Origin of the sequence: Geothrix limicola, assembly GCF_030268085.1 — a bacterium.
GTDB classification, from domain to species: domain Bacteria; phylum Acidobacteriota; class Holophagae; order Holophagales; family Holophagaceae; genus Geothrix; species Geothrix limicola.
The window spans coordinates 57,672-173,014 of the sequence record NZ_BSDE01000002.1 but is presented as its reverse complement, the minus strand read 5'-3'; the positions used below and the strand labels follow the sequence as shown (position 1 = coordinate 173,014).

General features: G+C 66.9%; 80 protein-coding genes and 2 tRNA genes (2 of these 82 cut by a window edge). 33 read left to right on the top strand and 49 right to left on the bottom strand.

What is annotated here, in order from left to right; all coding sequences use genetic code 11:
• A protein-coding gene (locus QSJ34_RS06425; RefSeq protein ID WP_285571930.1) for an IPT/TIG domain-containing protein crosses the window boundary here: on the bottom strand, positions 1 to 5,242 show its 5' portion. 1,487 nt of this gene lie to the left of the window's left edge; only the first 5,242 of its 6,729 coding nucleotides appear in the window; its start codon is at positions 5,240 to 5,242; the stop codon falls past the left edge of the window.
• Positions 5,243 to 5,865: 623 nt separating this feature from the next.
• Here QSJ34_RS06425 and QSJ34_RS06420 point away from each other — a divergent pair.
• Together QSJ34_RS06420 and QSJ34_RS06415 are read left to right on the top strand one after the other, a co-directional pair.
• Positions 5,866 to 12,087, top strand: coding sequence for an NPCBM/NEW2 domain-containing protein (locus tag QSJ34_RS06420; protein ID WP_285571927.1), 6,222 nt, complete (start codon positions 5,866 to 5,868; stop codon positions 12,085 to 12,087).
• 14 nt (positions 12,088 to 12,101) lie between these two features.
• The gene (locus QSJ34_RS06415) at positions 12,102 to 12,674 is read left to right on the top strand and encodes a hypothetical protein (RefSeq protein WP_285571924.1); all 573 of its coding nucleotides are present in this window, start codon (positions 12,102 to 12,104) and stop codon (positions 12,672 to 12,674) included.
• A gap of 17 nt (positions 12,675 to 12,691) precedes the next feature.
• On the opposite strand, the gene QSJ34_RS06410 is transcribed toward QSJ34_RS06415, so the two are convergent.
• A complete protein-coding gene (locus QSJ34_RS06410; protein WP_285573582.1) occupies positions 12,692 to 13,072 on the bottom strand; it encodes a hypothetical protein in 381 nt (126 codons plus the stop codon).
• On the opposite strand from QSJ34_RS06410, the gene QSJ34_RS06405 reads away from it, so the two are divergent.
• From QSJ34_RS06405 to QSJ34_RS06380, 6 genes are all read left to right on the top strand, one after another.
• A complete protein-coding gene (locus QSJ34_RS06405; protein ID WP_285571921.1) occupies positions 12,975 to 20,456 on the top strand; it encodes an IPT/TIG domain-containing protein in 7,482 nt (2,493 codons plus the stop codon). The two genes, QSJ34_RS06410 and QSJ34_RS06405, sit on opposite strands and share 98 nt — an antisense overlap.
• Positions 20,457 to 20,545: 89 nt before the next feature.
• Complete coding sequence (locus QSJ34_RS06400; RefSeq protein ID WP_285571918.1) at positions 20,546 to 21,319, top strand: DUF1573 domain-containing protein; 774 nt, start codon at positions 20,546 to 20,548, stop codon at positions 21,317 to 21,319.
• Between the two features lie 86 nt (positions 21,320 to 21,405).
• A complete protein-coding gene (locus QSJ34_RS06395; protein WP_285571916.1) occupies positions 21,406 to 27,417 on the top strand; it encodes an IPT/TIG domain-containing protein in 6,012 nt (2,003 codons plus the stop codon).
• Between the two features lie 137 nt (positions 27,418 to 27,554).
• A complete protein-coding gene (locus tag QSJ34_RS06390; RefSeq protein ID WP_285571914.1) occupies positions 27,555 to 28,028 on the top strand; it encodes a hypothetical protein in 474 nt (157 codons plus the stop codon).
• Positions 28,029 to 28,048: 20 nt separating this feature from the next.
• Positions 28,049 to 28,555, top strand: a complete 507-nt coding sequence (locus tag QSJ34_RS06385) for a permease (RefSeq protein WP_285571911.1) — start codon at positions 28,049 to 28,051, stop codon at positions 28,553 to 28,555.
• A 4-nt stretch (positions 28,556 to 28,559) separates the two neighbouring features.
• Complete coding sequence (locus QSJ34_RS06380; protein ID WP_285571908.1) at positions 28,560 to 28,919, top strand: PadR family transcriptional regulator; 360 nt, start codon at positions 28,560 to 28,562, stop codon at positions 28,917 to 28,919.
• Between the two features lie 27 nt (positions 28,920 to 28,946).
• Here QSJ34_RS06380 and QSJ34_RS06375 read toward each other — a convergent pair whose 3' ends face one another.
• The 5 genes from QSJ34_RS06375 to ric form a co-directional block, all read right to left on the bottom strand.
• A complete protein-coding gene (locus QSJ34_RS06375) occupies positions 28,947 to 29,327 on the bottom strand; it encodes a YciI family protein (protein ID WP_285571906.1) in 381 nt (126 codons plus the stop codon).
• Positions 29,328 to 29,412: 85 nt separating this feature from the next.
• A complete protein-coding gene (locus QSJ34_RS06370) occupies positions 29,413 to 30,657 on the bottom strand; it encodes an RNA polymerase sigma factor (protein ID WP_285571904.1) in 1,245 nt (414 codons plus the stop codon).
• A gap of 973 nt (positions 30,658 to 31,630) precedes the next feature.
• A complete protein-coding gene (locus QSJ34_RS06365) occupies positions 31,631 to 32,002 on the bottom strand; it encodes a cupin domain-containing protein (RefSeq protein WP_285571901.1) in 372 nt (123 codons plus the stop codon).
• Between the two features lie 18 nt (positions 32,003 to 32,020).
• Positions 32,021 to 33,658: an indolepyruvate/phenylpyruvate decarboxylase gene (ipdC, locus tag QSJ34_RS06360; protein ID WP_285571899.1), complete on the bottom strand. Its 1,638-nt coding sequence runs from the start codon at positions 33,656 to 33,658 to the stop codon at positions 32,021 to 32,023.
• Between the two features lie 185 nt (positions 33,659 to 33,843).
• A complete protein-coding gene (gene ric / locus QSJ34_RS06355) occupies positions 33,844 to 34,548 on the bottom strand; it encodes an iron-sulfur cluster repair di-iron protein (protein WP_285571897.1) in 705 nt (234 codons plus the stop codon).
• A gap of 108 nt (positions 34,549 to 34,656) precedes the next feature.
• Between ric and QSJ34_RS06350 the strand changes: the two genes are divergently transcribed.
• The 5 genes from QSJ34_RS06350 to QSJ34_RS06330 all read left to right on the top strand — a co-directional run bounded on the left by QSJ34_RS06350 (position 34,657) and on the right by QSJ34_RS06330 (position 39,393).
• Positions 34,657 to 35,313 (top strand): Crp/Fnr family transcriptional regulator, encoded by a 657-nt coding sequence (locus tag QSJ34_RS06350; protein ID WP_285571894.1) that lies wholly within the window; start codon positions 34,657 to 34,659, stop codon positions 35,311 to 35,313.
• A 73-nt stretch (positions 35,314 to 35,386) separates the two neighbouring features.
• Complete coding sequence (locus tag QSJ34_RS06345; RefSeq protein WP_285571892.1) at positions 35,387 to 37,135, top strand: sensor histidine kinase; 1,749 nt, start codon at positions 35,387 to 35,389, stop codon at positions 37,133 to 37,135.
• 4 nt (positions 37,136 to 37,139) lie between these two features.
• On the top strand, positions 37,140 to 37,772 hold the full coding sequence (locus QSJ34_RS06340; protein ID WP_285571889.1) for a response regulator: 633 nt from the start codon (positions 37,140 to 37,142) through the stop codon (positions 37,770 to 37,772).
• Positions 37,773 to 37,883: 111 nt separating this feature from the next.
• Complete coding sequence (locus tag QSJ34_RS06335; RefSeq protein ID WP_285571886.1) at positions 37,884 to 39,029, top strand: tellurite resistance/C4-dicarboxylate transporter family protein; 1,146 nt, start codon at positions 37,884 to 37,886, stop codon at positions 39,027 to 39,029.
• Positions 39,030 to 39,039: 10 nt separating this feature from the next.
• Positions 39,040 to 39,393 (top strand): hypothetical protein, encoded by a 354-nt coding sequence (locus QSJ34_RS06330; protein WP_285571883.1) that lies wholly within the window; start codon positions 39,040 to 39,042, stop codon positions 39,391 to 39,393.
• A 258-nt stretch (positions 39,394 to 39,651) separates the two neighbouring features.
• Here the strand turns inward: QSJ34_RS06330 and QSJ34_RS06325 are convergent.
• The 3 genes from QSJ34_RS06325 to QSJ34_RS06315 form a co-directional block, all read right to left on the bottom strand.
• Positions 39,652 to 39,726 (bottom strand) — tRNA-Glu (locus tag QSJ34_RS06325).
• Between the two features lie 14 nt (positions 39,727 to 39,740).
• Positions 39,741 to 39,815 (bottom strand) — tRNA-Lys (locus QSJ34_RS06320).
• A 104-nt stretch (positions 39,816 to 39,919) separates the two neighbouring features.
• Positions 39,920 to 41,236 carry an adenylosuccinate synthase gene (locus QSJ34_RS06315; protein ID WP_285571880.1) on the bottom strand — a complete coding sequence of 439 codons (1,317 nt, stop codon included), beginning with the start codon at positions 41,234 to 41,236 and terminating at the stop codon, positions 39,920 to 39,922.
• A gap of 146 nt (positions 41,237 to 41,382) precedes the next feature.
• Here QSJ34_RS06315 and QSJ34_RS06310 point away from each other — a divergent pair, with 146 nt between their 5' ends.
• From QSJ34_RS06310 to QSJ34_RS06290, 5 genes are read left to right on the top strand one after another with little or no spacing between them, the layout of a single operon-like run.
• Positions 41,383 to 43,857, top strand: a complete 2,475-nt coding sequence (locus QSJ34_RS06310; RefSeq protein ID WP_285571877.1) for an ATP-dependent Clp protease ATP-binding subunit — start codon at positions 41,383 to 41,385, stop codon at positions 43,855 to 43,857.
• Positions 43,854 to 46,427, top strand: a complete 2,574-nt coding sequence (bamA, locus tag QSJ34_RS06305; RefSeq protein WP_285571874.1) for an outer membrane protein assembly factor BamA — start codon at positions 43,854 to 43,856, stop codon at positions 46,425 to 46,427. Before QSJ34_RS06310 ends, bamA begins: the two co-directional genes overlap by 4 nt.
• A 59-nt stretch (positions 46,428 to 46,486) precedes the next feature.
• Entirely contained in the window at positions 46,487 to 47,095 is a 609-nt protein-coding gene (locus tag QSJ34_RS06300) for an OmpH/Skp family outer membrane protein (RefSeq protein WP_285571872.1), read from the top strand.
• A 21-nt stretch (positions 47,096 to 47,116) separates the two neighbouring features.
• Complete coding sequence (locus tag QSJ34_RS06295; RefSeq protein WP_285571869.1) at positions 47,117 to 48,349, top strand: spinster family MFS transporter; 1,233 nt, start codon at positions 47,117 to 47,119, stop codon at positions 48,347 to 48,349.
• Position 48,350: 1 nt separating this feature from the next.
• Positions 48,351 to 49,604 carry a 1-acyl-sn-glycerol-3-phosphate acyltransferase gene (locus QSJ34_RS06290; protein WP_285571866.1) on the top strand — a complete coding sequence of 418 codons (1,254 nt, stop codon included), beginning with the start codon at positions 48,351 to 48,353 and terminating at the stop codon, positions 49,602 to 49,604.
• A gap of 50 nt (positions 49,605 to 49,654) precedes the next feature.
• On the opposite strand, the gene QSJ34_RS06285 is transcribed toward QSJ34_RS06290, so the two are convergent.
• A complete protein-coding gene (locus QSJ34_RS06285; protein WP_285571863.1) occupies positions 49,655 to 52,177 on the bottom strand; it encodes a hypothetical protein in 2,523 nt (840 codons plus the stop codon).
• Between the two features lie 124 nt (positions 52,178 to 52,301).
• Positions 52,302 to 53,435 (bottom strand): coiled-coil domain-containing protein, encoded by a 1,134-nt coding sequence (locus QSJ34_RS06280; RefSeq protein WP_285571860.1) that lies wholly within the window; start codon positions 53,433 to 53,435, stop codon positions 52,302 to 52,304.
• Positions 53,436 to 53,609: 174 nt separating this feature from the next.
• Here QSJ34_RS06280 and metK point away from each other — a divergent pair, with 174 nt between their 5' ends.
• On the top strand, positions 53,610 to 54,752 hold the full coding sequence (gene metK, locus QSJ34_RS06275) for a methionine adenosyltransferase (protein ID WP_285571855.1): 1,143 nt from the start codon (positions 53,610 to 53,612) through the stop codon (positions 54,750 to 54,752).
• 63 nt (positions 54,753 to 54,815) lie between these two features.
• Here the strand turns inward: metK and QSJ34_RS06270 are convergent, their stop codons facing one another.
• The 5 genes from QSJ34_RS06270 to QSJ34_RS06250 all read right to left on the bottom strand — a co-directional run bounded on the left by QSJ34_RS06270 (position 54,816) and on the right by QSJ34_RS06250 (position 61,706).
• Positions 54,816 to 55,736: a diguanylate cyclase gene (locus QSJ34_RS06270; RefSeq protein ID WP_285571852.1), complete on the bottom strand. Its 921-nt coding sequence runs from the start codon at positions 55,734 to 55,736 to the stop codon at positions 54,816 to 54,818.
• 3 nt (positions 55,737 to 55,739) lie between these two features.
• Positions 55,740 to 56,750, bottom strand: a complete 1,011-nt coding sequence (locus QSJ34_RS06265) for a glycoside hydrolase family 3 N-terminal domain-containing protein (protein WP_285571849.1) — start codon at positions 56,748 to 56,750, stop codon at positions 55,740 to 55,742.
• A 4-nt stretch (positions 56,751 to 56,754) separates the two neighbouring features.
• Positions 56,755 to 57,585: a response regulator gene (locus QSJ34_RS06260; protein ID WP_285571846.1), complete on the bottom strand. Its 831-nt coding sequence runs from the start codon at positions 57,583 to 57,585 to the stop codon at positions 56,755 to 56,757.
• Positions 57,582 to 59,012 carry an HD domain-containing phosphohydrolase gene (locus QSJ34_RS06255; protein ID WP_285571843.1) on the bottom strand — a complete coding sequence of 477 codons (1,431 nt, stop codon included), beginning with the start codon at positions 59,010 to 59,012 and terminating at the stop codon, positions 57,582 to 57,584. Before QSJ34_RS06255 ends, QSJ34_RS06260 begins: the two co-directional genes overlap by 4 nt.
• 120 nt (positions 59,013 to 59,132) lie before the next feature.
• Positions 59,133 to 61,706, bottom strand: a complete 2,574-nt coding sequence (locus tag QSJ34_RS06250; RefSeq protein ID WP_285571839.1) for an ATP-dependent Clp protease ATP-binding subunit — start codon at positions 61,704 to 61,706, stop codon at positions 59,133 to 59,135.
• 193 nt (positions 61,707 to 61,899) lie between these two features.
• Between QSJ34_RS06250 and QSJ34_RS06245 the strand changes: the two genes are divergently transcribed.
• Positions 61,900 to 62,328 (top strand): YybH family protein, encoded by a 429-nt coding sequence (locus QSJ34_RS06245; protein ID WP_285571836.1) that lies wholly within the window; start codon positions 61,900 to 61,902, stop codon positions 62,326 to 62,328.
• A gap of 4 nt (positions 62,329 to 62,332) precedes the next feature.
• Here the strand turns inward: QSJ34_RS06245 and QSJ34_RS06240 are convergent, their stop codons facing one another.
• The 3 genes from QSJ34_RS06240 to QSJ34_RS06230 form a co-directional block, all read right to left on the bottom strand.
• Positions 62,333 to 65,365, bottom strand: coding sequence for a serine/threonine-protein kinase (locus QSJ34_RS06240; RefSeq protein ID WP_285571833.1), 3,033 nt, complete (start codon positions 65,363 to 65,365; stop codon positions 62,333 to 62,335).
• A gap of 75 nt (positions 65,366 to 65,440) precedes the next feature.
• The gene (locus QSJ34_RS06235) at positions 65,441 to 66,676 is read right to left on the bottom strand and encodes a threonine/serine exporter family protein (RefSeq protein ID WP_285571830.1); all 1,236 of its coding nucleotides are present in this window, start codon (positions 66,674 to 66,676) and stop codon (positions 65,441 to 65,443) included.
• A gap of 15 nt (positions 66,677 to 66,691) precedes the next feature.
• Positions 66,692 to 67,789, bottom strand: a complete 1,098-nt coding sequence (locus QSJ34_RS06230) for an NAD(P)/FAD-dependent oxidoreductase (protein WP_285571827.1) — start codon at positions 67,787 to 67,789, stop codon at positions 66,692 to 66,694.
• 160 nt (positions 67,790 to 67,949) lie between these two features.
• On the opposite strand from QSJ34_RS06230, the gene QSJ34_RS06225 reads away from it, so the two are divergent.
• The 3 genes from QSJ34_RS06225 to QSJ34_RS06215 are packed head-to-tail and all read left to right on the top strand — an operon-like array spanning position 67,950 to position 71,413.
• A complete protein-coding gene (locus QSJ34_RS06225) occupies positions 67,950 to 68,390 on the top strand; it encodes a GxxExxY protein (protein ID WP_285571824.1) in 441 nt (146 codons plus the stop codon).
• A 30-nt stretch (positions 68,391 to 68,420) separates the two neighbouring features.
• Positions 68,421 to 70,940 (top strand): DNA mismatch repair protein MutS, encoded by a 2,520-nt coding sequence (gene mutS / locus QSJ34_RS06220; protein WP_285571822.1) that lies wholly within the window; start codon positions 68,421 to 68,423, stop codon positions 70,938 to 70,940.
• A complete protein-coding gene (locus QSJ34_RS06215; RefSeq protein WP_285571819.1) occupies positions 70,916 to 71,413 on the top strand; it encodes a pyridoxamine 5'-phosphate oxidase family protein in 498 nt (165 codons plus the stop codon). The genes mutS and QSJ34_RS06215 overlap by 25 nt, the downstream gene beginning before the upstream one ends.
• Positions 71,414 to 71,423: 10 nt before the next feature.
• Here the strand turns inward: QSJ34_RS06215 and QSJ34_RS06210 are convergent, their stop codons facing one another.
• On the bottom strand, positions 71,424 to 72,068 hold the full coding sequence (locus tag QSJ34_RS06210) for an HAD family hydrolase (RefSeq protein WP_285571816.1): 645 nt from the start codon (positions 72,066 to 72,068) through the stop codon (positions 71,424 to 71,426).
• A gap of 64 nt (positions 72,069 to 72,132) precedes the next feature.
• Between QSJ34_RS06210 and QSJ34_RS06205 the strand changes: the two genes are divergently transcribed.
• Positions 72,133 to 72,453 (top strand): hypothetical protein, encoded by a 321-nt coding sequence (locus QSJ34_RS06205; protein ID WP_285571813.1) that lies wholly within the window; start codon positions 72,133 to 72,135, stop codon positions 72,451 to 72,453.
• Positions 72,454 to 72,462: 9 nt separating this feature from the next.
• On the opposite strand, the gene QSJ34_RS06200 is transcribed toward QSJ34_RS06205, so the two are convergent.
• Both QSJ34_RS06200 and QSJ34_RS06195 read right to left on the bottom strand, forming a co-directional pair.
• On the bottom strand, positions 72,463 to 73,014 hold the full coding sequence (locus QSJ34_RS06200; protein WP_285571810.1) for a hypothetical protein: 552 nt from the start codon (positions 73,012 to 73,014) through the stop codon (positions 72,463 to 72,465).
• A gap of 86 nt (positions 73,015 to 73,100) precedes the next feature.
• On the bottom strand, positions 73,101 to 73,691 hold the full coding sequence (locus tag QSJ34_RS06195) for a methyltransferase domain-containing protein (RefSeq protein ID WP_285571808.1): 591 nt from the start codon (positions 73,689 to 73,691) through the stop codon (positions 73,101 to 73,103).
• 113 nt (positions 73,692 to 73,804) lie between these two features.
• On the opposite strand from QSJ34_RS06195, the gene QSJ34_RS06190 reads away from it, so the two are divergent.
• Complete coding sequence (locus QSJ34_RS06190; RefSeq protein WP_285571806.1) at positions 73,805 to 75,184, top strand: CapA family protein; 1,380 nt, start codon at positions 73,805 to 73,807, stop codon at positions 75,182 to 75,184.
• Between the two features lie 112 nt (positions 75,185 to 75,296).
• On the opposite strand, the gene QSJ34_RS06185 is transcribed toward QSJ34_RS06190, so the two are convergent.
• The 8 genes from QSJ34_RS06185 to QSJ34_RS06150 form a co-directional block, all read right to left on the bottom strand.
• The gene (locus QSJ34_RS06185; protein WP_285571803.1) at positions 75,297 to 76,859 is read right to left on the bottom strand and encodes a M20/M25/M40 family metallo-hydrolase; all 1,563 of its coding nucleotides are present in this window, start codon (positions 76,857 to 76,859) and stop codon (positions 75,297 to 75,299) included.
• The gene (locus QSJ34_RS06180) at positions 76,856 to 78,244 is read right to left on the bottom strand and encodes a YfcC family protein (protein ID WP_285571799.1); all 1,389 of its coding nucleotides are present in this window, start codon (positions 78,242 to 78,244) and stop codon (positions 76,856 to 76,858) included. The genes QSJ34_RS06185 and QSJ34_RS06180 overlap by 4 nt, the downstream gene beginning before the upstream one ends.
• Before the next feature lie 77 nt (positions 78,245 to 78,321).
• Positions 78,322 to 79,488, bottom strand: coding sequence for a beta-aspartyl-peptidase (gene iadA, locus QSJ34_RS06175; RefSeq protein WP_285571797.1), 1,167 nt, complete (start codon positions 79,486 to 79,488; stop codon positions 78,322 to 78,324).
• Between the two features lie 35 nt (positions 79,489 to 79,523).
• The gene (locus QSJ34_RS06170; protein ID WP_285571794.1) at positions 79,524 to 80,981 is read right to left on the bottom strand and encodes a M14 family zinc carboxypeptidase; all 1,458 of its coding nucleotides are present in this window, start codon (positions 80,979 to 80,981) and stop codon (positions 79,524 to 79,526) included.
• An 11-nt stretch (positions 80,982 to 80,992) separates the two neighbouring features.
• Positions 80,993 to 81,823, bottom strand: a complete 831-nt coding sequence (locus tag QSJ34_RS06165) for a cyanophycinase (protein WP_285571791.1) — start codon at positions 81,821 to 81,823, stop codon at positions 80,993 to 80,995.
• Positions 81,824 to 81,900: 77 nt separating this feature from the next.
• Positions 81,901 to 84,669 carry a TonB-dependent receptor gene (locus QSJ34_RS06160; protein WP_285571788.1) on the bottom strand — a complete coding sequence of 923 codons (2,769 nt, stop codon included), beginning with the start codon at positions 84,667 to 84,669 and terminating at the stop codon, positions 81,901 to 81,903.
• 149 nt (positions 84,670 to 84,818) lie between these two features.
• A complete protein-coding gene (locus QSJ34_RS06155) occupies positions 84,819 to 85,661 on the bottom strand; it encodes a MurR/RpiR family transcriptional regulator (RefSeq protein WP_285571784.1) in 843 nt (280 codons plus the stop codon).
• A gap of 19 nt (positions 85,662 to 85,680) precedes the next feature.
• On the bottom strand, positions 85,681 to 86,874 hold the full coding sequence (locus QSJ34_RS06150) for a winged helix-turn-helix domain-containing protein (RefSeq protein WP_285571778.1): 1,194 nt from the start codon (positions 86,872 to 86,874) through the stop codon (positions 85,681 to 85,683).
• A gap of 283 nt (positions 86,875 to 87,157) precedes the next feature.
• Here QSJ34_RS06150 and QSJ34_RS06145 point away from each other — a divergent pair, with 283 nt between their 5' ends.
• Positions 87,158 to 91,150 (top strand): DUF3857 domain-containing protein, encoded by a 3,993-nt coding sequence (locus QSJ34_RS06145; protein WP_285571776.1) that lies wholly within the window; start codon positions 87,158 to 87,160, stop codon positions 91,148 to 91,150.
• On the opposite strand, the gene QSJ34_RS06140 is transcribed toward QSJ34_RS06145, so the two are convergent.
• Positions 91,147 to 93,162, bottom strand: coding sequence for an NADPH-dependent 2,4-dienoyl-CoA reductase (locus QSJ34_RS06140; protein WP_285571774.1), 2,016 nt, complete (start codon positions 93,160 to 93,162; stop codon positions 91,147 to 91,149). The genes QSJ34_RS06145 and QSJ34_RS06140 overlap by 4 nt on opposite strands.
• A gap of 83 nt (positions 93,163 to 93,245) precedes the next feature.
• Complete coding sequence (locus tag QSJ34_RS06135) at positions 93,246 to 93,881, bottom strand: CGNR zinc finger domain-containing protein (protein ID WP_285571772.1); 636 nt, start codon at positions 93,879 to 93,881, stop codon at positions 93,246 to 93,248.
• 85 nt (positions 93,882 to 93,966) lie between these two features.
• Here QSJ34_RS06135 and QSJ34_RS06130 point away from each other — a divergent pair, with 85 nt between their 5' ends.
• Positions 93,967 to 94,461 (top strand): DinB family protein, encoded by a 495-nt coding sequence (locus QSJ34_RS06130; protein ID WP_285571769.1) that lies wholly within the window; start codon positions 93,967 to 93,969, stop codon positions 94,459 to 94,461.
• Positions 94,458 to 95,438: a SpoIIE family protein phosphatase gene (locus tag QSJ34_RS06125; RefSeq protein ID WP_285571766.1), complete on the top strand. Its 981-nt coding sequence runs from the start codon at positions 94,458 to 94,460 to the stop codon at positions 95,436 to 95,438. Before QSJ34_RS06130 ends, QSJ34_RS06125 begins: the two co-directional genes overlap by 4 nt.
• Before the next feature lie 11 nt (positions 95,439 to 95,449).
• Here the strand turns inward: QSJ34_RS06125 and QSJ34_RS06120 are convergent, their stop codons facing one another.
• The 10 genes from QSJ34_RS06120 to QSJ34_RS06075 all read right to left on the bottom strand — a co-directional run bounded on the left by QSJ34_RS06120 (position 95,450) and on the right by QSJ34_RS06075 (position 102,352).
• On the bottom strand, positions 95,450 to 95,716 hold the full coding sequence (locus QSJ34_RS06120) for a DUF4342 domain-containing protein (RefSeq protein WP_285571764.1): 267 nt from the start codon (positions 95,714 to 95,716) through the stop codon (positions 95,450 to 95,452).
• 27 nt (positions 95,717 to 95,743) lie between these two features.
• Positions 95,744 to 96,397, bottom strand: coding sequence for a sensor domain-containing protein (locus QSJ34_RS06115; protein WP_285571762.1), 654 nt, complete (start codon positions 96,395 to 96,397; stop codon positions 95,744 to 95,746).
• Positions 96,398 to 96,501: 104 nt separating this feature from the next.
• Positions 96,502 to 96,861, bottom strand: coding sequence for a YciI family protein (locus tag QSJ34_RS06110; protein WP_285571760.1), 360 nt, complete (start codon positions 96,859 to 96,861; stop codon positions 96,502 to 96,504).
• Positions 96,862 to 96,903: 42 nt separating this feature from the next.
• On the bottom strand, positions 96,904 to 98,127 hold the full coding sequence (locus QSJ34_RS06105) for an RNA polymerase sigma factor (RefSeq protein ID WP_420798832.1): 1,224 nt from the start codon (positions 98,125 to 98,127) through the stop codon (positions 96,904 to 96,906).
• 122 nt (positions 98,128 to 98,249) lie between these two features.
• On the bottom strand, positions 98,250 to 98,813 hold the full coding sequence (locus QSJ34_RS06100; protein ID WP_285571755.1) for a dihydrofolate reductase family protein: 564 nt from the start codon (positions 98,811 to 98,813) through the stop codon (positions 98,250 to 98,252).
• Between the two features lie 26 nt (positions 98,814 to 98,839).
• Positions 98,840 to 99,313 (bottom strand): VOC family protein, encoded by a 474-nt coding sequence (locus tag QSJ34_RS06095; RefSeq protein WP_285571752.1) that lies wholly within the window; start codon positions 99,311 to 99,313, stop codon positions 98,840 to 98,842.
• Positions 99,314 to 99,352: 39 nt separating this feature from the next.
• Positions 99,353 to 99,778 (bottom strand): YciI family protein, encoded by a 426-nt coding sequence (locus QSJ34_RS06090; RefSeq protein ID WP_285571749.1) that lies wholly within the window; start codon positions 99,776 to 99,778, stop codon positions 99,353 to 99,355.
• A 63-nt stretch (positions 99,779 to 99,841) separates the two neighbouring features.
• On the bottom strand, positions 99,842 to 100,249 hold the full coding sequence (locus QSJ34_RS06085) for an SRPBCC family protein (protein ID WP_285571747.1): 408 nt from the start codon (positions 100,247 to 100,249) through the stop codon (positions 99,842 to 99,844).
• A 55-nt stretch (positions 100,250 to 100,304) separates the two neighbouring features.
• Positions 100,305 to 100,703 carry a DoxX family protein gene (locus QSJ34_RS06080; protein ID WP_285571744.1) on the bottom strand — a complete coding sequence of 133 codons (399 nt, stop codon included), beginning with the start codon at positions 100,701 to 100,703 and terminating at the stop codon, positions 100,305 to 100,307.
• Between the two features lie 119 nt (positions 100,704 to 100,822).
• Complete coding sequence (locus QSJ34_RS06075) at positions 100,823 to 102,352, bottom strand: M14 family metallopeptidase (protein ID WP_285571741.1); 1,530 nt, start codon at positions 102,350 to 102,352, stop codon at positions 100,823 to 100,825.
• A 279-nt stretch (positions 102,353 to 102,631) separates the two neighbouring features.
• On the opposite strand from QSJ34_RS06075, the gene QSJ34_RS06070 reads away from it, so the two are divergent.
• Positions 102,632 to 105,622 (top strand): hybrid sensor histidine kinase/response regulator, encoded by a 2,991-nt coding sequence (locus tag QSJ34_RS06070; RefSeq protein ID WP_285571739.1) that lies wholly within the window; start codon positions 102,632 to 102,634, stop codon positions 105,620 to 105,622.
• 3 nt (positions 105,623 to 105,625) lie between these two features.
• Here the strand turns inward: QSJ34_RS06070 and QSJ34_RS06065 are convergent, their stop codons facing one another.
• The 4 genes from QSJ34_RS06065 to QSJ34_RS06050 all read right to left on the bottom strand — a co-directional run bounded on the left by QSJ34_RS06065 (position 105,626) and on the right by QSJ34_RS06050 (position 107,946).
• Positions 105,626 to 106,810, bottom strand: a complete 1,185-nt coding sequence (locus tag QSJ34_RS06065; RefSeq protein WP_285571736.1) for a DUF3892 domain-containing protein — start codon at positions 106,808 to 106,810, stop codon at positions 105,626 to 105,628.
• 229 nt (positions 106,811 to 107,039) lie between these two features.
• Positions 107,040 to 107,246 (bottom strand): hypothetical protein, encoded by a 207-nt coding sequence (locus QSJ34_RS06060; protein WP_285571733.1) that lies wholly within the window; start codon positions 107,244 to 107,246, stop codon positions 107,040 to 107,042.
• Between the two features lie 8 nt (positions 107,247 to 107,254).
• On the bottom strand, positions 107,255 to 107,620 hold the full coding sequence (locus tag QSJ34_RS06055) for a 5-carboxymethyl-2-hydroxymuconate Delta-isomerase (RefSeq protein WP_285571730.1): 366 nt from the start codon (positions 107,618 to 107,620) through the stop codon (positions 107,255 to 107,257).
• A 35-nt stretch (positions 107,621 to 107,655) separates the two neighbouring features.
• The gene (locus tag QSJ34_RS06050; protein ID WP_285571727.1) at positions 107,656 to 107,946 is read right to left on the bottom strand and encodes a DUF2164 domain-containing protein; all 291 of its coding nucleotides are present in this window, start codon (positions 107,944 to 107,946) and stop codon (positions 107,656 to 107,658) included.
• A gap of 156 nt (positions 107,947 to 108,102) precedes the next feature.
• Between QSJ34_RS06050 and QSJ34_RS06045 the strand changes: the two genes are divergently transcribed.
• Positions 108,103 to 108,639 (top strand): hypothetical protein, encoded by a 537-nt coding sequence (locus QSJ34_RS06045; RefSeq protein WP_285571725.1) that lies wholly within the window; start codon positions 108,103 to 108,105, stop codon positions 108,637 to 108,639.
• A 57-nt stretch (positions 108,640 to 108,696) separates the two neighbouring features.
• Here the strand turns inward: QSJ34_RS06045 and QSJ34_RS06040 are convergent, their stop codons facing one another.
• Positions 108,697 to 109,266 carry a hypothetical protein gene (locus QSJ34_RS06040; RefSeq protein WP_285571722.1) on the bottom strand — a complete coding sequence of 190 codons (570 nt, stop codon included), beginning with the start codon at positions 109,264 to 109,266 and terminating at the stop codon, positions 108,697 to 108,699.
• 133 nt (positions 109,267 to 109,399) lie between these two features.
• Here QSJ34_RS06040 and QSJ34_RS06035 point away from each other — a divergent pair, with 133 nt between their 5' ends.
• From QSJ34_RS06035 to QSJ34_RS06025, 3 genes are all read left to right on the top strand, one after another.
• The gene (locus tag QSJ34_RS06035; RefSeq protein WP_285571720.1) at positions 109,400 to 112,573 is read left to right on the top strand and encodes a hybrid sensor histidine kinase/response regulator; all 3,174 of its coding nucleotides are present in this window, start codon (positions 109,400 to 109,402) and stop codon (positions 112,571 to 112,573) included.
• Between the two features lie 20 nt (positions 112,574 to 112,593).
• Positions 112,594 to 113,838, top strand: a complete 1,245-nt coding sequence (locus tag QSJ34_RS06030; RefSeq protein WP_285571718.1) for an MFS transporter — start codon at positions 112,594 to 112,596, stop codon at positions 113,836 to 113,838.
• 190 nt (positions 113,839 to 114,028) lie between these two features.
• On the top strand, positions 114,029 to 114,871 hold the full coding sequence (locus tag QSJ34_RS06025; protein ID WP_285571716.1) for a hypothetical protein: 843 nt from the start codon (positions 114,029 to 114,031) through the stop codon (positions 114,869 to 114,871).
• 40 nt (positions 114,872 to 114,911) lie between these two features.
• Here the strand turns inward: QSJ34_RS06025 and QSJ34_RS06020 are convergent, their stop codons facing one another.
• Positions 114,912 to 115,343, bottom strand: the 3' portion of a protein-coding gene (locus QSJ34_RS06020) for a Rossmann-fold NAD(P)-binding domain-containing protein (protein ID WP_285571714.1). The gene runs 1,002 nt beyond the window's last position; 432 of the gene's 1,434 nt are visible here — the last part of the coding sequence; its start codon lies beyond the right edge, outside the window; its stop codon occupies positions 114,912 to 114,914.

The window sequence follows — 115,343 nt, the reverse complement described above, 5'->3', positions numbered from 1 at the left end:
GAACGTCCCACTGGGGCGCGTCCACCACCTGCTCCAGCAGCAGGTTGCCCTTGCCGTCCTTCAGGGTGAACTTCACCTGGGGCTTCAGGCTGTTGGTGCCGTTGGCGCGCACCACGGCCCGCAGCAGGGTGGAGCGGTTCTGCACGAGGGGCACGTCGCCCTGGGGGTTCTGGGTGCCCTGGCTGAGAATGACCTCGTCGAGGAACACGGAGACGGGGCTGGCGGCCGCATCGACGGTGAAGGTGCCGCCGTTGGCCTGGCCCGCGGAGCTGTGGTTGAAGAAGCGGACCTGGCCCGTGGTGGCGCCGGAAGGGATCCACATCCGCAGCTGGTTGGGGCTGTCCACCCGGAAGGGCACCGACAGGTTGCCCAGCAGGATGAGGGTCGTGTGATCCAGATACTTACCCTCCACCACGACCAGGGTGCCGACGGGGCCGCGGGACGGCAGCAGGTTCGTCGGTGTGGGCGTGTGCTCCAGGGCCGTGAAGTTCGTCGGGCTGGTGATGGAGCCCGAAGGCAGCTGCACGCTGATGGGGCCGGAGGTGGCCGTGGCAGGCACGGCCACCGTGATGAGCGAGGGGCCCACCAGCGTCCAGTTCGGCGCAGGCACACCGTTGATGGAAACGCCCGTGGCGCCGGTGAAGTTGGATCCGAAGATGTTCACGGTCGTTTCGCCGGCGATGCCGCTGCTCGGGCTGATGGCCTGGATCGCCGGAAGGGCCGAGGGGCCCGTTCCCGTGTAGACCATTTCCACATCCTCGATGAACCAGGAGGTGGCATCGGCGGCGGTGGCGAGGGTGCTCTTGTGCTCCTGGCTTTCCAGGGACAGGCGCACCAACTTGCCCTTGAAGGGCGTCATGTCCAGCGTGACGAGGGTCCAGGTGTGGTAGCCATCCTGGCATCCGATGGTCTTGAGCTCGCCACCGTCCAGGGGGGCCTGGGTCAGGGGATCCAGGACCCGGACTTTGAACTGGTCCTTGCCGGCCGCATCGTCGGTGCTGACCTGCAGCCAGAAGCGCAGCTCCGCGGTCTTCACCGAGTTGGGGATCAGGACTTCCTGGGCGAGGAAATCCACCTTGTCGCCGCCGAATCCGCCGACCCAGCCTTCCCAGTGGCCGGAGCGGGCGGGAGGCAGGCTGCCGCCGTAGGGGCCGAAGAAGTCATAGCTGTTCCAGGAGGGTTCCCAGCCCAGCGAACCGGCCTCGAAGGACGAATTGGTGAGGAGGTTGCCGTCGGCCAGCACCAGGTTCTGGGGGCTGGTGGCCGCGGAGGTTCCCGACGTGAGGACGATGGGACCCGCGGCGGTGGCGCCCGCGGGCACGAGGGCCACCACGTGGGTGGCATCCTGCACCTTCACCTCCGTCGAGGCGATGCCGTTGAAGGTGACCTGGGGACGGCCCATGAAATTGCTGCCCGTGAGGGTCACGTAGGTCTGGCCCGGGACAGCGCTGGCGGGATCGATGCGCGTGATGGCGGGGTTCGTGGCACCCACCAGGTAGAGCCGGGCATCGTCGAAGTAGTACTTCACCTGCTTGGCATTGGCTTCCAGGCTGACGGTGACCGTCTGTCCCGCGAAGGCCGACAGATCGACCTCATAGGGCCACCAGGTGCGCTCGTGGCCGCCATCCCCATTCACGGTGAGCAGGGCGCCGTTGGGCAGGAGGTTGCCGGCCCCATCCCGGATGACCACGGAGAGGGCATCCGTCGGCGTGGCGGCCCAGGCCGAGTCGGCGGCCATCCAGAAGCTGAAGCGGGCGGCCGTGGCGCTGGCGGGAATGGTCACGCTCTGGGCCAGGGTGCTGGTGCCCCCGATGGCGGCCTCGCCTGAGCCGGTGCGCGGCTGAACCTGGGCGGGGCGGGGCGATTTGCTGGCCGGATTGTAGGTGAAGATGACGTCCTTGGCGGCGGTCCAGCCCTGGGTGCCGGCCTCGAAGCCGCCGTTCACCAGGATGTCGCCGATGCAGGGCGTGACGGTGAAGGTACCGGCCGCGACGTTTCCATGGCTGGTGGTGACGGTCACGGTGCCGGACGTGGCGCCGACCGGCACGGTGGCCAGGAGCTCGTCCTCGCCGATGAGGCTCCAGTCCGTGCAGGCCACGCCGTTGAAGTCCACGCGGGTGGTGCTGTAGAGCTTGGAGCCCTTGATGTGCACCACCGTCTGGCCCGCCAATCCGGAGGCCGGAAGCAGAGACGTCACGGCGGGAGGAATGGCCAGCGAGGCGCCCTCCACGTAGACCTTCACATCATCGAAGACCCAGCTGGTCTGCTTGTCCCCCACTTCCACACTGGCGAAACGCAGGATGACCTTCTTCCCCTTCCAGGGCGTGAGGTCGACCATTTCATAGGCCCAGTCGCCGGGGCCGGAAAGGCAGTCGATGGTTTGGGCGGTGCCCAGGAGCGTGGTGCCATCCGCGGCGTCCAGGATCTGGATCTGGAAGGTGTCCCGGGCCGTGGTTTCATCCGTGGTACGGCCCAGCCAGTAGGTAAGAGTGGCGCGCGTCGTCCCGGCGGGAATGTCCAGCGTCTGATCCATCGTGTCGACGAAGTCAGTGCCCATGCCGCCCACGTAGCCATAGCAGAGCCCGCTGTGCGCGTCGGCCAGGGGAGAATTGGTGTAGGTCTTGGCGTTGAATACATAGTCCGCGGGAGTCCAGGCCTGGGCCCCCGTTTCCATGTCGCCGTTGACGATGAGGTTGGCCACGGGCTGGGCCACCTCGAAGGGCGCCGTGGTGCCGATGCCGTGGTCGGTGGTGAGCGTGATGGGACCGCTGGTGGCGCCGGCGGGGATCTGGACGACGAGCCCGTTGGATCCATTGGTCACATTCTTCGCGAGCGTGCCGTTGAAGCTGACGCTCTTCACACCGAACAAATTGGTCCCGCTCAGCGTGACGAAAGTCTCGCCGGCGAAACCGAAGGCGGGCGTGATGCTGGTGGCGGTGGGAAGCACGGCCGAGGCTGCGCCCGTCACGTAGAGGCCCGCGTCGTCGATGAACCAGTAGGTGGGCCGGTCGCCCACTTCGATGGAGGTGAAGCGGATGCGCACCTGCTGGCCGGCGTACTTGCTGAGGTCCAGGGAATACTGGGTCCAACCGAGGGGGCCGTTCTGGCAGGTGAGCTTCTGCTCGGTGCCGAGGATCGCGCCGCTGACGGGATCTTCGATGCGCACCTCGTAGGTGTCGCGCGCCGTATCCTCGAAGGTGCCCATGATGAGCCAGTAGCTGAGGGTGGCCTGGACGCCTGCCGGAATACTCACCACCTGGCTGGTCCAGTCCGTGGCGTCCTTGCCGTAATAGCCGAGGTAGCCGTAGGCCAGTCCGCTGTGGGGCGACGGCACGTAGTAGTTGATGCCCGATCTGAGGAAGACGTTCTGATCCCAGCCGACGGGGCCCTGCTCGAAATCGCCGTTGAGCAGCAGATTGGCCACGGGTGTGCTGACATTGAAGGACCCGGTGCTGGCCGCCGGACCATGGGTGGTGGTCACGGTGATGGGGCCAGAGGTCGCGCCCGCGGGGACGAGCGCGCGCACGGTGGAAGCGTCCACCTGCTGGATTTGAGTGGCGGAGGTACCGTTGAATTGCACCCCCGTGGTGCCGATGAGGTTGGTCCCGCTCAGGGTCACCCAGGTGATGCCGGGGAAGCCCGCGGCCGGGGCGAAGCCTGAGACGGCGGGCGGGCGCGAGGTGGCGGGGAAACTGACATTCAATGTCACATCGTCGATCCACCAGGAGGATCCGTCAGCGACGTTCGGTGTCGAATCCGTCTGCAGGCTTTCGAAATAGACCTGGATGGTCTGCCCCTTGAACGCCGAGAGGTCGAAGGTGAAGTTCGTCCAATCCTGGCTGGCTGTCCCACTGTCCCAGGTCTTCAAAAGGCTGATGAGCGCACCGTTGGCATCCCTGATCTTGAGGTTGAGGGTGTCCGCGGGGCCCTGCTCCAGGGTTTCCAGCGCCAGCCACAGCGACAGCTGGGCGTCGGTGACGTCGGTGGGGATGGTCACGGTCTGGAAGAGGGTCTGGGTGCCCGTCTCTCCCGCGAGGTGGCCGTAGAAATGCCCGCTGCGCGGGCTCGTTCCGTACTTGCCCTGGAAGGCGTCGATCACGGCCCCCGCGGTTCCCTGCCAGGCCGTAAAGCCCTGCTCGAAGTCAGGGTTCAGGAGGAGCTGCCCGCTCATCAGGTGGAAGTCGTCGGCGCTGCTCGCGGGGCCGCCGGCTGAAGTCAAGGTGATTTTCCCGGTCTGTGCGGCCGCGGGCACCACCACATCGAGGGTGTTCGGGGTCCGCGCCGTGAAAGTGGTGGCTGCAACACCGCCGATCTTGATGCCGCTGACCCCGCTGAGGTAGGAACCCGTGATGCGGATGGTGTCGCCGGGCAGGCCGGAGGTGGGCGAGAAGGTTTCGATCCAGGGCGAGGCGCTGGGCAGGTTTACCTGGAAGGCCTGGGAGGACTGGGCGGTTCCGTGGGGCGTCTGAAGGGTCAGGGCACCGGTGGAAGCGCCGACGGGGACCGCCGCCGTGATCTGCGTGTCGGACACGACGACGAAACTGGCCGCGGCAAGCCCGTTGAAGCTGACGGCCGTGGTGCCGGTGAGACCCGTGCCCGTGAGGGTGACCGTGTCGCCCTCCCATCCGGCGGCGGGGGCGAAGCTGGTCAGGGCCACATGGCGCACCTGGAAGGGCGAACCCGAGGTGGTGGTTCCATGGGGCGTTTGGACAGTCACTGTCCCGCTGGTGGCGCCGACGGGGACCATGGCCTTGATCTGCGTGTCGGACGCGACCTGGAAGCTGGCAGCGGCCGTCCCGTTGAAGGCGACAGATGTGGCGCCGGTGAATCCGGTTCCGGTCAGGGTGATGGTGTCACCTTCCCAGCCCGTGGCAGGTGCGACATCGGCCAGAGTCAGCTGGAGCATCTGGAAAGACTGGGTCGAGGTCGCGGAGCCGCCGGGTGTCTGGATGCGAATCGGTCCCGAGGTGGCGCCCTTGGGCACGGTGGCCGTGGCGCTCGTATCCGAGAGCACCTTCAGGTCCGTCGCGGCCAGGCCGTTGATGGTGATGGAGGTGGCGCCCGTGAAGGCGTGGCCGCTGAGGGTAACCGTGTCGCCTTCCCAGCCGGAGGCGGGGGAGAAGCCGGTGAGGGTGGGGGCTGGTTTGCTGGGATCCGACTTGCCGCCGCCGCAGCCCACGCTGAGGCTGCCGACCAGGGTGAGCGCGACCGCGCCGAGGCCGAAAGTGTGTTTTGGTTGCATGGAAACCTCTGGTGGATGGGTGTCTGAGAAAAGTCTGTGAACTCTAGCAGAAATCTGATACATCAAATTCCCCAAAACAACGCTGCAAGGGATCAGATGGCTCCAGAAAAGGGGTGGGCTCGGTCCAAACACCGGTCCAATGGATTTGGACCTGTGAAAAAAAAGAAAAAGAAATAATTTGGATCGCCCTTTTGGGCGGGGAGGGGCGGACGGAGGTCCCCGTGAGAGGGCGGGGGCGATTCCGGCCACCCGCGCGAGTGCCCATGGAGTGTCGGATCGGCACGCCGACCGTCGGGCGGCTCATTTGCCAGCTCTGATCACATACGTGCGTTGGGGTTTTGGGTCGCGATGATGGCAAGCGCCCAAAACTTTAATTTTGAATGGCGTCTATCTGCAGGACCTTGAAGGGCTTGTGAAACTTGTAATTGGGTAAAAAAAGAGTCGAAAATTTGCTTGCCGAAGTGTGTTCAAAATGTAATATTTCAGATACTGAATACGCACCTTGACAGCCTGGACAGGTGAGAGCCGGCTCGACCTGTCCTTGGAAAGACTCCCGGCTCCCGATTGTGTGACGCGCTCTCGCGTCCCCCGGCTTTGCCCATCCGTCGTTCTGAGGAGGCCTTATGACCCATGTGACCCGCCCCAAGGGCATCACCAAGCTTGCCTTGATGCTCGCAGCTCTCTCCTCCCTGCCGATGGCGGGGCAGGGGGCATTTCCGCCAGCCACGCCCACGAGCGACCTGACGCTGAATTCGGCCAATGCGGATCTCGTGTCCTCGTTCAACCGGGCCAAGACCTGGGCCCTGAAGCTGGTGGTGACCAACGGCTACGTGGCCCACGATGAGGAACCGCAGCATCGCGTGGATTTCCGCTATGACGGTTCGGGTTCGGTGACGTCGAATGCGGTCACGCTGACGGTGACGGCAGGGGCGGGGGGAAGCTCGACGCCTTCCTCGACGCCGGCCGCACGTCAGGTCATGCCCTTCCAGGCACCGGTGATCACGGCCCAGCCGAGTTCCCAGATGGTGGCGCCGGGCCAGCGGGCGACCTTCACCGTGGGTGCCACGGGAAGCAATCTGACCTATCAGTGGAAGAAAAATGGCCAGGCCATCTTTGGCGCCTTCGGAGCGACCTATACGACACCCCCGGTGACGGCCGCCGATAACGGCGCGGTCTACACCGTGGTTGTGACGGCGGTGGGACTGGATTCCAACTACGTCCTGCTCACTGGAACCCAGATTCCCGTCACGGACCCCCTGGATGGCACCAGTGGCTTCATGGCCTCGGCGCCGCTGGCGGCCTACTGGGGCACGTATGCGCCTGCCTCGACCTTCATGAATAATCCGTCTCGCGGCCGTGAATGTTTCTGCTCCCGCGACATCTCGCACTCCACGGCGGGCGCGCACCTGCTGGGCCTGGATAAAGAAAACTTCACGATGATGTACTGGTACGCCGCTGGCGCGAATGCGAATGGCGCAACGCCGGGAGCTGGCGGTTACGGCAACATCGGCTGGCCCAAGTGGTCGTACAGCTTCTACGGTGATCCCTTCTACATGGATTCCGATTGGCGCGAGCTGGCGATGCCCTTCGACGTGGCCTCGCGGATGTGGAACCTCTTCCGTTGGACGGGAGACAGCCGCTACCTGAATGACCCCGAAATCCGGAAGTACCAGCTGGGCCTGCACACGTCCTTCGCGCAACTGGCGGATGCGGATAAGACCGAAGCGGAGAAGAGTGTCGGGAAGACGTTCAACGACCTTCAGGATCAGAACGGCAATGGCATCGCCGAAGAGCACATCCAGCTGGCCACCTACTGGGAGCAGGCGGCGGACAACTTCATCGAGGCCTCGGACAGCTTCGGCTACCAGGTCCAGTCCATGCAGAACCTGGGCAAGGCGCTGCTGTATCAGGGGGATTCCAGCGGCCAGGCCTACCTGGACAAGGCGGCGGCGCTGCGGCAGAAGTTCCACGACCAGTGGTACGACTGGACCGTCCACCGCTACATCCGCGGGTTCGACACGGCGGGCAACTACAGCACGACCTGGGGCCACGAGAGTAGCCTTCTGGTGTCGCACACGGGCCTGGGGGACTTGGGCGCACGCGACGCGCTCCACACGGAATGGATCCACACCAGCACGTATCTGGATCCCACCAACATCGAATCCACGACCTACTATCCGGAGGCGATGTTCAACTACGGCCGTAGTGAATTGGGCTGGTACTGGCTGAAGTACGACATGTACAGCGGCAGCCCCTACCCGGAAGTGTCGTACGTCATGGTGGCCAACATCGTGAACGGCATGATGGGCGTGCAGGGCCAGATGGAGGCCAACACGGTCCGCACCCTGCCGCGCCTGACGGATGAAGTGCCCTGGGTGGAGGTGGCGAACATCCCCGTGGGCCAGAATAAGCTCAAGGTGCGCCATGACGGCAACACCAAGACGACGGTGACCAACACCACCGGTGCGGCGATCACCTGGCAGGCAAGCTTCTACGGATTCGAATCAAGCCTTGAGGTGGACAACGTCTCGACGGCGACCCAGAGCATGGACCTGAACGGCCGCCAGGTGGTCTACGTGAACGTGACGCTGGCGCCGGGACAGACCTCCGTGGTCCAGGTGCCGACGGTGAACCTGGGCTACGACTACCTGGGCGACCTCACGCCAGCCTCGGCGACGGTGGCTCCGGTGAAGGACGGTGCCGTCAAGACCATCAACAACGGCAAGCACGACATCATCATGCTGGGCCTGAAGCCCTACGGCAAAGGCCTGGGAACCGCCGCTGGGAACACCTTGACCTACGCGCTGGGCGGCGGCTACTCGCGGTTCACGGCCGACCTGGGTCTGGATGCCGGTGCCGGCGGCCACGGCAACGCCGTTGTCACCATCCTGAAGGACAGCACGGTCATTTCGACCACGACGCTGATCGGTTCGGCCCCGGTGGTGCCCCTGAACCTCGATGTGAGCGGCGCCAACACGCTGACGATCCAGGTGGCCGACGGCGGAACGGGAACCCAGAACAATTTTGTGGATTTCGGCAATGCCGTCCTGCACAAGGGAAGCAGCGCGGCGACGGAAACGGCAGCTTCCACGGCCGTCTCGATGAAGCTGCAGGCGCCCGCGCAGGATGCGACGGCGCTGGTGTTCCCGGCGGTTCCGGCTGACTATCAGGTGTCGGTCCGCAAGACCAGCAATCCGGGCCTGGTGGGATTGAACGGCGCCATCACGCCGCCGGATTTCGATGAGCCTGTGCAGGTGGTGCTGGATGTCACGGCGCCCGACAGCAGCGTGGCCCAGACCGACTACCAGGTGGTGATGGTGCCCGGAAAGACGCCGGACACGGCGGCATTGGCGGCGGCGCGCATCGTGGGAGTGAACCAGCCCCACCGCGCAGATACGCAACTCAACCTGACAAGCCCGGCCCTGGTGCCTCCCGGATTCACGGTGGCCGTGGCCAGTTGCAGCGATACCAGTGTTCTGGATCTGACGGGCGCCATCAAGCCCGACATCAACGCCCACGCGCTGACGGTGACCCTGCTGGTGACGAAGCTTTCCGACGGAAGCACGGCCACCACGAAGCCGCTGCCGGTGGCGGTGCCTTCACTGAACTACGACTACGCCACGGATCTGGACTGGACCTCGGCCACCGCGGCCTACAGCACGATGATCAAGGACAAGACCGTCAACGGAACCGCCATCACGCTGGGTGGGACCACCTATACGCGCGGCATCGATGCGCCCTCGCCTTCCAAGGTGGTCTACAACGTGGGCGGCGTCTACCAGGCCTTCTCCGCCCTCTGCGGTCTGGATGGCAGCGATACCGGGACGGTGACCTTCGTGGTGCAGGCGGACGGGGTCGAAGTCTACCGCAGCGCCCCCTTCTCGAACGGCATGGCCCCCATGCCGGTGAATGTCGACATCACCGGCGCTCAGACGCTGACGCTGATCGTCGAGAACAGCACGGTGAACAACAGCCCCAAGGCCGATTGGGCCGACGCGAAACTCTGGCTGAAGGTCATCGAGACTGCGCCATCCTTCCTGGTCCAGCCCGTTTCCGCGACCGTCCGTTCGGGGTCTCCCGCCACCTTCAAGGTCTCGGCCCTGGGCGGCAATCTCCACTATCAGTGGCAGCGAAACGGTGTGGACATTCCTGGAGCCACGGCGAATCCCTACACGTTCACGGCGACCTCGGCCGACAACAACGCGGCCTATGACGTGAAGATCAGCAACACCAAGGGCGGAGCGGTCTCGGCTTCGGCCACGCTGACCGTGCAGAGCCAGTGGGCACCCTCCATTTCCACGCAACCCCAGTCGGTGACGGTGGAAGTCGGCCAGCCCGCCAGCTTCAGCGTCGTGGCCGATGGCGGCGTCCTCAACTACCAGTGGATGAAGAACGGCGTCGCCATCCCCGGCGCCAATGCTCCCACCTACAGCACTCCTCCCACGGTCGATGCGGATAACGGCGCCACATACAGCGTGGTGGTGTCGAACAGCGCGGGATCGGTGACTTCGAACAATGCGGTGCTCACCACCACGACCTACAGCTATATCTACCTCACCGATTTGAATTGGTCCTCGCTCGTCGTGGGCTGGGGCACTCCCGTGAAGGACAAGAGCATCGACGGTAATCCCTTGACGGTCGGAGGCACGACCTACCTCCGCGGCTTAGGCCTTCATGCGACGGCGGATGCGACGTACCAGCTCAACGGTCAGTATCCGCGCTTCACCGCCACGGCCGGCATCGACGGTGAAGTCGGCAGCACCAACACGGCTGCGACCGTGTCCTTCATCGTGAAGGGGGACGGCAACGTCCTCTACACCAGCCCCGTGGTCCACGCCTCTGACGCGCCCTTGGCCATCGACGTGAACACCTCCGGCGTGAACACCCTGGACCTGATCGTCACGGACGGCGGGGATGGCATCAACAGTGATCACGGCGATTTCGCCGACGCCAAGCTCTACTTCACCGCCGCGCCTGCCCCCACCATCACGACGGACCTCGTCGACGTGGCCGTGGCCTCCGGCGCCCAGGCCTCCTTCTCCATCGTCGTCAACGGCAGCGGCCTCAGCTACCAGTGGTACCGCAACAACGTCGCGATCCAGGGGGCCACCTCAAGCAGCTACGCCCTGACCACGGCGGATGCCGACAATAACGCGACCTTCTACGTGGTCGTCACCTACCAGGGCGGCGCCCTCACATCCCGCGTGGCCAAACTGACGATTACCTCGATCCAAGTGGTCTCCGTCAGCGTGAGCCCGGCCACGGCTACCGTCCAGGTGAACGGCACCCAGGCCTTCACGGCCACCGTGAGCGGCAGCGCCAATACGGGCGTCACCTGGACAGCCACAGCGGGCGGCATTACGTCGGCAGGCGTCTTCACGGCCCCGGCCACGGCCCAGACGGTGACCGTCACTGCGACCTCCGTTGCCGATCCCTCCAAGAGCGCCTCGGCCCTCGTGACGGTGGCTCCGGTCATCTCGGTGAACGTGAGCCCGACCACGGCCACCGTCCAGACGAACGGCACCAAGGCCTTCACGGCCACCGTGAGTGGCACCGCCAACAACGCCGTGAACTGGACGGCCTCGGCGGGTAGCATCACGTCGGCGGGCCTCTTCACGGCCCCGGCCACGGCTCAGACCGTGACGATCACCGCGACTTCCGTTGCCGATCCCACCAAGAGCGCCTCGGCCACTGTGACGGTGGTTCCGGCCATCGCGGTGACTGTGAGCCCGGCCACGGCCTCGGTCCAGGCGAACGGCACCCAGACCTTCACGGCGACCGTGAGTGGCACCGCCAACAACGCGGTGAACTGGACGGCTTCGGCGGGCAGCATCACATCGGCGGGCGTCTTCACGGCCCCGGCCACGGCCCAGACCGTGACCATCACCGCGACTTCCGTGGCCGATCCCACCAAGAGCGCCTCGGCCACCGTGACGGTGACGGCCGCCCCGGTCGTGTCCGTGTCCATTGGCGGCACGCCGACCTCGCTCAAGTTGGGGGAAAGCGCCACCTTCGTGGCCTCGGTGAGCGGTAGCAGCAATCAGGCCGTGACCTGGACGGCCACCGGCGGCACCATCACCACCACCGGAGGCGTGTTCACCGCGACCGCCTCGGGCACGGCCACCGTGACGGCCACCAGCGTCGCAGACCCCACGAAGTCGGCGACGGTGAGTTTCACCGTGAACGCCGTCGCCGTCAGCGTGAGTCCCGCCACCGCGACGGTGCAGGTGAACGGCACCCAGGCCTTCACGGCCACGGTGACCGGCGGCATCAATACGGGCGTGAATTGGACGGCCTCGGCCGGAACCATCACCTTGGGGGGCGTCTTCACGGCACCGGCCACGGCCCAGACCGTGACCATCACCGCGACTTCCGTGGCCGATCAGACCAAGACCGCCACGGCCACCGTGACCGTGACGAACGCTCCGGCCCCGGTGACGGTGACGATCGCCGGAACCCCGAGCTCGATCAAGGTCGGTGGTAGTGCGACCTTCACGGCCACGGTGACCGGAAGCACCAACACGGCCGTGACCTGGACGGCCACCGGCGGGCCCATCTCCGCCGCGGGTGTCTTCAAGGCCGTCCACGCCGGAACCGCGACGGTGACCGCCACCAGCGTCGCCGACCCCACCAAGTCCGTGACGGTGACTTTCACCGTGGCGCCCCGCTCCAGTGACACGACCAGCAACGGCATCGTCGACGTGCTGGATCTGGCCCGCATCTGCCAGGCGTGGAATGGTGCCACGCCCATTGATGGAACCAATGCCTACCTGTCCGCGTCGGATCTCAACGGCGACGGCCTGGTGGATGACAACGACATCGACCTGTTCCTCAAGAATTTCTGAGCCCGAGGATGACCATGCGAAACCGCACCCTCTTTTCCTTCCTCTCCTGCGCGGCCCTGGTGCTGCTGGTGGCCTGCGGCGGAGGCAGCAGCAAACCGGCGCCCAAGCCGGTCACCTCCGCCAGCAAGCTGGTCTACACGGATCCGACCTCGGGCGACTACCGCCTGGTGAAAGATTCCAGCAGCACCGACACCCACCTCGTGCTGAACCTCATGGGCCCTTCGACCGGGACCCTGGGACGAGGAGTGGCCTTCTACCTGAACACGGATTCCGCCCTGGTCACCTGGTCCAAAGTGGCCAGCGCCGACGCGGAGTTTGCCCAGGGTCCCCTGTTCACGGACAAGCTGAAAACCAAGGTGACGGGGGGTGAGTTGCAGGTGGGCAGCTTCCAGAAGGGGCGCGGGGCCGCCGCCGCCAACATAGGGGCGACGACGGTACTCGCCCACGTGGCCCTGGATCTCAAGACCGGCACGACCCCGGGGGCCGTCAGCCTGGCGAGTCCGGCCGACAAGGCCGTGCTGATTCCCGACACGGGCGATGCGCTGACGCCCATTGCCATCACCGCCGGAACCCTCCTCGCCCAGTAGGGGCCGGGCCGTCTTCGTCAGGCCTCGACAACGGGGCCTGACGTTGCCGTTTCAGCCCGCGAACCTCGCAATTCCGTGATCTCCCGGGCTTCACGCCGCGACGCGATCTCTCCCCTCGAAAGGCTCATCATGTTCTGGAAAACGGCATCCAAGGCGATATTGCTGGCGGCGGTGGGCATGCTCATCTGGGTGGGGTGCGGAGGCGGCGGCGGGTCCAATCCCGATGCCAATAAATCCAAGCCTGGACCCTTGCCCACGCTGAGCAGCTTGAGCCCTGCGAGCGGGCCGGCAGGTACCGCGGTGGTGATCTCAGGCAACAACTTCGCGAGCGCCTCGGCGGTGGCCTTCAACGGGACCGCCGCGGCGGCGTTCACGGTGAACAACGCCACCCAGATCACGGCGACGGTTCCATCGGGCGCCACCTCGGGCGCCGTGAGCGTCACCACGCCGAACGGCACGGGCAGCGGACCGACCTTCACGGTGACCGCGTCCGCGCCGACGGTGACGGGCCTCAATCCCACCAGCGGGCCGGTGGGCAGCTCGGTTGTCATCACGGGCACGAATCTGACGAACGCCTCAGCCGTCTCGTTCAACGGTACGCCCGCCTCGGGCTTCACCGTGAACAGCGCCACGCAAATCACCACGACGGTGCCAGCGGGCGCCACCAGCGGAACCGTCAGCGTGACGGCGCCAGGCGGCACGGCCGCGGGCCCCGGATTCACCGTGACAGCCTCCGCTCCGACCGTGTCTAACCTCAGCCCCACCAGCGGTGTTGTCGGCAGTTCGGTGGTGATCACGGGCACCAACCTCTCGGGAGCTTCGGCGGTCGCCTTCAATGGCACACCCGCTGCGGCGTTCGCCGTGAACAGCGCCACCCAGATCACCGCCACGGTGCCCGTCGGCGCCACCAGCGGCGCCGTGAGCGTGACGACAGCCGGCGGCACGGCCACCGGTCCCGCCTTCACCGTGACCCTACCGACGCCGACGGTGTTCAGCCTGACGCCGGCCAACGGCCTGGTGGGCAGTTCGGTGGTGATCGCGGGCACGAATCTCAGTGGCGCCACGGCGGTCACCTTCAACGGCACGGCTGCGGTCTACACCGTGAACAGCGCCACCCAGATCACCGCCACGGTGCCCGCGGGTGCCACCACCGGCGCGGTCAACGTCACGACTCCAGGCGGCACCGCGGTGGGGCCGGTCTTCACCGTGACGCCCCCCTCGGCCCAGCCTCCCACGCTCACCCAACTGAATCCGACCTCGGGGGCTCCGGGAAGCACCACCGTCCTGACGGGCACGAACCTGACGAATGCCTCGGCGGTGTCCTTCAACGGCACGCCTGCGGCCAGCTTCACCGTGACCAGCGCCACGCAGATCACGGTCACGGTGCCCGCGGGTGCCACGACGGGCCCCGTGAGCGTGACGACGCCCGGCGGCACGGCCGCTGGCCCCAGCTTCACCGTGACGGCGCCCGCGCCGACGGTGACGGGTCTCAACCCCACCAGCGGTCAGGTCGGCAGCTCGGTGACGATCACCGGAACGAACCTGACGAATGCGTCGGCGGTGTCCTTCAACGGCACGCCTGCGACCAGCTTCACCGTGACCAGTGCTACGCAGATCACGGCCACGGTGCCCGCGGGCGCCACGACGGGCACCGTGAGCGTGACGACGCCCGGCGGCACGGCCGCTGGTCCCACCTTCACCGTGACGACGCCCGCGCCGACGGTGACGGGCCTCAACCCCACCAGCGGCCAGGTCGGCAGCTCGGTGACGATCACCGGGACGAACTTGACGAATGCCTCGGCGGTGTCCTTCAACGGCACGCCTGCGGCCAGCTTCACCGTGACCAGCGCCACGCAGATCACGGCCACGGTGCCCGCGGGCGCCACGACGGGCCCCGTGAGCGTGACGACGCCCGGCGGCACGGCTGCCGGCCCCAGCTTCACGGTGACGGTGCCTGTGCCGACGGTGACGAGCCTCAACCCCACCGGGGGGCAGGCGGGAAGCTCGGTGACCATTACGGGCACGGGCCTGACGAATGCGTCGGCCGTGTCCTTCAACGGCACACCTGCGGCCAGCTTCACTGTGACCAGCGCCACGCAGATCACGGCCACGGTGCCCGCGGGCGCCACGACGGGCCCCGTGAGCGTGACGACGCCCGGCGGCACGGCCACCGGTCCCGCCTTCCTGGTGCTCGCACCCGCGCCGACGATCACGGGCCTCAACCCCACGAGTGGCATGGTGGGAAGCTCGGTGACGATCACCGGCACGAACCTCACGGGGGCCACGGCCGTCGCCTTCGATGGCACCGCTGCCACGTTCACGGTGAACAGCGCCACCCAGATCACGGCCACGGTGCCGGTGGGCGCGCATTTCGGCGAAGTCAGCGTCACGACGCCCGGCGGCACGGCCATGGGGCCCTTCTTCACGGTGTCTCCTTCGACGGCGCCGACCCTGAGCGGCATCAACTGGCCGGCGGCCAACGTGGGTGTCAACGTGATCCTCACGGGGACGAACCTTAGCGGCGCCACCCTGGTGAGCTTCAACGGCACCGCCGCTTCGGCCTTCACGGTGAACAGCCCAACCCAGATCACGGTCACTGTGCCGGTGGGCGCCACCTCTGGCGCCATCAGCGTGACCACGCCGGGCGGCACGGCCCTGGGGCCCCTCTTCACGGTGACTTCGGATCCCGCGCCTGCCATCACCAATTTCGGGCCCAATCCGATGACGGACTATCACGCCCTGCTGGTGAGCGGAACCAACCTCCTCAACGGCTCCCGCGTCTACATCGGCAATGCGCTCGTGGGCGTGATGAAGGATTCCTGGACGGGCAACACGGGCAACTACATCTACGACCTCCCCGTGGGCACCCTCGGCGGCAAGATCCGGCTGGAAGGTCCCAACGGCACGGCCTTCAGCGCCACGGACCTGGCCTTCAACTTCAGCCTGCCGACGGTCGCTTCCCTCTCGCCCACGAGCGGTTACCCGGGCAGCTCCGTCACGGTGACGGGGACCAATCTGAAGTACCTCGCGACCGTCAGTTTCAACGGCGTGCCTTCGGTACCCACCAGCTGGACGGACACCCAGGTGGTAGTGCTCGTGCCCGCGGGCGCCAGCACGGGCACGGTGCGTGCCACCAATGCCAGCGGCTCGGCCGATGGTCCGACCTTCACGGTGCTTGCGGCGCCGGCGCCGACCCTCACGGATCTGAGCCCGGCCTTCGGACAACCCGGCAACCTGCTGACCTTGACCGGCACCAACTTCTTCGGCACAAGCGCTGTGTCCTTCAACGGGACGCCCGCCGTGACCTACACGGTGCTGAGCCCCACCCAGATCACGGTCATCGTGCCGGACGGCGCCTCCACGGGGCCCGTAAGCGTCACGACTCCCTCCGGCACCGCCGTGGGGCCGGTGTTCACCTCGCTGCCGGATGCGATGATGCCCCGCATCAACGACTTTAATCCCTCTGAAGGCGGCAACTGGGCCACGATCTACATCACAGGCGTGAACCTCCAGACCGCGACGAATGTGGATATCGCGGGGAAGGGTCACTACTCCTGGAACGTCGTCAACGACAACCTGATCAAAGCCCTGGTGTACTGGACGGGCACAACGGACGTCACGGGCCCCATCACGGTGACGACGCCCAGCGGCCCCATTACCTCGCCCCGCAACTTCACCATCAAGGGCTACCCGGCCGCCTTCGACATGGCCGTGAGCTCCATCGTGCCCAACCACGGCAAGCCCTTCGACCACGTGCAGATCAACGGCACGGCCCTGGATACGGTGACCTCCATCTACTTCGGCGACTGCAACGGCATGATGCAGGCGTCCTTCAAGGTGCTGAGCCCCACGGCCCTGGACGTGACGCTGCCCGGCCGCCTCGTGACCGGCAAGGTCTGTCTCTTCACGCCCCACAACATCTGGGGCTGCTACACCACCGCCGACGTGTTCACGGCGGATTCCATCGCCGCGCAGGGCGTTCCCGTCATCGATTCCTTCTCGCCCATGTCTTCGGACAGGAACTGGACCCTCATCACGGTGAAGGGCAGCCACTTCACGGGCGCCACCAAGGTCGAGATCGGCGGCAGCGGACCCGGCGACTTCTTCTACGTGATCGACGACAACACGCTTCAGATCCAAACCCCCATGTGGTCCCAGACGGGCCCCATCAAGATCACCACCCCCGCGGGCACGGGCGTCTCGGCCCAGAACTTCGTGGGTCCCTACCTGCCGGGTTTCTGGACCCTGTCGCCCGACAACCACGGGAAGGAAGGGGATGTCTACCGTCTCAACGTCGCCTACGCGCCGGGCGTGAAGAGCATCAGCTTCGGCGGCGTGCCCGCACCCACCTTTACCCAGGTGGACAGCTACAGGCTGGATGTCACCATCCCCGTCGGTGCGCTCACGGGCTACCTGTCGCTCACCAACACCGATCCCGTGACGGGGAATACGAACACCGCCTGGAGCTATGACAACTTCTTCATCGCGCCGACCCTGACAGGCATGAGCCCGGCCACCGGCACCGTTGGGACCACTGTCTCCATCACGGGACGCAACTTCCAGGACACGACCTCCGTTACCTTCGGTGGCGTGCCCGCCACCCGCTTCAAGATCGTCTCCGGCAGCCTCATCCAGGCCGTCGTTCCGGCGGGTGCCGTCTCTGGCCCCATCGCCCTCCTGAACCGTCTGGGAGATGGTGGCGCCACCGCCTCCTCCTTCCAGGTGGTGAATCCGGCCGCAGGCCCCGTCGTGGCGGAGATCTTCCCTGCCACGGCGGCCCCCGGCGAACAGGTGCTCCTCTCAGGTAAGCGACTCTCGGGCACCACCGCCGTCAGCCTCGGCGGCGCCAATGCCAGCTTCACCGTGCTTTCTGACGCATCCCTCCTGGTCACGGTGCCCGCAGGAGCCGCCACGGGCCTCGCGCACGTGAGCACCCCCGGCGGCAGCGTGGATTCCTACGGCACGTTCACGCCCCAGGCTGATCGCATGATCGACCTGCTGATCAACGGCGATTTCGAACTGGGCGACGTCAACTGGCATGGCAGTTTCGGCAGCGGTCCCCTGATCCAGAACTCCCTCACCATGCCGGCCTACAACCTCCTGCCCCAGAGCGGCACCTGGGCCCAGACCGTCGGCGGCTGGGGTTGGGGCGCGCCGCGTCAAGGTCACACCCGTACCATTGACGCGCCCGTCTCCGATGCGGTGGCCATCCCTGCGGATGCCACCAAGGTGGAACTGCGATTCGTCGCGGGCCTGGTCACCGAAGAAAACACCGGCACGGCCAAGGACTTCTTCAACGTCAAGCTGCTGGACGCGGCCACGGACCTGCTGCTGCCCGGCGGCCAGGTGCTTCAGCTGGACAACCTCTCGGGCTCTGATCATGTGCTGAAGTCCTACGTGGTGGACATCACGGCGTTCCGCGGCCGCAGCGTCAAGATCCGCATGGAAAGCGACGAAGATCTCGAGATGAGGACGGCCTGGACCATGGACGACGTCCAGTTGCTGGTCTACGGTTCCACCAGCGCGGTGCCCAGCGTGGTCAGCATCTTCCCCACGACTGGCTATCCCGAGGAAACCGTGGTGACCCTCAACGGTGTCAACCTGCGGGGCATCCAGCAGATTCTCTTCAATGGTGTGCCTGCGCATTCCTGGAACCAGATCGATTCTGAAACCGTGGAGGCCACGGCGGCTTTCGGCAGCTCCACGGGACCGGTCGTCGTCATCAGCGGGGCAGGGGCCACGGCCCTTCCCGGAACCTTCACCGTGACCTACCACCAACCCGTGGCGAACCACGTCGAACCCACCCGGGGACCTGTCGGCACGCCCGTCGCCCTGCTGGGTCAGCATCTGCGTGGGACGACCAGCGTGACGATCAACGGACTGGCCATGGCCTTCACGGTGGACAGCGACGGTCAGATCTCGACGGTCATTCCGGCCGGGGCCACGACAGGTTCCATCCAGATCTCGGGCCCCGGCGGCACCGCGTCCACCGAGGTGTTCACGGTGCTCGCCAACGGAACCACGGCGGATCTCTACATCGATCGCGTGGAATTCGTCCAGGTGACCCAGCGCGAGGATGGCGCCGTGCCCATGGTCAAGGACCGCCAGGCCCTCGCCCGCGTGCACGTGAAGGGCAACACGGCGAATACCCTGCTGCCCAGCGTCAAGCTGAGCCTCTTCCAGGGCAGCACCAAGGTCTATGAAACCCTCATCGCCTGCCCGGCGGGCCTGACGGGCACGCCCACCAGCACGAGCACGGCGGACTTCGACAAGACCTGGAACGCCACGATCCCGGCCCAGTACATGCAGCCAGGCGTCGGCGTCCTGGCCCAGGTGAACCCCGATGGCTCCCAGCCGGAGGTGGATGCCACCAACAACGTCTGGCCCTATGACGGCACGCCCGAAATCCTGGATGTGCGGGACACCCAGATGTTCAAACTGACCATGGTGCCCCTTTCCATGGTGGTGAACGGCCAGACCTGGACCGGCGACGTCAACACGAACAACCTTCCGACCTGGACGGGCATGTTCCAGGCCGTATGGCCGCTGCCGGACGCCATCGACATCCAGGTCCACGCCCCCTACAACACCCAGCACGTCCCCCTTCCGGATTACTCTTACGGATGGATGGAAGTCCTGGCGGAATTGAAGGCCCTCCGCCTGGCCGAAGTCGGCAACTCCCGCTACTACTACGGCGCCCTCAACGCCTGGTGGTGGGATAACGGCGCGGCCGATCGCCAGGGCGGCGGTTCGGGCATGGCCGACAGCCTGGGCGTGCTTCAGGCCATGGGCATCGGCCACGAGTACGGCGGCACCAAGAGCCCCTACACCTGGCGTGCGGGCACCCTCGCCCATGAACTGGGCCATGCCCTCAGCCGCCCCCACACGCCCTGCGGCAACGCGGGTAGCCCGGACAACAGCTATCCCTACGACAACGGCGTGATCGGTGCCTGGGGCTACGGCTTCGGCACCAACGGCAACGAGGATGGCGGCGCGAACATCAACATCTGGGACGCGTCGAAGTACCACGACATCATGGGCTACTGCGGCTTCGAGTGGGTGTCGGACTACTGCTACCGGCACGTGATGGACTACCGCCTGAACTACGACTTGAGCATCACCCACGGTCCTATCGGCACCAGCGATCCGGCCCCCCTCAGCTCCGCCAAGGGGGTTGGCACCACCGGTATGCAGGACTGCCTGATGATCTGGGGCCAGGTCGAGAACGGCGACGTGAAGCTCTTCCCCAGCATGGTCATCAAGTCGATCCCCAGCGAGCCGGACCCCGAAGCCACCTACCAGGCCGAAGTGTTCTCGCAGAGCGGAGCCTCCCTGGGCCGCCTCAGCTTCGAGCCCGGTGAGCCCGACCATGGTCCGCGGATCCACGGCTTCAACGTGCTGATGCCCCTGGCCCAGCTCGCGGGCGGCAAGGGCCTTCAGGCGACGGGGGCTCCCACCGCCTCCGCCGTGGCCTCGATCCGCATCCACCGCAACGGCGAAAAGCTGGCCGAGCAGGCCCGCCCCGCCAGCCAGGCTGCCAACGCCGCCACGGCCGGAGCCACCGCGGAGGACCGCTTCCAGGCCGTCCGCCTGCCCGATGGCAAGGTCCGTTTCACCTGGGACGCCGCCGTGCATGCCCTGGTCATGATCAAGAACGAGAAGGGCGAAGTCATCGCCTTCGCCAAGGGCGGATCCATGGATCTGGTGACTGATGCCAGAACCCTCGACATCCACTTCTCCGACGATCCCACCAGCACCGGCCGCAGCCTTAGCGTCCGCTGAAAGCCGATTTGACGGCCAGGTTCCCGGCGCATTCCAGGGCCTGGCCGCCGAAATCTTTTCTGTCCCACCCCCGCGAAAGGAGACCGGGCATGAGAATCCTCCCCCTGCTGCTGCTTCCATCTGCGATCCTCTGCGCCGCCCCTGAGGCGGGCGCCCCGCGGATCTCCTTCATCAAGTCGCACCACAACCTAGGGATTGTGAACGCCGACCAGACCACGCACTGCGCGTTCACCGTGACCAACACGGGAGGAGCGACCCTCAAGATCTCCCGCATCGAACCCTCCTGCGGATGCACCAGCACCAATCTGGGAAAAGACGAACTGCGCCAGGGGGAATCCACCCAGATCCAGGTGGACTTCGATCCGAAGAACTTCCTTGGCCCCGTGAAAAAGCTCATCGTCGTTCATTCCAACGACCCAGCAAACCCGGCGCTCACCTTGAGTTTCGAGGCCAAGGTCGTCCGCGATGTGATGGCCGAGCCCGCCAACCTCCACCTGCACGAGCTGCTTCGCACCCAGTCCAAGCAGGCCGCCTTCCGTCTCGTTTCGGGCAACGGGAAACCGGTGGAGGTCCGCGAGATCCGCTGTCCCGGCGCGCCCTACCTCTCGTTCAGCCAGCGCAAGGAGGGCCTCGATGTGCTGGTGACGATCCACCTCGATGGCACCAAGCTCCCCGCCCAGCCCTCCGCCGCCCAGGAGAGGATCATCGTCCGGACCACCCATCCCAAGTACGACCCCATCGTCGAATACCTGGATTGGAGCGTGAAGGCGGACGAGGCCCCCAGGACCGGACCGGGGGATCCGACGCCTCATGCCGGGAAGCCAGCTCCCGCCCGTCCGGCCGGCCCGCCACCGATTCGGTGATCCGCATCCTGCTGCTGTTTCAAGAAGGACATGAGGGGCCGTGCCGGCCCGAGCCCGACTGGTTTTGATCGATTGAAAGGATTCACATGCGCTGGAAAGCAACCTCCAAGCTGCTCCTGTTCCTGGCAGGTGGCGTGGTGTTCGAAGCGGGCTGCGGGGGCTCATCCAAACCTCAGCCTCCGCCCCAACCAGGCACACCCGCCCCGACGCTGGCGAGCCTGAGCCCCACCAGCGGCCCCGCCGGAACCGCCGTGGTCATTTCGGGCAGCCATTTGGCGAACGCCTCGGCGGTGTCCTTCAACGGAACGGCGGCGACGTTCACGGTGAACAGCGCGACGCAGATCACGACCGCGGTGCCCGCAGGCGCGAGCAGTGGCGCCGTCAGCGTGACGACGCCGGGCGGAACCGCCACGGGGCCGAGCTTCACGGTGACCCTCCCGGCGCCGACGGTTTCGTCCCTCAATCCCACCAGCGGCCTGGTGGGCAGCACGGTGGTGATCACGGGGACGAACCTGGCGAACACCTCGGCGGTGTCCTTCAACGGCACGGCCGCGACCTTCACGGTGAACAGCGCGACGCAGATCACGGCCGCGGTGCCGGCGGGCGCGAGCAGTGGCGCGGTCAGCGTGACGACGCCGGGCGGAACCGCCACGGGGCCGAGTTTCACGGTGACTCTCCCGGCGCCGACGGTTTCGTCCCTCAATCCCACCAGCGGCCTGGTGGGCAGCACGGTGGTGATCACGGGGACGAACCTGGCGAACGCCTCAGCGGTGACCTTCAACGGCACGGCGGCGACGTTCACGGTGAACAGCGCGACGCAGATCACGGCCGCGGTGCCCGCAGGCGCCAGCAGTGGCGCCGTCAGCGTGACGACGCCGGGCGGAACCGCCACAGGGCCGAGCTTCACGGTGACCCTCCCGGCGCCGACGGTTTCGTCCCTCAATCCCACGAGCGGCCCGGTGGGCAGCACCGTGGTGATCACGGGTACGAGCCTGATGAACGCTTCCGCCATCTCCTTCTACGGCACGCCCGTCTCGGGCTTCACGGTGAACAGCGATACCCAGATCACGACGACGGTGCCTTCGGGCGCCACGACGGGCGCTGTCAGCGTCACGACACCCGGGGGCACAGCCACGGGGCCGAGCTTCACGGTGACGCTCCCGGCGCCGACGGTCTCGTCCCTCAATCCCACGAGCGGCCAGGTGGGCAGTTCCGTGGTGATCACGGGTACGAATCTGATCGGGGCTTCAGCCGTCTCCTTCAACGGCACCGCCGCGACCTTCACGGTGAACAGCGCGGCTCAGATCACGACGAGTGTGCCCGCGGGCGCGACGTCGGGCACCGTGAGCGTGACGACACCCGGGGGCACAGCCACGGGGCCGAGCTTCACGGTGAATCCCGCCACACCCACCCTCACGGCGGTCAACCCATCGAGCGGCCTCGCGGGGGACCACGTCGTCCTCACGGGGACGAACCTCACGGGTGCGACGGCCGTGTCCTTCAACGGCACCGCTGCCACGACCTTCACGGTCGATGGCGCCACGCAGATCACGGCGACGGTGCCCGCAGGCGCCACCACGGGCGCCGTGAGCGTGACCACGCCCGGCGGTGTGGCCAACGGCCCGACGTTCACGCTGACGGTGCCCGCACCGACGGTGACGGGCCTCAGCCCCACGAGTGGTGCGGTGGGCGCTTCGGTTACGATCACGGGCACCAACCTGACGAATGCTTCGGCTGTCTCCTTCAACGGCACGACCGCGACCTTCACGGTGAACAGCGCCACGCAGATCACGGCCACCGTTCCCGCGGGCGCCGCCACGGGCGCGGTGAGCGTGATGACGCCCGGCGGCACGGCCAACGGCCCCGTCTTCACCGTCTCCGTCAATACCGGCGTGACCTACAACGCCCTCGTCAATGCGGATTTCGAACTCGGCACGGTGGGCTGGTCGGCCTATCCCCCGGTGCGCGTCTACGATGTCACGACGGATCCCGCCTACTGGCCCAGTGGGGCCCATGGCGGCCGCTTCGTGGGCTACATGGGCGGCGGCGAGGCGGATGAGCGCCTCGTGGGCCAGGTCATCCGCATCCCGGCCTCCGCCACCCGCGCCGACCTGCACTTCTGGCTGGTCAAGGATTCGGCGGTCAGCGACGCTTTGGATGTCTTCACCGTGGAAGCGGCCGATCCCGCGACCCACGCCGTGCTGGGCACCCTCTTCACCACCAACGGCGGCACGGCTCCAGCGGGCTGGCATGAGAACGTGGCCGACCTCAAGGCCTTCGCGGGCCAGACGGTCCTCCTGCAGTTCCACGGCAAGCCCGTGGATTCCAACCCCAACGCCACGGACCGCACGGCCTGGTCCGTGGACGATCTGAACCTCCAGGTGGACGCGCCCCTGGCCGCCAGCCTGCCGGCCAACATCGTGCCGGACGTGAACCACGGTGTCATGGGCAGCACGCCCGTCACGCTCACGGGCCTCAATTTCGCCGGGGCCACCGAAGTCCGCTTCGGCGGCGTGGCCAGCACCAAGTTCACGATCCTCGATGGCCAGACCCTTCAGGTCACCGTGCCGCCCCTGGCCAAGAGCGGCCCCATCACGGTGGTCACGCCCCGGGGCAACGGCGTCAGCAGCGCGGACTTCCAGGTGCGCACCGCGGACCTGATGATCAACGGCAACTTCGAAGGGTTCCGCACCGGCTGGAACGCCTCCGTGTGCAACCCGCCGCAGAACATGCGCGTGCAGAGCACGGATTTCGGCGGCGGCTATCCGGCCACGCCCCACAGCGGCACAAGCTTCGCGCTCATCGGGCTCGGCAGCGTGGCCGATCAGCGCGTGGCGCAGGATGTCACCATCCCCGCCGGCACGACCATCGCCGACTTCAGCTTCTGGCTCTACATGGCGGGCGGCCTGCCCGCGGGCGATGTGAACGATACCCTCAGCGTGACGGTGGAAGATCTGTCGGGCACGGTCCTCAAGACGGTCCAGGCCTTCAACGGGACCACGGGCCCCCTGAACGCCTGGGCCAAGTATTCCGCGGACCTGTCGGCCTTCGCCGGACAGACCGTGCGCATCTCCTTCCGCGCGCTCAGCAGCGCGTCCGACTACACCAATTGGTACATCGACGACGTGGCCCTGGAGGTGGACAGCTCCCTGGCCTCCGTCCAATCGACGGTGACGGGCTTCGCCTTCGAAGGCGCCCCGGTGACCCAGCTCATCGAAGGTTCAGATCTGCAGATCAAGGGCTCCCACTTCTACGGCGTGACCGGCATCTCGTTCAACGGTGTGCCTGCGGCCCAGGGCAGCTTCAAGGTGCTGGACCCCGGCACCATCCTGGTCACCGTTCCTGCGGGCGCCCAGAGCGGGCCCGTCACGGTCCAGACGGGCCACGGGGATGCGCTCAGCCCCAGCTTCACCGTGCTGAAGGCGGCCGCGGACCTCGTGATCAACGGAACCTTCGAACTGGGCCGGGTGGCCTGGCCGCCCATCAACCGCGTGGCGGACTACAGCCTGGGCGGGTGGGACATCGCCCCCATGAAGGGCGGCGGCAACTGCTACGGCTACGTGGGCAGCGAGGCCACGGCCACCAAGGATCTGCACCAGGTGATCAGCATTCCCGCCGCGTGCAACCAGGCCATCCTCTCCTACTACCAGTCCACCGAGACCGGCGAATCCGCCATGGGCTACGACACCTTCACGGCCCAGGTGATCGATGGGGCCAACACGCAGGTGCTGCAGTCGCTGGATGCGAAGGATTACCGCGCCACGACGCTCTGGATCAAGCGCAACTTCGATCTGAGCGCCTACCGCGGGAAGACCATCACCCTGCAGTTCCAGGGCAACTTCACGGACAGTTCCGCCAGCGCCTATGACTGGAGCTACTTCTACGTCGACAACGTGTCCCTGCTGGTCGACACGACGGATGCCAGCACCCTGCAGGCGACCTTCACCGGATTCTCGCCGGCCAGCGGCTTCCCCGGGGAAACCCAGATCACCCTCACCGGAAGCAACTTCTTCGGCGTCACCGCCGTGAAGTTCAACGGCACCGCGGCGACCTTCGCCGTGAACGACGCGAACACCATTCAGGCCACCGTGCCGCCGCTGTCCACGTCCGGTCTCATCAGCATCGAGACGGTGCGGGGCAATGTCAGCTCCGCCACGCCGTTCAACGTGACCTACCGCGCACCCGCGGGCCTCGTGATGATGCCGGCCTCGGGCCCCGTCGGCACGCCCATCGTCATCACGGGCCAGTACATCGACAAGGTCACATCGGTGACGGTGAATGGAAGTGCCGCAACCTTCAGTCAGGACAGCGGTGGGCAGGTGACGGCCGTCGTTCCGGCGGGCGCCACCTCGGGTGCCGTCGTCATCAGCAATCCCACCCAAAGCACGACGGTGGGGGCCTTCACCGTCACCGCCGATACGGTCAAGCAGGACATCTGGATCGATCACGTGCTGGTGAGCCAGGCCACCCAGAATGCCACCCAGACCACCAGCCTGGTGAAGGACCGCAGCTGCGCCGTCCGGGTCTACGTGAAGGCGAACATCCCGGGCCTCAAGCCCGTGGTGCGCATCTCCGTCATGAACGGGGCGGTGGAAACCTCCCACCTCGATGTGGCGCCCCCTTCGGCGGGCACGCCCCTCCTCATCACCGAGGCGGAGGCCAATGTCTGGACGGGCGTGCTCTCGCCCCAGGCCATCCAGCCCGGCTTCAGCCTCGTGGTGAAGATTGATCCCGATGCCCTGATTCCCGAATTGAACCGGTCCAATGACACCTGGCCCGCCGGCGGCGCCTCGCAGAGCTACCCCGTGGTGGATACCAAGCCCATGCGCATCAGCTTCGTGCCGCTGGCCGTGTCCTACCTCGGCACCACCTATGTGGGCGATATCGACGCCAACAGCATCACGACCTACACGGACATGTTCCACCGCATCTGGCCCCTGCCGGACGCGCTGGATACCTCGCTCCACGCCACCTACACCACCTCCAACGTGCCGGCGGCGGACTACTCCAACTGGACCTCGGTGCTCAACGAACTCCTGGCGCTGGAAAAGGCGGAGAACGTCACGAACCGCTACTACTACGGCGTCTACAAGCCCTACTACAACTCCGGCGGCACGGGCATGGCCTACCTGGCCCAGGCCGTGGCCATGGGGCTGGACTGGAATTCCACCGCGGGCAGCAGCTCCGTGTGGACCTGGAGGGCCGGCACGGTGGCCCACGAGCTGGGGCACTCCCTCAGCCGCCCCCACTCGCCCTGCGGCGGGGCGGGCAGCCCCGACGCGGCCTACCCCTATGCCGACGCCTTCATCGGCCAGCTGGGCGTGGATCCTTTCGCCACCGGATCGCAACTGCGGACCTATGACGCCTACACGTTCCACGACGTCATGGCCTACTGCGGCTACACCTGGGTGTCGGACTACGTCTACCAGAAGGTGATGGACTACCGCCTGGGCGGGACCGATCCCACGCTGCAGGGCCCCGTCGGCAGCGGACCCGCCGCCACGCAGGACTGCCTGCTGGTGTGGGGTGACGTGATCAATGGCGAGGTTCGCCTTCGTCCGGGCTACGTCATCCAATCGGCGCCCGATGCGGCGGATGCCAAGGGCACGTACCGTGCGGATCTGCTCGACGAAAAGGGCCAGAGCCTCGGCACCCTGGCCTTCGAGCCCACCCAGGCGGATCACAGCGCCAACCGTGGCTTTGCCCTCGCGCTTCCCCTCGGAAAGATCGGCAAGAAGACCCAGTCTGGCCTCTTCGGCCAAGGCGGTCAGATCAGCTTGCCGGCCGTCTCGGGCCTGCGGATCCATCGGAATGGCGAGGTGCTGGCCGAGCGCCAGGGTGCTTCCAGCGCTTCGGTTTCGGCCGCTTCCTCCGGCGCTTCGGGCCTCGAGCCCTTGGCGACCCGCCTGCCGGACGGCAGGGTCCGCTTCCTGTGGGATCAGGCGCGCCACCCCGGCGTCATGATCCGCAACGGGAAGGGCGAAGTGATCTGCTTCGGCGAAGGCGGCGAAGTGCTGCTCAAGACCGATGCCACCGAACTGGACGTGCAGTTCTCCGATGGCGTGACCAGCACCGGGACCAAGGTCAGCGTTCGCTAGCCCCAGTTCCACCTACAGGCCCCCGGCGGTTTCCGTCGGGGGCCTTTTCGATTCGGGCTTGACGGGGGCAGAGGAGAGAATTAGTCTGTGTCATCTAGATGATTAAAGCATCTAGATGACACAAGGAGGTCTCGACCATGTTTTCCGTCGTTCTGCTGACCGCAGCCCTAGGAGGGGTGGTCGTTTCCGGATTCCGGGATCGGGCCCGCACCCGGGCGGCCCTGCTGCATGCCGCCCGGTCCGGTCTGAACCTGCTCCCCTCCCTTGTGGGCATGACGGCGGGGGTGGGCCTCGCCATGGCGGCGATTCCGGCCACCCTCATCGCCCAGCTCTTCCACGCCCATGGGGTCGCGGGTTTCTTCCTGCTCGCGAGTCTCGGGGCCCTGTTGACCATCCCCGGGCCCATGGCCTATCCGCTGGCGGGTTCGCTGCACCACATGGGCGCGAGCCTTTCGGCGCTGGCGAGCTTCATCACGACCCTGACGATGGTGGGCATTCTCACGTCGCCCATGGAGGTCAAGGCCTTCGGGCGCCGGTTCACGTTCATCCGTCAGTCGCTGAGCCTGGTCCTCGCGCTACTGATCGGGGCTCTGATGGGGGTGCTGCTATGAATCCGAAGCTTCGAAGCGCGATGTTGATCGCGGGTGTCGTCGTGCTGATCCACCTGGCTTTGTGGGGGCCTTGGCCGACCCTGGCGGTTCAATCCTTCAAGCAGTGGCTCACGGGGATCGGAGAGGTGCTGGCCATCGTCCCCGCGGTCCTGATCCTGATTGGACTCTTCGATGTCTGGGTGCCGAAGGAGGTGGTGGAGCGAGGCCTCGGACCGGCCTCCGGCCTTCGAGGTATCCTGTTCGCCATTCTGCTGGGAACGGGCGCGGCGGGTCCGATCTACGCCGCCTTTCCGATCGGCCTCTCCCTGCGGGAAAAGGGGGCGCGCACGGCGAACCTCGTCATCTTTCTCGGGGTGTGGGCTACCATCAAGCTTCCCATGTTGATGATGGAAAGCGCCTTTCTCGGAACCCGATTCGCGATGCTTCGCCTGGCCATCACGCTTCCGGGCATCATCATGTGCGGGTTCGTGATGGAGTTCCTGGATCCGAAACCCTCCACTGAACCCGCATTTCTCATCCGCGAATAGGATCATGGCCGCCGCGAACCGTCAGTCCCGCCACCTTCCCGCCTTCCTCCTGCTGGCGCTGACGGACGGTCCGCTGCACGGCCACGCCATTCGCGCGGCCCTGGCCGAGCGGTTCCCCGGCCACAAGATCGATCCCGGTGCCACGTACCGCACCCTTCAGGCGCTCGAGGAGGCCGGAGAGGTCGCCTTTCACTGGGATACGGATTCCCGCGGCCCCGCGCGGAAGGTCTATACGCTGACGCCCCACGGCTGGGAGCGTCTCGAGTTCTGGCGCTCCGACATTGAAGGCCGGCTCGGCCTTCTCCAGGGCTTCCTCGACCATCTCAGGCGATCGAAAGCCCGGAAGAAAACCGCGAAGGGCTGAGCCTGTCCCCCGCGGCGGCGGGTTCTCCTACTTCGCGGCGCGGCGCTTTTCGCTTTCCTCGATCATGGGCTTCAGATCCTGGGCGGGCCGAATTTCCCAGCGGCCCATCTTGATGCCGGGATGCTTCGAGATGAGCTGGATGGCGTGGTTCAGATCCGTGGCCTCCAGCATCAGGAGGCCGCCCAGCAGTTCCTTGGTTTCCGCATAGGGACCATCCGATACCGACACCTTGCCGTTCTGGTAGCTGAGGGTGGTGGCGCCCTGGAGGCCTTCCCCGCCCGCCCAGTGGCCGTTCTTCTTCAGTACCTCGTCGTAGGCGAAGCACTGGTCGATCATGGCGTTCTGTTCGCTGGGCGACTTCTTCTCCCAGGCCTGCAGGTCCAGGTACCCGAAGCAGATGTATTTCATGGTGTTTCTCCTTGAGGCTTGTGCCTTCCCCATCTAGTCGATCGGGGAAGGTCCGAATCGACAGGGGGCGGGTCGATTTTTAAAATCAGCCCAAATCCTTCAGCCGGCCCTCCAGGAAGCGCCGTTCGGGCGCCTGTCGGGCCAGGGCGAGGGCCGTGCGATAGGAGGCGCGGGCATCCTCCACCAGGCCCAGGCGCCGGCACAGGTCCGCGCGGGCGGCGTGGGCCAGGTGATAGTCGGCCAGCCCGCCCTCCTGCAGGATGTCATCGATGAGGGCCAGGCCGGCCGCGGGGCCATCCCGCATGGCGATGGCCGCCGCGCGGTTGAGCCGGACGACGGGCGACGGCGCGATCCGGGCCAGCACATCATAGAGCCCGACAATCCGACCCCAGTCCGTGGCTTCGGTGCTGGGCGCCTGGGCGTGCACCGCGGCGATGGCGGCTTGCAGGGCGTAGGGGCCCACCAGGCGGGAATCGAGAGCCTGCGCCGCAAGCGCGGAGCCTTCCGCGATGAAAGGGCGGTTCCATCGTTCGCGGTCCTGGTCGCCGAGGAGGATCAGATCCCCGTCGGGGCCGCTCCGGGCCGCACGCCGCGATTCATGCAGGAGCATGAGCGCGAGGAGCCCCAGGACTTCCGCCACCGGCAGCAGCTCCCGGAGCAGCCGTCCCAGGCGGATGGCTTCCCCGGAGAGGTCCGCGCGGGTCAGTGATTCGCCGGAGGAGGCCGAGTAACCCTCGTTGTAGACGAGGTAGATCACCTGCAGCACCGTGTCGAGTCGGTCCGGCAGTTCGGCGGGCGACGGCACTTCGTAGGGGATCCGCGCCTCGCGGATCTTGGCCTTGGCCCGGACGATGCGCTGGGCGATGGCGGAAGGCGAGGCGAGGAAGGCCCGGGCGATTTCCTCGGTCGTCAGGCCGCAGACCTCCCGCAGCGTGAGCGCCGAGCGGGCCTCGGCGCCCAGGGCGGGATGGCAGCAGGTGAAGATGAGGCGGAGGCGGTCGTCGTGGATGGCCTCTTCCCCTTCACTCGCCTCATCGGGCGCGGCGGGAACCTGGGCCTCGGCGAGGGTGTCCAGCGGAGATTCGAATTTCGCGCGCCGCCGCAGCGCATCGATCGCCTTGAAGCGGCCCGCGGAGACCAGCCAGGCCCGGGGCTGGGCCGGCACCCCCGTCGCCGGCCACTGTTCCAGGGCCGCCCGGAAGGCTTCGTGCAGCGCCTCTTCCGCCAGATCGAAATCGCCGAGCAGGCGGATCAGCGTGGCCAGCACGTGCCGGGATTCCGTGCGGTAGAGGGCGTCGAGGATGTCGGAGACGTTCGAGGCAGAGGACATGCCGTGATTATCCTGGGAGGCCTGAGAAATAGGAGCACCGGTCTCCAACCCAGGCTGATGCACCAAAACAGCCGGTTTCATGGAAGTTCGCAGGAAATTCAGCCCTTCTCGGCCATCAGCGGAGGCCGGTCAGGCGGGTCTCGGCCGCACCTGGGTAAGCCTCTTTTCCATCTTCGGCGTCATGATGGACCAAGGCCCTGCCCGCGCCCCGGTCCATCCTCTCCCCTGTTCTTTCCATCGCAGAATCCCGTGCCTGGCACCCCTTCGATCCAGCCGCTTCGGCCTGAGCCCGGACGGCGTCCCTGGTGGATGCCAGGGCGGCCCTGGATGACGCGGGCCAGGCCGCGCTGAACGTCGCGCTCACGGTTGCGGCTCGCCCCGAGCCTCACTTCGAGCTCGCCCTTCACGCGACTGTGGTGGACTGGACGGTCTTGGCCGCCTCCCTTCCTCCGACGCTCGCGGGCCTCCTCGCCGGTCCGCTTCGCCAGCCGACCGAATGGCGGCTCGAGGGTGAGGTGGACGCGAGCCACCTCGTGCGCGCGGTGCTCGAAAGTGAGGACGCTGGTTTCTACGGGCACAAAGGTTCGACTTGTCCGAGCGAAACTCCACACCACCGGAGTGCTCGACGTCGAAGGCCTGCGCGCCGCGGAGGCGGAGACGCTCAGCTTCATCGCAAGACCGCCACCTTATCGCGCCCAATCCGATAAGCCGCTTCAACGCGTGGCTCCGGTAAATCTGACGAATCGGAGTGTCGGGATTTAGATCGAGCCGGAACCCGACTGACCGGCCCCGGCTCGACCTTAAGCTCCCCTATTTGGATTCCTGGAAGTCAGAACCAGGTGTTGGGCAAGGTCGTCCCCATTGGTCGGGGAGCGCGCCTTTTGAATCCAGTTTTGACTTGGCGAAGCTTAGTCCCGGGTTCCAAGGAGGCGGGCGGCCTTGTTGGGGCTTCCCCCAAAAAGTGGGTGGTCATTCACGATCGAATTTCGTGGGCCTGGTTGTTCTGACTGTGGACGGACACATAGATGACCACCAGACTCGTGTCGGCTGAGCTTGCGATCTCGTGCATTTCTCCGGGCTCGATCCAGAAGGAGACCCCGGGCTGAAGCGGATGGGACACGCCATCGACGGTCAAGGTGCCCGCTCCCGCTTCGATGTAGAAGAGCTCCGTCATGTCTGCGTGGGCGTGGGCTGGAGCCACTTGCCCGGGCTGGAAATCGGCGCGGACGAACTGCAGGACATGAGGCACAGCCCCGGCACCGACCAGCATGTGCTTTTGAATGCCGGTACCGGGACCGAGGGCAACCGTGGGGACGTCGTGAAGGGAATGGATCTGCATGGTCATAGGATAGATCTTCTTGTCCTAACAGATGGCGGCCAATCTGGGCTGGGACAGGCGTTGGACGGCGCCCACGAACCGCTGGAGCGCCGGACTAACCGCTCCAGGTTGCAGCTGCACGTCCAGGATCTGAAAGCGTCCCCGGGTGTCGTGGGCCTTCCTTAAGGCAGCCCCCAGTTCGGCCCGGGTGCGAATGCGGATGCCATCGCCACCGAGAGAGTCGGCCGCCTGTGCATAGTTCCAGTCCTCCAGATCGTTGAAGCGGCCCCCGGGCTGGAAGGCGTTCAGCATGCCCCAGGAGCGGTTGTTGAACAGCACGACGATGGGATCAAGCCCCTGCCTGCGGGCGTTCCCGAGTTCCCAGCCCGTCATCTGGAAGGCGCCATCGCCCACGAGCACCAGGCTGCGACGTCCCGTGGCGGCCTGGATGCCGAGTCCCGCCGGAACGCCGAAACCCATGCTGGCGTAGTAGGCGGGCGCGACCAGATCGGTGTCCACGAGGTCCAGCGCCGAGAAGAGGCAGTCCCCCATGTCCGAGGCCACCGGCATGGGCCCGGAGGCGCGGAAGAGATCATTGATCCCTCGAACGATGTCCAGGGGGGTCACGGGGCCTTCGTCTTCAACCAGCCCAGCAGGCAGGTCCCGGGCGTACTGCAGCGTCGGCGCAGGGCGCGTCGTGGCGCTGCTGAGCAGTGCTTCGACCAGTTCGGGCAGGGGCAGGTTCGCGTAGGTGTGATGTCCCACCCGCACCTCGCGATCCACCGCGTGCACCGTCTGGGAGGGTGTCAGCTGGTGGCCGCTTACTCCGAAATTGGTATCGCAGACGATGATTCCGAGCATGAGCACCAGATCCGAACCTTCCACGGCCTCACGCACGGCCTCATCCCCGGCCAGCCCAAGGTAGGTGCCCAGCTGCGGGAGGTCCTGATCGATCATCAGCCCTCGTCCCAGGAAGGTGGTCGCGACGGGGATCCCTAGGCGGCGGGCCAATTCCGCGACGCGAGATTCGAGCCCCTGGCGGCGCACCTCGACTCCGGGAAGGAGCACGGGGTGTTTCGCAGCCTTGAGGCGCGCCAGGATCTCGGCCGCGCAGGCCGTCATGGCCTCGGCATTGAAGGGCGTGGGAGCCAGGTCGGGTACCGGTCCAACCTCCACGTCCACCATGTCCCGGGGCAGTTCAAGGTAGACGGGCCTGGAATACTCGGCACACGAGCGCAGCACCCGGGCGATGAGGGCGGGCGCCGTTCGTGGATCGTCGAGTACTGCCTGATCGCAGGTGATTTCCTGGAACACCCGCATCTGACTGTCGAGGGCCTTGGCTTGATGGTGCAGCAGCAGGCCGGAGGACCTCTCCTGCCGGCTGGGGGCCCCCGAGATCACGACCAAGGGCGTCTTTTCCGAGTAGGCCTGGGCGATGGGATTCACGAGGTTGAATGCGCCGGCGCCGTAGGTCACCGCGGCGACTCCAAGGCCGCCACGCACGCGCGCTGCGGCGTCGGCCGCGAAGCCCACAGCCGGTTCATGACTGAACGTGAAGAGCGGCAGAATGGCGCTCTCCTCCATGCAGCGGAAAAAGGGCAGGGCGAAATCGCCGGGGATTCCGAACACTTCTCCGGCCCCCCGTGCCTTCAGCGCTTGCAACAGGGCCTCTCCAAGCTTCATGTCGTAGCCTCCGCGCCTGAGGGAAGGGCCCTCTTCGTCCAGCCTCTCAGTGGAAAGAGCGGGCAGGGATCACAAAAAAGAAAATCAGACCTAAAAAGTAAGAATTGATTGATGCTGAAGATTACTATGGCCCCGACGGTCGAGAACCGGCGGGGCCATGGACTCAATCCATCACGTTCTATGAATTACAGCCGGGCTTCCAACTCCACGGCGGCGGGATAGAGCCAGCTGTTCTCCTTGTGGATGTGCCGATGGAGGTCGTATTCAAGCTCAGCGAGCCCATCCAGCATGGCGCGCCAGCTGTTGCAGGCTCCCGGCGGGGGCACGAAGCCGTCCGTGAGCTCCCGGAAGAGTTCGAGGTTCTCGCCGTGCTGCAGGTGCTCCTGAAGCATGCGGGCGATGGGCATCTGGACAGTCGGGGGAGCTGGCCAACGCTCGCCCTTGGCCAGGGAGAGGAACATCGGGAAGAGCATCTGCTCCTCCTTGGCCAGATGCTCGAAGGTCTCCCGGGCAAAGGCCTGGAAGGCACCATCCAGCTGGATCAGGCGGGGGTCTTCGTCGCCATGGACCCTGGCCACCTTCCCGGTGAGGAAGAGGAGGCGGGGCAGGGCTTCCTTGGTGTAGTCGTGGTGCACGCGCAGAATGTGTTCGACCGCCGAGGGGATATCGTTCATCCAGCTCCGGTCCTCGTCTGCGGGGGCCTGGACATCCATCTCTTGGAGGGCCGTCAGCACGGTTTCCACGGCGATACCCTTTTGCTGGCAGGCCTGACCAAGGGCCTCATGCCCTTTGCAGCAGTAATCCAGGCCAACCTTCTCGAAGACCTTGGAGCGGCTCGGCTTCTCGAGTACAAGTTCTCCGACGCTCCGGCTTTCCCACGCATGGCCCATTGGGTCCTCCTACGCCCTCATCGGGGCATGACCAGAGTCGGCTCCTCGAATCAGGGCTGCCTTGACGGATCTCAAGACCCGAAAAGCCGCTTGGCGCACAATGGATGCATGACGGCTCCCTACCAAGGACTCTGGTCCAAGGCCCCCCTCTTCCGAACCCTGGATGCAGCTCAGCTGGCACGGGTGGGCGAGCTGGTGGAAATTCGACCCCTCGATTCGGGGCAGACCCTGTTCGTGGCAGGTGAGCCCTGCTCCGGTTTTTTTGTCGTGCTGGAAGGCGCCATCCAACTGGTTCGTCCCTCAGAGGATGGCGATGAAACACCTCTGAGCCTGGTGCGTTCCGGACAGTCCTTCGCCGAAGCGGCCCTTTTCGCAGGGGGGATCTTCCCAGCGACTGCCCGTGCCCTAGAACGCACCCTGCTGGCCAAGGTTCCTCGCACCTCATTCCTGGCGCTCTTGCGTTCGGATGCGGAACTCTGCCTTCGAATGCTTGAAAGCCTCTCGGTCTGGCACCACCGCCTCACCTTTCAGAACCAGTCGCTTCGGGCGAAGGATACGAGGGGACGGCTCCAGGTTTGGCTGGCGGAAGAGGCCCGGCGAGCGCCGAACCGCGAGGTGCTGCTCCGCGTATCGAAGAAAATCCAGGCCGCTCAACTGGGCATGTCTCCGGAGACCTTCAGCCGTCAACTGCGCCGCCTGACGGAAGAGGGACTGGTGATCGTACAAGGGGCGAGGATCAAGGTGTTGGGCGATCTGGAGGCCTGAATAAAGGCGTTTTTCGGTCATCTTTCCGGGCAGACCCGGCAGATGGCTATTTCGGAGTTAATATTCTCTTTCTATGCCGTGGCTTCCGACCTCCCTGCGGACCCTTCGCTTTCATCTGCCCCTGCTCGCCCTCCTGGCGACCCTGCCCGCCTTCCTCATCGTGTTGGTCCTGGCCGCACGCGAGCGCGCCGAGGCTTTGAAGCACGCGGAATCCGAGGCTCGCCTTGTGGCCAGCATCGCCACGCGCGAGCACAGCCATCAGGTGATCGGGGCCCAGCGGTTATTGAAGCAATTGGATCCGGACGACGGGGAGGCCGTTCAAAAGCTGCTGCCGGCCCTGCTGCAGGCGAATCCCGCCCTGGCCAACCTTGGTCTCCTGGATCGGGAAGGGAGGCTGCTCTTCAGTGTGGTGCCCCCAGAGAACACGGTGGACATGAGGGATGAACCTGCCGTCCAGGAAGCACTGGCGGGACTGGGTGTGGCCGTGGGCAGGTATCGGATCGGAAAAATCGTCCATAGGCCCGTGCTCATCCTGGCCCGGGGTCTCGGAAGAGGTCACCCGGCAGCGGTGCTCTTCGCGGCCCTGGATCTCGCCTGGCTGGAGAATCTGGGACCTCAGGCTCAGCTTCCACCCGGCACATCGCTCTACATCACGGATCGCGATGGACGGGTGATGGCAAAGACGAGTGAGAGCCGCGAAAAGGGTATCGCCCTAGGTGAGCCCCTTCCGGATTGGAACGCCATGAGGGGAAGGAGCCGCGGGCTCGTGGCGACCGTAGGGCGGGATGGGGTGCATCGGCTCTTCGTCGCCTCACCCATGCCTGAAGTGAATGATGTGTTTGTGGCAGTGGGGCTTCCGGAGAACATGGTGCTCCGGGAGGCCAACCGGGCCTTTCAGCGCACCCTGGCTTCCCTCGCGATCCTGATGCTGCTCACGGTGCTGAGTTCTCTGGTGGCTGCGGACATATCGGTGCTTCGGGACCTCCGGCTTCTGGCCATCGCGACGCGGAAACTGGGGAGTGGTGATCTCGGCGTCCGGGCCCACCTGCCGACCACCCGCGGTGAGATTCGGGACCTCTCCCTATCCTTTAATGCCATGGCAGAAGCCTTGGCGGACCGGCAGAGGGAGGCCCTGGAGGCCCAGGCGCAGCTGCGAGCGCTGTCGCACCGGGTTCAGGCGGCCCGTGAGGAGGAGGGCGCACGAATCGCCCGGGAGCTGCACGATCAGCTCGGGCAGGAACTCACTTCCTTCAAGTTGAGCCTTGCGTACCTGCGAACCCGCGCCCACGCTCGATGCCCCGGATCCTGGGCGGACGAACTCGCGCAGTGGTGCGAGGAAACCAGCCGCCAGATCGAAGCCAGCATCGAATCCATTCGGCGCATTGCGAGTGAACTCAGACCCAGTGTGCTCGATCGGTTGGGGCTGCTTCCCGCCCTCGAATGGCTCGCCACGGACTTCCAGCAGCGCAGCGGCGTGCCCTGCACGGTCGTGGCCCAGGGCCTTGAAGGGGCCATTGATCCCGCCTGCGCCACCGCCCTCTTCCGGGTGACTCAGGAGGCTTTGACCAATGTGGCACGCCACGCCGGGGCTGGACGGGTTGAAATCTCCCTCCTCGGGGAGGAGGCGAAAATCGAATTGTGCGTTCAGGATGATGGCTGCGGGTTCGGCCCGGCCGACCCGCAGGGCCGGCATCTCGGCCTGCTGGGGATGGAGGAGCGGGTGATGATGCTCGGAGGATCCTTTCGCCGCGGTGCTTCGCCCCTGGGTGGCGCTGAGATCTGCGCGGTCCTGCCGCGCCATCCAGTCGTCAAGGAGGCCTAGGGCCATGTGGCGCATCTTGTTGACAGACGATCACGCGCTCCTGCGTTCCGGCCTGAGGCGCATTCTCGAGGAAGCCCTGCCGGGCGTGTGCGTCGGAGAAGCTGGCTCGGTGGAGGAAGCGGTGAAGGCCCTGGAGAAGGGCCAGTGGGATCTGCTGGTGCTGGACATCTCCCTGCCGGGTCGCAGTGGACTTGATGCCCTGCCGGATATCAAGGCCGCCTACCCGACGGTTCCCGTCCTGGTCCTGTCCATGTTCGGTGAACAGCAGTTCGCCATCCGGGCGCTGAAAGCCGGAGCCTCGGCCTACCTGACGAAGGAGCATGCTCCGGAAGAACTGATCAAGGCCATCCGTACGGTGCTCGGAGGCAAACGCTATATCGGTTCCGCCTTGGCCGAATCCCTCGCGGCCCATGTCGCCCTCGACCGGGTCGGGGCCCCGCATGAACAGCTGAGTGCCCGTGAATTCGAGGTTTTCCGCCTGATCGCCTCGGCCAAGGGCATGACTGAGATCGCTGAGGAGTTGGGGCTCAGCGTCAAGACCGTGAGCACCTATCGAACCCGGATCCTGGAAAAAATGCAGCTCTCATCCAATGCCGAACTCATGCAGTACGCGTTGCGCCAGGGGCTGGTCGAATGATGTAGGACAAGCACCGACATCGCCCTTCCGTAAACAACCAGGGTTTTGTCAGCGGCCACCCGCTACCGGCCAAGCGGGAAAAACGGGATGTTCTATTCCGTAGAGGTGGCCATGGCGGCTGGAACACTCAAGGAGGCGGGCCCCGGAAGGGTTCTGTCAACCCTTCGGGGCATGTTCGACGGGGGCATCGCCACCCTGCATCCCGCCTATTTCGCGCTGGTGATGGCCACCGGAATTCTCGGAACCGCCTGCCACCTTCTGCGAATCCCGCTGCTGCCCAGGTTGCTCCTGTGGATCAACCTCCCAGCCTATGTCTTGTTGTGGCTGTTCACGATCCTCAGGTTCAGCTTCCATCGCCAGGCCTTCCTGAAGGATTGGTCGGACCATGGCCGGGGCCCGGGGTTCTTCACGACGGTGGCCGCCACGAGCGTTGTTGGGGTTCAGCTCGCGGTTCTGCAAGTGACCACCCTCGTGCCGGCGTGCCTGTGGTGGCTGGCGCTGGGCCTATGGGTGCTTTGTATCTACGGCGTGTTTGCGGCGCTCATGGTCAAGGAACCAAAACCCGACCTGGCCTCGGGCATCAATGGCGGCTGGCTCTCCGCCGTCGTGGCCACCCAGTCGCTGGCGGTTCTGGGCACGCTCGCCGGACCCTGGCTGGGCGTGAACGTCGAACTCTTGGACCTGCTTCTGATCAGTTTCTGGCTCATGGGCGGGATGCTCTACATCTGGATGATTTCCCTGATTTTTTATCGGTACACCTTCTTTCGCTTCCAGCCAACGGATCTGTTGCCACCCTACTGGATCAACATGGGCGCCATGGCCATTTCCACCCTGGCGGGAGCCCTCCTCATCCGTCGTGCCGGAAGCTCGGTCCTCCTGGGAAGCCTGGTCCCCTTCCTGAAGGGGTTCACCCTGTTCTACTGGGCCACGGCCACCTGGTGGATTCCCATGCTCGGCATTCTCGGGATCTGGAGGTATGTCGCGCATCGGATCGCGCTCACCTATGACCCGCTTTATTGGGGAGCGGTCTTCCCCATGGCCATGTATACGACGGCGACCTGGCGGCTGGCCGAGGCCCTGAATCTCCGGGTGCTGTACGCGGTACCGAAGGCTTTCATCGCCCTGGCCCTTACCTCCTGGATGCTCACCTTTTTCGGGCTGCTTCTCGGGTTCATCCGGGCTCTTCTTCTCGCCTTCCGTGGTTCCGGCATCCGTCCGGGATCTTCATCCCTTCATGCTTTGCCATTCCAACCCTAAGGAGGCTTCCATGCCCAATCGCGCCAGTCTCGCCGTGCCCAGAAGCAGCCTGTTCGAATCCGCCGAGGCATCGCAAAATGCCATCGCCCGCATCCGGGAACGCGGCCGAAGGTGGATCCTTGCCGGTTGGGGGATCACCATGATCGGGGTATTCCTCTACTGCAGGCTTCTGTTCGCCGTAGATGCTGAAGGGGATATGTCCGAGCTCCTGCATCGGACCGGCCTGGCGGGCTGGGCCGTGTTGCTGCTCATGGTGACCGGAGCCGCCACCTGGCTGGCGGGCAACCTCATCTACCTGAAGGACGCCCTGAATTCCGATGAAGTTGGACCGGATGGAGCCCCCAAGCACCACGGCACCCTCTAGCGTGGATGGGTGCCGTCGAAACCCGGGACCTGCATAGGCTGATTCATGCCCCTGCCACGCAGGGCAGTCGCGGACATCAACGGGCCCGCTTTCAACATAAGGCCAGCCGGTTCCCTGAATCACTGTGAGTGAAAATGGCAACGACCGACAGTCGTTGGTCGTGAAGGTATTTACCCAATAACAACCAAGTGGGGAAGTTTGGGTATTCGAATTGTCGATTAAAAACATTTAGAGCCTAGATTTCTCTAGGCTCTTTTCTGGTAGGGCTAACGGGATTTGAACCCGTGTTACCGCCGTGAAAGGGCGGTGTCCTGACCCCTAGACGATAGCCCCATGGGGTGGAACTTTGGTGGGCCCTGCGGGATTTGAACCCGCGGCCAACGGCTTAAAAGGCCGCTGCTCTACCGCTGAGCTAAGGGCCCTTGCCGGTGGTGCCAGACCCGCGAACCCTCGAGCGCGCGGTGCACGCGAGCGTGCGGTGCCTGGTTGGGCAGGACGATCAGTGTGCCAGCGGGTGGCGCTGAAGTCAACCCAGGAGCGGTTCGAGGAAGGTCCCCGGGTAGACATAGCCTTCGGCGCGATCGGGTCCGGTGCTGAGGTAGGCCATGGGTACTTCGACGGATTCTGCCAGGGATTCCAGGTAGGCCTGGGCTTCCACGGGGAGCTTCCGGGGATCAGTGATGCCGCGGGTGCTGCCCCAGCCCTTGAAGCGCTTGACCTCGGGCTGGATGCCCGCCCAGTCGCCCGCGCAGCTGGGCAGCTTGGTGGTGACGGTGCCTTCGCCCGTGCGGTAGCCCACGATGAGGCCCACCTCGTCCATGCAGTCGAGCACGTCGAGCTTCATGATGGCCAGGCCGTCCACACCGTTGGTGCGGCAGGCGTGGGCAGTGATGGGGGCGTCGAACCAGCCGCAGCGGCGGGGCCGCCCGGTGGTGGTGCCGAACTCGCGACCCACCTCGCGGATGCGGTCGCCGGTGGCGTCCAGCAGCTCGGCGGGGAAGGGGCCGGCTCCGACGCGGGTGGTGTAAGCCTTGGCGATGCCCAGGATCTTGTCGACGGCCTTGGGGGGCAGGCCCGTGCCGGTGAAGAGGCCGCCCAGGCTGCAGTTGCTGGAGGTGACGAAGGGGTAGGTGCCGTGGTCGATGTCGAGCAGGGTGGCCTGGGCGCCTTCGAAGAGAATGCTGTCGCCCCGCTTCCAGGCGGCCATCAGGTGGCCCTGGGCGTCGCCGATGAAGGGCAGGAAGGGCTCGGCGGTGCGCAGCAGGCCCTCGACGATGGCCTCCAGCGCCGGGAGGCCGGCGTCGGCGCCCAGGCGGAGGCGGACCTCTTCGTAGCCGGGGCGGATGCGCTCGGCGAGCCGCTCGGGGTGGAGCAGGTCGCCCAGACGGATGCCCATGCGGGCGGCCTTCATTTCGTAGGCGGGGCCGATGCCGCGGCCGGTGGTGCCGATCTTGGCGCCCACCTTGTCGGCGCGAACCTCTCGCCACTGGTCCAGGGCGATGTGGTGGGGCAGGATGATGTGGGCTTTTTCGGACAGCAGCAAGCGGCCGGAGAGGTCGAAGCCGCGGGCCTTGAGGCGGTCCAGCTCCTGCTGGAAGACTTCCAGATTCAGGACGACGCCATTGCCGACGACGAGAAAGCAGCCGGGGTGGAGGGCGCCACTAGGCACCTGATGCAGGGCGATGCTCTGGCCATCCACCACCACGGTGTGTCCGGCATTGTTGCCTCCCTGGAACCGGACTACCTGGCGGAAATGGGGGCTGAGCAGGTCGACGACCTTGCCCTTTCCTTCGTCTCCCCACTGCAGGCCAAGGATAGCCAGATTGGTTCTAGCCAGGCTCATGTCGCCCTCCCAGCCTTCCAGGATACCTTCCAGAACAGCTTCTGTCCTCAGTGGATCGGGACAAGGGTGGCAGAAGGCGTTACCCTGGGGGGCCGCACCGGAACCATCCTGGTTCCGGCGCCATCCATAACCCGGAAGGGTGTCCCGTGTTCGAAAAATTCACCGAAAAAGCCCGTCGTGTGATGTTCTTCGCCCGCTATGAGGCGAGCCAGTTCGGTGCGGAAAGCATCCAGAGCGGCCACCTCCTGCTGGGACTGCTGCGGGAATCGGAAAAGACCAGCACCCAGCTGCTCGAGCGCATGGGTGTGCAGGTGAGCGCGCTGCGCGAGCGCCTGGTGGCCTCCCTGACCCCCAAGGACAAGAAGATCACGCCCAGCAGCACCAGCATCGACATCCCCATGGAGGAGGAGGTCAAGCGCATCCTCCAGCACGCCACGGCCGAAAGCGCCAAGCTCAACCACAAGCATGTGGGGGCCGAGCACCTGCTGCTGGGCATGCTGCGCGAGGAGGGCTGCCTGGCCGGGCGCCTGCTCAAGGAGGCCGGCGCGGATCTCATCGCCGCCAAGGAAATCCTGCTGGAGAGCACCAAGGAAGAAAAGATCGCGAAGAAGAAGAAGGAACATCCGCTCCTGTCCGAATTCGCCCGCAACCTTTCGGAGATGGCCGAGCGCGGCATCTTCGACAACCTCATCGGGCGCGATTCGGAAGTCGAGCGCATCGTCCAGATCCTCAGCCGTCGCCGCAAGAACAACCCGATCCTGCTGGGTGAGGCGGGCGTGGGCAAGACCGCCATCGTGGAGGGCCTGGCCCAGAAGATCCACGAGGGGCTGATTCCCCCCAGCCTGGCGGACAAGCGCATCTACGCGCTGGATCTCAGCCTCGTGGTGGCCGGCACCAAGTACCGCGGCCAGTTCGAGGAGCGCCTGAAGTCCATCATCGCCGAGGCCAGCAAGGATCCCAGCGTGGTGCTCTTCATCGACGAGATCCACTCGCTCATCGGTACCGGCGCGGCGGAAGGCAGCCTGGACGCCGCCAACATCCTGAAGCCGGCCCTGAGCCGGGGCGAGATCCAGTGCATCGGCGCGACCACGCACAAGGAATACGCCAAGTACATCGACAAGGACCGCAGCCTGGTCCGCCGCTTCCAGCCCGTCACCGTCAATCCTCCTGACGAGTCCGAGAGCCTGCGCATCATCGAGGGCATCCGCAGCCGCTACGAGCTGTTCCACCGCGTGCGCTATACCCCGAAGACCATGGAAGCCTCGGTCTACCTGTCCAACCGCTACATCACGGACCGCTTCCTGCCCGACAAGGCCATCGACCTGCTGGACGAGGCCGGCGCGCGCGTGAAGCTGCGGGTGGGGCCCGGGGGCGTCTCTCCCGAAGGCCAGTCGCAGGAAGACGAGCTGCACCGCGTCATCAACGAGATGAACGAGGCCGTGCTCAGCCGCGACTTCGAAAAGGCGGTGCTGCTCCGCCAGAAGGAGCTGCAGCTGCGCGAGGAGATCCAGAAGAACCGCACCGAGCTGACGGACGAGGACTACGCGCGCTTCCCCGAAGTCACCGAACAGGACATCGAGGACGTGGTGGCCAGCTGGACCGGCATTCCCGTGAAGGCCCTCAAGGGCGACGAGAAGGCCAACCTGGTGAACATGGAACCCAAACTCAACGAGCGCGTCATCGGCCAGCCCGAGGCCGTGAGCGCCGTCGTGCGGGCCGTGCGCCGCGCCCGCACGGGCCTCAAGAATCCCAACCGACCCATGGGATCGTTCCTCTTCCTCGGTCCCACGGGCGTGGGCAAGACGGAGCTGGCCAAGACGCTGGCGGCCTTCCTGTTCGGCGACGCGAAGAAGATGATCCGCTTCGACATGTCCGAGTACATGGAGAAGCACGAGGTCTCCAAGCTGCTCGGGGCCCCTCCGGGGTACGTGGGCTACGAGGAGGGCGGCATGCTGACGGACCGCATCCGGCGGAATCCGTACTGCGTCCTGCTCTTCGATGAGATCGAAAAGGCCCACCCCGACCTGATCAACATCCTGCTGCAGATCTTTGACGATGGTCAGGCTTCGGACGCATTCGGGAACCTGGTGGACTTCAAGAACACCATCATCATCATGACCTCCAATGTGGGAAGCCGCGAATTGCTGGTGGAAAAGGGCCTCGGCTTCGTCGAGCAGAGCGGCCGTCCCGACGCCAAGACCGGCGACGCGATGAAGGTCCTGAAGCGCACCTTCCCGCCCGAGTTCCTGAACCGCATCGACGAGATCGTCGTGTTCAACCGCCTGGGCGACGACGAACTGCGCAAGATCGTCCGCCTGCTGGTGGAGGATCTCAACGTCACCCTCCAGAAGCACAAGTTGATCGTGAGTCTCACGGACGCCGCCTGCGACTGGTTGGTGAAGACCACCCTGCGGGACCGTGCTTATGGGGCCAGACCTTTGCGCCGGGCCATCCAGAAGCAGGTGGAAGATCCCCTCGCGGAGCTGATGGTGGGCCAGGACACGGTGCCTTCGGGCCTGGTGAATTTTGATTTGGTGGACGAGAAGCTCGTCCCCACCCTGTCTGATACTGGAGACGTGGCCGCTGGCCAGGAAACCCATCTGGTCGGAGCGCCTGAATGACGCAGCAAAACATGGTTTGGAACCGGGTCCGGCCCCGGTGGTGGAAAGGCGTGCTTCCCCTGGCCCTCGTGGCAGGCTTCGCGCTGCCTCTGTGCGCCCAGGATCTCGAGCCCATCGTCACCATCGAGGTCATCGGCGCCCAGAAACAGACCTCGGAAACCGTAATCTTCAAGTCGGGTGTGAAAGTGGGCGACGACCTGCGCACCCTGGACTTCACGGAGGTGCTGGAGAAGCTTTGGGCCAGCGGATCCTTCGATGACATCAAGCTCGAACTGGAGGACGCGCCCGGCGGAAAGAAGCTGGTCATCCGCATCAAGGAACGTCCCCTGATCAAGGAAGTGGACTTCCGCGGCGGCACGGAAGTGGGTCTCACCAACATCAAGGACAAGGTCAAAGAGAAGAAGCTGACCATCAATCTGGACACGGTCTACGATCCGGAGGCGGCCCGCAAGATCAAGGATCTGATCGTCGATCAGGCCGGTGAGAAGGGCTACCGGAACCCGGTGGTCGACATCACCCTCGAACCCATGGCGGGCGGCGTGGCGCGTCTGGTCTTCGAGATCAAGGAGGGCGGCAAGGCCAAGATCTACCAGGTGGCCTTCCGGGGCAACAAGGTCTTCAGCAGCGCCCAGCTGCGCAACATCATGAAGAAGACCCGCAAGCACTGGATGTTCAGCTGGCTGACGACCCATGACCTCCTGGTGGACAAGAACCTGGAAGAGGATCTCGAAAACCTCAAGAAGGCCTACTGGCAGCAGGGCTACAAGGACGTCTTCGTCGGCAAGCCCATCATCGAAGTCGAGGACCGCACCACCGCCAAGCAGAAGAAGAAGAACGAGAAGCGGGAGAAGGAAGCAAAGTCCCCCAAGTACGACCTGCGGGCCACGCTGACCATCCCGATCCTTGAGGGGGATCGCTTCTACGAAGGCACCTTCAAGACGGAGGGCGGGAAGCTGTTCCGCGAGGGGTACTACAAGGCCAAGTACGCCGAAGTGAAGCGCGACAACCGCTCCATCCTGCGGAAGTTCTTCAACGTGAAACCCTCGACCGAGGATCCCAAGCCGGGCGAGAAGCCCGTGCCCTTCGATCTGGACGCCGTGAACCAGACGGTGGACAAGATGAAGGAGGATTACTCGAACCAGGCCTACATCATGTTCCACACGGAGAAGAAATTCGACGTGCGCGAAGAGGATGGGGTCAAGAAGGTGGACACCACCCTGAAGCTCGACGAAGGGGAGCTTTACACGATCCGCAAGATCGAATTCGAAGGCAACCTCACGACCAAGGACAAGGTGCTGCGTCGCAGCATGCTCATGCGCGAGGGTGATCCCTTCCAGACGGACCGTTTCAAGGATTCGCTGCTGAGCATCAGCCAGCTGAGCTTCTTCGATGTGAAGAGTTCTGAGCCGAAGGTGGAGCCGGTCCGAGACAAGCCGCAGGTGGACATCGTGGTTCGGGGGGAGGAAGCCGGTGTCAACGAAGTCCTCTTCCAGGGCGGATACGGTTCCCTGTTCGGCTTCTCGCTGGGTGTGAGCTTCTCCACCCGGAACCTGGGCGGCGGTGGCGAAACCCTGTCCCTCAGCTACAACGGCGGCAAGTTCTCGAAGAACGCCTCGATCGGTTTCACCGAGCCCTTCGTCTTCGACCTGCCGTACTCCTTCTCGGCCTCGGTTTCCAATGGATCTGCCGACTACGACGCGTCCCGCGTCGGCATCCAGAACGCCTACAGGCAGTTCACCCGCAGCCTCGGGGCGTCCGTCGGCGCGCGCCTCAGCAACTGGATCCCGAACGAGCCCTGGGCCTTCTTCACGACCTATTCGACGGGCTACAGCTTCCGCCTGATTCGCATCGAAGGCGGCCAGAACTTCTACTTCCGGGATACCCCGAACCAGCTCACCTCGACCTTCAGCCAGAGCCTGGCCTACAGCACCGTGAACCACCAGTTCAAGCCCACGGCGGGCACGCGACTCTCCTTCGGCCTGGAATACGGCGGTTGGCAGTTCGGCGGCGACCGCCCCTTCCTGCGGGCCACCTGGGAATTCGCCAAGTTCGCCAACATCGCCGACCGGCACATCTTCGCCCTCAACATGACCTACGGGTACCTGCAGAACATGGGCCGGGACGATCTGCCGCTCTACGATCTCTACCGGCCCGGTGGTGAGAACAGCATCCGTGGTTACCGCTACGGCCAGGTGGGCACGGTGCTCCAGGACAACGCCGGCAATCCGGTGGTCGTGGGTGGCAACAAGCAGTTCATCGTCAATGCAGAGTACCAGTTCAAGATCGCCGATCAGTTCCGTCTCGTCTTCTTCTACGACGCCGGGAATGCCTGGGGGAGCGGCACCAAGATCTTCAGCCACGATCCTGTCACCTACACCCTCAATGGAACGAGTACACAGGTCACTTACACCAACCCCTCCCTCATCCGCTCGGCGGGCCTGGAGTTCCGGTTCTTCCTGCCCATCAGCCCGGCGCCCTTGCGCCTGATCTGGTCGAGGAAGCTCAACCCCTATCCCTTCGATACGGAAAGCAAGACGGACTTCCAGTTCTCCATTGGAACCACCTTCTAATTCCCGGCCGAAGGCCGCCTGGTTATTCGCTACAATAGCTGTTTCGTCCTGGAGCTCCCATGCGCAAGATCGCCCCGTCCCTGGCCGCCCTCTGCCTGTCCGCGGCCCTCGTCACCCCGGCCGCCGCGCAGGAGGCCCCCCGCTTCGGCTTCTTCAGCATCAACCAGCTGGTGCGCAGCTCGAAGAAGGCCGGCGCCATCTTCTCCGAACTCGAGATCACCGGAAAGAACCTGCAGGAGAAGCTGCAGGCCAAGGGGCAGGAACTGCAGACCCTCCAGCAGCAGCTGAATTCCCCCAGCCTGGATCCGGACAAGAAGGAAGCCCTGGCCAAGAAGCTTCGTGACGTGGAGTTCGAAGCCAAGAAGATGCAGGAAGACAGCCAGGCCGAATACCAGCGCATCGAGAAGAAGGTGGGCGAAGCCATCACGAAGCTCGCGAACCCCATCGTTGAGCAGCTCGCGCGGGAGCAGAAGCTCCAGATGGTCTTCTCGGACCAGGCCGTGCAGGTCCTCGCCTGGGGTGAGCAGGAGTGGATGAAAGCCTTCACGAGCGAAGTCGCCAAGCGCCTGGATGCCAGCGAAGGCACGGCTGCCGCTCCCGCCGCCCCTGCGACGAAGCCTGCCGCCAAGCCGGCCGCTAAGCCCGCCACCGCCGCGCCCAAGAAGTAGCCCGGTCCGAACCCGCCCGCGATGACCGCCGCGCGACGGCTGCTCCTGCTGCTCACCGGGATCAACCTGGTGAACTACCTGGATCGGTACGTCGTCGCGGCGGTGCTCGAACCGCTGGGCAAGGAACTGCACCTCACGGATGCCCAGCTCGGTCGCCTGACCCTGGTGTTCATCCTCGTCTACATGTGCGCCGCGCCCGCGTTCGGCTACCTGGCGGACCGCTTCCATCGCCCCCGGCTCGTGGCCGGGGGCGTGGCTTTGTGGAGCCTGGCCACCGCGGGTGCCGCCTTCATCCACAGCTATCCGGCCCTGCTGGTGATGCGGTCACTGGTGGGTGTGGGCGAGGCCGCCTACGCCACCCTGGGGCCGGCCATGCTGGCGGATGGATTCCCCGAGGCGGAGCGCGCGAAGAAGTTCACCTGGTTCTACCTCGCCATCCCCGTGGGCAGCGCCTTCGGCTACGGCCTGGGCGGGCTGGTGGCGGGGTCCTGGGGCTGGCGTGCGGCCTTCATGGTGGCTGGGATCCCAGGCCTGGCCCTGGCGGCCTGGATGGCCTTCCAGATGGATCCGGTCCGCGGAGGCATGGACGCCCTGCCTGATACCGATGCCGCCGAACCCTATCTGAAGCGGCTCCGCCACATCTTCTTCAATCGCATCTGGCTGGCCTGCACGGCCAGCTACGTGGCCTACACCTTCGCCATGGGCGCCCTCAGCATGTGGAGCCCCACGCTGCTCCAGCGCCGCTTCGCCGTCAGCACCGCCAAGGCGGGCCTGGTCTTCGGAGGACTGGCCGTGGTGACGGGCATCCTCGGCACCTTCCTCGGAGGCTGGCTCACGGACCGCTGGCAGAGACGCTGGCCGGATGCCGGAGCCCTGCTTTCGGGCCTCACCCTCCTGGCGGCCGCGCCCATCGTGGGTTGGGCCCTCGGCACCTCCAGCCTGCACCTGGCCTACCTGAGCTTCTTTGTGGGCATGTTCCTGCTCTTCGTCAACACCAGCCCCGTGAACGCCCTGACGGTGAGTTGTCTGCCCGCCAGCGTCCGAGCCACCGGCGTGGGGGTGAACGTGCTGCTCATCCACCTCATGGGCGATGCCATCAGCCCCGAGCTGGTGGGCCGCCGGGCCGATGCGCTGCATGCCGCGGGACTGGGTGGCGGGGACGGGCTGGCGCGCGCCCTGACCCTTGTTCTGCCGGCCATCCTGATCAGCGGCCTCGCCCTTTGGTGGGCGCGGCGTCGCCCCGCGCAGGCCTGACGTGGCCCGCAGCCGGACCGCACGGTTCCTCGGCTGGATCTGGTTCCGCGACCTGCGCCGGGAGGGGCCCGACCTGCCTCCAGGCCCCTGCCTGATCCTCCTGAACCATCCCAACGGGCTGCTGGATCCGCTGGCGGCGGCGGCCCTGCTGGACCGGCGCGCCGGCTGGCTGGCCAAGGCCACCCTTTGGAAGATCGCGCCCCTGCGGCCCTTCCTGGCGGCCTTCCGGGCCATTCCCGTGACGCGGCCCAAGGATGGGGGAGCCACGCCCGAATCCATCCAGCAGAGTTTCCACAAGGTCCACGAGGTGCTGGCCCGGGGTGGTTCCGTCGCCCTGTTTCCGGAGGGCGTGAGCCACACGAATGCCGACCTGGCGCCGCTGAAGACCGGTGCGGCGCGCATGGCCCTCTCCAGCCCCGCGCCGGTGTCGATCATTCCCGCCGGGCTGGTCTACGGCGAGCGGGCCGCCTTCCGGCACAGCGTCCTCCTGCGTCTCGGCGCGCCGATTCCCTTCGCGGATCTCGCCGGGCGGGGCGCCGAGCCCGAGGCCGTGACCGAACTGACGGCGCGCATCCGCGCCGCGCTCAAGCCCCTGACGCTGCACGGCGCGGACGTGCGGTGCCTGGCCCTGGCGCAGGAACTGGCCTGGCTCATGGCTGAGGCGCCAGGCAGCCGCGTGGATCTGGAGGCCCTGCGGGCGCGGGTCCAGGGCCTGCTGCCTCATTTGTCCACGCTCCCCGACGAGGTGCTCGCCTCGCTCGAAGCGCGGGTCCACGCCGCCCAGGCCTGGCTTCGTAGCAAGGGCCTGCGCCCCGATCAGGTGGGCCACCCCTATCCCGGGGTGGAAGTGCTCCGCTGGCTGCCCCGGGCCGCGGCGAGGCTCAGCCTGGCGGTGGTGCTGCTGGGGCCGGCGCTGCTCTACTGGCCGCCCTACCGGCTCGTGGGCTGGATCGCGGGCCGCGTCACGGACGAAGGGGACCAGACGGCCACCCTGAAGCTGCTGGGAGGCGCCCTGGTGCATCCGCTCTGGGCCCTCCTCCTGGCAGTGCTTGCGGGGCTGCGCTGGGGGTGGGCCGCCGCGTGGGTGCCTCCCGCGGCCCTGCTGGTGGCCGGCCTGGGGCTGCCCCACCTGGAGCGCGCGGCCGAAGACCTGCAGGCCATCCGTGGCTTCCTGAGGCGCTGGGATCCGGCGGTGCCCGAACTGCTCGAAGCCCGCCGCCAGCTGCTGGAGGCCTTCCCCGAGCTGAAGGGCTAGACAAAAAAGGAGGGGCGGCGAACCGCCCCTCCAGGCCAAGCATGGATGGATCAGAAGGAATAGGGATCCACGACGATGTTCAGTCCCGAACCGCCGACGGCGGGGCCGCCGAGGAAGAAGAGCAGCTGCTTCTGCGCGGCGCCGGTGTTGGCGGGTGTCGTGTTGTCGAGCAGGAAGCCGTGGTCGATGCCGGTCTGGTTGAACTGGAAGTAGCCTTCGGTGGGGCTGGTGGCGGCCGGCGAGTAGGCGGCTGCGAGGGCCTTCAGGGTCGTTGGGGTGGCGCCGGCCATGAAGGGGACCTTGGGGGCCGTGTCGCCCTTGTAGACGAGCTGGTTGAAGCCCGGCGCGAAGTCGTAGCCGAAGAGGGTGCGGCCGCCGAGGGCCTGGCCCAGGTAGCGGGTCGTGTAGTTGGGAATCACGGTATCGCCCACGGCTTCCTGCATGGCCGTGCGTCCCGAAAGGCGGGAGGGCAGGCCCGTCGTGAGGGGCAGGGTCATGGAAGCGGGATCCACAGGGTCGACGAGGGTCTGGGCTACGAGGAAGAACTGGGTGTAGGCCGTGGTGCCGGGGACGACGGTGCCGCCGGAGGCCGCGCTGAGGCCGGCGTTCACGGTGGGGCTGAAGGAGGGGCTGTCCTTCAGCAGGTAGGCCAGGGTGCTGCCGGGCACGGAGAGGAAGCCCTTCATGTCGTTGTTCAGCGTGGCCTGGGTGTAGGGTGCGCCGCTGGTGGCCAGAGTCGCATTGCCGGCCAGGTAGTAGGCGCCGCAGATGGAGCCGAGGCTCTGGCCCACGAAGGTGATGTTGCCCGTGGCTCCGGGTGTGGGATAGCCCGTGATGGCGCCGCCCGCATAGGTCGCGAAGGCGGTGCCGAAGGGCGTGCCCGTGCGCATGAGGATCTCAAGGCGGTGCAGGTTCAGGGCAGCCTGTTGGACGTTGGTGCGGCCCGTCAACAGCGAGGTGAGGGACATGAAGTCCGACCCCCAGTTGGCCTGCTTTTGGGCCTTCACGGCCGCGGTGTCACCGGCCAGGACCTGATTGGCGGGCTGGGCCAGGGCGCCGTGCATGGGCAGGTCGATGGCGATGGTGGCCTTGCCCGACATGGCGATGGTGTTCGCGGCAGCGGCGGCGGCCTCCTTCTGGGACGTGATGCCGTGCTGCAGGATCACGGTCTTGTAGGTGGCGGCCCCGCCCACGGGAATGAAGTAGACGAAGGGGATCTGGCGATCGGTGTTGTAGAAGCCGAGCAGCTGCCCGGCGGTGAGGCCTCCGCCGGTCGCGGCGGCGCGCACGGGCTGGGTGATGCCGGTGCTGTAGCTGTAGGGGTTCGTCGCGCCCTGGGCCGTGCCGCTGCCACCGGCGAGGGTGGTCAGATCGACACCCGCCGAAGTGGCAGTGGCGGCGACGGCCGGATCCATCTGCAGGTCGGCGCTGTGGTACGAGCCCAGCACCACGGTGCTGATGTTCGTGTAGGTGGAGGCGGGCAGCCCGAGAGCCCCGAAGTAGGTCGCGGCCGGGAGGGCGGCGCTGATGGTGACGGTGTTGTTCCAGGCCTTGGCGGCCCCGAAACTGCCAGCGGCGAAGCCGCGAAGGATGGCGTCCATGGGCTTGATGGTGGTGCTGTCCGAAGCCAGGGTGCGGATGCCGCCCGCGCCGGTGGTGATGAAGCGGCCCATCAGGGTGATGTTGGCCCGGGTGGCGATGCCCGTGGCGGTGGCGCCGGTCTTGGCGGTGGTATCGGCCGCGGCGTTGGCGATGAGGTCGCTCATCACCTTGGCGTAGCCCGAGAGCAGCACGTTCGTTCCGCTCATGTTGTCGGCGCGGATGGGCTCGAGGGCGGCGAAGGAGCCGGTCAGGGCGGTGGTGGACTTCAGGGCTTCAAAGTAGGGTGAGGCGACGATGGACTTGGCGGGGGTGCCCTTGTCCTTCACACCATCGGTGACGACATAGAGGAAGCGGGCGCCGGGGGTGAGGGGCACCTTGGGGAAGAGCAGGAATTCCTGGCCGCTGGCCTGGGCGCCGGCATTGGGGCAGGCGGCCGAGGCGGTGTAGGTGAAGAGTCCGGAGACGTCCTGGAAGCCGAGGGTGGCGTTCTCGGTGAGGCCGTTCGAATCAGGCAGCACCTGGAACACCTTGACGGTGCTCGGCGTGACGGTGGTGGCGTCCACGGCGCCGGAGAAGGCGAAGTAGATGGGAGCATTCAGGCCCGAGACGGCGTGGGTGGAGAAGGTGGTGTCGGGGTAGCCGTAGTTGGGGCCGCCGACTTCGTGGTAGGCGACGTAGGCCAGGGCCTCGGGGGGCTGCATGGGCACGCCGTAGGGGCGGGCGCCCGTCACCGTGGCGCCGGTCAGGGGATTGATCCAGGCCTTGGAGATGGGATCCACCGCCGCCGCCGTGGCGAGGATGTTCGGAAGCGGAATCTTCGCGTTCGCCGGATCGAACACAGCGGCCGTCGCGCTGGGGATGGAACTCGTCCCCGTGACAAGGGTCGGAGCCTTGGAGTCTCCGCCGCCGTTGCAGGCGAACAAGGTCAACAGGACAGTTCCGAAGGCCGCTTGAGTCAAGCGTCGATGCATCGCACACCTCATGGGTGGGGTTGAAGAGAACGGTGAATGGGTGTTCCGACGATAGTGGGGCTGGCCTCGAAATGCCAGACAAAACAAAGGCCCCCGAAGGGGCCTGTGCTTGACTTCGGGTAGCCTAATCGGTCACTGCAAAGACGACCTTATCGTTCTTAAACCGGCTCACGGTGATGAGCTCGATGGTGGCGGTCATCTTGTCTTCGCTGATGGTGAGCTTGTAGTGCTCGTCCTTCAGATACGAGCCCGGCACCACGTTCACCTTGGCGATCTTCTTCAGGCCCAGGTCGGCGGCCTTGATGATGATGGTCTTGGCGGAGCGCAGGTCGAGGCTCTGGGTGAAGACCTCGTCGCGCCAGTTCTTGCCCGCGCGGTCCTTGGCGAAGACGGGGATCTCGATGATGCCGTCGGCCTTGAGCTTGTCGCGGGTGCCGATGACGTAGTGCAGCGAGTTCAGCTTGGCCAGCTGACCGGCGTTGTCGGCCTGGAGCTTGGTGCGCTCTTCGATGAGGTTGGCGCGCTCGGACTGAAGCCCGGCGATCTCCTCGGTGATCTTCTGCTTCTGGCTTTCGAGGTCGCTGACTTCTTCCTGCAGCTTCTCGTTGGCGGCCACGGCTTCATCACGCTCGCCCTCGATCTTTTCGCGCTCCTGGCGCATCAGGTCGCTGGGGCTGATCTTGGCCTTGCCCTGGGAAACCCAGGTGCCATAGGTGCCATTGGCGTAGAAGTGGTAGACCTCGAAGCCCGGGGCCAGCTTGTCGAGGATGGCCACGCGGCTCACGAGCTTCTTGGCCTCGGCCTCGGGCACGCCCTTCTTCTTGAGGAACCGCATGGCCATGCCGTAGTGGCTGTCGTTGGGCTTGGCCACGTCGGGCTTGGGCAGGTCCGCCTTGAGCTTGGCGAGCTTGGAGTTGAGCTCCTTGATCTCCTTGTCCTTGTCGAGCACTTCCTGGAGCAGGGCCTGGTACGAGCTGTTCTTCTCGTTCTTGATGCGCTCTTCCAGAGCCTTCTTCTGCTCATCCGTGAGCTGCAGCGTTTCGGCGTTGGGCTTGATATCGTTGACGCCCGCCTGGGCCAGCTTCTTCTGCTGCTCGGTGCCGGCCTGGTTCAGCTGCTGGTTGGCCTTGTCGGCTTCGGCAGCCTTCTGGGTGAGCTCCTTGATCTGGGGGTCTTCGCGTTTGCACGCAGTGGACACCGTCAGGATGGACGCGGCCATGAGGGCCAGGGCCAGCGTCGGTCGGCGGAATGAAATCATGGGTTCCTCCACAAGGGGGCGGTATGTGCTTGCTTCAAAAGGACGGGGAACTTCCCACTCTAGTCTTTAAGGCTAAGACAAGGCAAGGTTACGTGCGTCATCCAAAAGATGTATTCGCGATATAGTCATTGTTTCCTCCGAACGGACGTTTGGAGGTGTTCCGAGGAGTCCAGCATGGCCACCCAGGGGCGGCACCTGTTCACATCCGAGAGCGTCACCGAAGGGCATCCTGACAAGATGGCGGACCAGATTTCCGATGCGGTGCTCGATGCCGCGCTGAAGGATGACCCCCGCAGCCGCGTGGCCTGCGAGACCCTGCTGACCACGGGCCTGGTGCTGGTGGCCGGCGAGATCACCACGGAGACCTACATCCCCGTCGCCTCGCTGGTCCGCGACGTGGTGAAAGACATCGGCTACGACCACCACATCAAGGGCTTCGACTACGCCACCTGCGCGGTGATGGTCACCATCGACCAGCAGAGCCCCGACATCGCCATGGGCGTGGATACGGGCGGCGCCGGCGACCAGGGCCTGATGTTCGGCTACGCCTGCCGCGAGACGCCGGAGCTGATGCCCGCGGCCATCCACTTCAGCCACCTGCTCACGCGCAAGCTGTCCGAGGTGCGCAAGAACGGCCAGCTGCCCTGGCTGCGCCCCGACGGCAAGTCCCAGGTCACCGTCGAATTCGACGGCGATCAGGTGAAGCGCATCCACACCGTCGTCATCTCCACCCAGCACGATGAGCACGTCACCCAGAACACCATACGCGACAGCATCCTGCAGGACGTCATCAAGGCCGCCCTGCCCATGGACCTGCTGGACAGCCAGACCATCTACCACGTGAACCCCACCGGCCGCTTCGTCGTGGGCGGGCCCATGGGCGACACGGGCCTCACGGGCCGCAAGATCATCGTCGATACCTACGGCGGCAGCGGCCACCACGGCGGCGGCGCGTTTTCGGGCAAGGATCCCAGCAAGGTGGATCGCAGCGCCGCCTACATGGGCCGCTACATCGCCAAGAACATCGTGGCGGCGGGCCTCGCGAGCCGCTGCGAGATCCAGCTGGCCTACGCCATCGGCGTGGCCGAGCCCGTGTCCATCTCCGTGGACACCTTCGGTACCGGCCAGGTGTCGGACGAGGCCATCGTGCGCGCCGTGCGCGAGGTCTTCAGCTGCACCCCCAAGGCCATGATCGAGGCCCTCGATCTGCGCAAGCCCATCTACCGCGCCACGGCGGCCTACGGCCACTTCGGCCGCCCCGAATTCAACTGGGAGAAGCTGGACAAGGTCGACGCGCTACAGAAGGCCGCGAAGTAGGCCGATTCCTCCAACCTATGTAGAAGCGGCCCAACCGGGCCGCTTCTGCGTTTCGGATTCAGGCTAGGTGGCCGCTTCCACCCGGTTGCGGCCGCCTTCCTTGGCGCGGTACAGGGCCTCGTCCGCCAACTTGAGGAGGTTCTCGGCATCCGGCAGGTCGCCCTGTCCCTCGCGCGAGGCAACGCCCATGCTCGCGGTCTTCTTGAGCATGGCCCCGTCGAGTTCGTGCTCGAGTTCGGCGAACTTCTGGCGCAGGGTCTCGGCCACCTGGACGGCGGTGGCGAGATCCGTGTGCGGCAGCACGAGGGTCAGTTCTTCGCCGCCGTAGCGAGCCGCCAGATCGGTGTTGCGCACGCTGGATTTCAGCATGGCGCCGATGTTGCGCAGCACGACGTCGCCCATGGCGTGGCCGTAGGTGTCGTTGACGTGCTTGAAGTGATCGATGTCGATCATCACGACGGAAAGGGGCGTCTTGTAGCGGCGGGCCCGGGCGACTTCCTCCTCCAGGCGCGTCATGAGGCGGCGCCGGTTGGCTAGGCCCGTGAGCACGTCGGTGACGGAGAGCGATTCGAGCTGGGCGTTCTTTTCGCGCAGCTCATCCTGGAGCAGCTTCAGCTTGGTGTGGATGCGCACTCGGGCCAGCAGCTCCTTCTCGTGGAAGGGCTTGGTGACGTAGTCGGAGGCACCGCGCTCGAGGATCTCGGCCTTGCGGTCCAGATCGTCCTCGGCGGTGAGGATGATGACGGGGATCTGTTCGAGTTCCTTGCGGCTGGCCTTGAGGCCCAGGAACTTCAGGCCGTCGAAGCCCGGCATGACCAGGTCGCAGAGCACCAGGTCGGGCGGCGTTTCCATGATGGTCTTGAAGGCCGTGAGGCCGTCGGAGGCCTCCATGAAATGCACGAAGCCGCCGTCCTTCATGAGGACCGCCTTGATCTCGCTGCGGATCATGGCGTTGTCATCGACGATGAGGATGCGTCCGGCCATGGATCAGATCCTCCCTGCGGAAGTGTGAACCCGCGACAGCCAATCTTTCCAGCGCTGGGATTCGAAGGGGACGGGTGGAGGCAGGTGCCGGCGCATGGCCCGCGAGGCCTTCAGGGCCGGAGCCCAGAGGCTTTCCGGCAGCTGGGCCGCCGCCTCTGCGCAGGCGGTCCAGCCCGCGGGCGTCTGGCAAACCAGCAGCCACTGGTGCCCAGCCTCCAGGGACAGCCGCACCCGATCTTCCCAGCTCCAGTCCGCGCAGCCGCCCATCTCCAGATCATCGGGCAGGAAACGGCCCTGGATGCCCCAGGGATTCTCGGCGACGGAGCCTCGGTGCAGGCTGGCGGGGGCCCCGGAGCTGGCGGGCGTGCGCAGGTGGGCGACCATTACGAGCCGATCGGTGTGGGAGAGCGGGACGAAGGCGCGGGCGTTGCGATCCACCTGCTCTGTGTCTTCCAGCGCGGGCAGGCCGAGGTGGCTGTCCAGAGTGGTGCCGCCGAGCCCCGGGAAATGCTTGAGGCAGCCGCGCACGCCCATGGATTCCAGCCCGTGGAGGAAGGCCCCGGCGGCTGAGGCGGCCTCGAAGGGATGTTCGCTGGCGGCGCGGTCCCCGATGCCGGCGCCGGGGTGCCCATCCCAGAGGTCGACCACGGGGGCGAAATCCACGTTGAAGCCCAGCATCCGCAGGCCCTCGCCCCAGAGCCGTCCCCAGGCCGAGCAGGCCTCGGCGCCACCCTGGGTCCAGAGCTGGCGCAGGGGTGGCGTGGGGCCCGTCCAGGGCCGCAGGCGGCTGACGGGGCCACCTTCCTGGTCCAGGGCCACGGCCAGGGGCAGGTCGGTTCCGTAGCGAGTCTGTAGGGCGTCGATGAGGGATCGGCACCGGGCGGGACCGGTCTCGGGATCGGGATCGAGGTTCCGCGCGAAGAGGATGATCCCGCCCGGGTGGAAGGGCAGGTCCACGTCCTGGGCGTCGACGCCTCGGAAACCGGTCCAGAGAAGCTGCTCGGAGCTATGCATCCCCTCACCTTACCCGGAGGGCCAGCTCCAGGTGGCGGGCAAGCAGCAGGAAGGTCTGATCGCTTTCGGAGAACGTGGAGCGCTCCTTGAAGCCTAAGTACAGCCAGCCGGCGTTGCCCAGGGGGAGGAGGTGCTCCTCGTTGTATCCGAAGTGGGGCGCCACCAGTGGGCCCGGCCGGGGCCGCTCCAGCTTGGCGGGCAGGGGCAGGGGGCCCCGGGCGAGCAGGCGGCGGAGGCTGCCGTCCTCCTGATGGCTGTAGCAGGCCAGGCCCCCCGGCGCCCAGTGCAGGCAGAGGCGGTCCAACAGTGGATCGAGGGCGGCGGCGGGCGAACGCGCGTCGAGCCCCTGGAGGCTGAGGTCGCAGAGGGCGAGGGCCTCCTGGTGGGCGGCCTGCAGATCCTGGCTGCGGCTGAGGATGCGGGATTCCAGCTCCTGCTGGTAGGCACGGAGCTTCTGCAGCAGGCTCGCGTGATCCAGGGCCCGGTCCAGGACGACTTCGATTTCGCCGAGGCGGAAGGGCTTCTGGATCAGGTCGTAGGCGCCGCGCTTGAGGGCTTCGATGCTCGTGTCGAGGGTGGCATAGCCGGTGATGAGGATGCAGAGGGTGTCGGGGAAGTGATGCCGGATGGCGCCGATGAGATCCAGGCCCGTCTGCCCCCCGGGCATATGCAGATCCGTGAGGACGACGGGGAAGGCGCGCTCTGCCATGCGGGTCAGGGCGGCCTCGCCGCTGGGGACGGCCTCCGCGGAATATCCGTGGTCTCGCAGGGCCTCCAGCAGCGTGGTGCGGACATCCGCTTCGTCATCCACGATGAGGATGGGCTCCTGGATCATGGCGTCCGCCCCCAGCCGATGGTCCGCTCGTAGATCTTCGCCTCGAGGAAGATCTTCAGCACCTCCGCATCCAGTAGGTTCACCTTGGCCTCCTGCTCCAGGATCTGCAGGCTGCGCTCGATGCTCACGGCGGCCTTGTAGGGCCGGTCCGCCGCCGTGAGGGCGTCGTAGACGTCGGAGACGGCCATGAGCTTGCTCTGCACCGGAATGTCGGGCTCCTTGAGCTGGCGGGGATAGCCCTTGCCATTCAGCCGCTCGTGGTGGGCCCAGGCGATCTCGGGCACGCCCGCCAATTCGGTGGTCCAGGGGATCTGGCTGAGGAACTTGTAGGTATAGGAGACGTGGCTTTCGATCTCCTGCCTTTCCTTGGCGGAGAGGCTGCCTTTGGGAATCTTCAGCAGGTCCAGATCATGGGGCTCGATGAGGGTGCGCCGATCCCCGCTCCAGTGCTGGAAGGTGAGGTCTTCCAGGAGGTCCAGTTCCTGGGCCACCTCTTCAGGCAGGATGGTGGGTTCGTTGCTGCGCCGCACCAGCTCCATCAGGCGCTGGGACTCCACCTCCTGCTGGTGGAGGAGGCTGCCCACGGTGTCGTGATCGAAGCTGTGGCCCTTGCTCCAGGAATCGAGCATGCGGTCGCGCATGGCTTCGAGGGTGCGCTGGTGCAGGCGCTGGAAGATGCTTTCGAGGCGTTCCCCCTCGATCTTCTTGGCCTTCACGAGCACCTGCTCGCGGACACCCACCTTGCCGAAATCGTGCAGCAGGCTGGCGTAGCGGATCTCGCGGATCTGGATGGGATTGAAGTAGAGTTCGCCGTAGCGCCCGTTGGGCGTGTTGTTCACGGCCTCGGCCAGGCCCACGGTCAGGTCGGCCACGCGGCTGGAATGGCCGGAGGTGCTGGGATCGCGGGCTTCAATGGCGGTCACGGAGGCGTTCACGAAGCCTTCGAAGAGCCGCTCGATGTCGTTCTTCAGCCCGAGGATCTCCTGGGTGCGGGCCTCCACCATGCGTTCGAGGTTCTGCTGGTACTCCTCGTTCTCGCGCAGCAGGCGGTAGTGTTCCAGGGCCCGCTCCAGGCTGGCCTCGATCTCGGCAAGCTTGAAGGGCTTCTGGATGAAGTCGTAGGCTCCGCGCTTGAGGGCCTGGATGGCGGATTCCGTCGTGGCGTAACCCGTCATCAGGATGCCCATGGCCTGGGGGTCCTCGTCGTGGATGGCCCGCAGCAGTTCCAGGCCCGAGAGCCCGCCGGGCATGTTCAGATCCGTGAAGATCACGGGGAAGTGCTGCTCATGCACCCGCGCCAGGGCCTGGGCTCCGCCATCGGCGCCGACCGCGGCATAGCCCTGGTCGTGAAGGGCCTCCACCAGCAGGTTTCGGAGATCCGCCTCATCGTCCACGATGAGAATGGGGATGGGGGCAGTGAGGGGCACGCAGACTCCTGGTACCCGAACCCTATCGGACTGCGAGGCAAACGGGGCAAGTTTTATGCAGTCAGATGTATCAGTCGAAGGCTAAGGTTTTTCCTGTGCAACTTTAGGCCGCGCCGAGCGCTACTGGACGGCCTCGATCTCGACGGCGAGTTGACCCTCGCGAACCGCCAGCCGGGCCAGGCCGCCGGGTTGGAGTTGGCCCTGAAGGACCAGGCGGGAGAGGGGATTCACGACGGCCTGCTGGACGAGGCGCTTGAGGGGGCGCGCACCGAAATGGGGATCGAATCCCTCGGCGGCCAGCCAGTCGAGGGCGGCCTCGGGCACCTCCAGCTCCAGTCGCTGGGCCTGGAGCAGGGCCTCCACCCGCTTCAGCTGGATGCGGGCCACGGCCTTCATGTCTTCGCGGCTCAGGGAGCGGAACATCACCACTTCATCGAGGCGGTTCAGGAATTCGGGACGGAAGTGGCCGTGCAGGGCGGCCTGGACGGCGGCTTCGGCCTTGGAGGGATCGCCGCCGGCATCGAAGATGGCCTGGCTGCCCAGGTTGGTGGTCATGAGCACGACGGTGTTGCGGAAGTTCACCGTGCGGCCCTGGCCGTCCGTGAGGCGGCCATCCTCCAGCACCTGGAGGAAGAGGTCGAAGGTCCGCGAATGGGCCTTCTCCATCTCGTCCAGCAGGATCACGGCGTAGGGGCGGCGGCGGATGGCCTCCGTGAGGCGGCCCCCCTCTTCGTAGCCCACGTAGCCGGGCGCCGCGCCGATGAGACGCGTGGCATCGGCCTCGTGGGTGAACTCGCTCATGTCGATGCGCACGAGGGCGTTCTCGTCGTCGAAGAGGAATTCCGCCAGGGCCCGGGCCACTTCCGTCTTGCCCACACCCGTCGGGCCCAGGAAGAGGAAGCTGCCGATGGGCCGCTTGGGATCGCCCAGGCCCGCGCGGTTGCGGCGCAGGGCGTCGGCGATAGCGATGAGGGCCGGATCCTGGCCCACCACGCGTTCGCCCATGCGGGCCTCCATTTTCAGGAGCTTTTCCACCTCGCCCTCGAGGATGCGGCTCACGGGGATGCCGGTCCAGCGGCTCACGATGGCGGCGATGTCGGGCTCACCCACCTCCAGGCGCAGCATGGCACTCTCCCGGGGCGAGGTGGCCGCCAGCTGCTTTTCCAGGGCCGGAATCTCGCCGTACTCGAGGCGGGAGGCCCGTTCGTACTCGCCCTTCGTCTTGGCCTGGTCCAGCTCGATGCGCAGGTCGTCCAGCTTCTTCTGGAAGGCGCGGGCCCCCTCGATGACCTTCTTCTCGTTCTCCCACTGGGCGCGGAGCCGGCCCAGCTCCTCGTTCAGTTCGGCCAGCTCCTTTTCAAGATCGGCCAGACGCGCGCGGCTGGCGGCGTCCTTCTCCTTCGTCAGGGAATGCCGCTCGAGCTGGAGCTGCATCTCGCGGCGCTCGCGGACGTCGATCTCCGTGGGCCGGCTATCGATCTGCATGCGCACGGCGCTGGCGGCCTCGTCCATGAGGTCGACGGCCTTGTCCGGCAGGAAGCGATCCGAGATGTAGCGATGGCTCAGCTGGGCGGCGGCCACCAGGGCCGCGTCCTGGATACGCACGCCGTGGTGCAGCTCGTAGCGCTCCTTCAGCCCGCGCAGGATCGATATGGCGTCCTCGACGCCCGGCTCCTCGACGAACACGGGCTGGAAGCGGCGCTCCAGGGCGGCGTCCTTTTCGATGTGCTTGCGGTACTCGTCGAGCGTGGTGGCGCCGATGCAGCGCAGCTCGCCGCGGGCCAGGGCGGGCTTCAGCAGGTTGGCGGCGTCCATGCCGCCCGATACCGCGCCGGCGCCGACGAGAAGGTGCAGCTCATCAATGAAGAGTACGATCTGGCCTTCGGCCTTTTCAACCTCCTGGATGACGCCCTTCAGGCGCTCCTCGAACTGGCCGCGGTACTGGGTGCCGGCCACGAGGGCGCCCATGTCGAGGCCCATGACGCGCAGGCCCTTGAGGCTTTCGGGCACGTCGCGTTTTTGGATGCGCTGGGCCAGGCCTTCCACGATGGCGGTCTTGCCCACGCCGGGCTCGCCGATGAGCACGGGATTGTTCTTGGTGCGCCGCGAGAGCACCTGCAGCACGCGGCGGATCTCCTCGTCGCGGCCGATGACGGGGTCGAGTTTGCCGGCGGCGGCCAGGGCCGTATAGTCCTTGGCGTACTTCTCCAGGCTGGCGAACTTCTCCTCGGCCTTCTCGTCCTCGACCTTCGACCCTTTGCGCGTTTCGCGAATGGCCGTCTCCAGCTTCTTGCGATCCAGCCCGAAGCGCTCGAGCACCTGCTTGGCGTCCGTGTGGGCATTGGTCAGGGCCAGCAAGAGGGCGTCCGTGGCGAGGAAACGATCGCCCAGGCCCCGGCCCGTGTCACTGGCCACCTCCAGGAAGTGGCGGAAGGCGGGGCCGACCTGGGGCTCGGCGCCGCCCACGGCCCGGGGCAGCTTGGCGATGAGGGTTTCGGCGGCTTCGGCCAGACCCTGGACGGATTCCGGGGTCAGACTGGCCCGCTCCAGCAGGGGGCCGAGCCCGGCTTCGGCGGCGAGCAGGGCGCCCAGCAGGTGCTGGGGCACGAGCTCGGGATGCTGGTCCTGTGCGGCCCGCCGCTGGGCGGCCACGAGGGCGTCATTGGCTTTCTGGGTGAAGGGGAGGAGGGACATGGAACACCTCGGGTCCAGGATGATTCAAATTTGATGTTAATGCACTAATATTTTCTTCATTTTTTGAAACGAACTCGAGCTCAAGCCCTTCCCCAAGGAGGCGGATGCTCTTGTTGAGCTGGTTTTTTCTTAAAAGAAGCGTTGAGTCTCAATCAATAAAGCGCATGCTGAGGCCGCTTCCCAAGGAGATGCCATGCGTGCACTGCTGCTTTCCGCCCTGCTGGTCCTGCCGCTAGCGGCCGATTCGGCCCTGAAGGCCAAGGTGGACACCGTGAACGACGCCTTCGCCGCCGCCATGCTGAGGGGCGATGCCGCCGCGGTGGCCGCCTTCTACACCGACGATGCCCAGTTGTATTTCTTCAAGGGCACCACCCTGAAGGGCCGCGCCGCCATCCAGGAATTCATGACCGGGATGTTCAAGGGCATGAAGGTGAAGGCCATGAAGATCGTCTCCGAGGAATCCCACCCCATGGGCGACGCCATCCTGGACCAGGGGCATTACGAGATGACCAGCGAGGCCGAGGGCAAGGTGCAGACGGACAAGGCCCGCTACATCCAGGTGCTCAAGAAGGGGCAGGATGGCCAGCTGCTGCTCTTCCGCGACTGCCCCCTGCCGGACTAGCCGTTCAAGCCAGGCCCCTCCGCGTCGCCTCGCGTTTCAGGGCGGCGTTCAGGCCGAGGGCCTTCGCCGCGAGGGCGCGGGCTTCGCCGCCCCTCCCTTCCTTCAGCAGGCGTTCCGCCTCCAGGAGCTGGGCCCAGCCGTCCCATGGACGGGTCTGGGCGGTGGCCCGCAGGGCGGTGGAGGCCCGGGGATCCAACGGCAGCCTCAGGTTGCGAGAGGCTTCGAGGGCCAGGGCGCCCCAGGCGAGCCGCAGGCCCGGGTTGCCGGGAGCGGCGGCCACGGCCCGTCCATGGAGCTCCAGGGCCTGGCGGGCCAGGGCCTGGGCGGAGGCTCGCGGTTGCGTGGCCAGGGCCGAGAGGAAGCGCTCGCGGGCCTTGGCGGCCAGGGGCTCTGGATCGCCGGGCCCCTGGGCGAGGGCCTTGTCGACTTCCTTCCGCGCCTCCGCCAGGTCGGCGGCGGCGTCGCGGCCCTGGTCCAGGTCGGCGGCCGCGCGATCCAGGAGGGCCCCGACCAGGCCGAGGCGGGACTGGCGGGAGGAGGGCTGGAGCGCCAGGCCCTTCCGGTGGCAGCGGAGGGCCTCCCCCAGGGCCGGGCGGGGATCGGCGCCCGTCCAGGCCTGGTACTGGGCCAGGGTCTGGAAGGCGCTGCCCTCGCTGAAGTCATGACCCACCCAGGGGTGCAGGGCGGAGGCGGCCTCCAGCATGTCGGCGGCGGCCCTGACCTCGGTGGCGGGATCCGTCCCGGTCATGAGCCGGCGTTCGCCGCGCAGGGCGTGGATGTTGCCGAGGGCATCGAGGAGGTAGTCGTGCAGCCGCGGCTGCTGGAGCGCCTTCTGCAGCCCCGCCTCGGCCCGGATGAGGAAGGGCTCGGGATCCCGGCCCTGGGCCATTTCCAGCTCGGCCCGGTTGCGCAGCACGGTGGCCCAGTTCACCCAGAGGGAGGCTTCGGCGGGACGCAGGGCCAGGGCCTTCTCGGCGTTCGAGGCGGCCGCGTCCAGGTCGGTGCTGGGGTCCTCGCCGCGGTTCAGCAGGTAGGTGGCCCAGCGGCGGTGGATAGCGGTGCCGTAGCTGTAGGCCCGCCAATGGTCCGCGTCCACCTCCAGGGCCTCGTGGACGGGTTCGAGGGCCCAGGCGCGGTCCGCCGGCAGGGCCCGGCCCTGATCCAGCTTCAGGCCCAGCAGCGCGAAACGGCGCTGGGCCTCCTCCACCAGCGGCTCCGGGGAGCTGCGGGCGCGGTCCTGCGCGGCGGCGATGCAGGCCCCCTGACGTTCCATCTGGGCCAGCGCCTCCTCCCGTTTCCCGGTGGCGAGCAGGTTGGCGGAAAGCTCCTTCCGGACTTCGGCTTCCAGCAGCCAGGGTTCGGGGAACCAGGGCTGCTGGGCCTGGGCTTCCTTCGCCTGGCCGAGCGCCTCGTCGTAGCGGTTCTGGACGAGGGCCAGCAGACCCCGGGCGTAGGCCGAGCCCTCCAGGCTGCGGCCCTGCGCCTCGCGCAGGAGGGCCAGAGCGGGATCGCGAAGTTTGGGGGCCAGATCCTTGCGGCGTTCTTCGAGGGCCTGGCCGTGGAGTCCCTCAAGCTCGCCCACGTAGAGCCGCGCGAGGGTTGTGCCCAGGGCCTGGGCCGCATTGGCATCCCAGGGCGCGGCCCTCCGGGCCGCCTCCAGTTGGACGCGGGCCTTCTCCAGATCGCCCAGGGCCAGGTAGCCCCGCCCCAGGGCTAGGCGGGCGGCCCCCTGGGCCCACCGGCCCTGGCGCTCGGTTTCGGCGAGGAGGCGGGCCAGCTCGGCGCGGACTTCCCGAAGCTCGGGCCCCGTGGGATGGCGGGGCAGGCTGCGCACCTGGAAGATGCGGCTGTTGAGGCGCTCCACCTGCTGGGCGAGCTCCTGAGCGAAGCCCACCTGCGACCGGGCCCTCAGGGTGGAGATCAGGCCGTAGCCGGCGGCCAGGATCAACAGGGCGAGGAGTCCCGCCGCCGCGCGGTTCTTGCGGAAGTGCTTGCCCGCGCGATAGGCGAGGGAGGGCCGCCGCGCGAGGATCGGATCGCCGTCGAGGAAACGCCGCAGGTCCTCGCCGAAGGCCCGGGCGGAGTCGTAGCGCCGCGCGGGATCCTTCTCCAGGGCCTTGAGGACGATGGTCTGGAGATCCCTCGGGATATCGGGCGCCAGGCGGGAGGGCGGCAGGGGTTCTTCCCCGACGATGCTCTGCATGAGGGTGAGCGGTGTCTCGTTCCGGAAGGGCGGCACGCCCGTGAGGCACTCGTAGAGCATGGTGCCCAGGGCGTAGACGTCCGAGCGGCGGTCCACCCTGTCGGCGCGGCCTTCGGCCTGCTCGGGGCTGAGGTAGGTGGGGGTGCCCATGATGGCGTGGGTGTGGGTGCGTGAGGCGCCGTCCATGTCCCGCGCCACGCCGAAGTCCATGACGTAGGGATGCCAGCCGCTGTCCACCTTCCGCAGCATCACGTTGCCGGGTTTCACGTCGCGGTGCACGATGCCCACGCGATGGCAGGCGTGCAGGGCCTCCGCGACCTGCAGGAGGATCTCCACTTTCGTCTGGAGGTCGAGATCTTTGTGGGCGTCGCGCAGGGTGGGGCCGTCCACGAACTGCATGACGAGGTAGGGATGGCCATGGGCCTCCCCGGCTTCGAAGATGTGGCAGACGTTGGGGTGCTCGACCTGGGCCTGGGCGCGGGCCTCCTGGAGGAAGCGGGCCGTGTCCTCCGGTTCGAGGCGCTTGAGGAACTTGAGGGCCACGGTGCGCTGCAGCTGCTGGTCGAAGGCGCGGTAGACCACGCCCATGCCGCCCTCCCCCACGACCTCGGGATTCTCGAACCGCCCCCCTTCGCGCAGGGGGAAGCGGGCCAGGAGTTCATTGCGGCCCAGGCCCGGGGCGGGGGCGCCTGAATCGCCGCGGGAGGAGTCGTCATGGGCCCGCCAGAGCCGGGTGGCCTCGTATCCGGTCGTCGGAGTCTCGGCCGTCCAGTCGTCATCAAGGCCCGGAAAGCCGGGGAGTGGCTGCTGGGGATCCGGAGCGCGATCAGTCATGGGGTGGGTCCCCTAGCATAGTCGGCTCTTGCCTTTCGGCCACCCCGAAGGCGGAGGTGGCGGCGGGGTTCTCCTCTAAAGCGCCGTTCTCGGCTGCACGGCCGCGTGGGCCAGCAGCAGGCCCGTCAGCAGGGCGATGGCCACGAAGACCGCCTGGAAGGCGGTGTCCAGGCCCACCACCAGCTGCTTCTGGATGATGAATTCGAGGCCCTTGAAGCTGAGGCCCCCGGGCACCAGCACCATCAGGCCCGGCAGCAGGGTCACGACGGAGGGGCGGCGCTTGATGCGGGTGTAGAGGTTGCTGCCCAGGCCCAGGGCGAAGGCGCCAAGGCCCACGCCGAATTGGGGTCCCAGCAGCACGGCGCCCTGGCGTGTGCCGTAGAAGGCCAGGGTGCAGGCCGCGAAGATCCAAGGCAGGTCCGAAGGGCGCGCCTTGAAGATCACGACGAAGGCCGCCGCCGCCAACAGCAGGGTGGGGAGGGTGGTCCAGGCGGGCAGGAGCAAAGGCGTCCCGCGCAGGGCCTGGTCGAGCAGTGGGCTCGCGAGGCGCTGGCCCAGCGCCACGCCGAAGCCCAGTGACAGGAAGATCATGGCCGTATCCACCAATCTCGCCGTGCCCGCCACCAGGTTGCCTGTGGCCAGCTCATTCATGGATACCACCAGGCGCAGGCCCGGCAGCAGCACGATGAGGCCCGCCAGGGTCAGCACCTGGGGCGAGACGTGGGGGAAGCGGTAGGCCGCGGCGAGGGAGAGGAAGCCCACCAGCGTGCCCGAGACGGGATAGACCAGGCGCGCCAGGCCCGTCTCGCGCCCGAGCAGCACTGCGGTCACTCCCACGAGCGCGCCGAGGACGGCCGTCAGCACCATCTCGCGCCAGCCGCCGCCGAAGAACATGGCGGCCGGCGCCGAGCCCAGCCCGAAGCAGAGCACCGTCAGCAGCGGGCCCCAGCGGTCCGGCGCGGCGAGGATCTCGCGCACGCGGTCCCGCGCGGCCGGGGCCGTGAGGCGGCCTTCGATGAGGGCATCCGTCGTGTCCTGCAGGTCCGACAGCTTCTCGAGGTTCGTATCTCCCGCGGCGCTGCGCTGGATGAAGGTCCAGTGCTGGCCGCCCTGGCTCAGCGAGGCGAAGAAGGCCGTGGGCAGCGCGAAGTACTGGCCGTCCAGGCCGAGCCGCGCCGACACGCGGGCCAGGGCATCCTCGAAGCGGTGCGCGGGAATGCCGTAGGCCTGGAAGGCCCGGGCCAGCTCCAGGCAGAGCGAGATTTCCGCCGGCGTGGCGGAGGCGGCTTCGGAGGGCGGGGGCGCGTCCATGCCCCAGGGTATCCGCTAGCCGGCCAGGTCGGCGGCCAGGGCCAGGGCGGCCGTGAGTCCCGGTGATTCGATGCCCAGCAGGTTCACCAGGCCGGGCAGGCCGTGGGCGTCTTCCCGCTGGATGAGGAAGTCCGGCGCCGGCTCGCCGGGGCCGTGCAGCTTGGGCCGGATGCCCGCATAGGCGGGCTGCAGGGCGCCTTCGGGCAGTTCGGGCCAGTACTTGCGCACCTCGGCGTAGAAGCCCTCCGCGCGGCGCACATCCACGTCGTACTCCTCGCGATCGACCCATTCCACGTCGGGGCCGAAACGGGCCTGTCCAGCGAGATCCAGGGTGAGGTGAACGCCCAGGCCACCATGCGACGGAATGGGATAGACCAGTCGGGAAAAGGGCGCGGCGCCGCTCAGGCTGTAGTAGTTCCCCTTGGCCCATCGTGTGGGCAGGGGTGGAAGGGAGGTTTTCCGGGTGCCCTCGAAGCGCCAGGCCAGCGGCACGGCGCCGAGCCCGGCGCAGTTGAAGACGCGGTCTGCCAGCAGGCGCATGGGCTCCTCGCCGCCCACCTCCACTTCGAAACCTTCCGAAGTGGGCCGCCCGCCCAGCACCGGACTCTTCAGCACGAGGGCCGTGCCCGCGGCCTCGGCCTCCGCACAGAGCGCCCGCATGAGGCCGTGGCTGTCGACGATGCCGGTGCTGGGGGAGAGCAGGGCGGCGGCGCAGTGGATGCGCGGCTCCACCGCCCGCGCCTCGGCGGCGTCGAGCCATTGCAGGTCCATCACGCCGTTGGCCTCGGCCCGGCCGCGGAGCTGGCGCAGGGCCTCGATCTGCGAATCATCCGTCGCGACGATGAGCTTGCCGCAGCGACTGTGGTTCACGCCGTGGGCCGCGCAGTAGGCGTAGAGGGCCCGGTTGCCCGCCACGCAGAGGCGCGCCTTCGGCGAGCCCGCCGGGTAGTAGATCCCCGCGTGGATCACCTCGCTGTTGCGCGAGCTGATGCCCGTGCCGATGCGGTCCTCTGATTCCAGCACCACCACCTCGCGGCCGCGGATCGCCAGCTCCCGGGCCAAGGCCAGGCCCACCACACCCGCTCCGATGACGACACACTCGACGCGTTCCATGGCCATCATCCTGCCATCGAATCGAACCCTTGGGCATCACATGGGCGTGCCTGGGTTTCAGGTCCCGGGGGCCCTGTGGGAAGATCGGAGGTTCGTCCTCTGATTCAGCCGTCGGGGCGCACGAAGTTGTAAGGAATGGTTCTAAGCGGAGGAAAGCGGAGTGGCGGAGGAAAGCGGAGGCCTGGAGGGGGAAGCCCTCACGGAGGTGATCCTGGGATGCGCCATCAAAGTCCAGCGTAGCCTTGGCCCGGGCCTGCTAGAAAGCGCCTATGAAGCTTGCCTGGCCCATGAACTGGAAAGAGCGGGACTCCAGGTCCTCCGCCAAACACCTCTTGGGATCCATTACGAAGGAATCGAGATTCCCGTTGCATTCCGGATGGACCTGCTCGTCGAGAATGAGATCGTGCTTGAGTTGAAAACGGTGGAACATCTTACCGATTTCCATGAAGCCCAACTTCTGACCTATATGCGCTGTGCCTCCAAACGGCTCGGGTTCCTTCTGAACTTCTGGCGCTGGCCCATGAAAGAAGGTGGCATCAAGCGGATCCTGAATTCCCGTGTTTCTCCGCTTTCCTCCGCACCTCCGCGACCCTCCGCTTAATTCATTCCTTACCTCAAGAAGGGCCCAGTCATGTCCACACCGATGATGCAGCAGATCGCGGGCCTCAAGCGCGAGGCGGGCGAGGCCGTGCTGCTGACGCGGATGGGGGATTTCTACGAGATCCTGGGCGAGGACGCCGTCCGGGCCGCGCCGGTGCTGGAGATCGCACTCACCCTGCGGGGCAAGGGCTCGGAATCCGAAACGCCCATGTGCGGCGTGCCCCACTTCGCGCTCGATTCGTACCTGCCGAAGCTGCTGGCGGCGGGCTTTTCTGCGGCCATCGCCGAGCCCACGGCCAAGGCCGAAGAGGTCAAGGGCCTGCTGCCCCGCGCCATCAAGCGCATCATCACCCCCGGCACCTGGCTGGACGACGACGCCCGCTGGCTCTGCGCCCTGCACCGCACGGGGCAGACCTGGGGCCTGGCCCTGCTTCAACTGGCCTCGGGCGCCCTGCGTGTGCTGCCCGGCGAAGGTGAAGAAGCGCTTCGTGCGACGCTGGATCGCCTGGGCCCCCAGGAGCTGATCCTGGCCGAAGGCGCCGAGGATCTGGCTGATCTTGAAGCCGCCCGCACGCGCCTGCCCGCCTGGCGCTTCGAGCCCTCCCGCGCCAAGCAGCAGGTGCTCGCCTTTTTCGGCTGGCAGCACCTGGAGGGCATCGGTCTGGATCCCTATCCGGCGGCGCTGGGCGCCCTGGCGGCCCTGCTCGATCACGTGGAGACCACCCAGAAGGGCCGGCCCGCGCACTTGCAGGGCGTGTCGCTGGAACTGGGCGCCTCGGGTCCCCTGGTGGACGCCACCAGCGCACGGCACCTCGAACTCCTCGCCAACGGCATGGACGGCGGACGGGCCGGATCCCTGCTCGCGTTGCTGGACCAGTGTCGCACGCGCCTGGGCTCGCGCCTGCTGAAGGCCTGGATCGAGCAGCCCCTGCGGGATCGTTCGGCGCTGGAGCGTCGCTGGTCCCAGGTGGGCTGGCTCACGGAGGATCGCCGTCGCGGGCCCATCCAGACCCTGCTCGCCCAGGTGCCGGACCTGGACCGCCTGCTGGGTCGCGTGGCCATGGGCCTCGCCACGCCCCCCGAACTCGCCCAGCTGCGCGAGGGCCTGGCGGTGCTCCAGAAGCTGCCGACCCGCATCCAGGATGAGGGTTGGGCCTCTGAGGTCGCGGATCTCGGCCTGTGGCCCGCCGACACGCCCCTCTGCACGCCGCTGCTGCTGGAGCTGCAGCGCTGCCTCGCCGAGGCGCCACCGCTGGATCTGGAGAAGGGCGGCGTCATCCGCGAAGGCGTGGACGCCGAACTGGATGCCGTGCGCCGTCTGGCCCGAGACGCCAAGCAGGTGATGCTGGAGCTGGAAGAAGAAGAGCGCGCGGCCAGCGGCATCCAGAGCCTGAAGATCAAGTACAACCGTGTGTTCGGCTACTACTTCGAGATCACCAAGGCCAACCTGGCTTCCGCCCCCGCCCACTTCCTCCGCAAGCAGACCCTGGCCAATGCCGAGCGCTTCACCACCGAAAAGCTCGTGGCCTTCGAGCAGCGTCTGCTGAGTGCCGAAAGCGATCAGGTGAAGCTGGAGGCCATCCAGCTGCAGCGCCTGCTGGCCCTCGTGCTGGAGCACCGCGCGGAACTCACGCGCCTGGCCCGGGCCGTCGCCGCGCTGGACGTGCTGGCGGCCCTGGCCGAGCGGGCGCGGCTCTCTGGGTGGACGCGGCCCGAACTGGGCGAGGAGCGGGAGCTGGTGCTGGCCGCGGCCCGCCACCCCATGCTGGAATCGCGTCTCGGACGCGAGTGCATCCCCAACGATCTGCAGTTCACCGCCGTCCAACCCATGGCCGTGGTGACGGGCCCCAACATGGGCGGCAAGTCTACCTTCCTGCGCACGGCGGCCCTGCTGGTGGTGCTAGCGCAGACCGGCTCCTTCGTGCCCGCGGAGCTTATGCGCTTCGGCCTCGTGGACCGCATCTTCACGCGCATCGGCGCCTCGGACCAGCTGGCCAAGGGCCAATCCACCTTCATGGTGGAGATGACGGAAACGGCGCGGATCCTCAACCAGACGACCTCGGCGAGCCTGGTGATCCTCGATGAGATCGGCCGCGGCACCTCCACCCGCGACGGCCTCGCCCTGGCCGAAGCCATCGCCGTGTTCCTGCGCGATCTCAAGGGCGGGGCCCCGCGCACGCTGTTTGCCACTCACTACTTCGAGATGACCAAGCTGGCGGACGACAGCCGCATCCAGAACCTCCACGTGGAGGTGCAGGAGTGGGAAGAGCAACTGCACTTCCTCCACCGCGTCGCCCAGGGCCCTGCCGACCGCAGCTACGGCATCCAGGTGGCGCGCCTCGCCGGCCTGCCGAAATCCGTCATCCAGAAGGCCCAGCGCCTCCTGGCCCAGGCACCCGAAGGGCCGCTGAAGGCTCCCACGGTGCTGCAGCCCGCGCTGCCCCTCTTCGAGGCGGAACCCGACCCCCTGCGGGCCGAGCTGGAGGCCCTGGATCTGAACCGCATGACTCCCCTGGAGGCGCTGAATTGGATCGCACAGAAGCGGGCCTGAACCCACCCGAACACCCCATGCGCCGCAGGGACCGGGCCCTCGACGAGGCGGAGGCGCTGGGTCTGCTCGAAGAGGCGGAGTGGGGCGTGCTGGCCACCGCCGACGCGGATGGCTGGCCCTACGCCGTGCCCGTGAACCATGCAGTGGTGGACGTGGCCCTCATCGTCCACTGCGCGACCAAGGGCCACAAGCTCGAGAACCTGGCCTTCAATCCGAAGGTCTCGTACTGCGTCGTCACTGAGGCCGAGGCCCTGCCCCTGGAACTCGCCACGCGCTATGCCAGCGCCATCGTCTTCGGCCATGCCGAGCTGCTGGAGGACGAGGCGGAAAAGCGCGCGGCCCTGCGGGCCCTGGGCCTGCGTTTTGCGGCGGCCCATCCGGACCTGGTGGATCGCGAAATCGACAAGGATCTCTTCCGCACGGCGGTGCTCCGCATCCGCATCGAGCGGGCCACGGGGAAGGCGCGCCGCTGAACCCGGCGGCTCAGACCTCCACGCCCAGCCGCGCCAGATCGGCTTCCAGGGCCTCGGGCCCGGTATAGACCAGGCCGTGCATGCCGAGCGAGGTGGCGGCTTCGGCGAAGGCGGGAATGTCGTCGATGAAGACACAGGCGCCGGGATCCAGGCCCAGCTTGTTCAGCGCGTCCCGATAGATCCGCGGATCGGGCTTGAGGGCCCGGGCCTCGTGGGAAAGCGTCACGGCCTCGAAAAGGGGAAAGACCTCGGTGGTTTGGATGCCGTGCTGGAAGTGCCAGGGATTGGTGTTGGAGATGAGCCCCAGCCGGTAGCGGCCCTTCAAGCGCCGGAGGAGGGCGAAGGTGGTGGGGATGGGCGTGAAGATGTCCGTGAAGGCGCGGATGAAGGTCGCTTCATCGAAGGCATGGCCGCAGAGGGCCGAGAGTCCCTCCAGGAAGGTGCGCGAATCGATGGCGCCGGATTCGTAGGCCCTGGGCAGGCTGGAGCCGTAGATGAGCGTTTCCAGGGCCTCCGGGGTCCGTTCGCAGAGGGGGGCCAGGGCCCTCAGGATCCGGCGGTTGTCGAAGGTGCAGATGACGTTGCCGAAATCGAAGAAGAGGCCGCGGATGGTCGGGGAAGGTCGGCTTGAATCGGGTGTGCGCGAGGAGGTCATGTCGGTTCCGGGCTCCATCCTAGCTGGGATCGCGGTGGACCTTCGGGACCGCTAGACTTGGGGCATGTCCGCCCATCGCCCCCTCAGCAAGACGCGCATCCGCGCCGCATGGGCTGTTGCGATCACGGTGGATGCGATCCAGCTGGCCACGGCTCCGGTGGAGGCGGGCGGGCCACCGGTGTGGCTCATGGAGGGCGGTGTGGACCTCGTCACCATGGGGGTGCTGTGGGCCCTGGTGGGATTCCACTGGGCCTTTCTGCCCTCCTTCCTCACGAAGCTCCTGCCCTTCGTGGACATCGCCCCCACGTGGACGGTGGCCGTGTTCGTGGCCACCCGCGGCCAGGGGGAGGCGGGCCCATCCTTGCCGCCGAAGATCCTGAACTGAGCGTGGGCTTCAGGGCCGTTCGCGCCTGAAATGGTTGCGACTGTAGATCGCGAAGGGCTTATCCGCCTGAGCGACTTCGAAGGTCTCGGTGAACTCGTCTGCCGAGATCCGTTCATAGGTTTCCCGGGCCTTCCAGGTGCTGGGGATGTTCTCGAAGGCTTCGCTGTCGAAGACGAGTTTCGCCGGCGTGCTGAGGGCCGGGTTGAAGGCGTAGGTCACGACGAAGCTCTCCTGATGGAACTGGCGGAACAGGAGGGTCTTCCGCTTCTTGTCGTAGCTGAAGAAGCCCCAATGCTCGTGCACCTCGCCGGCCTTGTTCTTCGCCTGGGGCGGGAAGGTGGAGGTGTTGCGCTCGTGGAGGAAGCGGTCCTGCAGGATGAACTCGTAGCGGCGGACTGCGGTGCCCTCGCCGGGCTCCCCCGAGGCCGTGCCGCGCCAGGCGCCGGCCATGAAGCGGATGGGCGCCCAGGGATCGGGCTTCGTTTCCGGGGCCTGGGCGAAGGCCACCGGCCCGGCCAGGCAGCCCAACGTGAGTACCAAGGACCGCAGATCCACGCGCATCGTCCCCTCCGGAGCATGGGCCATTCTAGTGGCGCGGGGCGCCGTCGCCTGAGACCGCCGTCACGTGTCGCTCGGGCGTTTTCGAGCTAGCGCCTTCGCGCCACCATCAGGAATTCCCGGCCGGCCCGGCGGGGATGGCTGGCCGTGGCTTCGGCCAGGTGGAGCACGTCGAAGTGTGCTTCGGCGAGGGCGCGCATCTCGGGCATGGAGATGGCGTGGGGCGGCCCCGCGGGGCCTTTCACCTCGTGGAAGAGCGCGGCCATCCACAGCCCGCCGGGGCGCAGGTGCGCGGCGCAGGCCTTCACGTAATCCGGGCGGCGGACGGGGTCCATGGCCACGAAGCAGGTGTGATCGAAGATGGCATCCCAGGGGCCGAGGGCCGTGGTGAACCAGTCGTCCTGATGCCACGCCACCTTCGCACCGTAGCGCTCTGTGGCGCCCTGGATGGCCAGCGGTGCGAAGTCCAGGCCCGTGACGCGGAACCCTTCGGCCGCGAGTTCGGCGGCATCGTGGCCGTAGCCGCAGCCGGGCACCACCAGGTCACCTCCCGCCTGCAGACCCAGGGGCCGGGCCAGGTCCAGCAGCTCGCGGACCAGGGGCGTGGCGCCGGCCATGTCCCAGCCCGGGCGGCCTTCGTCTTCGTAGATGCGGTTCCAGTAGTCGGGGTGCTTGGTCATGTCTCCACGATAGAACGGCTGTTTCTAGAGATGAGCATGCACAAAATATTTTGCACATGATTTAAAAATGAAATAAAAATAGGCATACCATGATTCAGCATCCGGGGAGCGCCATGGACGGGACGGCCCGCAACCATCGAAACCTGCGCCTGGCGGTGGCGCTGCTCGCCCTGGCGGCCTCCCCCTGCGGCGCGCAGGCGCCCGCCGGGGCCATGAAGGACGATCCGCGATCCGTCTACCAGCGGCGCATCCATCCGCCGGAGCCCCCCGAGCGCATCGACTGGCCGGGCCGCATCGGGGAACTGCTGAAGGAGGAGCCGGGCGACCTCGTCGTCACCGCCGTGGGCGACCTGATCTTCAACCAGCCCATCACCCAACTGGCGGAACCGGAGCGGGCGGGCCTCTTCCGGCTCATGCAGGAAGCCGATGTCGCCTACGCGAACATGGAGTTCTCCCTGAACGACCGGCCGGACCTTCAGCGGCCCTTCTACAATTTCCGGGCACCCAGGGACTTCCGCTGGGAGCTGGCCCGCACGGGCATCAACCTCGTAAGCCAGGCCAACAACCACGCCATGGATTTCGGGCCCGAAGGTCTCAAGGAATGCCTCCAGGCCCTCGACCAGGCCAACATCACGCACGCGGGCGCGGGCGCCACCCTGGCCGAGGCCCACGCGCCGGGCCGCACGGAGCTGGCGGGGCACAGGACCACCGTGTCGCTGCTCTCCTACATGCGCTACTGGACCGCGAAGTACCGCAGCAAGGATCCGAGCGCGCCTTCCCTGGCCACCATCGACCCCGCCGTGATCCTGGCGATGCGCGACGGCAAGGTGGAGAAGGTGGAGGGCCCGCTGGAATCGGACGTGGCCGCCATGGAGGAGGACATCCTCCTGGCCCGGCGGAAGACGGACCTGCTGCTGGTGTCCCTGCACAACCACGATGTCACCCACCATCGCGCCCACGGCATCCAGGACACCACGCCGCCCAACGAGGAGATTATGTTCCGCCGCGCCATCGAGGCCGGGGCGGACCTGGTGATCGGCACCGGACCGCACGTGCTGCGGGGCATCGAGATCCACAAGGGGCGCCCCATCTTCTACAGCCTGGGCGACTTCATCTACCAGTACCGCACCCCGGACCGGATCCCCGCGGACATCCTGCACCAGCGCGATATCGAGATGCCGAAGGTGCCCAACGGCTCCGTGTGGGACCGCCGTGATTCCCGCGAGGTGATGGAGACGGTGATGGTCCGCATGATCCTGAACCAGGGCAAGCTCAAGCGCATCCAGCTGCTGCCCGTCACCATCGACGACGAGGGTCCCCTCTACGGCGTGCCGCGATTGGCCAGCACCCGGAGGTCCGGCGAGATCATCGCGCTGATGCAGAAGCTGTCGGCGCCCTACGGCACCAGGATCCTGAACAAGGGATGGTACGCGGAGGTCGACCTCGAACGATCGGGAAACAGTCTTGGAAAGGAAGAGGGGAGCCCCAGATGAACGCGACGTAAGATCCCCGCCGACGCATGCGTTGGCGGTGGGATGGACACAGATAGGAACCGCATCTGAGTTCATCCGTGTTCATCCGTGGTTTCAAAAGGCTTTCCCTGCCTTAGCGATCCGCCAGCAGCCAGGCTGTGGCCAGCACCAGCCTGGTCATGCGTTTCACCTGGTCGGGGTCGAGCTTGTCGAGGGTGTCGCCGGGCCGGTGGTATTCGGGGAAGTAGCTGCCGAAGAAGCGCAGGAAGGGCAGGCCGAGTCGCGCGAAATCCCGGTAGTCGCTGCCGCCGTGGCGGCCATCGGTCCAGTCCAGGTGCAGGGACATGCCGGTGCCGCGGCCCGCTTGAAGGAGGAGGGGCGCCAACTCCCGATGGCCCGGAGGCAGGCCGGGCTCCGCGAAGGCGGCCGGATCGAGGCCCTCCAGAAAGGCCTTCGGGTCCTTCACTCCTGACGCGGCCAGCAGGGCGCCGAGGTCTGCCTGGGTCCAGGGGTGGCCGATCATGTCCAGGTTCAGGTAGGCCCTGGTCGCGGCCAGGGGCCAACGGGGGTGACGGGTGTAGTGGCCCGATCCGAACTTGCCTTCCTCCTCGCCGGTCCAGAAGGCGAAGAGGAGCGTCCGCCGGGGACGGACGGGGCTTTCGGCCAGGACCCGCGCGATCTCCAGCAGGGCGGAAACCCCCGAGGCGTTGTCGTCTGCGCCCGGATGCAGGATGCCGTTGGGCATGCCCAGGTGATCCATGTGGGCGCCGATGAGGATGGCCTCGCGGTTCAGCTGGGGATCCGAGCCCTTGAGCACACCGATCACGTTGTCGCTCAGGAGCTCCCGCACGTGGCCGCGGATGTGAAGGTCGGCCTCTCCGACCCTTCCGCTGAAAACGAGCGTACGAAGGTCTTCCGTCAGGGCCACGCGGGCGAGGGGCGGCTCGCCGGCGCGGGGCACGCCGCGGGCGGCCAGGAAGTAGGGCAGAGCGGATTCCTTGCCCGCGGCGATGCGCGCGCCGAGCCCTTCTTCCAGAGCGATGGCGGCCTTGGCACCCAGCTTCTCCAGCAGGGCCAGGCGGGTGTCGTAGCGGTCCGCGGGGCGGGCCGAGGCGTAGCGCTCGCGGAGTTCGGGCGTCTGCCAGCGAGTTCCGTCGGGCAGGCCGTCCAGGAAGACGACGACCTTCCCCCGGACGTCGAGGCCGCGGAAATCGTCATGGTGGAGGGCGGGCTCCTGGATGCCGTAGCCCGCGAACACGGCCGAACCCGAGAGGTGGCCGGGTTCCACCTGGGGCAGCACCGCATTCCGCCCCGCCTCGAAAATGCAGGTGACCGAGCCCGCGCTCAGGCGGATCTGGCCGCGGCCAGGCCGCACCTCCCGCAGGGGCACGGGCTGGATATACGAAGGCCCCAGGGCCGGAATGCCGATGGTTTTCAGTTGCCCGGCCAGGTACCGGGCCGTGGCATCCAGGCCTTCGGTGCCGAGGCCGCGACCCTGCCTCCGGGGATCCGTGAGAAAGGCCAGGTGCTGGATGATCCGGGCCGTATCCAGCCCCTCCAGGGCCGCGCTCAGCGGTGCGGGAAGGGCTTCCGCCCGCCGCACCCGGAGGAAGTCGGCGCCGGGCTCCTGGGCGGCCGCGAAGGTGACGAGGCAGCCCAGGAGGAGGGCGGCGCCAGGCCACAGAATGGGCCTCACACAGGGCCCCAGTGGAACAGCAGGGTGGGGGGCACCAGCAGCAGGAAGGCCAGGGCCACGAGGATGAGCATGAGAGGCAGGAACCAGCGGGCCCAGCGTTCCCAGGGGATCTTCGCGGCGCCCAGCACGCCCATGGTCACGGCGCTGGTGGGCAGGATGGGGTTGATCAGCTCCGACAGCGCGAAGCTGTAGACGCAGGTCTGGCGCGTGATGCCCACCAAGTCGGAGAGCGGCGCCAGCACGGGCATGGTGAGGGCGGCCTGGGAGGTGCCCGAGTGGATGAAGAAGTTGATGCCGCATTGCAGCAGGAACATCACCTGGGCGGTCATGGCCTTGGGCAGCACCTTGATGGCCGAGGAGCCGTAGAGCAGCAGGGTGTCCATGATCCGCGCATCGTTGGCGATGACGAGCAGGGCGCGGGCGCAGGCCACGATGAAGACCACGCCCACCATGTCCTTGGCGCCGGTGACGAAGTGGCGGGCGATGTCGCTCGGGCCCATGCGGCTGATGAGGCCGATGAGGATGCCCATGCCCAGGAACAGCGCCGCGATGGGCTCCAGGTACCAGTGGTGCTTCAGCACACCGTAGACCAGCAGGATGAGCGCCCCCAGGAAGGTGAGGAGGGCCAGGATGTGCGTGGTGTTCCAGGCATCTCCCGGGCCCGAGGCGTGGCTCTCCCGGGCCAGGTCGAGGTCGCGCACGGGGCTCAGCTCCGGATGCTTCTTGATCCTGGCGGCGTAGACCATCACGTAGGTGATGACGACGCCGGTGGCCACCACCCAGGCGCCCACGCGGTAGGCCAGGCCCGAGTAGATGGGCACGCCCGCGATGCCCTGGGCCACGCCCACGGTGAAGGGATTGAAGAAGGCGCAAGCGAAGCCGGCGGCGGCGCCCAGGAAGGGGATGGCCGTGCCCACGATGGAGTCGTAGCCCAGGGCGCGGGCCAGGGCGATGAAGATCAGGACGAGGGGGATGAGCTCTTCGGCCATGCCGAAGACGGCCCCGGCCAGCGAGAACACGGTCATGAGCACGGGGATGAACAGCGTCTCCAGCCAGGGGTGGCGGCGCACATGCACCGTGAGCCGCTTGATGCCCTGCTCCACGGCGCCGGTCTCCTGGAAGATGCCGAAGCTGCCGCCGATGATGAGCAGGAAGGAGATCAGTCCTGCCCCGTCGAGGAAGCCCTTGATGGGCGCGAGGAAGAGGGTGTGCAGGCCCAGGTAGGTCTTGGGCAGCTGCTGGTAGGTGCCGTCCACGGGCACCTTCAGGCGGCCGCCGTCGGGCAGCAGCTTCTCCATGCGCTGGAATTCACCGGAGGGCACCAGCCAGGAGAGCAGCAGCACCAGGACGATCAGGGCCGCCACGATGACCAGGGTGTGGGGCATCTTCAGACCCGCCGGAGCGGCAGGCGCTGGTGCAGGAGCAGGGGCAGTCGGTTTGCGGTAGGCGCGTTCGCGGGCATTCACTGGAACAATCCCTTCGCCAGCAGCTTGCCCGATTTCATCAGCAGCCGCCCCTTGGCCATCACGGTGCGCACCGTCAGATCGCTGGGATCCAGCAGCACGATGTCGGCATCCATGCCCGGCGCCAGGCGCCCCTTGGTTTTCAGTTTGAGGATGCGGGCGGGATTCGAAGTAATGACCCGGAGGGCCGTGTCGAAGGGCACGCCCTCCTCCTGCACGGCCTGGCGCACGGCCTGGTAGAGGGACTGGACGCGGCCCACGGAGATGTCCTGCAGGCGGCCGTTCTGGTCCCAGTCCGGCAGGCTGCCCTGGCCGTCCGAGGTGAAGGTGATCTGGCCGGGATCCACGCCCGCCTCCAGCATGCGGCGCAGGGCCTTGGCGCAGGGGATCTCGCCATCATCCAGGTACGAGGCCAGGGTCGAGGTGGTGAAGTCCACGAAGCCTCCGCCCTTGGCGTAGGCGATGCCCTCTTCGAAGAGGCGCGGATTGCGGTTGATGTGGGTGGGGAGCATCTGATGGGCGGATAGTTCGGTTTCGGCCAGGACGCGGCGCAGGAAGTCGAGCCCGCGGGGCCCATCGCCCAGGTGCACGTTCACGATGCCCGCCTTGCCCGACAGCATGCCGCCCCGCCGCGCCATGGCCACCACCTGGGCGAAGGCCTCGAAGCTGGGCTGGCTCGAGCGGTGATCCGAAAGGGCCACCTCGCCCGCGCCGATGACCTTGTCGATGAAGAGCAGATCCTCCTCGAGGCTGGGCATGAGGGTGCGCAGGGGCAGGCCGTAGGAGCCCGAATAGACGAAGGTGCTGAGGCCCTCCTCGTCGAGCCCCTTGGCCTTGGCCAGCAGGCCCGCCATGTTGCGGGTGTAGCCATCCGTGCCCAGGCAACCCACCACAGTGGTGACGCCGCCCTGGATGGCATCCGTGAGGGGCAGGTCCGGCGTGCGGGTGGCGAAGCCGCCCTCGCCGCCGCCGCCCATGATGTGGACGTGGCCATCGATGAAGCCGGGCACGGCGCGCAGGTTGCGGGCATCGATCACGTCGCAGTACTTGCGGGAGATGCGGATGTCCGGCTCCATGCGGAGGATCTTGCCGCCGCCCACGAGCAGGTCGCAGCGGCCCCCGGATTCGGGGCTGTAGACATCGGCGTGCTTGAAGAGGAACAGCATGGGCACTCCAGCCGGGCCCGGCGGCCCGGAACGGATCAGAAGAGGCGGGACACGGGCAGGTCGGCGCCGGGCTGGGCCAGCTCGCGGAAACCAGGGTAGCCGTAGAGCCCGTAGAGCAGGCAGGGTTCCAGCACCTGGATGGCGCGGCGGGCCAGGTCCTGGTCCAGCGGCACGAGGAGGGTGCCGGCGGGCAGTTCCGCCTCGGCGCGGGGCTGGCGCGCGACGATCTGGCGGTCCTTGTACCGTTGGTAAAGCTCGTCGTAGGGTTCTTCGAGGCGGATCAGCTTCACGCGTTCGATCTGGACGCGGCGCGGTGCGGCGAGGGTCTCGAAGCTCAGCCCCTGGGCCTTCAGCACAGGGATGAACCGGGCGGCCGCCGCCGCGTCGATGGCGTAGGCCCTGGGTGTGGGCACGCTGGCCTTCACCACCAGATCGGTCATGGCGTTGGCCGTGGGGATCTCCAGCACCTGGCCCGAGGCCACCTCGCGCACCTTCACGGCGCTCACCTTGCCGCCCAGGTTGGCCCAGAAGGTGTTGGTGGCGATGAAGGGAGGCAGCGGCTCGCGGCGGGCCCGTTCCACGAGTGCGCGGATGCGCTGGCGCCAGGCGGGCGTGCCCAGGAGGTACCGGTAGAGGATGCGGTAGCCGTCCACCCGTTCGCCCAGGTCCGCCTGGGGATCGGCGGCATGGTGGCGCACGCCGGATTCGATGATGAAGGAGAGGGCGCCCAGGGTGCCCATGCCGTTGCGCCCATCGTCCACCTCGGACGTCGAGGGGCGGATCTCCGCGTCCGGAGGCGGGCCGCCCACGGTGTAGCGCTGGTAGGCGTGGCCCGCCTTCTGCTGCAGGGGCGCGGCGGCCTTCACCGCATCCAGGGCCGCGCGCTTGAGGTAATCGGCGATCAGCGGATGGTTGCAGGCATCCATGGTGATGATGGGCCAGGCCTCCCAGCCGCGCCTGGTGTAGTCCTCGCCATCGCGGCCGAATTCGTGGCTGTCCACGGCCAGGTGGGGGCGGATGCGCCGGGCCACGCGGTGCAGGGCCTGGGTTTCGGGCTGGGCCAGCAGCAGGTGGTCGCGGTTCAGATCCGCGCCCGCGCCGTTGACGCGCTGGTGGACCTCGGCGCCATCGGGGTTGACCATGGGCATGAGGTAGAGGTCCACGTCCTCCGGCAGCAGGTTGGGATGTTCGGCGATGTCGCGGATGAGGGTGAGCTGGGCATCCTTGCCCGCCACCTCGTCGCCGTGCTGCTGGGCGTAGTAGAAGACCTTGAAGCGGGCCTTCACGCCGCCCCGCTTGAGATGCACCAGGTAGAGTTTGCGGCCCTGGGTGCTGCAGCCCTCCTCGGTGACGGTGATGAATCCGGGTTTCGCCACAGACTCGAGAAAGGTGGACATCTCCTCGTAAGACACCGTGCGGCGCAGGGCGCGATGATCCGCGGGAAAGGGCGCTTGCCCGGCGGCCGCGGCGAGGGAGGCGGCAAGGAGCAGCATGAGGCCAGGCTTCACTGGCTCACCTTGCGGCTGGCCAGATCGATGGATTGCCCGGCCTTCAGCAGGTGGATGCGGAGGTTCTGGAAGGCCGCGCCGTTCGACGTCATGCCCGCGGGATCGAAGACCATCACGGAACGCTGCCCCAGCACGGTGGCCCGGCCATTCTTCACAACCAGGGCCGTGGCCTCGTCGATGCCCAGGCCGAGGTGATCGGGGTGCTCCATGAGGACGCTGAAGAGCCGGTTCTCCCGCCCCCGGCGGAGAAAGTGCTGGTCCACCACCACGCCTTGCGGAAGGAAGCCCATGCCTTCGCGGGTGCGGTAGGCCCCGGGGCCGAATTCCGAAAGGGCTTCCTGCCCATTCCGGTCTTCGCCCGTGAGCATGACCTTGGACATGATGGCGGCCCCCGCGCTGGTACCGCCGATGGCGGCCCCCTCGGCATAGCGGGCGAGCACGACCCGCTGCAGCGGCGTTCCGACGATCTTGTCACCCACCAGGTTCTGGTCCCCCCCCGAGAACCAGAACCCGGTGCAGCGGGCGGCCTGATCCAAAAGATCCTTCCTGGACGAGTCCTCCCGGGTGCGGACGTCCAGGGCAACGCAAGTGAGGCCGGCCTTGTCGAGATCCGCCTTCCATTCCTTCAGGGCGCCGTCGGGATCGCTGGTCGACGTGGGGATGATGCCCACGACGCCGCCCCGGCCGCCGGAAGCCTGGAGGAAGGCATCCAGGATCTCCTGCGGCATCCCGCCGCCCCCGACGATGACCAGGGTGCCTTTTGGGGCCGGGTTCGCCGCGTTCAGGCTCAGAGCCGCCAGGACAAGGAAGCAAAGAAAACGTTTCATGGATCCATCCCACCACAGGACGGCGGGGGCGCCTGGGCGCTCCCGCCGCTGGTTTCAATCGCCGTTGGGCTGCAAGGTCAGAACTGGAGTTTGGCGCCGAGGCGGAAGGTGCGGGGCGAATCCTGGTCGAAGATCACGTTGTAGTAGGCGCTGTCGTAGCGCGTGCCCCGTTCGACGACGGCGGTGTTGTTCAGGACGTTGAACACGTCCACGAACAGTTCGACGGCGGTCTTCTTGCCCAGGGCGAACCGGTGGGAGGCGCGGAGGTCCAGCAGCCGGCGGGCGTCGTAGGTGCTGGCCCCGAGGGGTTCGATGTTGACGTAGTAGTACTCGCGGTTGGTGAGCCGCGAGGTGCGGATGTTGCGGGTGTAGTGCAGGCCGCTGAGGTAGACGAAGCTGGCGGAGAGCCGCGTGCCCCAGGGCATCTTGTACGAGGTGCGGAGCTTGTATTCGTCGTCGTTGGTGCCGGGCAGGTTGCCGTAGTTGTTGTACATCGATCCGATCCACTCCCGGCCGGAGGAGTAGCCGTTCGACTTCAGGAGGTTGCCCTTGTTGCTGGCCTTGGTGTAGCTGAAGTTCACATCCCAGTCCGCCGTGAAGCGTCCGTCCACGGAGAGGGTCGTGGCGGTGTAGTTGCGCTTGGCGTCCGGGTCGTTGGTGATGTAGTAGTCGTGCGATCCATCCGCGTTCACGCCAGGCCGGGCGAAGGTCAGGACCTCGCCGGTCAGGGGATTGGTCACGGAGGTGGTGGTGCCCGGCAGGGGCGTGTGATCGAAGCGGGCCAGCAGGTCCTTGCCCTTCCGGTTCACGTAGTTCGCCGACACGACCCAGTTCTTGCCGAACCGCTTCTCCACGGCGAGTTGGACTTCATCGAAGTAGGGCTGCTTGACGTTGGGGTCGAGGCTGCTGCGTTCGGTGACGGCGTTGCGGAAGGTGGAATCGTTCATGACCGGCAGAGGATACTCCGCCAGGGGGTTGGTCAGGTTGTGGAGAACCACCGCCTGGGCGTCGTCGTAATTGGGCCACCAGTAGCGCTTCTCGAGGGGGTAGGCCCCGGGGATGGCACGATCATAGTTGGCTCCGGAAAGGCCGTCGTAGTAGCGGCCCAGATGGCCCTTGATGGCGATGGTCTTGGCCGCATCGGGGTTCCAGGTGAAGCCGAACCTGGGTGCGACGGTGGAGGTCTTCCACTGATCCCCGCCCTTGAATTCCTCGAACCGGATGCCCGGGCGCAGGGTGAGCTGATCGTTGAGGGTCCAGGTGTCCTGCACGAAGAGGGCGCTGCGGTTCAGGTTGGTATCGAAATCCCAGCCCCCGCCCACCTGGACGAAGTCCGTATAGATGGTGTCGCCGTCGGCCAGGGCGTTCAGGGAGATGCCGCCGGGATACCAGGTCCTTTCCCGGTCCCGCGCGTGATCCACATCGAAGCCGAACTTGAGGGCGTGGGAGCCTGCGCCGGACGGGATGAACCAGTCCAGGGAGCCCTGCAGGCCCAGGCGGCTGCGGGTGTTCTCGAAGGCCTGGTAGGCGTTGTTGATCTGCTCGTAGCCCACGTGGGGCCCGTATTCCGGGATGGCGGGATTCACGGGCACGGTACCGTCGATGTAGAGGGAGTAGTTCTCGCCGTTGTAGGCCTTGTGATCATCGATGCCGTTGTAACCGCTGGCCCGGAGGGTGAGGACCATGTTGCTGTTGAGGGTCTGCATCCACTCGAGGCCGAAGGTGAAGTTCGGGCCGTTCTGTTTGCGGGTGGCTTCGGCCGCGAGCACCCGGCTGGCGCCGCGGTGATCCGTCTCCACGGTGTCGTAGTCCATGAACAGGGATAGCGTGGACGTGGGCGTGGCCTGCAGGGTGAGGTTGCCCATGGCTCGGGGCGTCGACCTTTTTTCGGAGACCGGGCTGCCCACGGGCGTGCGCTCGATGGAGATGGATTCGACGGAGAAGAAGTACCAGAGCTTGTCGGCGATGATGGGACCGCCCACGTTCAGGGCCAGGTCCGAAGCCGTGTCGCCCACCTTGCGCACGATGAGATCGGGCGCAGAGGGGTCCGGGGCGTTGAGGGCCGCGCTCCAGCTGTCCTTCTGGTAGTAGCCCGCCAGGGAGCCCGTGAACTGGTTGCCGCCCTTCTTGATGATGCCGTTGAAGTAGGCGCCGGAGAATCCGCCGAACTCCGCCCCGGCGCCGATGCCGCCGATCTGGACCTCTTCGAACCAGTCGGGATTCACCTGCACCCAGGCCTGTCCGGCCGAGGAGTCGCCCACGTTGATGCCGTTGATCAGGTAGGCATTGGCATTGTCGCGATCGCCGCCGAAGCCCGAGGCGGAGACGCGCGCCTGGCTGCCGGGGGTCAGGTTGATGCCGGGGGTCAGGGCCGCGATGCCCGCAATGTCCCGCTTGATGGGGAGGTACTCGATGTCCTCGGCCCGGAAGTTCCGGGTCATGGTCGACACCATCTCGCCTGCGCCCGCCTGGGCCACCACCTCGACGACCGCCGTCGTCTCGGGAGCCAGGCGGAAGTCGACGGTGGTCGTTTTGCCGAGCTCGGCGACCTCGTTCACCTTCTGGGTGGGGAATCCCTTGGCTTCCACCGTGATGGCGTACCGGCCCGGGGGGAGCATCGGGATGCGGTAGCGCCCGTTCTCGGCGGTGGCCGCTGAGCGGGCGCCGCCGATGAGCGAGTCGGAAGTCACCCGGACCAGGGCGCCCTGAAGGGGCTTTCCCGTCTGGTCGAGGACCACGCCCGTGAGGGCCGAGGTGGTGGTGCCCTGGGCGACCAGGGCCGCGGGACAGGCCACGAGGGCCAGGACGAGCGCACTGAACCTGGAACTGCCAGAGATCCTAGTCATCGAGCCTCCGAAGGTTGATTGAAATGAGTGACCAAAAAGTAGTGCTTTTATCAAAAGTGAGTCAAGTTTTTTTTCATCATGCTCATAAAACGTCCCTGCGCCATCTTTGGATGGCGAGCCGGAACCCGCGCCCGTCTTGGTTTTGCGCCCTAGGTCTTGGCGAACTTGTGGCGGGCGACGCGCTCCACCTCGCGCAGCTTGTTCAGGGCCCGCTGGGGGGCCTGGCTGGCGATGGAGGTGGCGATGGCGTGGGCGAGGACCCCGAAGGCCGTGACGCTGTGCGAGAAGAGCAGGTTTTCGCCCGGGATGGGCAGGGCCAGGGTGGCGGACTTGGCCAGGGGCGAATTCAGGTTGTCCGTGAAGGCCAGCACGGGCACGCCCCGCTTGCGGGCGTAGGCGGCGGCATCGAGGGTTTCCTGGGTGTAGGGGTTGATGCTGATGGCGATGAGCAGGTCCTTGCTGTCCAGCATCCCCACCTGGGTGGCGAAGTCGGCGGGGTTGCCCTCCATGACCGGCAGGCCCGTGTTGATGAGCAGGTAGGCCAGCTGCCGCGCCATGAGGGCCGAGACGCCATCGCCGATGGCCAGCCTGAGGCGGCTGCCCTTCAGTTGCTTGACCACCCGCTGGAGCAGGTCCTCGTTCACGGCTTGCACCAGGGTTTCGATGTTCTTCATGTCGCGCCGGGCCACTTCCAGCAGGGTGGCGGAAGCGCGCACGGGGGCCTGCAGCAGCTGCTCGCCGCGGCCGTAGTGCTTCTTGGCGGCGCTGACGAGAGCCTTGCGCATCTCCAGGTAGCCCGAGTAATCCAGCTTCTTGGCGAAGCGCACCACCGTGGCCACGCAGGTCTGGGATTTCTCCGCCAGCTCCTCGACTCCCCAAAGCGGCGCCTCGTTCATGTTGGCGATGAGGCAATCGGCGATCTGGCGCTGGCTGGTGGAAAGACCCTGGGCACTGTGCAGGCGATCCAGAAGGGGGTTCTTAGGCGCGGACATGAGGCCCAGGATAGCGCGGTCAGGCGGGCCGCTGGATGTCGTCGGCCCCGACGAAGGTCGCCAGCTCCTGCAGAGCCTCGTCCAGGGCGCGCTGGCGGGCCTTGGTGGGGCGGATGCCCGGCTCCCACCAGAGGCCCTTGATCTCCAGCAGGCCGCGGTCGCGGTGCAGCTTGGGATCGAGGCGGCCCACGAGGCGGTCGCCTTCGAGGATGGGCAGGACGAAGTAGCCATACTGCCGCTTGGGCTCGGGCACGAAGGCCTCGAACCGGTAGTCGAAGCCGAAGCGGCGCAGGGCCCGCGTGCGGTCGCGCAGGATGGGATCGAAGGGGCAGAGCAGCCGCGTGCGCTCGGGCGCCTCGGGCAGCTTGGCGAGCCGCGTCTGCCAGTCGCTGAGGGCGAAGGCCGGCCGCCGGGTGCCGTCGACGTCCTCCACCTCCACGGGCACGATGCGTCCGGCCTTGGCCGCGGCGGCGCACCAGGCCTTGGCTTCGGGGGCCTCGATGCTGGCCCAGAAATCCGCCAGCTCCTTGGGTGTAAAGACCCAGAGCCGCTCGGCGGCGCTGGCGCAGGCCCACTCCAGGTGCTCCGAGGGATCGGGGCAGGGCAGGCCGTGATGCTCGGGCAGCACCCGCTCCGTGAGGTCGTAGACCTTCTGGAAGCCCTCGCGGCGGGGCACCATCAGCTCGCCGCTGCGCCACAGGAAATCCAGCGCGGCCTTCTGCGGCTTCCAGCCCCACCAGGGACCGCGCTTTTCGGGGTGCTCGAAATCCGAGGACTTGAGTGGGCCCTCCCGCTCGATGCGGGCCTTCACGTCCGCCACCACCCGGGCGCCCTCGGTGCCGCGGAAGTGGTGCTGCCACCAGGCGTGGGCGTGCATGCGCGCGCGGTCGCGCTCGAAGCGCGGCTTCCAGTGCTGGAAGAAGGCCGTGGGGATGGCCGATGCGTCATGGGTGAAGGCCTCGAAGAGGCTGCGCTTGCCCTCCAGCAGCTTCTTCAGGTGCTCGGGCCGGTAGCCGTCCAGGCGGCTGAACAGCGTGAGGTCATGGGCCCGCGCGAGGACATTGATGGTATCCACCTGCACGAAGCCCAGACGCTCGACGAGCTTCTGCAGCGAGGCCGGCGTGGCCTTGCGCGCGGGATCGTCGAGCAGACCCTGGGCTCCGAGGAACAATCTCTGGGCCTGGGGCGCGGTGAGGAGGGGCAGGGTGGCCATGCCCCCAGGGTGCCAGAACCGGTCTGATCCCGGGCAGGCCCTGCCTCATGGGAGGGATGGTCAGACGGTTCGCCCACCTCCGATACGCCAAGGGTGAATCCAGGATTGGCACACCCGGACCCCTGGGTACACTGAAGACCTGCATATCAACGAACCAGCCTGGACCCGGTGGGTCCATTTGGAGAATCAGCCGATGGGATGCTTCCGCGGGCCCTTATTCGCCCTTCTGATGACTCTGCCCTTGATCTCGGGATCAAGTGGGGCGGCCCCGGTGGCCTGGGAGATGGCCGAACCTCTGACTGGAGAACCGGCGGCGCTGCTGGCAGCCTCGGCCCGCCAGCCCCAGAAAGAGGGGGCCGCGGTCGTCGAGTTGCTCGAGGAGCATGTGGTGCGCGTCGATGCCGAGGGGCGGCGAGAAATCCGCTACCGGTATGTCTTCCGGATCGATCGGGAATCCGCCATCGAATCCTGGAGTTCCGTCAGCGCCGAGTGGTCACCCTGGTTCGAGGCCAGGCCGGAGATCCAGGCCCGCGTCATCACACCGGATGGCCAAGTGCACCTGCTGGATCCGAAGACGCTGGGTGAGTACGGCGCGGAGGACCCGGATGCGACCGTGTTTGGGGATCGCCGCCACCTTCGCGGCCCCCTGCCCAAGTTGTCGAAGGGGGCGCTTGCGGAGGTGTTCATCCGCTACTGGGAGAAGGAACCCTTCTCCAAGGCCGGTGTCCGAGGACGCATCGGGCTCATCCAGAATGTCCCCGTGACGCGCACGCGGGTGGAGCTGACGGTGCCTTCGAAGGGCGCCTTCGCGTTCAAGCTGGTCGGATTGTCGGGCGTTCAGGCGGACAAGCGCACGAATGGGGAATGGACCACGGTGAGTCTCGACCTCGGCCCCCAAGAGGCGGTAAAGGAGGCTGAAGCCCACCTTCCGCTTGATCTCGCCCTTACGCCCGAACTGAGGTATTCCACCGTACCCTCCTGGTCGGCTTCGGCCCGAGAATATGCGGAGATCGTCCAGAAGCAGATCGAAGGGGTGGACCTCTCCGCCTGGGTATCGGAAACCCTGGGCGGCGCCACGCAGCGGGAAGAGAAGATCGCCAAGATCCTTCAGCGCCTGCACCGGGACATCCGGTACACGGGCGTGGAATTCCGCGATGCGGCCATCGTGCCGGCCCGTCCTTCGGAAACCCTGCGGCGCGGATTCGGCGATTGCAAAGATAAATCCACCCTCCTGATCTGTCTCCTCAGGGCGGCGGGCATTCCCGCGGAAGTGGCGCTGCTGAGATCCGGAACCGCCCCGGATGTCGATCCGGACATGCCGGGCAGTTCGGGGTTCAATCACGCGATCGTCTACCTTCCGGGCGAGAAGCCGGCGTGGATCGACGCCACCGCTGAATTCACGCGCGCGGGCGCTCCCGTCTACGGCGTGGAGGGACGGCTGGCCATGGTGGCCTCGCCCGAGACGGTGGGCCTCACTCGCATTCCGGAACTTCGGGCCGAGGAGAACTGGCAGCGGGAAATCCGGGATGTGACCTTCTCCGAATCGGGGCCGGGAACCATCCGGGAAACCACCCGGGCCGGCGGCTGGTTCGAAGAGCGCTACCGATCCGACTACAGTCGGAACGACGAGAAGAAGGTTCGGGAATCCCTGCTTGAATATGCGAAGAATTCCTTCACGGCCAAATCCATCGGAACGGCGCGGTACACCGAAGGAAGGGACCTGTCCCGGCCTTTCGAGCTGGATCTGGAAATCCAGGAGACCCCCTCCGTGCGTCTCGATGCGGAGCGCGCGACCGTCGCCGTCAACCCGTGGTCGATGGTGACCCGCCTGCTCCGGGCGCTCAAGGACGGGCAGAAGGAAGGAGATGAGGAGCCGGTGCGGAAGGCGGACTTCTATCTGCCGGAGCCCTATACGCAGGAGTTGATCTACAAGATCCACACACCTCTCGGTTACGAGCTCGACGTACTGCCGTCGGATCGGGTCATCCCATTTGGTCCTGGGGCGCTTTCCATGACCTTCAAGAAGGGGCCCCAAGAGACGGTGCTGGTCGAGTTCCGGATGAGCGTGGGAAATAGGCGATGGACGGCCGGGGACGTGAACGCGGCCCTGAAGGGTCTCAAGGCCTTCGGGGACGAGAAGGTTCTGCAGGTGGCCTTCAACCAGGTCGGTGAGTCACATCTCGCGGCGGGCCGCATCAAGGAGGCCATCGCGGAGTTCCGCAGGCTCGTTCAGGCCCGTCCGGGCTCGGCCTCGCCCCACACACGCATCGCCCGTGCTTTCCTCGCCGCGGGGCTGGGTGAAGCGGCGCGGCAGGAGGCCCGGAACGCCATTCACCTCGACCCCAAATCGGCTCCGGCCCAAGAGGCCCTTGGCTGGATCCTGCAGCATGACTTGGTGGGTCGACGGTTTGGAAAAGGGTGGGACCTGAAGGGGGCGACGGAGGCCTATCGCCAGGCGAAAACGCTGGATCCGAAGAGTTACAGCATCCGAGGGGACTTGGCGATCCTGCTGGAGTACAACGCCGAAGGGGTGAGGTACGGGGCAGGCGCCGATTTGGATGCCTCCATTCGCGAATACCAGGAGATCCGGGACGAACTGAAGAACCACAACCTGGATAAGAACCTAGTCCTCACCTTGGCCAAACGAGGGCGCTATCAAGAGTCGGTGGATCTGGCCCGAGGCATGGCTCAGGCGACCCTCCGGGATACATGGCTGGTGGTCGGGTTGGTCACCCTCCAGGGTGTGGACCAGGCCATAGCGGAGGCTTCCCGCCTCTTCACCGACCCTGCTGTCCGTCGAGCCGCCCTGGTGAATGCAGCCGATCAGCTGATCCGCCTGCGGAAATACCCTGAGGCCACCCGGCTGTTGCAGGAAGGCAGCAACGGCTCGGACCAGATGAGTCAAATCAGGAGTCGAGTCGAGTTGCTCAGCCGGGTGCGGAAGGTGGAGCCCGATGATGGAGACCGGAAGGATCCCGCCGGGGTGGTTCGCCAGTTCATGCTGACGGTTCTCCGCCAATCCACTGATTTGAAGCGACTCCGCGGACTGTTCTCCCCCGCGATCGTCGCGCAGCTCGATCAGGAAAAGGCGACCGACCTGGGAGGCACCGTTCGGAACCTCCTCAGAGGCGTCGACCTTCCCCCCGAGGCCATGGGGGACCTGGCGATTTCGCTGGCCCAGATGGCTGTGGATGGGAATGACTCGTGGGGATATCGGGTGCAGGTGCGAGGCCTGGGGACGGAAGTTCAGGCCTTCTTCGTGACGCCCACGCCATCGGGGTACCGGGTGGTCGGTTCCACGAGCACCTTCGCCCCCATCGGCTTGGAGGCGTTGTGGTCCCTGGATCAGGGCAACCTTCCTCGCGCCCAGGCCTGGTTGGACCAGGCCCGGCAATTGATGGGGGCCCCTCCCGCGGATGACCCCCTGGCCGGGCCCTTGTTCCCGCGTTTCTGGTCCAAAGGGCAGGGCGGGGATGCGAAAGCCGCGAGACTGGCCGCGGCCATCCTTCTGCTCGGGGAGAACGACTCCCGGATGCGGTCGATCCTGGAGACGGCGAGAAAGGACCCGGCGAACGTGCACCTGGCCGAATGGATCGACACGGCCTCGTTGGTCGGGGCCATGAGCCGCAACGATTGGCCGACAACCCTGCCCTTGAGTGAGACCCTCCTGAAGGCTCATCCCACCTCTCTCTCCGCCGCCGGGATGCGGATGGGCTCCCTCGTGGGCAACCAACGGTGGGACGAATTGCTGCGATTCTCCGATGCGTGGTCCAAGGAATACCCCGACCAGCGACGATTCCGGGAAGGGCAGTACATGGCCCTGAAGGGTCTGGGGCGCCGCATGGATATGGAGCAGGGGCTTCAGGATCAGATTGATCGGGGTCGGGCCGAAGGGATGGACTACAACAATCTGGCATGGAGCCATGTCGTGCGCGAATCCGTGACCAGCCAGAGCCTCGAGTTGATCCGGACGGCCACGCAAGGCCACAAGAATGCTTCGGACATGCATACCCTCGCGACCATCCTGGCGGAGCTGGGGCGGACGTCCGAAGCCAAAGAGGCCCTGACCCAGGAGATCGAGCTCAAGGCTTCCGAAGAAGTCGGAACGAACGAGTGGTACGTTCTCGGGCGGATCGCGGAACACCTGGGTGTTCCGGAGGTGGCCCGGACATGCTTCGAGCGGGCCATTGCCCAGGCGCCGGCTGACAAGGGGGAGGACCCGGATTCCTGCCGCGCCCTTGCCCTGCGCCGCCTGCAGGGCGTGAAGGGAGCCTAGATCCTCGCCGCCAGCTCGGCGCCCTGACGGATGGCGCGCTGGGCGTCGAGTTCGGCGGCGAGGTCGGCGCCGCCGATGAGGTGGATGGGCTTCTCGGCGGCTTCGAGGGGTTCCACGAGGTCGCGCACGGAGACCTGGCCCGCGCAGAGGATGACGCTGTCCACGGCCAGGCACTTCGATCCGGCGTCCTTGCCGTCGCGGATCCACAGGCCCTCATCGTCGATGCGCTCGTAGTGGACGCCGCCCTGCATCTTCACCTTCATGGCCTTGAGGGTGGCGCGGTGGATCCAGCCCGTGGTCTTGCCCAGATCCGCCCCCATGCGGTCGGTCTTGCGCTGCAGGAGGTAGACGGTACGGGCCGGCTCGGAAGGCTCGGGCGCGGGCAGCAGGCCGCCCCGGTGGCTGTGGTTCGCGTCGACGCCCCATTCGCCCAGGTAGCGCTGCACCGACGGGGCATGATTTCCGTGCACGAGGAACTCGGCCACGTCGAAGCCGATGCCGCCGGCGCCGATGATGGCGACCCTTTGTCCCGCCACCTTCCGGCCCGAGAGCAGGTCCGGATAGCTGATGACCTTGGGATGGTCGATGCCCTGGATGTCCGGTACCCGGCCCCGCACGCCCGTGGCGAGGACGACCTCCTCGAATTCCGCCAACGCCTCCACGGTGGCGGCTTCGCCCAGGCGCAGGGTCACGCCCGCGGCGGCGAGGCGGCGGCCGAAGTAGCGGAGGGTTTCATAGAACTCCTCCTTGCCGGGCACGCGCTTGGCGAGGTTGAGCTGGCCGCCCAGCTCCGAGGCGGCCTCGAAGAGGGTCACGACGTGGCCGCGTTCGGCGGCGTGGCAGGCGAAGCTCAGGCCCGCGGCTCCGCCGCCGACGACGGCGATGCGCTTGGGCGCGATGGCGGGTTCGAAGACCAGTTCCGTCTCGAAGCAGGCCCGGGGGTTCACGAGGCAGGTGGCGCGCTTCTGCTCGAAGACGTGATCCAGGCAGGCCTGGTTGCAGGCGATGCAGGTGTTGATGTCGGCGGCGCGATCCTCTTCGGCCTTCTTCACGAAGTCGGGATCGGCCAGCAGGGGGCGGGCCATGCTCACCATGTCGGCGCAGCCGCCGGCGAGGATCTCCTCGGCCACCTCGGGCGTGTTGATGCGGTTCGTGGTGATGAGGGGGATCTTCACCTCGCCCTTGAGCTTCTTCGTCACCCAGGCGTAGGCGCCGCGGGGCACCATGGCGCCGATGGTGGGCACGCGGGCCTCGTGCCAGCCGATGCCCGTGTTGAGGATTGTTGCGCCGGCGGCCTCGATGGCCTTGGCCAACTGCACCACCTCCTCCCAGCTGCTGCCGTCGGGCACGAGGTCGAGCATGGAGAGGCGGAAGATGAGGATGAAGTTCGGCCCCACGGCGGCGCGCACGGCCTTCACCACTTCGACGGGGAAGCGCATGCGGTGTTCAAAGCTGCCGCCCCAGGCATCCGTGCGGCGGTTGGTGCGTGCCGCGATGAACTGGTTGATGAGGTAGCCCTCGCTGCCCATGATCTCCACGCCGTCGTAGCCCGCGCGCTGGGCGAGCAGGGCGCAGCGCGCATAGTCGCGGATGGTGGCGCGCACGCCGCGGGCGCTCAGTTCGCGGGGCTTGAAGGGCGTGATGGGGCTCTTCACGGACGAGGGGCCCACGCTGAGGGGGTGGTAGCTGTAGCGCCCGCCGTGGAGGATCTGCAGGGCGATCTTCCCGCCCGCCGCGTGCACGGCCTCGGTTACCTTGCGGTGCTTGCCCACCTGCCAGGGCCAGGAGAGTTGGGATCCGAAGGGCGTGAGGCGCCCCCGCAGGTTCGGCGCGATGCCGCCCGTGACGATGAGGCCCACGCCGCCCCGGGCGCGTTCCGCGTAGAAGGCCGCCATCTTGGCGAAGCCGTCCTTGGCTTCCTCCAGGTTCGTGTGCATGGAACCCATGAGCACGCGGTTGCGCAGGGTGGTGAACCCGAGGTCGAGGGGGGCCAGCAGGTGGGGATAGGACACGGGGGCTCCGGGGGCTTCGGCCAGTGTAGGACGGAGCCCGGCCTACCCGGAGCCAGGACGCGCCTGGGCCTTCGCCTGAGCCTTCATAGCCCGGACTCCCTGCCTTTTGTGCGGTGATAGTGGCGGCGTGCCTTTTCGCGGTTGCCGCAGCTGCTCATGGAACACCAACGGCGCGAGCGGCCGCGGCTGAAATCGAGGAAGAGCCAGGTGCACTGCGAGCCTCCGCATTCCCGCACCGGGACGGAGGGGTCCCGGGTCAGCAGCTCCGCCGCGGCCCGGGCGATGGGCCAGAGGGGCGAGGTGAGATGGCGCGCCTCCTCCCGCCATTGCCAGGCGGATCCGGCGCCCTCGCAGACCAGGCAGAGGTTGGGGAGGGCCTCCCGCAGCAGGCGGTTCAGGCAGGCGAGGTCCTGGGTTGGAACCTCCAGGCCCTGGGCCCGGGCGGAGAAGATGCCGTAGAGGGCCTCGCGGAAGGCGCGGGCGGTGCGCATCGCCACGTTCGCGCCTGGGGGCTTGGCGCGGGCCTCCAGGGCGCGGATGGCCTCCGGGCTCAGCGAGGCGGTCTGGCGGGCGAAGGCGAGGAGCTGCGGGTAGCTCTCCAGGAGATCCGTCTCCGGGCGGCTTCGGTCCCCCCAGGTGTTCGCGAAATCCAGGCAGAGATCCCCCCCCGAGAGCTCGAAGGCGCCTTCGGGGCTGGCCTGGGTGGGGGCGGTGTCCATGGGTGAATGCTAACCGGTCAAGACCAGTTGACAGGTTAAAGAATAGGCTCATATTAACCCATATCAAGCCTCAAGGAGGTTAGTCATGACCCAGGACCTCGCGCCCACCAGGCTGGCGGACCAGCTGGAGCGGGCCTTCCAGGGCGGCGCCTGGCACGGCCCGGCCCTGATGGAACTCCTCGCCGGCGTGGATGGGGCCATGGCCCAGTGGCGCCCCGGGCCGGCCGGCCATTCCATCGCCGAGATCGTCGGCCACCTGCGCTACTGGATGGAGGATGCCCGGAGGCAGATCCTCGGCGGGCCCGGATCTCCCGGTGAGCCCGGCGCGGACTGGGGAGCTTCTGAGCCGGATACCGAAGCCGCCTGGCAGGCCCTCGGCGCGGCCCTGGAGGAGGCCCACTGCGGCCTGCGGACGGCGGTGCAGCAACTGGAGGAAGGGGCCCTCGACGAGGCGAGGCCGGGCTCGGACACGACGATCCGGGGGCTGCTGCTGGGCACGCTGCAGCACAACGCCTACCACGCGGGCCAGATCGCGCTGCTGCGCAAGCAGGCGGAGGCGGCCCGGGGGAGCCGCCCATGACGCCCCTGGAGACCCGCACCCTCGAGCGGCTCATGGCGCGAAGGGATCATCTCGCGGGCCTGGCCTCGGCGCGGAACGAACACCGGTGGGCCGACCTCATGCGTAAGGTGGACGCGGCCATCGGCGCCATCGAAGTGGGCACCTGGGGCCTGTGCGCGGTCTGCCACGATCCGATGAACCCCGCGCGCCTGGCGGACGATCCCCTGGTGACGGTCTGCCTGTCCTGCCTGTCGGATTCCGAGCGCCGGGGCCTCGAGCGCGATCTGGAAGCCGCGGGGAAGGTGCAGCGCACGCTACTGCCGCCGCCCCACCTGATCCAGGCGGGCTGGGAGGTGGCCTACCACTGGGAGCCGCGGGGCGTGGTTTCCGGCGATCACGTGGACTTCATCCCGCCCGCCGCGCCGGGGCAGCCCCTCCACCTCGTGCTGGGGGATGTGTCGGGAAAGGGCGTGGCGGCGGCCCTGCTGCAGTCCCACCTGCACGCCCTGTTCCGGGCCCTCGTGCCCACGGGGCAGCCCCTTCCGGACCTGTTCAAGCGGGCCAACGAACTCTTCGCCGAGGCCACTTCGTCGGTGAGCTATGCGACGCTGGCGGCGCTGCGCCTGGCTTCGGAGGGCCGCTTCTCCATCGCCAACGCGGGGCACCCGCGGCCCCTGCTGGCCGATGGTCGCGGCGTGCGTCCCATCGAGGGCGGCGGCCTTCCGCTGGGCCTCTTCTGCGACTCCCTCTACGCCGAACGGGAGCTGACGCTGGCCCCGGGGCAGACCCTGCTGCTCTACACGGATGGCTGGACCGAGGCCGCCCGGGACACCCGCGAGTTCGGCATCGGCCGGGCCGCCGCCGCCCTGAAACGGAGCATGACCCTGCCGCTGCCCGACCTGCTGGCCGCCTGCCGGGACGACCTGGCGCGCTACCTGCGGGGCACGACCTGCGGCGACGACCTCACCCTGGTGGCCCTGCGGCGCGCGACGAACTGAGCGCGAAGGCTTCAGTCCTCGGTCTTCTCGACGACGATCACCATGCGCGTGGCGACGGCGGCCAGGGCGCCCACGGCGGCAAAGACCGGCAGCAGCGCGGCGCCCACGAGGCCGAGCGTCAGCGGGATTTCGATGAGGGTCTTGCCGCTTTCGTTCTTCAGGGTGATCCGCCGGATGTTGCCCTGGTGGATCAGCTCCTTGATCTTGTCCAGCACCTTGCCGCCATCGAGCTTGAATTCCTCGGTGCGGGTGCGGTTCTGCGTGGTGTCGGTGGTCATGGGATGCCTTTCGAAAGGAAGGTGGAGCTAGGTGCGGACCAGCAGGTGCCGGGCCAGCCAGATCTGGAAGCGGCCCAGGAGCAGGGCCAGGTGGAAGGTGAGGGGAACGAGGGCGAGGCCCGCCAGGCCGCAGAGGAACGCCGTCAGGTTCGGGTGGAGGAAGGTCCATCCGAAGCCGCCCAGATCCGCGCTGAACCACCCCCTGAACCAGCCCATGGCCTCGAACAGCCGCGCGAAGGGCGCCAGCAGCAGGCTGAGGCTCACGGAGAGGCTGGTGACCATCAGCGTGAAGTAGAGGATGCCGAGCGGCAGGAGCAGCAGGAAGTAGAGCAGGCTCGTCCAGGTGCGGGGATCGGCGACCAGGGCCTTCAGGCGGGCCCAGAAACCTTCGCCGCGCGGCAGCAGATGCGGGGCCTCGGAGCCTTCGGCCCCGACGAGGGCCTTGAGCAGGTGCAGTTCGCCCACGGAAAGCAATCGCGTGCCGCCGAGGAAGGCCGCCATCACGGGGATGCCGAGGATGAGGATGGCCAGGCCCAGGCTCAGCGAGAGGCCAGTCACCGCGAAGGTGAACGCGAAGATGCCCGTGGCCATGGACAGCAGCAGGTAGAGCAGGGTCGTGTAGGCGCGCCGGGAGGCCAGGACACCGAAGAAACCGGGATGAGGGGGCGAGAGCATCGGCATGGGAGCCTCCGTCGATGCCCAAGTTACGTTCCAGGTGCCTTAGGCCTGAGCGGGAACCGGCGAACGGCGGGTCAGGGTCGGCGAAGGCCCCGGGATCGCGGCCTTCAGGCGCCTTCGTAGCAGGGGCCGGTCTCGCGCACCTCGACGGTGGCCCACTCGGCGGCGGGGCAGGTCTGGGCGATGGCGATGGCCTCGGCCCGGGTCTCGCAGGTGAGGTAGAAGAAACCGCCGACCATCTCCTTGGATTCGGCGAAGGGGCCGTCGAGCAGCGAGGTCTTGCCGTCCCGCACCTGCACGCGCACGGCGTCGCGGTCCGAGTGGAGCGAATTGGTGGCCATGAGCAGGCCGCGGCTTTTCAGATCCTCCGAGAAGCGGACCATCCGCTCATAGACGGCGTGGCCTGCCTCCTCGCCGCGCTCCGCGCGCTGGCCGCGGGGTTCCATGATCAGCAGCATGTAGGGCATCGATGGCTCCTGTGAGTCGGTGGGATCAGAACTGAGGCAGGTCTAGGTTTCGGAGCCCCGGCAGGCGGCGGCCCGTTCGAGCAGGAAGCCCCGTTCCCGGGCGTTGCGGGTGAGCGCGGCGGCCTGCTCGAAGGCCGCCCGGGCTTCCTCGGCGCGGCCCAGTTTGGCGAGAAGATCCCCGCGCACGCTCGGCAGCAGGTGGTAGCCCCGAAGCGTGGGCTCATCGACCAGAGCCTCCACGGCTTCGAGCCCCGCGGCGGGGCCGAAGGCCATGCCCAGGGCCACGGCGCGGTTGAGTTCCACCACCGGGGAGGGGCTGGTGCGCGCGAGCTCGCCGTAGAGGGCCGCGATGCGCGCCCAGTCCGTCTCCGCGGCCGTGCGGGCGCGGGCGTGGCAGCTGGCGATGGCCGCCTGCAGCGCGTAGGGGCCGGGCGTGCCGCCCAGCTTCCCGGCCCGGTCGAGGGCGGCGAGGCCCCGGCGGATGAGGAGCTGGTCCCATTTTCCGCGGTTCTGGTCGAGCAGCAGGATCGGATCCCCGGTGGGCCCCACCCGCGCGTGCAGGCGCGAGGCCTGGATCTCCATGAGGGCGACGAGGCCGTGGACTTCGGGTTCCCGGGGCGCGAGTTCCGCCAGGATGCGCCCCAGGCGCAGGGCCTCCTCGCACAGCGCGGGCCTGATCCAGTCCTCACCGGCGGTGGCCGAGTAGCCCTCGTTGAAGATCAGGTAGATGACTTCCAGCACGGAGGCGAGCCGCGCGGACAGCCCGGCGCCGCGAGGCACCTCGAAGGGCACCCGCGCCTCCGAAAGGGTGCGCTTGGCGCGCACGATGCGCTGGGCGATGGTGGGCTCGGGGCAGAGGAAGGCCCGCGCGATCTCCTCGGTGGTCAGGCCCCCCAGCAGCCGCAGCGTGAGCGCGGCGCGGGCTTCGGGGGAGAGCAGGGGATGGCAGGAGATGAAGACGAGCCGCAGCAGGTCGTCGCCGATGGGATCGTCGAGCCCGGCCTCGAAGTCCACCATGGCCTCCTGCAGGGTTTCCATCTCCCGCCCGAGTTCCTCGTGTTTGCGTTCCATCAGCTTGAGGCGGCGCAATCGGTCGATGGCGCGGCGCTTGGCCGCGGCCATGAGCCAGGCGCCCGGGTTGTCGGGAACGCCCGACTCGGGCCACTGCTCGAGGGCGGTCACGAGCGCGTCCTGGGCCAGTTCCTCGGCGAGGCCGAGGTCACGCACCATCCGGGCGAGGCCCGCGATGAGGCGGGCGGATTCCATGCGCCAGACGGTCTCAATGGCCCGGTGAGTATCGGCCCGCTGGATGTCCGCCGGGTGATTGTCAGATGTCGTCACACGGAGATCTGACCACCTTCCCCCGCGGGCCGCAAGCGGGGTTCGTCTCAGGCCTTGGGCAGGTAGCGGAGGATCACGCCACCCGAGGCGAGGGGCCGCGCCTCGAGGAACCGGAAGCCCATGGAAAGCTGCGGCTGGAACAGGGGCGCGCCATCTCCCAGCACGACGGGCGCCAGACCCAGACGGTATTCGTCAATGAGGTTCAGCTTCATGAGGGTGGCGGCCAGGTTCGCGCTGCCGAAGAGGAGCATGTCGCCCGAACCTTCGGCCTTCAGCCGGGGGATCTCCTGGGCGGGATCCTGCGTGGCCAGCCGCGCGTGGGCCCACTCCACGCGCTCGAGGGTGTGCGAAAAGACGACCTTGGGCAGGCGGTTCATGAACTTGGCGACCTCACCTTCAGCTGCGTCGCCTTCGGCGGCCTGCCAGTAGGTGGCCATGCCCTCGTAGGTGGCCCGCCCGAACACCAGCAGGTCGGCCGCTTTCAGCTGCTCCAGGGACAGCTGCTCGAGCTCGGGACCCCAGATGGACTGGTGCCAGTCCAGGCTCCAGGGGGTCGGCCCTTCGAAACGGCCATCGAGCGTGATGAGGTTCCACATAATCAGTTTTCGCATGGGGACTCTTGAAGAACGAGAGAGGTTCAGCGGCCCTTGAAGGCCTGTTCCAGGCGCGCGAGATCGAGCTTCTTCATCTGGAGCATGGCGGTGAAGGCCCGTTGCGATGCGGCCTTGTCCGGATCCGTGATCATTTGCATCAGGGCGGTGGGGATGATCTGCCAGGACACGCCGAACTTGTCCGTCATCCACCCGCAGGCCACCTCGGTCCCGCCCGCGCCCAGCTGCTCCCAGAGGCGGTCGACTTCCGCCTGGGTGTCGCAGTTCACCATGAAGGAGATGGCCGGGGTGAAGGAGTACTGAGGTCCGCCGTTGAGGGCCGTGAACGTCTGGCCGTCCAGCTCGAACTGCACGGTCATGACCGTGCCCGCAGGCCCGGGGGACCCTTCGGGATACCGCGACACGCCCAGGATCCTCGAGTTCTTGAAGATCGACGTGTAGGAGGCGGCCGCCGCTTCGGCCTGATTGTCGAACCAGAGACAGGTACCGATGGTCTGCATGGGATGCCTTTCATGCTGCGTGGATTGGCGAAGGAAATCCTAGGCTTTCTGGGCGATCTGGGCACGCAGGCGCTCTTCCTGCTCCCGCAGTTCGGGCGTGAATTCGGCGCCGAAATCCTCGGCCTCGAAGACGGGCCGGATCTCGATTTCGGCCGCCTCGCCCGTGGGATTGGGGCAGCGCTTGATCCACTCGATGGCCTCCTCCATGGAGCGCACCTGCCAGATCCAGAAGCCGGCGATGAGCTCCTTCGTTTCGGTGAAGGGGCCGTCGATCACGTGGCGCTGGGCACCGGAGAAGTGGACGCGGACCCCCTTCGAGCTGGGATGGAGTCCCTCGCCGGCGAGCATGACGCCCGCCTTCACGAGGGCTTCGTTGTACTGCCCCATGGCGGTGAGGAGCTTCTCGTCGGGGAGGACGCCGGCTTCCGTGTCCTGGGTGGCCTTGATCAGAACGATGACGCGCATGGTTGCCTCCTTAGGCGCGAGGGTGGATGTCGCAAGTTGCGGGGCGAATGAAGACAGCGGGCCTCAGCCGCGAGCAGTGACGTGGCGTTCGAAACTGTCGAGGATGGCCCGCCAGCCCGCGCGCTGCTGTTCCTCGGGATAGACGGATTCCGGCTCGAAGGTGACGGTGAGCGTGACCGCACCAGGGCCCTCCTCGAAGCGGACCTGCGCCGTTCGATCCCCAAAGGCGTATTCGATCAGGTGGAGGGGGATGATCTTCGTGTACGTGCCAGCGAAGTCGAAGCCCATGCTTCCGTCCTTCGCCTCCATGCGTGAGGAGAACTGCCCACCTTCACGCAGATCGACGGAAGCCGAGGTGGTGTGCCAGTCCGGAGAGGCCGCATTCCAGGCTTTGATGTCTTCGGGGGTCGTGTAGGCGCGCCACACCTCTGCGAGGGGGGCGGCAATGGTCGAGGAAACGGTGATGGGCATGCTTCATCCTTTAAGGAGCTGGGTGCGGTTCAGCGAGCGATCGGGTGAGGCGAGGCTAGGCGAGGGGCCGGGCGAAGGGGAGGAGGGCCCGAAGGCGCGCATCCCGCAGGAAGAGCCCGCCCCAGATGAGGACGGCGAAGTAGGTCGGGAACAGGGCGTGGGAGAAGAGCGGATCGCCGACGCGCACGTGGGAGGCGACGGCGCCGCCGAGATAGCCGGTGAGGAAGATGGCCCCCAGCACGGAGGTGCGGGGGATCGCATAGAGCACGGTGCAGACGAGCAGCGTGAGCCCCAGGGGGACGACGACGCCGAGGGGGTAGCCGAGTTTCGCGGTGCCTTCGAGGACCGGGGGGAGCCGCAGCACCTTGACGACGCCATCGAAGAGCAGGAACAGGATGGGCAGGGTGCTGAGGACGCGGCCGGTCCATATGGCGGGGGTGGACGTGCTGGGCATGGAGGGCTCCTGGGTGGGGGTCTGGGACGCCAGAACCCCGGCTCTACTCATGCGTCGAACGAAGCGCGGGGGAATCGACGCGCTCGAAATGTTTTTTTTTTAAAAAAATCGCCCGGGCCTCAGCCCAGGGCGGGCACCCGCCAGATGGCCAGCTCCTGGCCCAGGTCCGGTGTGGGCAGCAGGCCATTCTCGACGGCGCCGTCGTCGCTCTCGGCCTCGCAGAGGTAGACGGCGATGGCGCCGAGGGGCTGGTCCGTTGGCACGAGGGCCCAGCCGGGGGGCACGGCCCGGGGGCCGCGGCGCCAGGAAACGGACAGCTCGCCCACGGCGGAAGCCTCCAGGATGGCGCGTCCGCCCTCGGAGCCCAGAGCCTCCACCACTGGCACCTCCACCTCGAAGGTGCCCATGGCCTGCTGCAGGCTGAGGCCGTGCAGGCGCAGGTGGGCGGCCATGGGCGCGGGCACCAGGTAGGCCTCGGGGCGGGTTACGAGGGAAGTGCCGACGAAGCGGCCCAGATAGGGCAGGCTCAGGCTCGTGGGCGCGCCTTCGAGGGTGCGCGGCGTGCGCGTGAGGATCTCGACGGGGGTTTCGAAACGTTCCAGGCCGTAGCGGATGGCGATACGCTCCCTCGGCGTGCGGCATTCCGTCACGATCTGCACCACCTCGTCGCAGTGGGCGGCCACGTATTTGAGGGTCTCCAGCATGAAGGCGTAGGCCGTGCGCACGCGCTCGGCGAAGGGGATGTACGAGTAGCACTCCAGCAGCAGGTCCATGCGGCTGGTGAGGCCGCGGTAGTTGCTGCCGAAACGGGGATGGTGCGGGTAGGTCATCCAGCCCTCGCGCACGGGCGCGCCGGGCTCGGCGTCCACGTCGGCATCCATGGCCCGCTCATCCTCGACGAAGTTGCCGTACCAGCCCGAATCCAGGCCGTGGTTGGCCTTCAGGGCCGCGGTGACGGGCGGCAGCAGGCGCTCGCGCATGTAGCGGATGGGCTCACCCCGCCCGCTTTCGACGGTGTGGGGGATGTCGTAGGTCATGGAGAATCGGTGCACCGAGCCGTTGGTGGCGTGGTTGTCGATGGTGAGGTCGGGCTCCCAGAGCTGGCAGACGCGGGTCTGCAGCAGGCGCATCTCGGCGCCCTGCATGCGCAGGTAGTCGCGGTTGAGGTTGATCTTGTCGGCGTTCACGCGGGTACCCACGCCGCTGTCGGGGCCCAGCTGGCCCGTGAGCTTGGGCAGGTGCAGCTTGCGGTTGCCCGGGTCGATGGCGTCGTTGCCGTCGGGGTTGAAGAGGGGCACCACCACGAGGGTGAGGTCCGCGAGCACGGCGGCGTCGATGCCGGGCCGGCCCTCCAGCAGGTCGCGCACGAGCATGAGGCAGCCTTCCTTGCCCTCCACTTCGCCCGCGTGGATGCCGCTGATGACGAGCACGACGGGACGCCCCAGGCTGCGGGCCTCTTCGGGCGTCTTCACGCCGTGGGCCGAAAGCACGAGCAGGGGCAGGTCGCGCCCCTGGGGGCTCGTGCCGAAGCTGGTGACGTGCAGCCGCTTGTCACCCTTGGCCTGCAGCCCGGCCACAAAGGCCATCACGTCCGCATGGCGGCTGGTTTCCTCGTAGCGGGTGGCTTCGGCGCGGGTGAGCAGGCTCATGGAGGCTCCAGGGAGTAGACGATGTTCTCACAGGCGCTTTCGGGTCAAGCGGGGAGCCGCGGATCGGGCCCGAAACGCCGCCGGAGATGGGGGAAGCGTCCGGGTTCCCGGCCCAGCGTCTTGGCCTCATTCCGTGCGAGTTCGATGGGAATCCGGCCGGGAGGCCCGGCTCGACGCATACTTACATACAGTTGTAGTCAATGGGCTCAACCTCACGGGACCCAGGGGCCTGATATGGTTCGGAACGCATTGGAGGCTTCTCGTCCAACCCATCCGGAGATGGGCTCTGACCCCCAGGCGGAGGGGGTCGAGCTGCAGCAGCTGAACCGGGAACTCAGAGCCATCAGCACCTGCAATCAAACCCTCATGCGGGCCCAGGACGAGCCGACCCTGCTCGGGGACATCTGCCGCATCGTGTGCGACGAGGCTGGCTACCGCATGGCCTGGGTGGGATATGCCGAGCACGACGAGGCGAAAACCGTGCGCCCGGTGGCCTCCGCGGGGTTCGAGGAGGGCTACCTCGCCTCCGCCCAACTGACCTGGTCCGAGGCGACGGAATGGGGACGGGGCCCCGGCGGGACCGCCATTCGCCGCGGGGAAACCGTCCTTGTCCAGGACATCGCCTCCGATCCGCGGATGGCCCCATGGCGCGAAGGGGCGGCCCGGCGCGGGTACCGCTCGACCGTCGGCCTTCCGCTCAAAGCCGAGGACGGGACGGCCTTCGGGGTGCTTCTGATCTACTCGTCCGAGGCCAACGTCGTGACGCCGGAAGAACTGCGGCTCCTGGAGGAGCTGGCCGGCGACCTCGCCTTCGGCATCACGGTGCTGCGGGCCCGGGTGGAAAGGAAGCGGGCCGAAAGCGTCATGCGGGCCCGCCTGCGGTTGCTCGAATTCGCCGGTTCCCATTCGATGGACGAAGTGCTGACGGCGACGCTGGATGAACTCGAGGCGCTGACCGGGAGCACGATTGGTTTCTATCATTTTGTCGAGCCCGACCAGAAGACCCTGTCTCTGCAGAACTGGTCCACGAACACGCTCCTGAACATGTGCCAGGCGGCGGGGAAGGGCAGCCACTATGCGATCGACCAGGCGGGGGTATGGGTGGACTGCGTCCGCGAGCGCCGCCCGGTCATTCACAATGACTACGCCTCCCTGGCGCATAAACGAGGGCTGCCCGAGGGCCATGCGCCCGTGATCCGGGAAGCCGTGGTGCCGATCTTCAGGGGGAGCCAGATCAAGGCGATCATCGGCGTCGGCAACAAGCCCACGGCCTACGATGAACCGGACATCGGGATCGTGTCGCAACTGGGGGACCTGTCCTGGGACATCATCGAGCGAATGCGGATCGAGCAGGGTCTGCGCGAGTCCGAGGAGAAATTCTCCGCGGCCTTCAATGCATCGCCGAGCCTGGTGGCCATCACCCGCTTGGCCGACGGCCAAATCCTGGAAGTCAACCCGGCCTACACGCGGATGCTGGGGTACTCACGCGAGGAATCCCTCGGCCGCACCACGTCCGAACTGTCCATCTGGGCCGATCAGGCGGCCCGGGACACTTTCCTTGCGGAATTGAAGTCGTCCGGCCAGGTCACGGATCTGGAGACGAGGCTCCGACGCAAGGACGGCACGCTGGTCGCCGTCCTCGACTCCGCGCGAACCATTCAGATCCAGGGCGAAACCTACGTCCTTTCGGTCGCCCGTGACATCACCGAACGCAAGAAGGCCGAAGATGCGCTCCGCGTGAGTGAGCAGAAATTCCGCGCGCTGGCCGAGAACTCGCCCGACAACATCTTCCGCTACGATCTCGGAGGTCGGGTGATCTATGCCAACCAGCAGGTGCTCCTCACCCTGGAGGGCCTGGTCCACGCCATCTACGGCAAGACGCCCCTGGAACTCTCCCCCGAAGGCCTGTATGCGGGCGGGCTGGCTGAATTGCAGCACTATCAGGCCACCCTCCAGGACGTCATCCGTACCGGCGGCATGGCCGAAGTGGAAATGCACGTGCCGGATGCCTCGGGCGGACTGAGGACCCACCTCGTCCGGTTCAGGGCGGAACGCGACGCGGATGGGAAGATCGCCGGCGCGCTGGCCTTCGGCCGCGACATCACGGAAAAGACCCGCCTGGAAGAGCAGTTGAGGCAATCGCAGAAAATGGAGGCCATCGGCCAGCTGGCCGGCGGCGTGGCGCACGATTTCAACAACATCCTCACGGCCATCATTGGCTTCGGCAACCTCGCCAAGATGAAGATGAAGCCGGATGACCCCCAGCAGGTCCTGATCGACCACATCCTGGCCTCTTCGGACCGGGCCGCGCACCTGACTCACAGCCTGCTGGCCTTCAGCCGGAAACAGGTTCTCCTTCCCAAGCCCGTCGATCTCAACGCCATCGTCCAGAACGTGGGAAAGCTGCTCAGTCGCCTGATCGGAGAGGACATTGAGCTGATCCCGCGGCTGACGGGACAGGGCCTGATCGTGATGGCGGATGAAGGGCAGATCGAGCAGGTGCTCATGAACCTGGCGACCAATGCGCGGGATGCCATGCCCGGCGGCGGTTCGCTCACGATCGCCACCGAAGCGAAGGAGCTGGGCGCGGATTTCATGAGCTCGCACGGGTACGGCAAGGCAGGGAAGTACGCGCTGATGACCGTGTCGGATACAGGCCGGGGCATGGATGCGAAAACCCGCGAGCGGATCTTCGAGCCCTTCTTCACGACCAAGGCGCCTGAGAAGGGGACCGGCCTGGGGTTGTCGATGGTCTACGGCATCATCAAGCAGCACGAGGGCTTCATCAACGTCTACAGCGAGCCCGGGAAGGGGACGACCTTCCGGATCTACCTCCCCATGGTGGCCAAGGCGACGACGGAAGCCCGTGCGGAGCCGGAGCCCCTTCCCAGGGGAGGTCATGAGCGCCTGCTTCTCGCCGAGGATGATCCGGTGATCCGGAACCTGATCGGGGACATCCTCCGGGAATTCGGGTACCAGGTCCTCGAGGCCGTGGATGGCATGGACGCGCTGGACAAGATCATCGCCCGCCCGGGGGCCATCGACCTGATGATCCTGGACGTGGTCATGCCGAAAATGAACGGCAAGGAGGTCTACGACGCGGCCCGCCGCATGGGCGGGCAACCGAAAACGCTGTTCATCAGCGGCTACACCGCGGATTTCATCAGCCAGAAAGGCATTTTCGAGGAAGGCGTCCAGTTCCTGGCGAAGCCGGTGAGCCCTTTCGAACTTCTGAAGAAGATCCGCCTCATCCTGGACGAAAAAGCCTGAGCCTCAGCCCTCGGGCAGGGAGAGCAGGTTGTCGGCTTTGGAATTGTCCTCCACGGTGGCGATGTACCGGATGCCCTGCCGGTGCCACGGCGGGAAGTGGATGAACACCCGCACGTCGGCGCGGGTGCCGTCGGCGCCCACGACGAAGAACTTGTTGCCCCGGTCGATGGAGGCGATGCATTCCTGCTGAGTCATGCGGAAGGGGATGTTCTGCGTCAGGTTCATCCCGCCCACGTTGCGGATGGGGTGGAACATGTCGTTCCGCGGGTTTTTGTGGATGAAGGTGATCTGCATGGTGAGGGGGATGTTGACGGGGATGACGCAGGCCTTGTCGCTCTGCGACCAGTAGGACTGCACGGTCACGCCATTGACGATGCCCGTGGACTGGCAGACGTCCCCGATCTCGTTCCAGTTGCTGCTGTTCGTCGGATTCACCTGGATGCCGTTGCCCTCGGGATCGCTGAGGGCTTCGACAACCTCGTGCGAGAACACGGACGAGATGAAGGCGCGGCTGCCGAAGGCCACCCAGGCCAGGTGGGAGCGGTCGTTGATATCGATGTCGAAGGGGAAGATGCTGACCTCGGACCAGTTCGCGTAGGTGTGCAGGCCGCCGAGGTTGGGTGGGGCATTGGTGCCCGGGGGCATGAACACGCAGTGGATGACGTCGTTGGTCTCCTCGTCGGGCTCCGGCAGCGCGCCACCGGCGATGGCCGAGGTGATGAGGTCCTGCACATCCGAGGTCTGGAAATGGGTCGGCGGGTTGTTGCCGGGCACCGACACGAAGATGCCGCCCAGCCGCGCCGGGGTGGCGCCGTACTGGGAGATGCGCAGCTGGTAGGGGCCCGCGAGGATGCTGGCCGCGTCGTTCACCACCTCCGACAGGGTGGGGGAGGGCGGCGGGTTCGCGGTCCAGGCATCGCCCCAGAAGATGAGGTTGATGGTCGCGTTCCGCAGCTTCTTGCCGCCACCATCCTTCACGGTCGTGGTGGAAGGCGCGTCGCCGGCGTTGTTGAAGGTCTCGATGACGAGGTCGCGGCCGCCGGGGAAGGTCTTGCCCGTGGGGGGCTTGGCCTCCAGATGCCTGGCCTTGCCGAAATGGGCCGGAACGACGCCCTGGCCCTTGCCGGCCTCCCACTTCAGCTTGGGACGGCGGCCGCTCTTGCTGAGTTCTTCGAGGATGCTTTTCATGGCTGGACTCCCGATTGGCGAGCCCGTTTCCAGGCAACCTGCGCGCCAATCGGGGTTTCCTTCGATAAGCTCTCATGCCTGTATGACATGGAAAAAATAGGCAATAGGATCTAATCCGGATCCCGCGGACCCAGTTCCAGGACCGGAATGGGATCAAGCGTTTGATCCGGCGGTCATTTCCGGAAAACCACCCAGGGCGGGTCGAAATGGACCCGATCAGGCCCCGGCTTCAAAGGCTCCGCTTGAGCACCGCGCGGCCCATGTGGGTCACGTGGTACTGCTCGGGATCGCGCTCTCGGATGAGGTCGTGCTTCACCAGGTAGGCCATGTCCACGTCCGTGGCGCCGGCCCGCTTCAGGTGATCCAGCGTCATGCCCGGGTGCTTGGCCACGGCCTGGAGCAGGTGGAGTTGGCGGGAGGTGATGGGCTCGGTCACGGTCGTTCCTAGTAGCTGATCTGCCGGCGGTAGCTGGGGCTGTGGATATCCGTGATCTGCACGGTGAGGCTGCATTTCATCTGGGCGAAGGTGCGGGGAAAGGCCGCCGTCAGCACGGGCAGCAGGGCCTCGCTGAGGCGGGCCTTCACGTCATCCGTGCGCCCGCCGAGGATCTGCACGTTCAGGGTGACGAAGGCCTGGTCCGCCGCACCGTCGCCGATGGCGAACACCGCGTGGCGCAGGAAGCGGCTCTTGATGTCGGCCGCCTGGAAGAGCCCCGTGGCCACGAGGGTTCCGTTGATCGCCAGCAGCAGGCCCGGCCAGTCGGGCTGGTCGAGGAGGTTGTCCGAGGCTTCGAGGATGCAATGGGGCATGGGGCACCTGATGGAGCAGAGAGGGCCGTTGGATGCTAACGCCGATGATCGGGTTTGCGCTGCACGCCTTTGCGGGACGCGGGACCCCAGTAGCTGGTTTCTTCGGCGAAACAGATGTTTTCCAGGTCCGTCACGCGTTCCTGCATGCAGGCCTGGGCATCGCTGATGGCCTGGTTGTAGATGGCCGGCCCGAGCTCCTTCAGGCAGAAGCTGAGGAAGGTTCCCGCGCCCAGTTCGCCGAGGCTTTCACCGTACTCCTCGGCCACGAAGCGCTGGATGGCGACGCTTAAGCGCTTTTCTGTGTCGTGAGAAAGTTTGATGTCCATGGCTGCCTCGCGGATGGCCTCAGCCTCCAGTGTGGCTGCCCTTGACCCCGACGCGAAACGGTGGACACGATGCGGCGTGGATCACGAAATGGGCTGCCCGTGGATGGGGCGGGCGCACAATGGGAGTGTTTCCTTCCCTTTCCTTCGAGGCGTTTCATGAAGCTGTCGGCCTGCGTGGTTCTCCTTCCCCTGATCCTGGGCGCCCAGGAACTCAAGCCCGTGCCAGCGCCCGGGCCCACTGCGCCTTCGGGTCAAGGCGCCGTCGCCTCCAGGCCCCCCGAAAAGGGTGGCCCCGTGCGGGTGCAGCGGCGGGCCGAAGAATTGGACCGGCGGGAGGCCCAGGCCGACATGCTGGCCAAGGAGGCCCATCTGCAGAAGGCCTGGGCCGCCAAGGAGAAGGCCCGGCAGGCCGCCTACAAGCGCGCCGAGGCCGAGGCCCTGAAGAAGGCCGACCAGGCCCGGCGCCAGGCCGAAGCCCTGCAGAAGAAAGCCGAAGCCCACAAGAAGCGCGCCGACGAGATCCGGCGGAAGGCCGAGGAATCCTGGAAGACCTACCAGGCCGCGACGCGCCCCGCACCCAAGCTCAAAACGCCCGCCAAACCCGCGGACACGCCGAAGCCCACCGAGCCCGCGAAACCTGACAGCGCCAAGGTGGAGGCCCCCAAGCCTGAAACCCCCGAAAAGCGGGACTGAATCAGCCGGGGATTGAAACGATAGAACCCCGATGGAAACGGGAGAACTCCGATCAGGCTATTTCGGTGTTTCGCGTTCTTTCTCGGTGTCCATCGGGGTTGAGTCTTCTTCTTTGGTGTCCTTGGCGAAGCGCTGGGCGCGCAGGTGGAAATCATCGGTGAAGGTACGGCGGATGGGCGGCGGCGGGGCCGCGTCGGCCTTCTGCTTCGCCTTCCGCACGCGCCAGATCAGCCAGGCCGCGGGCAGCAGGAGGAGGATCGGGTACTCGAGGAGCACGCGCAGGGGCGTCAAGCGGAACTGGGTGGGACGCAGGTTGTCCAAGTACCAGGCGCTGAGGATCCAGACCTCGTCGTATTCATGCAACTCCGCGGCCTCGGCCTTGGACATCCGGAGCACCCGTTCATCCTCGCCCTGCTTCACCGTCACGAAATCCGTGAGCTGGCTGTCGGGATCCCGGTCCACGCTTTTCACGATCACCCGGGCCGTGCGGGGCCGCTGGACCTGACAGAAGGGGTTGAGGGCGAGGAGGAAGACCTGCACCGTGACGATCCACAGCACGGTGCCCACCAGGGCCCAGAGGGCGGCTAGGGCGGACCAGCGGAAGGCGGGGCGGGAAAGGAGAGACATGGGGCGAGTATCGCTGATTCGCGGGCGGATCGGCAGTCCACGATGCCAAGCCGGATCCGGTGGGCCCAGGTACCAATCTCCAGTACCCTGCGGGCTGGTCGAAAAGAAACATCTGCCCACACCCTTTGCCCCCATGACAGCCTCGGATGTTCCCAACCCACCCTCAGGCCTGCCCATCTACCAGGAGCGGGCGGGTGGTGGTCTGGAACCGGTGCTGGCGGCGCGAGCCTGCCTCATGGAACGGTCCACGGGGGGCTCCCTCGGCGAGCTGCTCGGCGCCCTCCTGGATGAGGCCGAAGGCCTGACCGGGTCCTGCCTGGGATTCCTCCACACGGTGGCAGAGGATCCGCAAAGCCTTCCCCTGCAAGCCTGGGCCACGCGCCACCAGAGGGCGAGGGCGCTGGAAACCGGGGGGCCGGCCCTGGGCCAGCCGGCGGCGGTCTGGGCGGACTGCCTGCGCATGGGGCATCCCCTGATCCATAACGATTGCGCCCAGCTGGCGGAGGGGGCGTCCCCTCTGAACGCAGTGGTGGTGCGTGAGCTGATCGTGCCCGTGCGGCGCTCCGGGCGGGTGGTGGCGGTGCTCGGGGTCGCCAACAAGGCGACGGATTACCGCGAAGCCGAGGCCGAGGCCTTCCAGCGGCTGGCGGACCTGGCCTGGGACCTGGTGGACAAGAAGCGCGCGGAGGAGGCTCAGGCCGCCAGTGCCAAGGGGTTTGGCGCCTTCTTCGAAAAGGCCCCGGACGCCATCTTCCTGGCGGATCCCGATACGAAGACGATCCTGGACGCCAACGAGGCGGCCTGCCGCCTGCTGGGCCGCTCCCGCGAGGAGATCATCGGCCTGGATCAGGCGGCGCTGCATCCCCCCGAACATGCCACCAGCGCGCGGGAGGCCTTCCAGCGTCACATCCAGGAATCGCGGGAGCAGGGCTTCACGCTGCCCAATGAGGACCGGATCCTCCGTTCCGATGGCACCACGGTCCCTGTGGAAGTACTCGCGCAGCTGGTGCAGGCCGGCGGCCGGACGGTGCTGATGGGCACCTTCCGCGACATCACCGGGCGCAAGCGGCTGGAGACCATGTACCGCGAACTGCTGAACAGCCAGGGCGAGGGCTTCGGCATGGTCGATGCCGACGAGCGCTTCGTGGTGGTGAACCCGGTGGCCGAGGAGATCTTCGGCGTGGCGCCGGGTCACCTGGTGGGCCGCTGCCTGATGGACTACCTGCCCGAGGATCAGGCTGAGGTGGTGCGGCGGGAATCCCTGCGTCGGCCCAAGGGCATCTCCAGCACCTACGAGCTGAGGATCCGGCGGGAAGACGGGACACCGCGCATCCTCCTCGTCACGGGCCGGCCCTGGGCCAACCAGCCCGAGGGCGAAAGGCTGGTCATCGGGATCTTCCGGGACATCACCGAGCGCAAGGAGATGGAGGTCCGCCTCAGCGAAAGCGAGGCGCGTTTCCGGACCTACATCGAGCAGTCGAGGGACGTCATCTTCACGCTGGATGCCCAGGGCACCTTCGTCTTCGTGTCCCCGGCCTGGGAACGGCACTTCGGATTCCCGGCCAGCGAGGTCATCGGCAGGCCCTTCGCCCCCTTCGTCCATGAAGACGATGTGGCGCCCTGCATGGCCTACCTGACCCGGGTGCTGTCGACGGGGGAGGCCGAGGCGAGCCCACCGTACCGCGTGCGGCACGCCAATGGCTCGTGGCGCTGGTTCGTGGCCAACGGGGCCCTGCTGCCGACTTCCGATGGCGCACCCAGGTTCATCGGCGTGGCCCACGACATTACGGAGGCCAGGCTGGCCGAAGAGGCCCTGCGGGAAAGCGAAGAGCAGCTGCGGATCATCTTCGAGGCCTCTGGCGCCGGGATCATCCTCGTGTCCCCGAAGGGCGAGATCCGCTTCGCCAACCGGCGCATGGCGGAGATGTTCGGCATGGAGAACGGGGCGCTCATCGGCACTGCCTACACCGACCACCTTCATCCGGACGAGAAAACGTCCGGCGACCGGCGGATGCACCAGCTCATTGACGGAGAGATCCAATCCGTGTCCCTGGAACGGCGCTACCTCCGCGCCGACGGCACGGAGTTCTGGGGCCACCTGTCTGGCCGGCGGCTGGAGAACGTGGATGGCAGCCTGCGGGCCCTGGTCGGCATCATCACCGACATCACCCAGCGCCGTCAGTCGGAGGAGCAGCAGCGGGTGCTCCAAGTGCAGCTGCACCAGGCCCAGAAGATGGAAAGCCTGGGCAGCCTGGCCGGGGGCGTGGCCCATGACATGAACAACGTGCTGGGGGCCATCCTCGGCCTGGCCTCGGCCCACATCGAGGCCCAGCCGGCCGGAAGCCCGACCCAGAAGGCCTTCGGCACCATCATCAAGGCCGCCGAGCGGGGCGGGAACATGCTGAAGAGCCTGCTGAGCTTCGCGCGGCAGAACGCCGCCGAAATGCGCGAGCTGGACCTGAACACCATCCTCCGCGAGGAGGTCCGCCTGCTGGAGCGCACCACCCTGTCCAAGGTGCGCCTCGTCATGGAACTGGCGCCCGACCTGCGGCCCATCCTCGGCGATCCGGGCGCGCTCACCCACGCCTTCATGAACCTCAGCGTCAACGCCGTGGACGCCATGCCCGAGAACGGCGTCCTCACCCTGCGCACGCGCAACCTGGATCCGGGCTGGGTCGAGGTCCAGGTGGAGGATACGGGCGTGGGCATGGCCAAGGAGATTCTCGAGAAGGCCCTGGATCCCTTCTTCACCACGAAGGAGATCGGCAAGGGCACGGGCCTGGGCCTGTCCATCGTCTACAGCACCGTGAAGACCCACCGCGGCCAGATGGACCTGCACAGCGAACCCGGGAAGGGGACCTGCGTGACCATGCGCTTCCCCGCCTGCGAGGCCCCGGCCCGGGCGGCGGAAACCACCGGGGCCTACCGCACGATGGCGAGCCGCGGCGGGCTGAAGGTGCTCATGGTGGATGACGACGAGCTGATCCAGACCTCCATGCAGGGTCTGCTCGAACTCCTGGGCCACCAGCCCACCCTCGCGCCCAGCGGTGAGGAGGCCCTGGCGATGGTGGAGGCGGGCCTGAAGCCCGACGTCGTCATCCTCGACATGAACATGCCGGGCCTGGGCGGCGCGGGCACCCTGCCGCGGCTGAGGGCCCTGCTGCCCACCGTGCCCGTGCTGCTGGCTACGGGCCGGGCCGATCAGACCGCGCAGGACCTGGTGGAGGCCCACCCCTTCGTCACCCTGCTGTCCAAGCCCTTCGGCATGAAGGAGCTCCAGGCCCAGCTGGCGCCCTTCACCGGCTGAGCCACGCGGTACCATCCTGCATGGTCCAGCCAGCCGTTCCGTCCCCTCCTCCCGCCCTCGGCCGCGACGGCCGCCTGCTTTTCGTGACGCGGGCCGCGCGGATGTTCTCGTACGGCTTCCTCTCCGTGGTGCTGGTGCTCTACCTCGCAGGCCTGGGCTTCAGCGAAGGCCGCATCGGCCTGCTGCTCACGCTCACCCTGGTGGGGGATACGCTCATCTCGCTCTGGATCACCCTCCGCGCGGATCGCCTGGGCCGCAAGCGCATGCTCGTCGTGGGCGCGGCGCTCATGGTGATGGCGGGCCTGCCCTTCGCCCTCAGCGGGGATTTCACCGTGCTCGTGCTGGCGGCCACCTTCGGCGTCATCAGCCCCTCGGGCAACGAGGTGGGACCCTTCCTGGCCATCGAGCAGGCGGCGCTCTCCCAGGTGCTGCCCGAGGAACGCCGCACGGGCGTCTTCGCCTGGTACAACCTGACGGGCTCCTTCGCCACCGCGCTCGGCGCCCTAGCCGGGGGTTGGACGGCCCAGGCGCTTCAGGGCTCGGGAATGGCCCCCGTGGCCAGCTACCGGGTGCTCATCGTGGCCTACGCCGCCGTGGGGTTCATCCTCGCCGCGCTCTTCGCCAAGATGTCGGCGGCGGTGGAGGCCCCGCCCGCCGCCAGCCACGCCAGCCGGTGGGGGCTCCATGCCTCGAAGGGCGTGGTGCTGAAGCTGTCGGCCCTGTTCTCGCTGGACGCCTTCGCCGGGGGCTTCGTCATCCAGAGCATCATGGCCTACTGGTTCCACCGGAAGTTCGGCGTGGCGCCGGGCGCCCTGGGGTCGATCTTCTTCGCGGCCAACGTGCTGGCGGGCCTCTCCAGCCTCTACGCCGTGCGGCTGGCGGCGCGCATCGGCCTCATCCGCACCATGGTGGTCACGCACATCCCATCGAACGTGCTGCTGATCCTCGTGCCGCTCATGCCCAACCTGCCCCTGGCCGTCGCCATGCTCCTGCTGCGCTTCAGCATTTCGCAGATGGACGTGCCCACGCGCCAGGCCTACACCATGGCCGTGGTGGCGCCCGATGAGCGCTCCGCCGCCGCGGGTGTCACGGGCATCGCGCGCACCACCGGCGCGGCCATCTCGCCGGTGCTCGCGGGCCCCATGCTCGCCGTGCCCGCGCTGGTGGGCATGCCCTTCTTCATCGCGGGGGGACTGAAGATCCTCTACGACCTGCTGCTCTACCGGAGCTTCAAATCCTCCGAGATCGGCGTCGGGAAGGATTGAGGCGTGTTCGGGCCTCGCTGAACCGGCGAAGGCTCGAACCTGTGCTCCTCCGCTCTCAGGTCCGAGCTTGATGATGTCTGGATCGGTATTTGGATGAATACGACTAGATTGAATTGTTACTACATGAATTTGCTAGATGAATTTAAGCGTGGCGCCTAGCATCAGGTCCGCCCTCTGGAGGTGGGCTTCCATGAAGCACGCAACCTTCCCGTCCCTGTTCTCCGCGCTGGCCCTTCTCGTGGCCCCGGTCCTGCTGGCTCAAAGCGGCCCCATGCCGCCTCCGCCGCTGATGCAGTTCGTCCGGGAGGAGGTCAAACCCGGCCATGGCGCGGCGCACGCCGCCACGGAATCCGCCTGGACCAGGGCCCTCGTCAAAGGGAAGGCCACGGATCACTACATCGGCATGAGTTCCCTGACGGGGCCTTCAGAGGCCTGGTTCCTCATGGGCTACGCCAACTATGCGGACTGGGAGGCCAAGCAGCACGAAGTCGAGCAGAACCCGGCCCTGAAGAAGGAGGTCGAGGCGATCTCCCAGAAGGATGGCGAGCACCTCACGGGCGTCCGAACCTTCCTGGGGACCTACCGCAAGGATCTGAGCTACGGCCCGCCGGTGGAGATCGGCAAGATGCGGTACCTTCGCACGCGGGTATTCCGCGTGAAGCCGGGCCAGAACAAGGCCTTCGAGGAGGGCGTGAAAGTGGCGCTGGCCGCCTACGAAAAAAGTCAGCTGCCGGGTTCCTTCGCGTTCTATGAGGTGAGCGCGGGCATGGGCTCGCCCAGCTTCGTGGCCCTGCGTCCCCTCAAGAGCCTCAAGGAAATCGATGCCCTGGATGCGGCGGACAAGGCCGTCGCGGAGGCCCTGGGTGAGGAGGGCCGCAAGACCATGCAGAAGGTCTTTTCGGAGACGGTGAATGATGTGGAGAACCAGATCTTCGCCTTCAATCCGAAGCTGAGTTTCCCGGCCCCCGGCCTGGTCGCCAGCGATCCGGGCTTCTGGACGCCGAAGCCCGAGAAGAAGGAACCCGAGAAATAGGCGGAGCCGCGCGCTTCGCAGGGGCCGCCCGGGGCCGGTGTCAGAGCATGGGCCCGCCCTCGGCGGCCTGTTCCATGTGGCCCTGGAACCCCTTCATCACCAGGCCGTGGATGACGGCCTGGGTGAAGCGGTAGAAGAACCAGGGCAGGGCCGGGTTGAAATCGTGGATGGCCACGAGGGTGAAGCGGCCGTTCAGCAGGTCGCGGAATTCCAGGCGGGCCGTGCGTCCGCCCAGCGCGCGGGCGAGGGCCCCGCCGGTGATGAAGTACATGCGCCGGTCCGGCGTGCTGTGGGTGGGTTTGAAATCCAGGCGCAGCAGCCGGAGGCCGCCGGGCTTCTGACGCACGGTCCAGGAACCGTCGGCATCGCGTTCCGTGCCCACGAAGGCCTTCATGAGGGTGCCCAGCCAGGCGAAGTAGTGGTCCGCCATCCATTCGGCGTTCCGCCGCGGGGGCAGGTGCATGCGCTGGAT

Coding starts and splice junctions, on each gene's coding strand:
- QSJ34_RS06180 (WP_285571799.1), bottom strand. CDS start 78,244: ATGCCCCACACCCTGGTCATCGTGGCGGCCCTGATCGTCCTGGTGCTG.
- QSJ34_RS06315 (WP_285571880.1), bottom strand. CDS start 41,236: ATGAGCCTGGCTAGAACCAATCTGGCTATCCTTGGCCTGCAGTGGGGA.
- QSJ34_RS06335 (WP_285571886.1), top strand. CDS start 37,884: ATGGCGGCTGGAACACTCAAGGAGGCGGGCCCCGGAAGGGTTCTGTCA.
- ipdC (WP_285571899.1), bottom strand. CDS start 33,658: ATGAAGCTTGGAGAGGCCCTGTTGCAAGCGCTGAAGGCACGGGGGGCC.
- QSJ34_RS06250 (WP_285571839.1), bottom strand. CDS start 61,706: ATGTCCCTCCTCCCCTTCACCCAGAAAGCCAATGACGCCCTCGTGGCC.
- QSJ34_RS06050 (WP_285571727.1), bottom strand. CDS start 107,946: ATGGACATCAAACTTTCTCACGACACAGAAAAGCGCTTAAGCGTCGCC.
- QSJ34_RS06260 (WP_285571846.1), bottom strand. CDS start 57,585: ATGATCCAGGAGCCCATCCTCATCGTGGATGACGAAGCGGATGTCCGC.
- QSJ34_RS06075 (WP_285571741.1), bottom strand. CDS start 102,352: ATGAGCCTGCTCACCCGCGCCGAAGCCACCCGCTACGAGGAAACCAGC.
- QSJ34_RS06420 (WP_285571927.1), top strand. CDS start 5,866: ATGACCCATGTGACCCGCCCCAAGGGCATCACCAAGCTTGCCTTGATG.
- QSJ34_RS06090 (WP_285571749.1), bottom strand. CDS start 99,778: ATGCGCGTCATCGTTCTGATCAAGGCCACCCAGGACACGGAAGCCGGC.
- QSJ34_RS06205 (WP_285571813.1), top strand. CDS start 72,133: ATGTCCGCCCATCGCCCCCTCAGCAAGACGCGCATCCGCGCCGCATGG.
- iadA (WP_285571797.1), bottom strand. CDS start 79,488: ATGCTGTTCCTCTTCAAGCACGCCGATGTCTACAGCCCCGAATCCGGG.
- QSJ34_RS06415 (WP_285571924.1), top strand. CDS start 12,102: ATGCGAAACCGCACCCTCTTTTCCTTCCTCTCCTGCGCGGCCCTGGTG.
- QSJ34_RS06085 (WP_285571747.1), bottom strand. CDS start 100,249: ATGCCCATCACCGTTTCCTCGACCATTGCCGCCCCCCTCGCAGAGGTG.
- QSJ34_RS06170 (WP_285571794.1), bottom strand. CDS start 80,981: ATGCTGCTCCTTGCCGCCTCCCTCGCCGCGGCCGCCGGGCAAGCGCCC.
- ric (WP_285571897.1), bottom strand. CDS start 34,548: ATGGGCCATGCGTGGGAAAGCCGGAGCGTCGGAGAACTTGTACTCGAG.
- QSJ34_RS06150 (WP_285571778.1), bottom strand. CDS start 86,874: ATGGCCACCCTGCCCCTCCTCACCGCGCCCCAGGCCCAGAGATTGTTC.
- QSJ34_RS06030 (WP_285571718.1), top strand. CDS start 112,594: ATGGTCCAGCCAGCCGTTCCGTCCCCTCCTCCCGCCCTCGGCCGCGAC.
- QSJ34_RS06365 (WP_285571901.1), bottom strand. CDS start 32,002: ATGACCATGCAGATCCATTCCCTTCACGACGTCCCCACGGTTGCCCTC.
- QSJ34_RS06080 (WP_285571744.1), bottom strand. CDS start 100,703: ATGCCCAGCACGTCCACCCCCGCCATATGGACCGGCCGCGTCCTCAGC.
- QSJ34_RS06145 (WP_285571776.1), top strand. CDS start 87,158: ATGGCCGAACCTCTGACTGGAGAACCGGCGGCGCTGCTGGCAGCCTCG.
- QSJ34_RS06105 (WP_420798832.1), bottom strand. CDS start 98,127: ATGGAATCCGCCCGCCTCATCGCGGGCCTCGCCCGGATGGTGCGTGAC.
- QSJ34_RS06280 (WP_285571860.1), bottom strand. CDS start 53,435: ATGATTTCATTCCGCCGACCGACGCTGGCCCTGGCCCTCATGGCCGCG.
- QSJ34_RS06135 (WP_285571772.1), bottom strand. CDS start 93,881: ATGGACACCGCCCCCACCCAGGCCAGCCCCGAAGGCGCCTTCGAGCTC.
- QSJ34_RS06330 (WP_285571883.1), top strand. CDS start 39,040: ATGCCCAATCGCGCCAGTCTCGCCGTGCCCAGAAGCAGCCTGTTCGAA.
- QSJ34_RS06345 (WP_285571892.1), top strand. CDS start 35,387: ATGCCGTGGCTTCCGACCTCCCTGCGGACCCTTCGCTTTCATCTGCCC.
- QSJ34_RS06200 (WP_285571810.1), bottom strand. CDS start 73,014: ATGCGCGTGGATCTGCGGTCCTTGGTACTCACGTTGGGCTGCCTGGCC.
- bamA (WP_285571874.1), top strand. CDS start 43,854: ATGACGCAGCAAAACATGGTTTGGAACCGGGTCCGGCCCCGGTGGTGG.
- QSJ34_RS06270 (WP_285571852.1), bottom strand. CDS start 55,736: ATGGCCGGACGCATCCTCATCGTCGATGACAACGCCATGATCCGCAGC.
- QSJ34_RS06095 (WP_285571752.1), bottom strand. CDS start 99,313: ATGCAGACCATCGGTACCTGTCTCTGGTTCGACAATCAGGCCGAAGCG.
- QSJ34_RS06115 (WP_285571762.1), bottom strand. CDS start 96,397: ATGCCGATGCTCTCGCCCCCTCATCCCGGTTTCTTCGGTGTCCTGGCC.
- QSJ34_RS06295 (WP_285571869.1), top strand. CDS start 47,117: ATGACCGCCGCGCGACGGCTGCTCCTGCTGCTCACCGGGATCAACCTG.
- QSJ34_RS06110 (WP_285571760.1), bottom strand. CDS start 96,861: ATGCCCTACATGCTGCTGATCATGGAACCCCGCGGCCAGCGCGCGGAG.
- QSJ34_RS06400 (WP_285571918.1), top strand. CDS start 20,546: ATGAGAATCCTCCCCCTGCTGCTGCTTCCATCTGCGATCCTCTGCGCC.
- QSJ34_RS06065 (WP_285571736.1), bottom strand. CDS start 106,810: ATGAAAAGCATCCTCGAAGAACTCAGCAAGAGCGGCCGCCGTCCCAAG.
- QSJ34_RS06120 (WP_285571764.1), bottom strand. CDS start 95,716: ATGACCACCGACACCACGCAGAACCGCACCCGCACCGAGGAATTCAAG.
- QSJ34_RS06340 (WP_285571889.1), top strand. CDS start 37,140: ATGTGGCGCATCTTGTTGACAGACGATCACGCGCTCCTGCGTTCCGGC.
- QSJ34_RS06155 (WP_285571784.1), bottom strand. CDS start 85,661: ATGTCCGCGCCTAAGAACCCCCTTCTGGATCGCCTGCACAGTGCCCAG.
- QSJ34_RS06385 (WP_285571911.1), top strand. CDS start 28,049: ATGTTGATCGCGGGTGTCGTCGTGCTGATCCACCTGGCTTTGTGGGGG.
- QSJ34_RS06395 (WP_285571916.1), top strand. CDS start 21,406: ATGCGCTGGAAAGCAACCTCCAAGCTGCTCCTGTTCCTGGCAGGTGGC.
- QSJ34_RS06190 (WP_285571806.1), top strand. CDS start 73,805: ATGGACGGGACGGCCCGCAACCATCGAAACCTGCGCCTGGCGGTGGCG.
- metK (WP_285571855.1), top strand. CDS start 53,610: ATGGCCACCCAGGGGCGGCACCTGTTCACATCCGAGAGCGTCACCGAA.
- QSJ34_RS06375 (WP_285571906.1), bottom strand. CDS start 29,327: ATGAAATACATCTGCTTCGGGTACCTGGACCTGCAGGCCTGGGAGAAG.
- QSJ34_RS06370 (WP_285571904.1), bottom strand. CDS start 30,657: ATGTCCTCTGCCTCGAACGTCTCCGACATCCTCGACGCCCTCTACCGC.
- QSJ34_RS06390 (WP_285571914.1), top strand. CDS start 27,555: ATGTTTTCCGTCGTTCTGCTGACCGCAGCCCTAGGAGGGGTGGTCGTT.
- QSJ34_RS06380 (WP_285571908.1), top strand. CDS start 28,560: ATGGCCGCCGCGAACCGTCAGTCCCGCCACCTTCCCGCCTTCCTCCTG.
- QSJ34_RS06350 (WP_285571894.1), top strand. CDS start 34,657: ATGACGGCTCCCTACCAAGGACTCTGGTCCAAGGCCCCCCTCTTCCGA.
- QSJ34_RS06100 (WP_285571755.1), bottom strand. CDS start 98,813: ATGCGAAAACTGATTATGTGGAACCTCATCACGCTCGATGGCCGTTTC.
- mutS (WP_285571822.1), top strand. CDS start 68,421: ATGTCCACACCGATGATGCAGCAGATCGCGGGCCTCAAGCGCGAGGCG.
- QSJ34_RS06245 (WP_285571836.1), top strand. CDS start 61,900: ATGCGTGCACTGCTGCTTTCCGCCCTGCTGGTCCTGCCGCTAGCGGCC.
- QSJ34_RS06240 (WP_285571833.1), bottom strand. CDS start 65,365: ATGACTGATCGCGCTCCGGATCCCCAGCAGCCACTCCCCGGCTTTCCG.
- QSJ34_RS06040 (WP_285571722.1), bottom strand. CDS start 109,266: ATGTCTCTCCTTTCCCGCCCCGCCTTCCGCTGGTCCGCCCTAGCCGCC.
- QSJ34_RS06235 (WP_285571830.1), bottom strand. CDS start 66,676: ATGGACGCGCCCCCGCCCTCCGAAGCCGCCTCCGCCACGCCGGCGGAA.
- QSJ34_RS06265 (WP_285571849.1), bottom strand. CDS start 56,750: ATGCATAGCTCCGAGCAGCTTCTCTGGACCGGTTTCCGAGGCGTCGAC.
- QSJ34_RS06025 (WP_285571716.1), top strand. CDS start 114,029: ATGAAGCACGCAACCTTCCCGTCCCTGTTCTCCGCGCTGGCCCTTCTC.
- QSJ34_RS06035 (WP_285571720.1), top strand. CDS start 109,400: ATGACAGCCTCGGATGTTCCCAACCCACCCTCAGGCCTGCCCATCTAC.
- QSJ34_RS06045 (WP_285571725.1), top strand. CDS start 108,103: ATGAAGCTGTCGGCCTGCGTGGTTCTCCTTCCCCTGATCCTGGGCGCC.
- QSJ34_RS06125 (WP_285571766.1), top strand. CDS start 94,458: ATGACGCCCCTGGAGACCCGCACCCTCGAGCGGCTCATGGCGCGAAGG.
- QSJ34_RS06300 (WP_285571872.1), top strand. CDS start 46,487: ATGCGCAAGATCGCCCCGTCCCTGGCCGCCCTCTGCCTGTCCGCGGCC.
- QSJ34_RS06210 (WP_285571816.1), bottom strand. CDS start 72,068: ATGACCTCCTCGCGCACACCCGATTCAAGCCGACCTTCCCCGACCATC.
- QSJ34_RS06160 (WP_285571788.1), bottom strand. CDS start 84,669: ATGACTAGGATCTCTGGCAGTTCCAGGTTCAGTGCGCTCGTCCTGGCC.
- QSJ34_RS06130 (WP_285571769.1), top strand. CDS start 93,967: ATGACCCAGGACCTCGCGCCCACCAGGCTGGCGGACCAGCTGGAGCGG.
- QSJ34_RS06055 (WP_285571730.1), bottom strand. CDS start 107,620: ATGCCCCATTGCATCCTCGAAGCCTCGGACAACCTCCTCGACCAGCCC.
- QSJ34_RS06195 (WP_285571808.1), bottom strand. CDS start 73,691: ATGACCAAGCACCCCGACTACTGGAACCGCATCTACGAAGACGAAGGC.
- QSJ34_RS06165 (WP_285571791.1), bottom strand. CDS start 81,823: ATGAAACGTTTTCTTTGCTTCCTTGTCCTGGCGGCTCTGAGCCTGAAC.
- QSJ34_RS06285 (WP_285571863.1), bottom strand. CDS start 52,177: ATGCATCGACGCTTGACTCAAGCGGCCTTCGGAACTGTCCTGTTGACC.
- QSJ34_RS06070 (WP_285571739.1), top strand. CDS start 102,632: ATGGGCTCTGACCCCCAGGCGGAGGGGGTCGAGCTGCAGCAGCTGAAC.
- QSJ34_RS06230 (WP_285571827.1), bottom strand. CDS start 67,789: ATGGAACGCGTCGAGTGTGTCGTCATCGGAGCGGGTGTGGTGGGCCTG.